The 89,835-nt window shown below is 69.1% G+C and carries 95 protein-coding genes, 1 tRNA gene and 1 pseudogene; 59 read left to right on the forward strand and 38 right to left on the reverse strand.

All coding sequences use genetic code 11. The features are described 5' to 3' along the window. Positions 1–57: 57 nt before the first annotated feature. The 29 genes and pseudogenes from ASG59_RS19705 to rplQ all read left to right on the forward strand — a co-directional run. Positions 58–162, forward strand: a pseudogene (locus tag ASG59_RS19705) (elongation factor Tu); the annotation flags it as partial. An 88-nt stretch (positions 163–250) separates the two neighbouring features. After that, positions 251–559: a 30S ribosomal protein S10 gene (gene rpsJ / locus ASG59_RS03955; RefSeq protein WP_018044230.1), complete on the forward strand. Its 309-nt coding sequence runs from the start codon at positions 251–253 to the stop codon at positions 557–559. Positions 560–609: 50 nt separating this feature from the next. Next, entirely contained in the window at positions 610–1,353 is a 744-nt protein-coding gene (gene rplC / locus ASG59_RS03960; RefSeq protein ID WP_055881762.1) for a 50S ribosomal protein L3, read from the forward strand. Beyond that, positions 1,353–1,973 (forward strand): 50S ribosomal protein L4, encoded by a 621-nt coding sequence (rplD, locus tag ASG59_RS03965; protein ID WP_055881760.1) that lies wholly within the window; start codon positions 1,353–1,355, stop codon positions 1,971–1,973. The genes rplC and rplD overlap by 1 nt, the downstream gene beginning before the upstream one ends. Then, entirely contained in the window at positions 1,970–2,266 is a 297-nt protein-coding gene (locus ASG59_RS03970; RefSeq protein WP_055881749.1) for a 50S ribosomal protein L23, read from the forward strand. The genes rplD and ASG59_RS03970 overlap by 4 nt, the downstream gene beginning before the upstream one ends. Positions 2,267–2,292: 26 nt before the next feature. Beyond that, positions 2,293–3,129: a 50S ribosomal protein L2 gene (gene rplB / locus ASG59_RS03975; RefSeq protein WP_055881725.1), complete on the forward strand. Its 837-nt coding sequence runs from the start codon at positions 2,293–2,295 to the stop codon at positions 3,127–3,129. A gap of 5 nt (positions 3,130–3,134) precedes the next feature. Next, positions 3,135–3,413, forward strand: coding sequence for a 30S ribosomal protein S19 (gene rpsS, locus ASG59_RS03980; protein ID WP_018044225.1), 279 nt, complete (start codon positions 3,135–3,137; stop codon positions 3,411–3,413). A gap of 1 nt (position 3,414) precedes the next feature. Beyond that, complete coding sequence (gene rplV / locus ASG59_RS03985) at positions 3,415–3,801, forward strand: 50S ribosomal protein L22 (protein ID WP_055881711.1); 387 nt, start codon at positions 3,415–3,417, stop codon at positions 3,799–3,801. A gap of 10 nt (positions 3,802–3,811) precedes the next feature. Beyond that, positions 3,812–4,546: a 30S ribosomal protein S3 gene (gene rpsC / locus ASG59_RS03990; RefSeq protein ID WP_055881707.1), complete on the forward strand. Its 735-nt coding sequence runs from the start codon at positions 3,812–3,814 to the stop codon at positions 4,544–4,546. Between the two features lie 39 nt (positions 4,547–4,585). Further along, positions 4,586–4,999, forward strand: a complete 414-nt coding sequence (rplP, locus tag ASG59_RS03995; protein ID WP_055881703.1) for a 50S ribosomal protein L16 — start codon at positions 4,586–4,588, stop codon at positions 4,997–4,999. Between the two features lie 14 nt (positions 5,000–5,013). Further along, positions 5,014–5,229: a 50S ribosomal protein L29 gene (gene rpmC / locus ASG59_RS04000; RefSeq protein WP_055881700.1), complete on the forward strand. Its 216-nt coding sequence runs from the start codon at positions 5,014–5,016 to the stop codon at positions 5,227–5,229. Positions 5,230–5,239: 10 nt separating this feature from the next. Then, entirely contained in the window at positions 5,240–5,503 is a 264-nt protein-coding gene (rpsQ, locus tag ASG59_RS04005; protein WP_055881697.1) for a 30S ribosomal protein S17, read from the forward strand. Between the two features lie 225 nt (positions 5,504–5,728). Beyond that, the gene (gene rplN, locus ASG59_RS04010; protein WP_055881693.1) at positions 5,729–6,097 is read left to right on the forward strand and encodes a 50S ribosomal protein L14; all 369 of its coding nucleotides are present in this window, start codon (positions 5,729–5,731) and stop codon (positions 6,095–6,097) included. Beyond that, positions 6,097–6,414, forward strand: a complete 318-nt coding sequence (rplX, locus tag ASG59_RS04015) for a 50S ribosomal protein L24 (protein WP_055881688.1) — start codon at positions 6,097–6,099, stop codon at positions 6,412–6,414. Before rplN ends, rplX begins: the two co-directional genes overlap by 1 nt. Next, the gene (gene rplE, locus ASG59_RS04020; protein ID WP_055881686.1) at positions 6,407–6,973 is read left to right on the forward strand and encodes a 50S ribosomal protein L5; all 567 of its coding nucleotides are present in this window, start codon (positions 6,407–6,409) and stop codon (positions 6,971–6,973) included. Before rplX ends, rplE begins: the two co-directional genes overlap by 8 nt. 40 nt (positions 6,974–7,013) lie before the next feature. Further along, positions 7,014–7,319: a 30S ribosomal protein S14 gene (gene rpsN / locus ASG59_RS04025; RefSeq protein WP_055881681.1), complete on the forward strand. Its 306-nt coding sequence runs from the start codon at positions 7,014–7,016 to the stop codon at positions 7,317–7,319. A gap of 12 nt (positions 7,320–7,331) precedes the next feature. After that, positions 7,332–7,727 carry a 30S ribosomal protein S8 gene (rpsH, locus tag ASG59_RS04030; protein ID WP_055881679.1) on the forward strand — a complete coding sequence of 132 codons (396 nt, stop codon included), beginning with the start codon at positions 7,332–7,334 and terminating at the stop codon, positions 7,725–7,727. A 23-nt stretch (positions 7,728–7,750) separates the two neighbouring features. Continuing rightward, positions 7,751–8,284, forward strand: a complete 534-nt coding sequence (gene rplF, locus ASG59_RS04035; protein ID WP_055881669.1) for a 50S ribosomal protein L6 — start codon at positions 7,751–7,753, stop codon at positions 8,282–8,284. Between the two features lie 12 nt (positions 8,285–8,296). Continuing rightward, positions 8,297–8,659 carry a 50S ribosomal protein L18 gene (rplR, locus tag ASG59_RS04040; RefSeq protein ID WP_055881666.1) on the forward strand — a complete coding sequence of 121 codons (363 nt, stop codon included), beginning with the start codon at positions 8,297–8,299 and terminating at the stop codon, positions 8,657–8,659. A gap of 96 nt (positions 8,660–8,755) precedes the next feature. Beyond that, complete coding sequence (rpsE, locus tag ASG59_RS04045) at positions 8,756–9,343, forward strand: 30S ribosomal protein S5 (protein ID WP_055881662.1); 588 nt, start codon at positions 8,756–8,758, stop codon at positions 9,341–9,343. A gap of 10 nt (positions 9,344–9,353) precedes the next feature. Beyond that, entirely contained in the window at positions 9,354–9,545 is a 192-nt protein-coding gene (gene rpmD / locus ASG59_RS04050) for a 50S ribosomal protein L30 (protein ID WP_056282043.1), read from the forward strand. A gap of 11 nt (positions 9,546–9,556) precedes the next feature. Further along, positions 9,557–10,063 (forward strand): 50S ribosomal protein L15, encoded by a 507-nt coding sequence (rplO, locus tag ASG59_RS04055; RefSeq protein WP_055881657.1) that lies wholly within the window; start codon positions 9,557–9,559, stop codon positions 10,061–10,063. A 123-nt stretch (positions 10,064–10,186) separates the two neighbouring features. Beyond that, on the forward strand, positions 10,187–11,524 hold the full coding sequence (gene secY, locus ASG59_RS04060) for a preprotein translocase subunit SecY (protein WP_056282040.1): 1,338 nt from the start codon (positions 10,187–10,189) through the stop codon (positions 11,522–11,524). Between the two features lie 106 nt (positions 11,525–11,630). Next, complete coding sequence (locus tag ASG59_RS04065) at positions 11,631–12,233, forward strand: adenylate kinase (protein WP_056407118.1); 603 nt, start codon at positions 11,631–11,633, stop codon at positions 12,231–12,233. Between the two features lie 205 nt (positions 12,234–12,438). Then, positions 12,439–12,807, forward strand: coding sequence for a 30S ribosomal protein S13 (gene rpsM / locus ASG59_RS04070; protein ID WP_055881814.1), 369 nt, complete (start codon positions 12,439–12,441; stop codon positions 12,805–12,807). Between the two features lie 172 nt (positions 12,808–12,979). Then, a complete protein-coding gene (gene rpsK / locus ASG59_RS04075) occupies positions 12,980–13,369 on the forward strand; it encodes a 30S ribosomal protein S11 (protein WP_055881646.1) in 390 nt (129 codons plus the stop codon). 44 nt (positions 13,370–13,413) lie between these two features. Further along, positions 13,414–14,298 carry an MBL fold metallo-hydrolase gene (locus ASG59_RS04080; RefSeq protein ID WP_056407121.1) on the forward strand — a complete coding sequence of 295 codons (885 nt, stop codon included), beginning with the start codon at positions 13,414–13,416 and terminating at the stop codon, positions 14,296–14,298. A 93-nt stretch (positions 14,299–14,391) separates the two neighbouring features. Further along, positions 14,392–15,447 (forward strand): DNA-directed RNA polymerase subunit alpha, encoded by a 1,056-nt coding sequence (locus ASG59_RS04085; RefSeq protein WP_156399100.1) that lies wholly within the window; start codon positions 14,392–14,394, stop codon positions 15,445–15,447. 148 nt (positions 15,448–15,595) lie between these two features. After that, positions 15,596–16,006 (forward strand): 50S ribosomal protein L17, encoded by a 411-nt coding sequence (gene rplQ / locus ASG59_RS04090; protein ID WP_055881632.1) that lies wholly within the window; start codon positions 15,596–15,598, stop codon positions 16,004–16,006. A 91-nt stretch (positions 16,007–16,097) separates the two neighbouring features. Here rplQ and ASG59_RS04095 read toward each other — a convergent pair whose 3' ends face one another. The 9 genes from ASG59_RS04095 to ASG59_RS04135 all read right to left on the reverse strand — a co-directional run bounded on the left by ASG59_RS04095 (position 16,098) and on the right by ASG59_RS04135 (position 28,239). Beyond that, entirely contained in the window at positions 16,098–17,966 is a 1,869-nt protein-coding gene (locus ASG59_RS04095) for a response regulator (protein ID WP_056407124.1), read from the reverse strand. Between the two features lie 2 nt (positions 17,967–17,968). After that, positions 17,969–19,696, reverse strand: coding sequence for a response regulator (locus tag ASG59_RS04100; protein WP_056407127.1), 1,728 nt, complete (start codon positions 19,694–19,696; stop codon positions 17,969–17,971). Further along, positions 19,693–20,745 carry a chemotaxis-specific protein-glutamate methyltransferase CheB gene (cheB, locus tag ASG59_RS04105; protein ID WP_056282059.1) on the reverse strand — a complete coding sequence of 351 codons (1,053 nt, stop codon included), beginning with the start codon at positions 20,743–20,745 and terminating at the stop codon, positions 19,693–19,695. The genes ASG59_RS04100 and cheB overlap by 4 nt, the downstream gene beginning before the upstream one ends. Positions 20,746–20,777: 32 nt before the next feature. Further along, entirely contained in the window at positions 20,778–23,039 is a 2,262-nt protein-coding gene (locus ASG59_RS04110) for a response regulator (RefSeq protein ID WP_056407129.1), read from the reverse strand. Positions 23,040–23,054: 15 nt separating this feature from the next. Further along, a complete protein-coding gene (locus tag ASG59_RS04115; RefSeq protein WP_056407131.1) occupies positions 23,055–24,725 on the reverse strand; it encodes a methyl-accepting chemotaxis protein in 1,671 nt (556 codons plus the stop codon). Between the two features lie 64 nt (positions 24,726–24,789). Continuing rightward, complete coding sequence (locus ASG59_RS04120; RefSeq protein ID WP_056407133.1) at positions 24,790–25,398, reverse strand: chemotaxis protein CheW; 609 nt, start codon at positions 25,396–25,398, stop codon at positions 24,790–24,792. Next, positions 25,395–26,840 (reverse strand): protein-glutamate O-methyltransferase CheR, encoded by a 1,446-nt coding sequence (locus ASG59_RS04125; RefSeq protein WP_056407135.1) that lies wholly within the window; start codon positions 26,838–26,840, stop codon positions 25,395–25,397. The genes ASG59_RS04120 and ASG59_RS04125 overlap by 4 nt, the downstream gene beginning before the upstream one ends. Then, the gene (locus ASG59_RS04130; protein ID WP_056282017.1) at positions 26,840–27,343 is read right to left on the reverse strand and encodes a chemotaxis protein CheW; all 504 of its coding nucleotides are present in this window, start codon (positions 27,341–27,343) and stop codon (positions 26,840–26,842) included. The genes ASG59_RS04125 and ASG59_RS04130 overlap by 1 nt, the downstream gene beginning before the upstream one ends. A 176-nt stretch (positions 27,344–27,519) precedes the next feature. After that, a complete protein-coding gene (locus tag ASG59_RS04135; protein ID WP_056407137.1) occupies positions 27,520–28,239 on the reverse strand; it encodes an RluA family pseudouridine synthase in 720 nt (239 codons plus the stop codon). 41 nt (positions 28,240–28,280) lie between these two features. Here ASG59_RS04135 and ftsY point away from each other — a divergent pair, with 41 nt between their 5' ends. Beyond that, complete coding sequence (gene ftsY / locus ASG59_RS04140; protein ID WP_056407138.1) at positions 28,281–29,666, forward strand: signal recognition particle-docking protein FtsY; 1,386 nt, start codon at positions 28,281–28,283, stop codon at positions 29,664–29,666. Here the strand turns inward: ftsY and ASG59_RS04145 are convergent. Further along, on the reverse strand, positions 29,663–30,046 hold the full coding sequence (locus tag ASG59_RS04145) for a type II toxin-antitoxin system VapC family toxin (RefSeq protein WP_347379669.1): 384 nt from the start codon (positions 30,044–30,046) through the stop codon (positions 29,663–29,665). The two genes, ftsY and ASG59_RS04145, sit on opposite strands and share 4 nt — an antisense overlap. Beyond that, positions 30,043–30,303, reverse strand: coding sequence for a type II toxin-antitoxin system VapB family antitoxin (locus ASG59_RS04150; RefSeq protein ID WP_056282010.1), 261 nt, complete (start codon positions 30,301–30,303; stop codon positions 30,043–30,045). The genes ASG59_RS04145 and ASG59_RS04150 overlap by 4 nt, the downstream gene beginning before the upstream one ends. A gap of 102 nt (positions 30,304–30,405) precedes the next feature. Between ASG59_RS04150 and ASG59_RS04155 the strand changes: the two genes are divergently transcribed. Then, positions 30,406–31,017, forward strand: coding sequence for a septation protein A (locus ASG59_RS04155; protein ID WP_056282007.1), 612 nt, complete (start codon positions 30,406–30,408; stop codon positions 31,015–31,017). Positions 31,018–31,020: 3 nt separating this feature from the next. Here the strand turns inward: ASG59_RS04155 and ASG59_RS04160 are convergent, their stop codons facing one another. The 3 genes from ASG59_RS04160 to ASG59_RS04165 are packed head-to-tail and all read right to left on the reverse strand — an operon-like array spanning position 31,021 to position 32,572. Then, a complete protein-coding gene (locus tag ASG59_RS04160; RefSeq protein ID WP_056407140.1) occupies positions 31,021–31,608 on the reverse strand; it encodes a DsbE family thiol:disulfide interchange protein in 588 nt (195 codons plus the stop codon). Further along, complete coding sequence (gene ccmD, locus ASG59_RS19710; RefSeq protein ID WP_082528611.1) at positions 31,605–31,772, reverse strand: heme exporter protein CcmD; 168 nt, start codon at positions 31,770–31,772, stop codon at positions 31,605–31,607. The genes ASG59_RS04160 and ccmD overlap by 4 nt, the downstream gene beginning before the upstream one ends. Before the next feature lie 5 nt (positions 31,773–31,777). Further along, positions 31,778–32,572: a heme ABC transporter permease gene (locus ASG59_RS04165; RefSeq protein WP_056407142.1), complete on the reverse strand. Its 795-nt coding sequence runs from the start codon at positions 32,570–32,572 to the stop codon at positions 31,778–31,780. Positions 32,573–32,840: 268 nt separating this feature from the next. Here ASG59_RS04165 and trpS point away from each other — a divergent pair, with 268 nt between their 5' ends. Together trpS and ASG59_RS04175 are read left to right on the forward strand one after the other, a co-directional pair. Then, entirely contained in the window at positions 32,841–33,899 is a 1,059-nt protein-coding gene (gene trpS, locus ASG59_RS04170; protein WP_056407144.1) for a tryptophan--tRNA ligase, read from the forward strand. Between the two features lie 3 nt (positions 33,900–33,902). Then, a complete protein-coding gene (locus ASG59_RS04175; RefSeq protein ID WP_056407146.1) occupies positions 33,903–34,595 on the forward strand; it encodes a haloacid dehalogenase type II in 693 nt (230 codons plus the stop codon). Positions 34,596–34,742: 147 nt separating this feature from the next. On the opposite strand, the gene ASG59_RS04180 is transcribed toward ASG59_RS04175, so the two are convergent. From ASG59_RS04180 to dapF, 9 genes are all read right to left on the reverse strand, one after another. Further along, positions 34,743–35,396, reverse strand: coding sequence for a pyridoxamine 5'-phosphate oxidase family protein (locus ASG59_RS04180; protein ID WP_056407149.1), 654 nt, complete (start codon positions 35,394–35,396; stop codon positions 34,743–34,745). 214 nt (positions 35,397–35,610) lie between these two features. Further along, positions 35,611–36,630, reverse strand: a complete 1,020-nt coding sequence (ilvC, locus tag ASG59_RS04185) for a ketol-acid reductoisomerase (protein ID WP_055881585.1) — start codon at positions 36,628–36,630, stop codon at positions 35,611–35,613. Positions 36,631–36,762: 132 nt separating this feature from the next. Further along, entirely contained in the window at positions 36,763–37,398 is a 636-nt protein-coding gene (locus tag ASG59_RS04190; protein ID WP_056407151.1) for a glutathione S-transferase, read from the reverse strand. Positions 37,399–37,417: 19 nt separating this feature from the next. Beyond that, entirely contained in the window at positions 37,418–37,780 is a 363-nt protein-coding gene (locus ASG59_RS19715; protein WP_082528612.1) for a type II toxin-antitoxin system PemK/MazF family toxin, read from the reverse strand. Next, positions 37,764–38,003, reverse strand: coding sequence for a hypothetical protein (locus ASG59_RS19720; protein WP_082528613.1), 240 nt, complete (start codon positions 38,001–38,003; stop codon positions 37,764–37,766). The genes ASG59_RS19715 and ASG59_RS19720 overlap by 17 nt, the downstream gene beginning before the upstream one ends. 51 nt (positions 38,004–38,054) lie before the next feature. Next, the gene (gene ilvN / locus ASG59_RS04195) at positions 38,055–38,597 is read right to left on the reverse strand and encodes an acetolactate synthase small subunit (protein ID WP_055881580.1); all 543 of its coding nucleotides are present in this window, start codon (positions 38,595–38,597) and stop codon (positions 38,055–38,057) included. 23 nt (positions 38,598–38,620) lie between these two features. Further along, positions 38,621–40,396, reverse strand: coding sequence for an acetolactate synthase 3 large subunit (locus ASG59_RS04200; RefSeq protein WP_055881577.1), 1,776 nt, complete (start codon positions 40,394–40,396; stop codon positions 38,621–38,623). Between the two features lie 291 nt (positions 40,397–40,687). Continuing rightward, complete coding sequence (gene mtaB, locus ASG59_RS04205) at positions 40,688–41,932, reverse strand: tRNA (N(6)-L-threonylcarbamoyladenosine(37)-C(2))-methylthiotransferase MtaB (RefSeq protein ID WP_056281981.1); 1,245 nt, start codon at positions 41,930–41,932, stop codon at positions 40,688–40,690. Then, positions 41,933–42,847, reverse strand: coding sequence for a diaminopimelate epimerase (gene dapF, locus ASG59_RS04210; protein ID WP_056407153.1), 915 nt, complete (start codon positions 42,845–42,847; stop codon positions 41,933–41,935). Positions 42,848–43,168: 321 nt separating this feature from the next. On the opposite strand from dapF, the gene ASG59_RS04215 reads away from it, so the two are divergent. Next, complete coding sequence (locus ASG59_RS04215) at positions 43,169–43,855, forward strand: GyrI-like domain-containing protein (protein WP_244472297.1); 687 nt, start codon at positions 43,169–43,171, stop codon at positions 43,853–43,855. A 25-nt stretch (positions 43,856–43,880) separates the two neighbouring features. Then, a complete protein-coding gene (locus tag ASG59_RS04220) occupies positions 43,881–44,666 on the forward strand; it encodes a Fe-S cluster assembly protein HesB (protein WP_156399101.1) in 786 nt (261 codons plus the stop codon). A 9-nt stretch (positions 44,667–44,675) separates the two neighbouring features. On the opposite strand, the gene ccmB is transcribed toward ASG59_RS04220, so the two are convergent. The 4 genes from ccmB to ASG59_RS04240 form a co-directional block, all read right to left on the reverse strand. Further along, complete coding sequence (gene ccmB, locus ASG59_RS04225) at positions 44,676–45,344, reverse strand: heme exporter protein CcmB (RefSeq protein ID WP_055881798.1); 669 nt, start codon at positions 45,342–45,344, stop codon at positions 44,676–44,678. Next, positions 45,341–45,982, reverse strand: a complete 642-nt coding sequence (gene ccmA / locus ASG59_RS04230; RefSeq protein ID WP_056407155.1) for a heme ABC exporter ATP-binding protein CcmA — start codon at positions 45,980–45,982, stop codon at positions 45,341–45,343. The genes ccmB and ccmA overlap by 4 nt, the downstream gene beginning before the upstream one ends. Before the next feature lie 70 nt (positions 45,983–46,052). Continuing rightward, the gene (locus ASG59_RS21465) at positions 46,053–46,223 is read right to left on the reverse strand and encodes a type II toxin-antitoxin system RelE/ParE family toxin (RefSeq protein WP_347379670.1); all 171 of its coding nucleotides are present in this window, start codon (positions 46,221–46,223) and stop codon (positions 46,053–46,055) included. An 80-nt stretch (positions 46,224–46,303) separates the two neighbouring features. Further along, positions 46,304–46,528 carry a ribbon-helix-helix protein, CopG family gene (locus ASG59_RS04240; protein WP_156399102.1) on the reverse strand — a complete coding sequence of 75 codons (225 nt, stop codon included), beginning with the start codon at positions 46,526–46,528 and terminating at the stop codon, positions 46,304–46,306. A 293-nt stretch (positions 46,529–46,821) separates the two neighbouring features. Between ASG59_RS04240 and acnA the strand changes: the two genes are divergently transcribed. Continuing rightward, on the forward strand, positions 46,822–49,533 hold the full coding sequence (gene acnA / locus ASG59_RS04245) for an aconitate hydratase AcnA (protein WP_055881563.1): 2,712 nt from the start codon (positions 46,822–46,824) through the stop codon (positions 49,531–49,533). A 173-nt stretch (positions 49,534–49,706) separates the two neighbouring features. Further along, positions 49,707–49,895, forward strand: a complete 189-nt coding sequence (locus tag ASG59_RS04250; RefSeq protein WP_056407192.1) for a DUF1508 domain-containing protein — start codon at positions 49,707–49,709, stop codon at positions 49,893–49,895. A gap of 188 nt (positions 49,896–50,083) precedes the next feature. Here ASG59_RS04250 and ASG59_RS04255 read toward each other — a convergent pair whose 3' ends face one another. Further along, complete coding sequence (locus tag ASG59_RS04255; protein ID WP_056407159.1) at positions 50,084–51,178, reverse strand: AI-2E family transporter; 1,095 nt, start codon at positions 51,176–51,178, stop codon at positions 50,084–50,086. Between the two features lie 346 nt (positions 51,179–51,524). On the opposite strand from ASG59_RS04255, the gene ASG59_RS04260 reads away from it, so the two are divergent. The 16 genes from ASG59_RS04260 (at position 51,525) to ASG59_RS04335 (ending at position 71,448) form a co-directional block, all read left to right on the forward strand. Beyond that, positions 51,525–51,845 carry an acyl carrier protein gene (locus tag ASG59_RS04260; RefSeq protein ID WP_055881556.1) on the forward strand — a complete coding sequence of 107 codons (321 nt, stop codon included), beginning with the start codon at positions 51,525–51,527 and terminating at the stop codon, positions 51,843–51,845. Positions 51,846–51,895: 50 nt separating this feature from the next. Beyond that, positions 51,896–52,363 (forward strand): 3-hydroxyacyl-ACP dehydratase FabZ family protein, encoded by a 468-nt coding sequence (locus ASG59_RS04265; RefSeq protein ID WP_056407161.1) that lies wholly within the window; start codon positions 51,896–51,898, stop codon positions 52,361–52,363. Next, a complete protein-coding gene (locus ASG59_RS04270; protein WP_056407163.1) occupies positions 52,360–53,505 on the forward strand; it encodes a beta-ketoacyl-ACP synthase in 1,146 nt (381 codons plus the stop codon). Before ASG59_RS04265 ends, ASG59_RS04270 begins: the two co-directional genes overlap by 4 nt. 154 nt (positions 53,506–53,659) lie before the next feature. Then, positions 53,660–54,955 carry a beta-ketoacyl-ACP synthase gene (locus tag ASG59_RS04275; RefSeq protein ID WP_055881789.1) on the forward strand — a complete coding sequence of 432 codons (1,296 nt, stop codon included), beginning with the start codon at positions 53,660–53,662 and terminating at the stop codon, positions 54,953–54,955. Next, complete coding sequence (locus ASG59_RS04280) at positions 54,952–55,710, forward strand: SDR family NAD(P)-dependent oxidoreductase (protein WP_056407166.1); 759 nt, start codon at positions 54,952–54,954, stop codon at positions 55,708–55,710. Before ASG59_RS04275 ends, ASG59_RS04280 begins: the two co-directional genes overlap by 4 nt. Positions 55,711–55,718: 8 nt before the next feature. Continuing rightward, a complete protein-coding gene (locus ASG59_RS04285; protein ID WP_056407168.1) occupies positions 55,719–55,997 on the forward strand; it encodes an SH3 domain-containing protein in 279 nt (92 codons plus the stop codon). A gap of 168 nt (positions 55,998–56,165) precedes the next feature. Then, complete coding sequence (locus tag ASG59_RS04290; RefSeq protein ID WP_056407170.1) at positions 56,166–56,510, forward strand: hypothetical protein; 345 nt, start codon at positions 56,166–56,168, stop codon at positions 56,508–56,510. After that, positions 56,497–56,856, forward strand: a complete 360-nt coding sequence (locus ASG59_RS04295) for a type II toxin-antitoxin system PemK/MazF family toxin (RefSeq protein ID WP_056281949.1) — start codon at positions 56,497–56,499, stop codon at positions 56,854–56,856. The genes ASG59_RS04290 and ASG59_RS04295 overlap by 14 nt, the downstream gene beginning before the upstream one ends. A gap of 88 nt (positions 56,857–56,944) precedes the next feature. Further along, on the forward strand, positions 56,945–57,967 hold the full coding sequence (locus tag ASG59_RS04300) for a zinc-binding dehydrogenase (RefSeq protein WP_055881540.1): 1,023 nt from the start codon (positions 56,945–56,947) through the stop codon (positions 57,965–57,967). A 78-nt stretch (positions 57,968–58,045) separates the two neighbouring features. After that, positions 58,046–58,987 carry a lipid A biosynthesis lauroyl acyltransferase gene (locus ASG59_RS04305; protein WP_055881537.1) on the forward strand — a complete coding sequence of 314 codons (942 nt, stop codon included), beginning with the start codon at positions 58,046–58,048 and terminating at the stop codon, positions 58,985–58,987. A gap of 160 nt (positions 58,988–59,147) precedes the next feature. Then, positions 59,148–60,773 carry a B12-binding domain-containing radical SAM protein gene (locus ASG59_RS04310; protein ID WP_056281946.1) on the forward strand — a complete coding sequence of 542 codons (1,626 nt, stop codon included), beginning with the start codon at positions 59,148–59,150 and terminating at the stop codon, positions 60,771–60,773. Positions 60,774–61,303: 530 nt separating this feature from the next. Then, on the forward strand, positions 61,304–61,822 hold the full coding sequence (gene rplJ, locus ASG59_RS04315) for a 50S ribosomal protein L10 (protein ID WP_055881531.1): 519 nt from the start codon (positions 61,304–61,306) through the stop codon (positions 61,820–61,822). Positions 61,823–61,885: 63 nt separating this feature from the next. Continuing rightward, entirely contained in the window at positions 61,886–62,260 is a 375-nt protein-coding gene (gene rplL / locus ASG59_RS04320) for a 50S ribosomal protein L7/L12 (RefSeq protein ID WP_055881528.1), read from the forward strand. Positions 62,261–62,511: 251 nt separating this feature from the next. Further along, a complete protein-coding gene (rpoB, locus tag ASG59_RS04325; protein ID WP_055881526.1) occupies positions 62,512–66,636 on the forward strand; it encodes a DNA-directed RNA polymerase subunit beta in 4,125 nt (1,374 codons plus the stop codon). A 180-nt stretch (positions 66,637–66,816) separates the two neighbouring features. Continuing rightward, positions 66,817–71,025 carry a DNA-directed RNA polymerase subunit beta' gene (gene rpoC / locus ASG59_RS04330; protein WP_056407172.1) on the forward strand — a complete coding sequence of 1,403 codons (4,209 nt, stop codon included), beginning with the start codon at positions 66,817–66,819 and terminating at the stop codon, positions 71,023–71,025. A gap of 337 nt (positions 71,026–71,362) precedes the next feature. Beyond that, positions 71,363–71,448, forward strand: a tRNA-Leu gene (locus tag ASG59_RS04335). 18 nt (positions 71,449–71,466) lie between these two features. Here the strand turns inward: ASG59_RS04335 and ASG59_RS04340 are convergent. The 7 genes from ASG59_RS04340 to flgB all read right to left on the reverse strand — a co-directional run bounded on the left by ASG59_RS04340 (position 71,467) and on the right by flgB (position 77,826). Then, positions 71,467–74,169 carry a response regulator gene (locus ASG59_RS04340; protein ID WP_056407174.1) on the reverse strand — a complete coding sequence of 901 codons (2,703 nt, stop codon included), beginning with the start codon at positions 74,167–74,169 and terminating at the stop codon, positions 71,467–71,469. A 150-nt stretch (positions 74,170–74,319) separates the two neighbouring features. Beyond that, entirely contained in the window at positions 74,320–75,387 is a 1,068-nt protein-coding gene (flhB, locus tag ASG59_RS04345; protein WP_056407176.1) for a flagellar biosynthesis protein FlhB, read from the reverse strand. 44 nt (positions 75,388–75,431) lie between these two features. Then, a complete protein-coding gene (gene fliR, locus ASG59_RS04350; RefSeq protein WP_055881503.1) occupies positions 75,432–76,196 on the reverse strand; it encodes a flagellar biosynthetic protein FliR in 765 nt (254 codons plus the stop codon). Between the two features lie 30 nt (positions 76,197–76,226). Beyond that, positions 76,227–76,493 carry a flagellar biosynthesis protein FliQ gene (gene fliQ, locus ASG59_RS04355; RefSeq protein WP_055881501.1) on the reverse strand — a complete coding sequence of 89 codons (267 nt, stop codon included), beginning with the start codon at positions 76,491–76,493 and terminating at the stop codon, positions 76,227–76,229. A 91-nt stretch (positions 76,494–76,584) separates the two neighbouring features. Beyond that, positions 76,585–76,902 carry a flagellar hook-basal body complex protein FliE gene (gene fliE / locus ASG59_RS04360; protein WP_055881499.1) on the reverse strand — a complete coding sequence of 106 codons (318 nt, stop codon included), beginning with the start codon at positions 76,900–76,902 and terminating at the stop codon, positions 76,585–76,587. Between the two features lie 34 nt (positions 76,903–76,936). Beyond that, entirely contained in the window at positions 76,937–77,347 is a 411-nt protein-coding gene (flgC, locus tag ASG59_RS04365; protein ID WP_055881496.1) for a flagellar basal body rod protein FlgC, read from the reverse strand. A 56-nt stretch (positions 77,348–77,403) separates the two neighbouring features. Next, on the reverse strand, positions 77,404–77,826 hold the full coding sequence (gene flgB, locus ASG59_RS04370; protein WP_055881492.1) for a flagellar basal body rod protein FlgB: 423 nt from the start codon (positions 77,824–77,826) through the stop codon (positions 77,404–77,406). A 231-nt stretch (positions 77,827–78,057) separates the two neighbouring features. On the opposite strand from flgB, the gene ASG59_RS04375 reads away from it, so the two are divergent. The 3 genes from ASG59_RS04375 to recA all read left to right on the forward strand — a co-directional run bounded on the left by ASG59_RS04375 (position 78,058) and on the right by recA (position 81,571). Further along, positions 78,058–79,488, forward strand: coding sequence for a hypothetical protein (locus ASG59_RS04375; protein WP_056407177.1), 1,431 nt, complete (start codon positions 78,058–78,060; stop codon positions 79,486–79,488). Positions 79,489–79,627: 139 nt separating this feature from the next. Further along, positions 79,628–80,347, forward strand: coding sequence for a flagellar type III secretion system pore protein FliP (gene fliP / locus ASG59_RS04380; RefSeq protein WP_156399104.1), 720 nt, complete (start codon positions 79,628–79,630; stop codon positions 80,345–80,347). A gap of 132 nt (positions 80,348–80,479) precedes the next feature. Next, positions 80,480–81,571 carry a recombinase RecA gene (gene recA, locus ASG59_RS04385; protein WP_055881484.1) on the forward strand — a complete coding sequence of 364 codons (1,092 nt, stop codon included), beginning with the start codon at positions 80,480–80,482 and terminating at the stop codon, positions 81,569–81,571. Between the two features lie 79 nt (positions 81,572–81,650). Here recA and ASG59_RS04390 read toward each other — a convergent pair whose 3' ends face one another. Then, a complete protein-coding gene (locus ASG59_RS04390) occupies positions 81,651–82,067 on the reverse strand; it encodes an MAPEG family protein (RefSeq protein WP_056281932.1) in 417 nt (138 codons plus the stop codon). 208 nt (positions 82,068–82,275) lie between these two features. Between ASG59_RS04390 and alaS the strand changes: the two genes are divergently transcribed. Continuing rightward, positions 82,276–84,960 (forward strand): alanine--tRNA ligase, encoded by a 2,685-nt coding sequence (gene alaS, locus ASG59_RS04395; protein ID WP_056407180.1) that lies wholly within the window; start codon positions 82,276–82,278, stop codon positions 84,958–84,960. A 39-nt stretch (positions 84,961–84,999) separates the two neighbouring features. Here the strand turns inward: alaS and ASG59_RS04400 are convergent, their stop codons facing one another. After that, complete coding sequence (locus tag ASG59_RS04400; protein WP_244472296.1) at positions 85,000–85,419, reverse strand: DUF2147 domain-containing protein; 420 nt, start codon at positions 85,417–85,419, stop codon at positions 85,000–85,002. Positions 85,420–85,579: 160 nt separating this feature from the next. On the opposite strand from ASG59_RS04400, the gene rfbC reads away from it, so the two are divergent. Beyond that, a complete protein-coding gene (rfbC, locus tag ASG59_RS04405; RefSeq protein WP_056407183.1) occupies positions 85,580–86,131 on the forward strand; it encodes a dTDP-4-dehydrorhamnose 3,5-epimerase in 552 nt (183 codons plus the stop codon). 5 nt (positions 86,132–86,136) lie between these two features. Here the strand turns inward: rfbC and ASG59_RS04410 are convergent, their stop codons facing one another. Beyond that, the gene (locus tag ASG59_RS04410) at positions 86,137–88,848 is read right to left on the reverse strand and encodes an ATP-binding protein (RefSeq protein ID WP_056407186.1); all 2,712 of its coding nucleotides are present in this window, start codon (positions 88,846–88,848) and stop codon (positions 86,137–86,139) included. Between the two features lie 253 nt (positions 88,849–89,101). Between ASG59_RS04410 and ASG59_RS20265 the strand changes: the two genes are divergently transcribed. After that, on the forward strand, positions 89,102–89,835 hold a 734-nt coding region (locus tag ASG59_RS20265), incomplete at its 3' end, for a hypothetical protein (protein WP_156399103.1).

The following is an 89,835-nucleotide window of genomic DNA, read 5'->3' on the forward strand; positions in this document are numbered from 1 at the left end:
CCCTGATCGTGCCGGTGGCCATGGAAGAGAAGCTGCGCTTCGCCATCCGCGAGGGCGGTCGCCCTGATCGTGCCGGTGGCCATGGAAGAGAAGCTGCGCTTCGCCATCCGCGAGGGCGGTCGCACCGTCGGCGCCGGCGTCGTCGCCGCCATCAACGACTAGTCTCGCTTAGCGATCACGTCTGCTGAGGAACGACCGAGGGGCGGGTCCTCGCGCCCGCCCCTTTCTCGTCCCGCCAAGGTTTCAGGTCATGAACGGTCAGAATATCCGCATCCGCCTCAAGGCGTTCGACCATCGTATCCTCGATGCGTCGACCCGAGAGATCGTCTCGACCGCCAAGCGCACCGGCGCCACCATCCGTGGCCCGATCCCGCTGCCGACGCACATCGAGAAGTTCACCGTCAACCGCTCGCCCCACATCGATAAGAAGTCGCGCGAGCAGTTCGAGATGCGCACGCACAAGCGTGTGCTCGATATCGTCGATCCGACGCCCCAGACCGTGGACGCGCTGATGAAGCTCGACCTCGCCGCCGGCGTGGACGTGGAGATCAAGCTCTGAGTCCCGCAGGGATTTAGAGCTTACCGTTTCATCGCGCGAGGGAGATACCTATGCGCTCAGGCGTCATTGCACAGAAGGTCGGGATGACCCGCGTCTTTACGGATGCAGGCGAACATATTCCCGTGACCGTGCTCAAGATCGATCAATGCCAGGTGGTCGCCCACCGCACCGTCGAGAAGAACGGCTACGTCGCCCTCCAGGTCGGCGTCGGCAAGGCCAAGGTGAAGAACGTGTCGATGGCCGAACGCGGCCGCTTCGCGATCGCCAAGGTCGAGCCCAAGCAGAAGCTCGCCGAGTTCCGCGTGTCCGAGGACGCGATGATCCCGGTCGGGGCGGAAATCACGGCCGACCACTTCATCGCCGGCCAGTTCGTCGACGTCACCGGCACCACCACCGGCAAGGGATTCGCCGGCGGTATGAAGCGCTGGAACTTCGGCGGTCTGCGTGCCACCCACGGAGTGTCCATCTCGCACCGTTCGATCGGTTCGACCGGTGGGCGTCAGGACCCGGGCAAGACCTTCAAGAACAAGAAGATGCCCGGCCACATGGGTGTCGACCGGGTGACGACGCAGAACCTGCGCGTCGTCCGTACCGACCCCGAGCGTGGACTCATCCTGGTCGAAGGTGCCGTCCCCGGCGTCGCCGGCGGCTGGATCCAGATCCGCGACGCGGTGAAGCGCAAGCTCCCCGCCGACGTGCCGCAGCCTGGCAAGTTCCGTGAGAACGGTTCCTCCGCTGCTCCCGCCACCGAAGCTCCGGCTCCCGAGGCTCCCGCTTCCGAGGAGAATGCGTGATGAAGCTCGATATCACCACTCTCGACGGCGACGGCGCCGGCTCGGTCGACCTGGACGAGACCATCTTCGGGCTCGAGCCGCGCGCCGACCTTCTTCAGCGCATGGTGCGCTGGCAGCTCGCCAAGCGCCAGGCCGGCACCCACGCCGTGAAGAACCGCTCGGACGTGAACCGGACCCGCAAGAAGCTCTACAAGCAGAAGGGCACCGGTAACGCCCGTCACGGCGCCGCCTCCGCTCCGCAGTTCCGCGGCGGTGGTCGTGCGTTCGGTCCGGTCGTCCGCAGCCATGCCCACGACCTGCCCAAGAAGGTCCGTGCGCTCGCTCTCAAGCATGCGCTCTCGGCCAAGGTGAAGGCCTCGACCCTCATCATCGTCGACGACGTGACGCTGGCCGACGGCAAGACCAAGGGTCTCGTCGAGCGGTTCGGCAAGATGGGCCTGTCGAGCGCTCTGATCATCAGCGGGGCCGAGGTCGACGTGAACTTCGGTCGCGCCGCCCGCAACATCCCGATGATCGACGTGCTCCCCGTGCAGGGCATCAACGTCTACGACATCCTGCGCCGCGACAAGCTCGTGCTGACGCGCGCCGCCGTCGATGCGCTGGAGGCGCGTTTCAAATGAGTGCCGATCCGCGTCACTACGACATCATCGTCTCGCCCGTGATCACGGAAAAGGCGACGAACCTCACCGAGCAGAACAAGGTCGTCTTCCGGGTCGCGCCGAAGGCCACCAAGCCGCAGATCAAGGAAGCGGTCGAGCGTCTGTTCGACGTCAAGGTGGTGGGCGTGAACACGCTCGTCACCAAGGGCAAGAAGAAGATCTTCCGCGGTCTGCGCGGGCAGCGTTCGGACGTGAAGAAAGCGATCGTGACCCTCGCCGAGGGTGAGACGATCGACGTCACGACCGGCCTCTGAGACAGTCGGGTTAAGGATTACCACCGATGGCCTTGAAGACATTCAAACCGGTCACGCCGAGCCTTCGCCAGCTCGTGCTCGTCGACCGCCGTGAGCTCTACAAGGGCAAGCCGGTCAAGAAGCTCACCGAGGGCAAGTCGTCGTCCGGCGGCCGCAACAACCTCGGCCGCATCACGGTCCGCTTCCGTGGCGGTGGGCACAAGCGCACCCTGCGCAACGTCGACTTCAAGCGTCGCGAGCAGATGGGCGTGTCCGCCACCGTCGAGCGGATCGAGTACGATCCCAACCGGACGGCGTTCATCGCGCTGATCACCTATCCGGACGGCGTGCAGAGCTACATCCTGGCTCCGCAGCGCCTGTCGCCCGGAGACAAGGTGATCGCGGCCGAGCAGGTCGACATCAAGCCCGGCAACGCCGGTCCGGTGGGCAACATGCCGGTGGGCACCATCGTCCACAACGTCGAGCTGAAGATCGGCAAGGGCGGTGCCATCGCGCGCTCGGCCGGCAACTACGCCCAGATCGTCGGGCGCGACCAGGGCTACGTCACCCTGCGCCTGAACTCCGGCGAACAGCGCCTGGTCCACGGCCAGTGCTTCGCCAGCGTTGGTGCGGTGTCGAACCCGGACCACATGAACATCTCGCTGGGCAAGGCGGGCCGCAATCGCTGGCTGGGCAAGCGCCCGCACGTCCGCGGTGTCGCCATGAACCCGGTCGATCACCCGCACGGCGGCGGCGAGGGACGGACCTCGGGCGGCCGCAACCCGGTCACGCCCTGGGGCGTGCCCACGAAGGGGAAGAAGACCCGGTCCAACAAGCGGACCGACGTGTTCATCCTGTCCAGCCGTCACAACCGCAAGAAGTAACCATCATGGCACGCTCGCTCTGGAAGGGGCCGTTCATCGACGGCTACCTCCTCAAGAAGGCTGAGACCGCTCGCGGATCCAGCCGCAACGAAGTCATCAAGATCTGGAGCCGCCGCTCCACGATCCTCCCGCAGTTCGTCGGGCTCACCTTCGGTGTGCACAACGGGCAGAAGCACATCCCGGTCTATGTCTCCGAGGAAATGGTCGGCCACAAGTTCGGCGAGTTCTCGCCGACCCGCACCTTCCACGGTCACGCGGCCGACAAGAAGGCGAAGAGGCGCTGAGATGGGCAAGCAAGCCACCCCCCGCGCGCTGCCGGACAACGAGGCGAAGGCCGTCGCGCGCATGCTGCGTGTCAGCCCTCAGAAGCTGAACCTCGTCGCCCAGCTGATCCGCAACAAGAAGGTCGATTCGGCACTCGCCGACCTCGAATTCTCCCGCAAGCGGATCGCCCGCGAGGTCAAGAAGTGCCTCGAGAGCGCCATCGCCAACGCCGAGAACAACCACAATCTGGATGTCGACGACCTAGTCGTCGCCCAGGCGTTCGTCGGCAAGGCCCTCGTGCTCAAGCGCTTCCACGCTCGGGCCCGCGGCCGCGGCGCACGCATCCTGAAGCCCTTCGCGAACCTCACCATCGTGGTGCGCGAAGTCCCGACCGCCGAAGCGGCGTGAGGAGGACCTGATGGGCCAGAAAATCAATCCGATCGGTCTGCGGCTCGGTATCAACCGGACCTGGGACTCCCGCTGGTTCGCCCAGAAAGGCGAATACGCCAAGCTGATGCACGAGGACGTCGCCATTCGCGCGTCGCTTATGAAGCAGCTCAAGCAGGCGGCGGTCTCCAAGATCGTGATCGAGCGTCCGCACCGAAAGTGCCGCGTCACCATCCACTCCGGTCGTCCGGGCGTGGTGATCGGCAAGAAGGGCGCGGACATCGAGAAGCTGCGCAAGCTCGTCGGCACCATGACCAAGGCCGACGTGACGATCAACATCGTCGAGGTGCGCAAGCCCGAGATCGACGCCACCCTGGTGGCGGACTCGATCGCGCAGCAGCTCGAGCGCCGGGTCGCCTTCCGCCGTGCCATGAAGCGGGCCGTTCAGTCGGCGATGCGTCTGGGCGCCGAGGGCATCCGTATCAACTGCTCGGGCCGCCTCGGCGGCGCTGAGATCGCGCGCCAGGAATGGTACCGCGAGGGTCGCGTGCCGCTGCATACGCTGCGCGCCGACGTCGACTACGGCACCGCGACCGCCTTCACGACCTACGGGACGTGCGGCATCAAAGTGTGGGTGTTCAAGGGAGAGATCCTCGAGCACGACCCGATGGCGCAGGACAAGCGTGCTCAGGAAGAGGGTGGCCGTTCGGGCGGACGCCGTGAGCGCGATGGCGAAGGCGGCCGCGGTCGTCGCGATCACGCCTGATCGCTACCGCCAGCCCAAGGAAGGTGTTGAGAGGCTGCCATGTTGCAACCCAAAAAGACCCGATTTCGCAAGCAGTTCAAAGGCCGCATCCACGGTGCGGCCAAGGGCGGCTTCGATCTCAACTTCGGTAGCTTCGGCCTGAAGGCCATCGAGCCGGAGCGTATCACCGCTCGCCAGATCGAAGCGGCCCGCCGCGCGATCACCCGCGAGATGAAGCGCCAGGGCCGCGTCTGGATCCGGATCTTCCCGGACGTCCCGGTCACGGCAAAGCCCACCGAGGTCCGCATGGGCTCCGGTAAGGGCGCTCCCGAGTTCTGGGCTGCCCGCGTGCATCCCGGCCGGATCATGTTCGAAGTCGACGGCGTGGCCGAGGACATCGCGAAGGAGGCCCTGCGCCTCGGCGCGGCGAAGCTCCCGATCCGCACGCGCGTCGTTCAGCGTATCGCTGACTGAGGGAGGAGGGGATCATGAAGTCGTCGCAGAGACAATCGGATCTGGCCGCCCTGTCGCCGGATCAACTGAACGACGAGCTGCTGAACCTGAAGAAGGAGCAGTTCAACCTGCGCTTCCAGGGCGCCACCGGCCAGCTCGAGAACGTCGCGCGGGTCCGTGAGGTTCGTCGCGACATCGCCCGCGTCCGCACGCTGCAGCGTCAGAAGACGCTCGGCCAAGCGCAGGCCTGAGGAGTACACCATGCCGAAGCGCGTATTGCAGGGCGTCGTCGTCAGCGACAAGGGCGAGAAGACCATCGTCGTGAAGGTGGAGCGTCGCTTCACCCATCCGGTGATGAAGAAGACCGTCCGTCGCTCCAAGAACTACCACGCCCACGACGAAGCCAACGTCGCCAAGGTCGGCCAGACCGTGTCGATCGAGGAGTGCCGTCCGTTCTCCAAGACCAAGACCTGGAAGCTCGTGGAGGCCGCACAGGCCGCCGCCGTCGAGGCTCCCGCCTCCTGAGGGCTTGCATCGAACGTCGGTTCCCTGTAGGCGACCGACCTTCGCATATGTTTTCGTGACGACGGATTCGTCCTCACTTGGCTGCGGTGACCGCGCCGGCGCTTCCTAGCGCCGATAGCGCGGTCCGACTAATGGACGGGGGCATCAGATCCCCATCAGGCGTCGTCCGCCGGACAATACCGTCCGTGTGCGGAAACCCGTCTGAAACAAGGAAAGGTCACTCTCGTGATCCAGATGCAGACGAATCTGGACGTCGCCGACAACTCTGGTGCGCGTCGCGTGATGTGCATCAAGGTACTCGGCGGGTCGAAGCGTAAATATGCCGGCGTCGGTGACATCATCGTCGTCTCGGTCAAGGAAGCGATTCCGCGCGGCCGCGTGAAGAAGGGCGACGTCATGAAGGCGGTCGTCGTCCGCACCGCCAAGGAAGTGAAGCGTGCCGACGGTTCGGTGATCCGCTTCGACAAGAACGCTGCCGTTCTGATCAACAATCAGAAGGAGCCGATCGGCACCCGTATCTTCGGACCGGTGCCGCGCGAGCTGCGGGGCCGCAATCACATGAAGATCATCTCGCTCGCTCCGGAGGTGCTGTGATGGCTGCCAAGGTCAAGAAGGGCGACAAGGTCGTCGTCCTCACCGGTCGCGACAAGGGTCGCTCCGGTGAGGTGGTTCAGGTCATGCCGAAGGACGACAAGGCTCTCGTGCGCGGGATCAACCTCGTCAAGAAGCATCAGAAGCAGACCCAGAACCAGGAAGGCGGCATCATCTCCAAGGAGGCCGCCATCCATCTCTCCAACATCGCGATCGCCGACCCCAAGGACGGTCAGCCGACGCGCGTTGGTTTCCGCATTCTCGACGACGGCCGCAAGGTCCGGTTCGCCAAGCGCTCGGGGGATCTGATCGATGGCTGAGGCAAATGTTGACGGCTACGTGCCGCGTCTGCGCAAGCACTACGACGAAGTCGTGCGCCAGAAGCTGATCGAAGAGTTCGGCTACAAGAACCCCATGCAGGTACCGACGATCGAAAAGATCGTCATCAACATGGGCGTCGGCGAGTCGACCGCCGATTCGAAGAAGGCCACCGTTGCCGCCGGGGACCTGGCGCTGATCGCCGGTCAGAAACCGGTCATCACCCGGGCCCGCAAGGCCATCGCGACCTTCAAGGTTCGCGAGGGCATGCCGATCGGCTGCAAGGTCACCCTGCGCAAGGCCCGGATGTACGAGTTCATGGATCGTCTCGTGACGATCGCGCTTCCCCGCGTCCGCGACTTCCGCGGCCTGAACCCGCGCTCCTTCGACGGCCGCGGCAACTACGCCCTGGGACTCAAGGAGCACCTCGTGTTCCCGGAGATCTCCTACGACAAGGCCGAGGCGACCTGGGGCATGGACATCGTGATCCAGACCACGGCCCAGACCGATGCTGAGGCGCGCGCGCTCCTCACGCAGTTCCGATTCCCGTTCCGGCAGTAAGAACCCCAGCGGTCCTTATACGCGGACACCGGAGACAGACATGGCAAAGAAAAGCTCGATCGAGAAGAACAACCACCGCAAGGTCCTCGTTAAGCTCTACGCGTCGAAGCGTAAGGCCCTTCTGGCCACGGCCAACAACGAGTCCCTGGAGATGGAGGAGCGCTTCGAGGCGCGCCTCAAGCTCGCGGAACTACCCCGCAACTCGTCCGCGACCCGTGTCCGCAATCGTTGCGGCATCACCGGTCGGCCCCGCGCCTTCTATCGCAAGATGGGCGTGTCGCGCATCGCGCTGCGCGAACTCGGCAACCAGGGTCTGATCCCCGGTCTCGTCAAGTCGAGCTGGTAAGGAGCACGTACCATGGTCAACGATCCCGTGGGCGATATGCTCACACGCATCCGCAATGGACAGCAGCGCCGGCGCAACGTCGTGCAGACGCCCGGCTCGCGCCTGCGCGCCAGCGTTCTCGACGTCCTCAAGTCCGAGGGCTACATCCGTGACTACGCCACCACCGATTACGGGAACGGCCGCACGGAATTCGCAATTGAGTTGAAGTATTACGACGGCCAGCCCGTCATCCGCTCGATCCAGCGTGTCTCGAAGCCCGGCCGTCGGGTCTACTCGTCGGTCGGCGAACTGCCCCGCGTCGCCGACGGTCTCGGCGTCACCATCGTGTCCACCCCGCAGGGCGTCATGGCCGACCACGAGGCGCGCGAGCGCAACGTCGGCGGCGAAGTGCTCTGCAAGGTGTTCTGATCTCGGACGAAGGAGGAAAGGCCATGTCTCGCGTAGGCAAGAAGCCCGTCCCCGTCCCGTCCGGTGTGACGGCGACGGTGAACGGTCAGACGGTGACTGTTAAGGGTGCGAAGGGCGAACTCGCGTTCGTCGTTCCCAACCTGGTGAACGTATCGTTCGAGGACGGCGCCGTCTCGGTGCAGCCCAAGGACCAGACCAAGCAGGCTCGCTCGCTGTGGGGCACCTCCCGTGCCCAGGTCGCGAACCTGGTCGAGGGCGTGTCGAAGGGCTTCGAGAAGAAGCTCGAGATCACGGGCGTCGGTTATCGCGCGGCGATGGCCGGCAAGGCGCTCAAGCTCTCGCTCGGCTACAGCCACGACATCGAGTATCAGATCCCGGCCGGCATCACGATCGTGACGCCCAAGCCGACGGAGATCGTGATCTCGGGGATCGACCGGCAAGTGGTCGGTCAGGTTGCCGCCGAGATCCGCGACTATCGCGGCCCCGAGCCCTACAAGGGCAAGGGCGTGAAGTACGCGGGCGAGTTCATCTTCCGCAAGGAAGGCAAGAAGAAGTAAGGGCCGGCGATCATGTCACGCAAAATCGATGCACTCGACCGCCGCAAGGCGCGTGTGCGCCGCGCGCTGCGGGCCGCGGCCAAGGGACGTCCGAGACTCTCGGTGTTCCGCTCCTCGAAGCAGATCTACGTTCAGGTGATCGACGACGCCGAGGGCAGGACCCTCGCCGCCGCTTCGAGCATCGACAAGGATCTGCGGACCGGTCTCAAGACCGGCGCCGATGTCGCGGCGGCTTCGGCCGTCGGCAAGCTCGTCGCCGAGCGGGCCAAGGCGGCCGGCGTCACCCAGGTGATCTTCGATCGCTCAGGCTACCTCTACCACGGCCGCGTTAAGGCGCTCGCCGAGGCGGCCCGCGAGGGCGGCCTGGAGTTCTGATAACGGCGGGAGGGACGGCATTCGCCGTCCCTCATCGAAACGATTCAAGCGAGCGGACCCCGCTGTCCGCGCCAGTGAGATGGGATCAACAACGATATGGCACGTGAACGGGAAGGCGGGGGCCGCGGCCGCCGCGACGAGCGCGAGGAGCGCGACAGCGAGTTCGTGGACAAGCTCGTCCACATCAACCGCGTCGCCAAGGTGGTGAAGGGTGGCCGTCGCTTCGGTTTCGCCGCCCTCGTCGTCGTCGGTGACCAGAAGGGTCGCGTCGGCTTCGGCCACGGCAAGGCACGTGAAGTGCCCGAGGCCATCCGCAAGGCGACGGAAGCCGCCAAGCGTGGTCTCGTCCGCGTTGCGCTCCGCGAAGGCCGGACGCTCCATCACGACGTCCAAGGCCGTCACGGCGCCGGCAAGGTGATCCTGCGCGCCGCGCCCCAGGGTACCGGCATCATCGCCGGCGGCCCGATGCGCGCCGTCTTCGAGACGTTGGGCATGCAGGACGTGGTTGCCAAATCGCTCGGCTCGTCCAACCCCTACAACCTCGTGCGCGCCACCTTCGACGCGCTGAAGAACGAGGACAGCCCGCGCGCCGTCGCGGCTCGCCGTGGCCTCAAGGTCTCGGCCCTGCAGGCCCGTCGTCGTGATGCGGACGCTTCGGACCTGTCCGAAGCGGCCGTGGCTTGAGGAGGGTCCGATGACTGGCAAGACTCTCCGCATCGAACAGATCGGCTCGCCGATCCGTCGTGAGAACGACCAGCGCGCGACGCTGATCGGGCTCAAGCTCAACAAGCTGCACCGGGTTTCCACCTTGGAGGATACCCCCTCCGTGCGAGGCATGATCCGCAAGGTTCAGCACCTCGTGCGCGTCCTCGACGACGCGGCCTGAGGGAGGGCATCATGAAGCTGAACGAAATCCACGACAACGTCGGCGCCACCAAGAACCGGATGCGCGTCGGCCGGGGCATCGGCTCCGGCAAGGGCAAGACCGCTGGTCGCGGCGTCAAGGGTCAGAAGGCCCGTACCGGCGTCTCGATCAAGGGCTTCGAGGGCGGCCAGATGCCGCTACACCGTCGCCTGCCCAAGCGCGGCTTCAACAACCTGTACTCGACGGACCTCAACGAGGTGAACCTCGGGCGCATCCAGCAGGCCGTGGATGCCGGTCGCCTCGATGCGTCCGCCACCGTGGACATGGACGCCCTCGTGGCGGCCGGCATCTGCGCCCGTGGCCGTGACGGCGTGAAGCTCCTCGGCGTCGGCGAGCTGACGGCGAAGCTCGCCTTCACCGTCACCCGCGCCTCGAAGTCCGCCATCGCTGCGGTCGAGAAGGCCGGCGGTTCGGTGACGGTCCAGTTCGCGGATCGGGTCTCCACCCGCGGCAAGGCTGCCGACGCCACTGTTGCGTAGGACGGTCGCGGACCTTAAGTCGAAGCCTGGAGCGGCGGCCCGTGCGACCTGCGCGTGGCCGCCGTTTCGCTTCGTGGTGGGTGCTTCAGGCACCTGAACGATTGGTTTTCAGGAACCGGTGACATGGCCTCAGCCGCCGAGCAGCTTGCCGCGAACCTCAATTTCGGGGCGATCGCAAAGGCCGACGAACTCAAGAAGCGCATCTGGTTCACGCTGGGTGCGCTCGTGGTGTTCCGGCTGGGCACCTACATCCCGATTCCGGGCATCGACCCCGAACAGTTCGCGCGCAACTTCCAGAGCCAGGCCGGCGGCGTGCTCGGCCTGTTCAACATGTTCTCCGGCGGTGCCGTCGAGCGCATGGCGATCTTCGCGCTCAACATCATGCCCTACATCTCGGCCTCGATCATCATCCAGCTCCTGACGTCGGTGATCCCGACCTTGGAGACGCTGAAGAAGGAAGGCGAGTCGGGCCGCAAGGTCATCAACCAGTACACCCGCTACCTCACCGTGGTGCTGGCGCTGGTGCAATCCTGGGGCATCGCCTTCGGCCTCCAGGGATCGAGCGCGGCGACCGATCCGGGTCCGTTCTTCATCCTGTCCACCGTGGTGACCCTCACGGGCGGCACGCTGTTCCTGATGTGGATCGGCGAGCAGATCACCTCGCGCGGCATCGGCAACGGCTCCTCGCTCATCATCTTCGCCGGCATCGTCGCCCACCTGCCCACCGCGATCATCGGCGCGCTCGAGCTCAGCCGTACGGGTGCCCTGTCCACGGCCGTGATTCTCGGGGTCGGCGTCGCGGCGGCCGCGCTCGTCTACTTCATCGTGTTCATGGAGCGCGCCCAGCGCCGCCTGCTGATCAACTACCCCAAGCGTCAGGTCGGCAATAAGATGTACGAGGGCCAGACCTCGTTCCTGCCGCTCAAGCTCAACACGGCCGGCGTGATTCCGCCGATCTTCGCATCCTCGCTGCTGCTGCTGCCGGCCACCGTCGCGAGTTTCTCGGCCAACCAGAGCGGCACCGGCGTGCTGGCGACGCTCACCACCTACCTCGGCCACGGGCGGCCGCTGTACATGGTGCTCTACGCGGCGCTGATCATCTTCTTCGCCTTCTTCTACACGGCGGTGGTGTTCAATCCCGAGGAGACGGCCGACAATCTGAAGAAGCACGGCGGCTTCATCCCGGGCATCCGGCCGGGAGAGCGGACGGCGAGCTTCATCGACAAGGTCCTTACCCGGATCACGGTGATCGGCGCGCTCTACCTCACCTTCGTGTGTCTCGTGCCCGAGATCCTGGCCTCCTATGCATCGGCCAGCCTCGGCTTCGGCGGTACCTCCCTGCTCATCGTGGTGTCCGTGACGATGGACACCGTGGCGCAGATCCACGGGCACCTGATGGCTCATCAGTACGAGGGGCTGGTGAAGAAGGCGAAGTTGCGCGGCGCCACACGCCGACGCTAACGACCGTCAAAACCGCTGCCATAACCGCTGCGGCGGCGTCCGGGAGGCGTCGCCGAGGACAATCAAGAGGCCCGGCCTTCGGGTTGCTCACGAGGACACGACGCCCATGCGGATCATCCTGCTCGGACCCCCCGGAGCCGGCAAGGGAACCCAGTCGGCCCGCATCGTCGAACGGTTCGGCATTCCGCAGCTCTCCACGGGCGACATGCTCCGCGCGGCCGTCGCCGCGGGGACCCCGGTCGGATTGGAAGCCAAGTCGATCATGGAGAGCGGCGGCCTCGTCACCGATTCCATCGTCGTCGGCATCGTCGCCGATCGCGTCGAGGAGGAGGACGCCCGCGCCGGTTTCATCCTCGACGGCTTTCCGCGCACCGTAGACCAGGCTGCGGCCCTCGACAGGATGCTGTCGGACAGGGGTCTGGCGTTGGATACGGTGGTCGAGTTCGTGGTGGACGAGGATGCCCTCGTCGGTCGGATCGCCAACCGGGCGGCTGAGACCGCGGCCCGCGGCGAGCCGGTCCGCAAGGACGATACGCCCGAAGTCTTCAAGACGCGCCTGGCCGCCTATCGGGCCCAGACCGCGCCGCTGTCGGCCTATTACGGCAGCCTCGGCATGCTGGAGACCATCGACGGCATGAAGCCCGTCGACGACGTCACCACCGACCTGATGGCGATCCTCGACAGTCACGCGGAGGCCGCGTCGGCCTGAGAGCCTCGCGGTAACGGGTTGACACGTCAGCCCCGCCGCGTTAACGGACCGACCTTCGTCCACACGCACCATGGGTCCGGGGTACCTCATCGAGGGGCCGCGGGCCGATTTGTCGTTATGGACGGCGTGCAGGGGCCGGCCTCCACCGGACGCACGTCTTATCATCCGGGCCGGGCTTCGCCCGATCGCCCCATGGAGAATGACCTTGGCCCGTATCGCTGGCGTTAACATTCCGACCAACAAGCGCGTCGTCATCGCGCTGCAGTACATTCACGGCATCGGCTCGAAGAAGGCCGAGGAGATCACGACGAAGGTCAACATCCCGGCCGAGCGTCGCGTCAACCAGCTCACCGACGCCGAGATCCTCCAGATCCGCGAGACCATCGACCGCGATTACCTGGTCGAGGGTGACCTGCGCCGTGAAGTCTCGATGAACATCAAGCGCCTGATGGACCTGGGCTGCTACCGCGGCCTTCGCCACCGCCGCAACCTGCCGGTCCGCGGCCAGCGCACGCACACCAATGCGCGCACCCGCAAGGGCAAGTCGAAGCCGATCGCCGGCAAGAAGAAGTAACCTTTCCCATCCGGGAGGCCTCGCGTCGCCGAGGCTTCCCGACATTGCGTCGGGCGTCCCGTTGCGGGGCTCCCGCTAGGCGGTACGGCGATCGAAGCCAGGCCGCCGAACCCGATGAAGAATCCCGAGCGCCTGGAATGACGGGCGCGCTTGAAGGACGAGAGACGAGAGCATGGCCAAGGAAGCAACCCGCGTTCGCCGCCGCGAACGCAAGAACATCGTGTCGGGCGTCGCCCATGTGAACGCTTCGTTCAACAACACGATGGTCACCATCACCGACGCTCAGGGCAACACGATCTCGTGGTCGTCCGCCGGTGCGATGGGTTTCAAGGGCTCGCGCAAGTCGACGCCCTACGCCGCCCAGGTGGCGGCCGAGGATGCGGCCCGCAAGGCCTCCGAACACGGCATGCGCACCCTCGAGGTCGAGGTTTCGGGTCCCGGCTCGGGTCGTGAGTCGGCTCTTCGCGCCCTCCAGGCCGCCGGTTTCACCGTCACCTCGATCCGCGACGTCACCGCGATCCCGCACAACGGCTGCCGCCCGCGCAAGCGTCGTCGCGTCTGAGGACGGTATCCAAAACCGCTCGAAGCCGAAAATCGAAGACGGAGATGCCCGTGGCGGGCGATGCCTCGAAGCCCCTTCCCGGCGTGTTGCGTTGGACGATCGGTGACCTCACGGTCACCGCCCTCAACGACGGATACCTGCAGGGGTCCCTCGATCTCGTCACGGGGATCGCCAAGGAGGATGCCGGCGCGCTGCAAGCGGCCGGCTTTCGCGCGAACGATCCCCGCATCACCCTCAACGCCTTCGTCGTCACCGGTGCCGGTCGTGCCCCGGTTATGATCGACACCGGCATGGGCGGGTTCGGCGGCGACACCCTCGGGCGCGTACCGGCAGCGCTGGCCGCGGCCGGTGTTCGTGCCGAGGAGGTCGAGTCGATCCTCCTCACGCATCTCCATCCAGACCACGCCGGTGGTCTGATCGATGGCGACGGCGTGGCGCGTTATCCGAACGCCGAACTGGTGCTCCACGAGGCGGAAGCCGGGCATTGGCTCGACGATGCGGCCCTCACGCGGGCCCCGGAGGACGCCAAGTCGTACTTCGAGGCGGCGCAGAAGGCGACGTCTCCCTATGCGACGCGTCTACGGACGGTGACCGGGGGCGAGGTCGCACCCGGCATCACCGCGGTGCCGCTGCCGGGCCACACGCCGGGCCACACCGGCTACCGGATCGTCTCAGGGTCGGCGGCCCTCTTCATGTGGGCCGATATCGTCCACCTTCCGGCGATCCAGTTCAAGCGTCCCGAGGCCGGGATGACGTTCGACGTCGATGGCGACCGGGCGCGGGAGACCCGCCGGCGCATCCTCGACGAGGTCGCCTCCGAGCGCAGCCTCATCTCGGGCGCGCATCTGGAGTTCCCCGCGCTGGGCTATGTCGCCCGTGACGGCGGCGGCTACAGCTTCGTGCCGGAGCTATGGGTGGCGGCACACTGACTTATCCCGTCCGCTCTCGGCGGACGGACCAGGATTTCGAGGCCCTCCCGCGCATCGCGACGCGCGTTCGGGCATCACACGTGGTCCCGCGTCATGGGGATCGCGACAGGTAGTGCGAGAGGTAGGACCGTGGTCATTCAGAAGAACTGGCAAGAGCTCATCAAGCCGAACAAGCTCCAGGTCTCGACCGGACACGACCCCAAGCGGGTCGCCACCGTCGTCGCCGAGCCGCTCGAGCGTGGCTTCGGCACGACGCTGGGTAACTCGCTCCGCCGCGTGCTGCTGTCCTCGCTGCAGGGCGCGGCCGTGACCTCGGTCCAGATCGACGGCGTGCTCCACGAATTCTCCTCGATCCCCGGCGTGCGCGAGGACGTCACCGACATCGTCCTCAACATCAAGACCATCGCGATCCGCTCGCAGACCGAGGCGCCCAAGCGCCTGACCCTGCGCAAGACCGGCCCCGGCCTCGTCACCGCCGGCGACATCGGGGCGGTCGGCGACATCCAGATCCTGAACCCCGACCTCGTGATCTGCACCCTCGACGACGGCGCCGAGATCCGCATGGAGTTCACCGTCGCCACCGGCAAGGGCTACGTCCCGGCCGAACGCAACCGCCCCGAGGATGCGCCGATCGGCCTGATCCCGGTGGACGCCCTGTTCTCGCCCGTGACCAAGGTCAGCTACCGCATCGAGACCACCCGCGAGGGCCAGGATCTCGACAAGGACAAGCTGACGATGACCATCGAGACCAACGGCGCCGTGTCGCCGGAGGATGCACTCGCCTACGCCGCGCGCATCATCCAAGACCAGCTCCAGGTGTTCGTGAACTTCGAGGAGCCCCGCAAGGAGGAGGCGCAGCCGCTCGCGCCGCAGCTTCCCTTCAACCCGGCCCTGCTCAAGAAGGTCGACGAGCTCGAGCTCTCGGTGCGTTCGGCGAACTGCCTGAAGAACGACAACATCGTCTACATCGGCGACCTCATCCAGAAGTCCGAGGGCGAGATGCTGCGCACCCCGAACTTCGGCCGCAAGTCGCTCAACGAGATCAAGGAAGTGCTCGCCGCCATGGGCCTCCACCTCGGCATGGACATCCCCGGCTGGCCGCCGGAGAACATCGAAGACCTCGCCAAGCGCTTCGAAGAGCATTACTAGCGCGAATGGCGAGATGGCGAATGGCGAGTGGGGTAACCGAGCCCGGCTCGACCTTTTCGCCGCCTTCCATTCGCCATTCGCCATTCGCCTTATCAAGAACGACGGCCGTACCGTGGCACGGCGGCCGCTATAATCAGGAGAGCCAATCATGCGTCATGGATTTCGCGGTCGTCGCTTCAACCGCACCACCGAGCACCGCAAGGCGATGTTCGCCAATATGTGCGCCGCGCTGATCAAGCACGAGCAGATCATCACGACTCTGCCGAAGGCCAAGGACCTGCGTCCGGTCATCGAGAAGCTGATCACGCTGGGCAAGACCGATACGTTGCACGCCCGCCGCCTGGCGATGTCGCAGATCCGCGACGCCGACATGGTCCGCAAGCTCTTCGCGGTGGTCGGTCCCCGCTACAACACCCGTCCGGGCGGCTATTGCCGCATCATGAAGGCGGGCTTCCGCTACGGCGACAACGCCCCCCTCGCCGTGATCGAGTTCGTGGATCGCGACGTCGAGGCCCGCGGCAAGGATTCCGGCCAGGCGCCCGTCGACGAAGCCGCCTGATCGGCGTTTTCACGACCGCAACGAAAGAAAAGGGGTGGCCGGTTCGGCCACCCCTTTTTCGTTCGTCCGAGAGGATCCGCGCAAGACACGGTCAGGCCTGGGGCGCCGCGTCGACGAGGCCGGCGACGATGGCCGCGAAGTCGCTGGATTCGAACGGCTTGGCGAGAACGGGCACGCCCTCGGGGATGGTCATCGCCTCGGCATGGCCCGTCAGGATCAGGACGGGAACCGCCAGGCCGCGCCGACGGATGGCGTCGAGGAGTTCGACGCCCGTCATCCCCGGCATGGCGAGATCGGCCACCACGAGATCGAAGGTCTGCGATTCCAGGAGCACGAGCGCCGCCGCGGCGTCCTGCGCCTCGGTCTCGTGGTAGCCGAAGCCGTTCAGGAACGACGCGGTGACGTGGCGGACCTCTGCGTCGTCGTCGACCACGAGGATCCGGGCCGACCGCGGTGCCGCGATCGGCTTCGGGGCGGTCGCAGGGGCTTCCTCGGCCGCCTCCTCGGCCCGCGGCAGGACGAGGGCGACCCGCGTTCCCTGGCCGACGGTGCTCTCGATGCGCAGGTGCCCGCTCGATTGCTGGGCGAGCCCGAACACCATGGCGAGGCCGAGCCCGGTTCCCTGGCCGAGGGATTTGGTCGTGAAGAACGGCTCGCACACCCGTCCCAGCAGTTCCGGCGGTATGCCGGCGCCCGTGTCGCTCACGCTCATGACGACGTAGTCGCCATCGGGCAGGTCGGGGTCGTCGGCGATCCGCTCGCTGCGGGTGGCGATCACGATCCGGCCGCCCTCGGCCATCGCGTCCCGGGCGTTGATGCACAGATTGAGGATGGCGAGTTCGAGCTGGTCGGGGTCGACCAGGGCGAGCGGCCGGCTCGGGTCGAGCTCCTTGCCGACGCTGACGAGGCCGCCGAGGCTGCCGCCGATCAGTTCGCCCATCCCGTCGATCAGGGCGTTAAGATCGACCGCACGCGAGCGCAGCTCGCGGGCGCGGCTGAACCCGAGCAGGCGCTTGGTGAGGGCGGCCCCACGCTGGGCCGCCTGGGTGGCGTTGCCGACGAGGCGCTGGACCCGCGGCTGGTCGACGATCTTGGGCGCCACCAGCTCGAGGCTGCCGAGGATCGCCGTCAGCAGGTTGTTGAAATCGTGGGCGATGCCGCCGGCCAGGGTGCCCAGGGCCTGCATCTTGTCGGATTGGCGCAGGCGCGCCTCGAGCATGCGCTGCTCGGTGACGTCGCGTTCGATCACGGCGAGGTGGGCGATCTGGCCCGTGCCATCGCGGATCGGCACCCGCATCACATGGCTCCAACGCTCGGCGCCGGTGGCGCCCTCGGCGGCCAGGCTCTCCGAGGGTGCCCCGCTCAGCATCGCGGCGGCGTCGGCCGCCGCCCCCTCCGACGACGCGTCGCCGGGATTGATCTCCCCCTCCGTCCGGCCGAGGCAGGCCTCGACCTCCCGCCCGAGGTGGGACGCCTTGCGGGCGTTGAGGCGCACGAAGCGCCCCTCGGCATCCTTGAAGGCGATGGCGTCCTCGGTGTGGTCGAGGAGGCCCATGAGGAGGGCGCGTTCCGTGGCGAGGTCGCGGCCCAGGCGATGGCGCTCGAAGGCGTTGCGCACGGTGTTGCGCAGCAACCCGGCGTCCCAGGGCTTGGTGACGTAGCCGGTGATGCCGCCGCGGTTGAGGGCGGCGACGACGGCGCTCAGGTCGGCGTATCCCGTGAGCAGGATGGCCTGGGCATCGTGGAGCGTGCGGGCCTTCGCTAGGAGCTGGTCGCCGGTCATGCCGGGCATCCGCTGGTCGGACAGGATGACCGCGATGTCGGGCTCGGCCCTCAGGATCGCGAGGGCCTCCTCCGGGTTCGTGGTGGTGCAGACCCGGTACTCGTCCTCGAACAGGTCTTCGAGGGCGATCAGGATATCCGGCTCGTCGTCGACGGCCAGGATGGTCGCTTTGTCCATGCTCATGCCGTCTGCCGCGGTATGCCGATCACGAAGCAGGCCCCGCCCCCCGGCGCCGTTTCGACGCCGAGCGAGCCGCTATGGGCCTGGACGACGCTATAGGCAATGGCAAGTCCGAGCCCGGTGCCGGACCCGACGGGTTTGGTCGTATAGAACGGCTCGAAGATCTTTTCGCGCAACGTCTCGGGGATTCCCGTCCCGGTATCGCTAATGCGGATCCAGTCGGTCTCGTCGGTACTGTGGGTGACGATGGAAATGGTGCCTCCGTCGGGCATCGCATCGGCGGCATTGCCGAGAATATTCATGACGACCTGGTTGAGCAGGGCCGGCGTGCAATGGATCTCCGGGCGGCCGGCCAGGTCGCGGGCCACCGTGATGCGGTCGCCGAGCTTGTGCTGGATCAGCGAGAGCACGGTCTCGATGGCCTCGGGGACGTTGACGCGGGTGCGCTCGCCCTCGTCGAGGCGGGAGAACTTGCGCAGGTTCAGGACGAGGTCCTGGATGCGTGTGAGGCCCATGCGCATCGAACCGACCCGGTCGCGGGCCTTGGCGAGGGCCTTGATCGCACCTGCGTCCCCTTCGGGCGCCGGCACTTCGCTGAGCAGACGCTCCACGGTGCCCTGGTGGGCGAGGATGAAGGCCAGCGGATTGTTGATCTCGTGGGCGATGCCGGCCACGAGTTCGCCGAGCGAGGCCATCTTGGCGGCCTGGACGAGCTTGGCCTGGGCGTCGGTGAGCTTGCGGTTGGCGGTGGCGAGGTCGCGGTTGGCCCGTTCGAGGGCACCGGCCAGGGCGGCGCGGGCCTCGGCCGCCTCCGCCTCGGCGCGGGCTCGTTCGAGGGCCTGCTCGCGCAGCCCGAACTCGCCGGCGATGCGCCGGTTGTCCTCCTCGAGGAGCTTGCGCCGGACGAGGCCGCGCACCCGCATCACCAGGATTTCGGCATCGGCCTTCGAGACGACGTCGTCGGCGCCGGCGGCGAAGGCCTGCACCAGGAAATCCTTGGCCGGGGCGCTGCCGGCGATGCCCACGAGCTGGAAGGTCGGCGTCCCGGCCTCGCGGGTCTCGCGCTCGGCGGAGCGGTGCCTGTCGATGGCCCGGCACAGGGCGAGGCCGTCGTAGGCGTGGCCCATGAGGTCGACGGTGATGCAGTCGAAGGCGGCCTCCGGGTCCGCCAGGGCCCCCAGTGCGGCCGCCTCGCCCTCCACCGCCCGGACGGCGTGGCCTTCATGGGCGAGCAGCCCGGCGAGGAAGGTGCGGTAGGTGGCGCTGCCGTCTACCACCAGAACCCGGCCGCGGCGGAAGGCGGAAATGCCCGGGCTCTCGGCCGGTGCCTCGCCGCCACGCTCGCGCAGGAGGGCGCGGATGCGCAGGATGAGGATGTCCCGGTCGGCGGACTTGGCGACATAGGCGTCCGCGCCGCTGTCGAGGCCCTGGCGCTCGCCGTCGCGGGCACCGGTGAGCATCAGCAGAGGCAGGGTGCGGGTGCGCAGCGACAACCGCATCTGCCGGGTGAACTCGTCGCCGTTCATGCCCGGCAGGTGGTAGTCGGCCACCACAAGGTCGGGCAGGCCGGTGTTGAGGTGGTCGAGGGCCGCCTCGGCGGTGGCGCAGCGCGAAACGGAGAACCCCTGCGACTCGAGGAGCAGGCGCAGTTCGAGCGCCTGCGTCTCCGAATCCTCCACGAGGAGGATGCGCGGAGCCCGCGCGGCCGGGTCCGGAAGCGCCGTCATGCCCCGGGCTCGCTTTGGGCGAGCCGCATGAGATGGGCAGCGATGCGGTCGAGGGGCAGGATGCTGCGGGCGGCAGAGAGCCGGATGGCGGCGGCCGGCATGCCGAACACGACCGCCGTGCTTTCGTCCTCGGCCACCGTGGCGGCCCCGGTGCGATACAGGTCGAGCAGGCCCAGGGCCCCGTCCTCGCCCATGCCGGTGAGCAGGAGTCCGATGCCGCGCGCACCGGCATGGCGCGCCACCGACCGGAACAGCACGGTGGCGGCGGGCCTCTGCCCCCCGACCGGTGGGGCGTCCGAGATCCGCAGGACGAAGCCCGGCCCGAGTTCGAGATGGCGGTCGCCGGGGGCGACGTAGACGTGTCCGGGTTCGGCGCGGGCCCCGTCGCGGGCGAGCGCCACCGGCAGCGCGACGACGCCGTCGAGCCAGGCCGCGAACCCCTCCATGAAGGCGGGACCCATGTGCTGCACCAGCAGGATGGGGAGGGGGAAGTCGAGGGGCAGGGCACCGATGACCCGCGCCAGCGCCGGCGGCCCGCCGGTGGAGGCCGCGATGGCGGCCACGGTGAAACTCTCCATCAGGCGGCGCGGCTCGACCGGCGCCGAGGGGTCCGCCGACCTGCGCCGCGACCACTCCGCGCCGATCGGCCGGCGCCGGATCACAGGGACCTCGGCCATGATGCGCAGTTGCGTGCAGATCTCGGCGGCCACCGCATCGTAGCCGGCATGCGTCGTCGCCACCGGTTTCTCGACCACGGAGAGCGCGCCGGCGCGAAGGGCGTTCATCGAGATCGAGAGGGAGGAATCCTCCACCGAATCGGCGATCACCACGATGGGCGTCGGCTGTTCGGCCATGATCCGGCGGGTGGTCTCGAGGCCGTCGATGCCGGGCAGACGGATGTCCATCGAGATGACGTCGGGACGCACCGTGGCGATCTCGGCCAGCGCCGCCTCGCCCGAGGCGACCGCCGCCACCACTTCGAGGCGCGGGTCGCGTCCGACGATGTGGGTCAGCAGCTGGCGCACGACGAGGGAATCCTCGACGATCATCACCCGCACCCGCGCCGCTGCGGTCGACAGGCTCACAGCAGTTGCCCGATCGTGTCGAGGAGCCGGCCCTGGTCGAAGCCCTGCTTGGTCAGGTAGGCGTCCGCGCCCAACGCGAGGCCGCGGGCGACGTCGTCGGGGTCGCCCCGCGACGTCATGAGAACGATCGGGAGGCGCGCGAAGGCCGGCTCGGCGCGAAGGGCTTCGAGGAGGCCGAAGCCGTCGAGGCGCGGCATCTCGACGTCGGCCACCACGAGGTCCACGGGCTCGATCGCCGCCCGCAGGCGGTCGAGGGCATCCTGTCCGTCGACGCAGACCACCACGCGATACCCCGCCGCTTCCAAGATGCCCTTCTCCAAGGTGCGGGTGGTGATCGAATCATCGACGACGAGGATCGTCGAACGGCGGGCGGAAGCGATTGTTCCGCGCTGCGACAGGGCGGGCGCGGCCGCGGCACGGCTTTCGGCGGCCCGTCCCACCACCTCGTCGGGGTCGAGGACCAGGACGGGCCGGCTGCCGTCGACGATCACCGTTCCTACCACCAGCCGGCGGTCGCCGGTCACCGGCGGCGCCGGCATCACCAGCAGGGTGCGGACGTCGAGGAGTCGGTCGGCCTCCAGCACGCAGCGGCGCTGGCCGTCCCGCAGGAGGACGGCGTTCATCGCACCGGGCTCCGCCGCCTGCCGCGACTGCGGGGCTCCGCCGACGAGGTCGGCGAGGTGGGCGACGGGCACCGTGAGGCCGGCCTCGTCGGCCTGCGGGGCCGCCTCGGCCGCCAGGGTCAGGACGGAGCGCCCCATCACGCTCGAAACGCTGCCGCGTTCGATGCGCAGGAGCCGCTCGATCGACCGGCTCGGCAGGGCGTAGGTGGCCGATCCGGCCTCGACGAGCAGCAGGCTGCGCCGCGCCGCCTGCAACGGCAGGCTCATCACGAGGGCGGTGCCCCAGGGATCGCGCGGCTGCAACCGCACGGTTCCGTCGAGGCGGCGCACCGTGTCGGCGACCACCGAAAGGCCGATGCCGCGTCCCGACAGGGTGTCCACCCCCGTACTCGTGGAGAAACCGGGCTCGAACACCACCGCGAGCAGGGTCTCGGGATCGGACGCGCCCGCCAGGAGGCCGCGCCGCCGGGCCGTCTCGGCGATGGCGCCGAGATCCGGCCCGCGCCCGTCGTCGACGACCGTGACCATGAGGCGCCCGCCCCGGACCGCCACGTCGAGACCGATCGCCATGGCCGGGGGCTTGCCGAGGCGGGCGCGAACCGCGGCCGGCTCCGCGCCGTGGCTCAGGGCGTTGCGCAAAGCGTGCAGCACGGGGTCCTTGAGTGCCTGGAGCATGGCCCGATCCACCGGAAGGTCGAGGCCGGTGGCGCTCACATCGACATCGGCCCCGGCGTCGCGGGCCATGTCACGCAAGACCCGGGCAAACCCGCCGAACGCCGCCTCCGCCGGCACCAGGGCGAGGCGCTCGGTCTCGTCGCGCACCCGCGAGGCCGCGGCCTCGACCGCCGAGGCCACGACGCTACGCTGCCGGGACAGGCTGGTCGCATCCCTGGCCAGCCCGAGCAGGCCGGCCTCCAGCACGCGCATCTCCGCCAGCGCCGCGTCGAGGGCCTTCGCGTCCACGGCCGCCGGCTGTCGCCCGGCCCCGTCGGCGGCGGACCGGAACCGCTCGGCCCGTTGGCCGAGTTCGAGGGCGCCGGACCGGATCCGCGCCAGGCCCTCGGCCACCGACCCTTCGCCGATCAGGGCGGTGCCGAGTTCGTGGGCGGCACGGGTGAGGGCCTCCACCGCATCGGCGGGCACCCGCAGGACCGTGGGGCCGGATTCCCCGGCGGGCTCGGGCGCGGAAGGCGGCGGGGTTTCGGCCGCCGGCTCCGCGCGGGCCGGTGGCGGGGCCGGGCCGGCCCGATCCGTTTCGCCCGGGCCGGCCAGACAACGGTCGAGGGCCGCCAGCGCATCCTGGGGAGGGGAGGGCGTCAGGCCCCGCTGCAGGTCGGCGACGCAGGCCTCGATCCGGTCGAGGGCGAGGTCCACCGCCGCATGGGCGGCTCGGTCGAGGGCGGCGGAGCCCTCGACGATCCGCTCGAACAGGGTCTCGAGGCGATGGGCCACCGCCTCCACCGCCGGCAGGTCCACCGCGCGCGACGCCCCCTTGAGGCTGTGCGCCCGGCGGAAGATGTCGTTCCAGTCCGGCGCGCGCGCCTCCGCGCCGGCGGCGAGCGCGGCGCGGATCACGTCCACGTGCTCGCGGTACTCGATGGCGAAGGCCTCGAGGAGCTGCTGTCGGATGTCCACGCCCGGCGGCCGGGCTCAGTGCCGGTAACGGTCGGCCAGGGTCATCAGCGCCTGGGCCAACTCGGTGAGGTTGGCCGAGGCCGCCTCCACCTCGCGGGTGCCCGCGGCGGTCTGCTGGCTCGCCTGACGGATGTTCTGGAGGGCGCCCATCACCTGCTCGATGCCGAGTTGCTGCTGGTTGGTCGAGGCGACGATCTGCTGGAAGGTCTGCACGTTCTCCTCGACCCGGGCGGTGATCTCCTCGATGGTGCGCTGGGTGGTGTCGGAGCGGGCCTTGCCGGCCGCCGCCCGCTTGACCGCCTCCTCCGTGAGCATCACCGAGGTGTTGATGCCGCGCTGGATCTCGGAGAGGATCGTGCGCACCTGGCCGGTGGCGGCCTTGGCCTGGTCGGCCAGCAGCTTCATCTCAGAGGCGACGATCGCGAAGCTGCGCCCGCTCTCGCCCGCCGCCGCCGCCTCGATGGCGGCGTTGAGGGCCAGGAGATGGGTGCGCTCCGAGATGTCGTTGACCGTGGTGATGATCTCGCCGATGGCCTGCGTCTTCTCGCTGAGCGAGACGATGTTGCCGGCCGCCGCCTCGGCCTGCTCGCGGATCGCGTCCATGGCCTTGACCGTGTCGGCGACCGCCCGCAGGCCGGCGCGCGAGGTCTGGGCGGTGGATTGCGCCGTGGCGATCACCTCGGTGGCGCGCTTGCCGATCTGGGCTCCCGAATGGGTGATCTCGTCCACCGTGGCGGCTGTCTCCTGGACGGCGGCGAACTGCTCCTCGACGCTGGCCGCCTGCTCCTGGGCCGAGGCCCGGATCTGGGCTGCGGCGGCGTTGAGGTCGGCGGTGGCGGCCCGGTTGGTGCGCGCCAGGTCGGCCAGCCCCGACACCATGGCGTTGAAGGTGGTGCTGAGGCGACCGAACTCGTCCCCGCCGGTGCGCGCGAGGGTGCCTGTGAGGTCGCCGCCGCCGACCCGCTCGGCGAACACCATGACCTCCTCGAGGGGCGTCACCACCCCGCGCCGGATCAACGCGGTGACCACGAGGCTGATCACGATGCAGGCGGACAGGAACAGGGCGATCGACAGGCGGCTGAGGTCGTAGATCTCGGTGGACCGGCGCTGGCCGGCGGCGATGCCCTCGTCGAGGAGGTCGCGGGTGCGCTCGACGTCGCGCAGGAGTGCCTCCTGGGAGCGGTCGAGGGCCTCGGTCCGGCCCTCCATGCCGGCGGTGTCCCTGGCGGCAATGGCGGCGAGCTGGCCTTCGCTGGCCGCACGCAGCTGGCGGAAGGCGCCGACGGTCGTCGTGGACGCCTCGGACAGCCGCTTCCAGATCGCGGCGCGCTCGGGCGACGGGGCGGTGGCGGAGTAGTCGCTCGTGGTGCGGACGAGGTCCGCGATGATGGCATCGACCTCGTCGGCGGTGCGGCGCCAGCCGTCGGTGGTCACGGTCTGGTCCGCGTCGGACCTGTTGCGCAACAAGCTGGCGATCACGGCGTTGCGGCGCAGGATGCCGAGGTCGCGGGCCTTGTTGGCCAGGTCGTCGAGCTTGCGCGCCACGGACAGGTCGCGGCTGATGATGGTGTTGGTATTGTCGCGCACGGCGCTGATCTGGGTGAGGGCGTAGGCGCCGAGAGCCACCATCACGAGGATGACGACCACGAAGCCGAGGAGGATGCGTCGTCCAATCGAGATCGTCACGCTTGCGTCCCTGCTCCTCTGACCGGATTCGCCGTGGATACGCCGCCGTCCGACGGACGCGGGCTCACGACAGGTAGCGATGGATCAGCAGCCGCGGGTCGATGACCACGACCGCCCCGGGGTGCGATCCGCCCGCTTGATAGACCGAAACCGCTCCGCTTCCCAGGCTTGCCTCCCGCAGCCCCGCCGGGGTCTCGCCGCCGGCCGGAGCGGCCTCGACGGGAATGGCGATCACGGCCTCGACACGGTCGACCGCCAGGGCGATGGCCGCACCGGTGCCGCGCAGCAACACGAAATGGCCGGTGGGCACCTCGCCGTCCGTTTCCCACCCAGCGTTGTCCGTCATCCCCGCGTGGCGTCCGAGCCCCTCCGCGGGGCGTCCCAGCGCCTCGGCGAGGCCGATCACGCTGACGACGCGGCCCGAGAGCGCCACGAGGCCGAGCACCGCCGTGGGCGCGCCCGGCACGGGCGTGCAGGCCCGCGCCGGCATGACCTGGGCGACTTCGCCGAGCGGCAGGCCGTAGCGGTCCGGCCCGCACAGGCACAGGAGCACCGGGCGGGTCGCGACGCGGGTGCCCGACCGGCCGCGCCTGGCCAGGGTCGCGGAGCGCTCGTCGAGCAGCGCGTCGAGCCGCGCCTGCGTCCTGCCGTCGATCAGGGCCCCAGCCGTCACGTCGCGTCCTCTCGAAGGCCGTCGCGGGCCAGGATGGCCGTCGCGACGAGTTGGCCCGCGCGCAGGCCGTCGCCCTCGGGCACCTCGTCCTCCGCCGCGAGGCGCCGGGCGATCCGGACGGCGTTGTCGAGGCTGCGCGCGGCCGCCTCGCGGCGACCCACCCCCGTCAACAGAAGGCCGAGCTGGTAATGGGCCATGACGAAGTCGCCGTCGAGGTAGATCGCACCGCGCAAGGCGCGTTCGGCCTCAACCTCGCGGCCCAGGCTCCAGGCGAGCAGCCCGTCGTAATAGTGGAGGGCGGGCTGCGTCGGCCCCTCGACGAGGGCCGTGCGCACCGCGCGCCAGGCCTCGGCGACCGCGCCGGTGTCGGCCAGGGTCCTGATCCGGTCGAGGGGGTCCGTCCGCGGCGGCGGCGGGGAGGCCGGTTCTGGGTGCGCCCGCACCGGGCTCACCCAGGTGGATTCCACCCGCACCGGTGCCGGGGGAGCGGGGAGGGGACGCCAGGGGGTGGGCGCGATGACGGCGGGCTGCGGCGTCCCCTCCGGCTCGGCCGGCATGGCCCCGCGGGGACGGTAGGCGACGGTGCCGGGCAGGTTGACGGGGTCGAGGATCTCGCAGAACGACGGGTTCGGCTCGGCATGGCCGAGGAGAAGCCAGCCATCGGGCTTCAACCGCCGGCCGAAGGCGTTCACGAGGTCGAACACGACCCGGGCCTCGAAGTAGATGAGGACGTTGCGGCACAGGATCAGGTCGACGTCGGAAAACCGCGGCAGGCCGTCGTCGAGCAATCCGAGGAGGTTCTGGTTCTCGAAGGTCACCATCCGCCGGAAGTGCGGACGCAGGGTGAAGCTGCCGTCGCGGGACGCGCCGGGCGCACCGGGGCCGGTGACGAAGAAACGTTCCTGGTCCTCGACGGGCAGCGTCCGCAGCGCCCAGCGCCCGTAGGTCCCCGAGCGGGCCACGGCGAGCGCGGCGTCGCTGATGTCGGTTCCGGTGATGGCGATGCGCCAGGTCGGCAGGTCCTGGCCGAGGAGGTCGTGGAGCAGGATCGCGATCGAATGCGGCTCGGCCCCGGTGGAACAGCCCGCACTCCAGATCCGCAGGGTCCGGCTCTGTGCCCTGGCGGCGATCAGGCCGGGCAGGATGGTCCGGCGCAGGGCCGCGAACTGCTCGGCGTAGCGAAAGAAGAACGTCTCGCCGATGGTGATCTCGGATTCGAGGGCGGCCCACTCGGGCGGTCCCGTCTCCGGTCCGGAGAGATGGGCGAGATAGGCCCCGGCGTCGGTCAGCCCGCAGGCCTTGAAACGCCGGTACAGGCGGTCGAACAGCAGCCCGTCCTTGTCGCGGTAGTAGTGGTGGCCGGTGCGCGCGATCACCGCCGCCTTCAGGGCGGGATAGCCCGGATCGGTCTCCGGGCCCGGCCGGGTCGTGCGGGTCGCCATCACGCCGCCGGGAACGCCGCGAGGCGGTCGGCCTCGCGCGCAGCGAGGGCGGCGAGCCGGTCCCGCTCCTCAAGAGTGAGGATGCGCGGGACCGCGAGGATCGGTACGAGGCGGTCCTGCCGCGACAGTTCGGCGACGACGCAGCCGTTCAGCGTGCTCGTCTGCGAGATCGGGTGCACCGCCTCATCCCCCACCCGGACGAGGTCGTCGACCCGGTCGACCAGGAAGGCGGCGGCCCCGTCGGCGGCGAGCACCAGGTGGCGGTAGGGGTTCTCGTCCTCGGGCACCCGCGCTTCTCCCCGCAGCCCGAGCAGGCGCGGCAGGTCGATCACCGGCACCGGAAGGCCGCCGAGATCGAGGAACCCGGCCAGCATCGCGCCGGCCGCCGGCGGGCGGTGCAGGCGCGGCAGGGGCAGGATCTCGCTGACCTCGACCTGCGCCAGGGCGCAGGTGGTGCCGGCCAGGGAGACGACGAGGTAGGCCGAGGTGGGGGACGGTACCAGGACGCGGCTCCGGTCAGGACGAACGAAGCAGCGGCCGGCCGGCCGGCTGCGTCCTCAGATAGGACGGCGGGTGGAGGGAGAGCAAACCCGAAGATGTCTTCCCGCGAGACGATGCCTGCCCGCGAGACGACACCTCGCCACGGGACGGTGCCTCGCCAGGACGAGGAGACCGGAGATCAGCTCCCGGATTCCCCCTGCCACCCGCATTCGGCGAGCGTGGGCGCCATGTGTGCCGGGGCCGGGGCGGTGACGAGGATGGGCGGCTTCTTCGGATAGAGCGGCAGGCTCAGGGTCCGCGCATGGAGCTGCAGCCCCGGTCCGCCGAAGCGCGGGGCCGTGCCGTAGATCGGATCGCCGAGGATCGGCCATCCAGAAGCGGCGCAATGCACCCGTAGCTGGTGCGTGCGCCCGGTGACGGGGGTCAGCGCCAGCCAGGTCAGGGCCCGGTCGGGCGAGCGGCCCAGGACCTGCCACCGGGTCAGGGAGGGGTCGCCGGCCGGATCGACCTTCATCCACCAGCTGCGCGGGTCGTCGGAGCGCCGGGCGAGGGGCAGGTCGATGCTGCCGTCCGCCTCGTCCGGGCCGCCTTCCACCAGCGCCCAGTAGGTCTTGCCGACGCTTCCGCTGGCGGCGAACAGCTTGTTCAGGCGGGCGAGCGCCTTGGGATGGCGCCCCAGCGCGAGGCAGCCGGAGGTGTCGCGGTCGAGCCGATGGGCGACCTCGGGACGGCGCGGCAGGCCGAACCGCAGGCCGTCGAGGTGGTCGGTCAGGGTCTCGCCGCCCTTCGGGCCGGGATGGACGGGCAGTCCGGCCGGCTTGTCGATGACGAGAATCAGGCCATCGCGGTAGAGGAGGCGGGCGCCTATGTCTGCTACGAGGGCATCGGCTGGGGGCATGGTCTCGCGCTAACGCCGCCGGGACCAGGGAGCAAGCGGGAATGAGCGACGACAAGAGGCCGGGCTGGCTGCTGCGCCGGATGTTCGGCAAGAAGGAGGAGGCGTGGCCGCCGGAGCCGGTGCCGGTCCAGCCGCCGGATGCCAGGTCGAATTCCAAGGCGGATGCCAGGCCGGAGCCCACTCCCGCACCCGAGCCGGTGGCGCCGCCCCTCGATTCCCCTGCCTCGATCTCGGAAGGCCAGCCGGACTTCGCCACGGGCGCGGCGGACGTGGCCCATGTCCCGCTGCCGGCGAGCGAGCCGTCGCAGGTCGATTCCGACAAGAACGCCGTCCCCGACGAGATCGAGGGCGCCGACCTCCAGCCGGTGGAGGAGGCGGTGGAGGAGGCGCCGGCGACGTCTCTCCCGCCGACGCCGGAGCCCGAACCGGACCCCGCGCCCGTGGCGGTTCAGGTGGTCATGCCCGAGGTCGTCCTGCCCGAGGTCGTCCTGCCCGAGCCGGAGAAGCGCGGCTGGTGGAGCCGGCTGACGGGCGGCATGAAGCGGACCTCCTCCGCCCTGTCGGAACGGGTGACCGGCCTCTTCACCAAGCGCAAGCTCGATGCCGACACCCTGGAGGAACTGGAAGACGCCCTGATCCAGGCCGATTTCGGGGTCGAGACCGCCATGCGGATCTCGGAGGCCGTGGGCAAGGGCCGCTACGAGAAGGGGATCTCGCCCGACGAGGTCAGGGCCATCCTGGCGGCGGAGGTCGAGCGGGCGCTGCTCCCCGTCGCGTTGCCGCTGGTGGTCGATGGCGCGAAACGACCGTTCGTGATCCTGATGATCGGGGTCAACGGCGCGGGCAAGACCACCACCATCGGCAAGCTGTCCCTCAAGCTGAAGGCCGAGGGGCGCAGCGTGATGTTGGCGGCCGGTGACACCTTCCGCGCCGCCGCCATCGAGCAGCTCAAGGTCTGGGGCGAGCGCACCGGGGTGCCGGTGGTGGCGGGCGCGCAAGGGGCGGACGCCGCCGGTCTCGCCTTCGAGGCCTTCAAGGCGGCCAAAGCGGCGGGCACCGACGTCCTCCTGATCGACACCGCGGGGCGTCTCCAGAACAAGACCGGGCTGATGGCCGAGCTGGAGAAGATCCTGCGCGTGATCCGCAAGATCGACCCCGACGCCCCCCACGCGGTGCTCCTCGTCCTCGACGCGACGGTGGGCCAGAACGCGATCAGCCAGGTCGAACTGTTCTCGAAGGCCGCCAACGTCACCGGCCTCGTGATGACCAAGCTCGACGGCACGGCGCGCGGCGGCATCCTCGTGGCGCTGGCCGCCAAGTTCGGCCTGCCGGTGCACTTCATCGGGGTCGGCGAAGGGGTGGAGGATCTCGAGCCGTTCGCGGCGCGCGACTTCGCACGGGCGATCGCGGGGCTGGAGGCGGATTAGGCGATCGCGATATCGGTCCTGGAGAAATCGTTACCTTTGAAAAGCAGCGGCGCTCCGAGGGCTTGCGCCAGGGCGTAGGAAAAGCAATCGCCGAAGTTCAGGCCGGCCGGGTGCCGGCCTTTGCCGTACCGGGCAAAGGCATCGGCCGCGCGCTGGGCGAGGGCGTGGTCGACCGGATGTATGCCGATATCGCGGCGCGTCAGCCAGGTATAGACGACGGCCCGACCGCCGAACCGCCCCTCGGCGATCATGGCGCATTCGAGGTAAGTCGCGGCCGACATCATCCGCTCGCTGGCCAACGCCAGCGCGCGAGACAAGGCGGCGGCCTCGGTTTCGTGCTGGAGGATCGCCACGAAAACCGAACTGTCGACGACGATCACGCCGGCAGTCCATTCTCGTCGTAGGACAAGACGTCGACAGGGATGCGCTCATCGACCACGGAAAGCGCGGACCATTGCGCCCGAAGATCGTCATCCGCCTTCAATCCCTCGGCAATACGGTGGGCGCGTTCCTCGTCCAGCCGTTCCCGCTCGCGCCGCAGCAGGTCCACGAGCAGGTCGGTGCCGTTCCGCCCGGCGCTGGCCGCGACCTCGGCGAGCAGGGTCTCGAAATCGGGGTCCTCGATCGTGATCGACATCGGCGGGCTCCCGGGGCTGGCCGGTTGAGGCGGGGGCTCAAACCCGTGTACAGCGCGGGCGCCGGAACGACCATGCCGCGCCCGAGCGGCCGAGGACAGACCATGCAGATCGAAGCCGTCCCCCCGAAGCGTCATCTGCCGCCGTTCCTCAAGCTCGTGCTGGAACTCGGGCCGCTCGTGGTGTTCTTCTTCGCCAACGCCTATGCCGAGCGCTTCGGCGTCACGCCCGACCAGAAGCTGTTCGTGGCGACGGGCCTGTTCATCGCCGCGACGGTGATCGCGCTGTCGATCCACTACGCCCTGATGCGGCGCCTGCCGATCATGCCGCTGGTCTCCGGCGTGGTGGTGGTGGTGTTCGGCGGCCTCACCCTGGCCCTGCAGGACAAGACCTTCATCATGATGAAGCCGACCATCGTGAACACGTTGTTCGGGCTCGTCCTGCTCGGGGGGCTGGCCTTCGGCAAATCGCTGTTGTCGGTCGTGCTCGACAGCGTGTTCGCCCTCACCGAGGAGGGCTGGCGCAAGCTCACCTTCCGCTGGGGCCTGTTCTTCCTCGTGCTGGCGGTGCTCAACGAGGTGGTCTGGCGCACGCAGACCGAGGATTTCTGGGTGAGCTTCAAGGTGTTCGGCATCATGCCGCTGACGATCGCCTTCGCCCTGTCGCAGACGCCGCTTCTGATGCGGCACGAGCGCAAGGACGCGCCGGAGGCGTGAGGCTCAGCGCTTGTCGGCCACGGCCCTGATCCGTCCGAGGACGGAGGCGTAGTTCTCCGGCGTCAGGATGCCCACGAGCTTGTCGCGGATGACGCCGTCGGGGCCGATGATGAAGGTCTCGGGCACGCCGTAGACGCCGAAGTCGATGCCGGTGCGGCCGGTCGGGTCCATGCCCACCGCCTGGAACGGGATGCCGTTGCGGCTCAAGAACCGGCGGCCGTTCTCGGGCGAATCCTTGTAGTCGATGCCGACGAGGCGCAGGCCGGGCTCGCGGGCCAGCCGCATCAGCTGGGGATGCTCGATCTGGCAGGGCGCGCACCACGACGCCCACACGTTCAGGACCGTCACCTTGCCCTTGAGCTCGTCGCTCGACAGGCCCGGCACCGGACCGTTCTCGCCGACGAGGCCGGGCATCGCCTCCAGGGTGAAGGCGGGGGCCGGCCGGCCGATCATCGCCGAGGGCACCGCCGCCGGATCGGCCCCCGAACGCAGGCGCAGGAAGAAGATCACGCACAGGAGCGCGAAGGCGACCACCGGCAGGATCGTCAGCAGCGACCGGCGGGGCACGGCGGCAGGGGTGTCGCGGCTCACGAGGGCTCTCCGGAAGGTCCGTCGGTCCGCTCGTCCTGCATCGCCGCCAGCGTCCGGCGCTGGGCACGCGCGTCGCGCAGGGCGTGCAGGATCAGCCCGCCGATCACCAGGGCGGTGAAGCCATAGGCTCCCAGGATGAAGCCCCCGTGCGGCCCAAGATCCATCGCGGTCACAGACCCGGGATCGCCCGATCGAGGGCGGGGGCGGACGCAGGCGCGGGCCGGCGCGCGCCAGCCTGGTCCAGGGCCTCGGCCTCGCGGATGGTCAGCACCCGCACCCGGCGGCGCAGGATCTCGGTGCGCATCCCCTGCAGGTGCAGGGTGATCCCCAGCAGGGTGAAGGCGAGGATCATGAGGAGCAGCGGGTAGAGCATCGACGGGTCGATGGTCGAGCCGCCCATGCGCAGGATCGAGGCCGGCTGATGCAGGGTCGACCACCAGTTCACCGAGAACTTGATGATGGGCAGGTTCACCGCGCCCACCAGGGTCAGGATCGCGATGGCGCGGGCGGCCCGGTTGGGATCCTCGATGGTCCGCCACAGGGCGATGATGCCGCAGTAGATCAGGAACAGGATCAGCATCGAGGTCAGTCGCGCGTCCCAGACCCAGTAGGTGCCCCACATCGGCTTGCCCCAGAGCGAGCCGGTGACGAGGCAGACCAGCGTGAAGGCCGCGCCGATGGGGGCGGCGGCGCGCTGGGCCACGTCGGCGAGGGGATGGCGCCAGACCAGGGTGCCGATCGCCGAGAGCGCCATGGACCCGTAGAAGAACACCCCGAGCCAGGCCGCCGGCACGTGGATGTACATGATCCGCACGGTCTCGCCCTGCTGGTAGTCGGCGGGCACCACGAACCAGGTCAGGTACAGCCCGTAGGCCAGGAGCGCCGCCGACAGCCCGGCGAGCCAGGGCATCACGGGGGCGGTCCAGCGCAGGAAATGGCCGGGATGGGCGAGGCGGGTCCACATGCGCCGGCCTTAGCGCAGGGTGCGGTGCAACCGCAATGCGGAGGTTGGGCGCAGCCCGGTCGCCCGCATGGTTCGATGGGGCCGGACGCCGGGCGTTCCAGGGTTGGACCGGGATACCGCCGCAGGTCTGGCGACGGGTGGCGACGGGCTTTCGCGCCTCGCCTTGACCCTCCCCGGCGGCCGGTCCAGAACCCGGCGCTCGCGCAGCGTCCCGACGAGGGAGGCGCGCCTCGACTTTTCCCACACGAACCGCACGGGGACACGCGCGATGGCCGCGTTCAACGACCTGGTGTTCTCCGGCGTGCAGCCGACCGGGAACCTGCACCTCGGCAATTATCTCGGCGCCGTGAAGCGGTTCGTGGAGATGCAGGCGCGGGACGCGCAGTGCCTCTATTGCGTGGTCGACATGCACGCGATCACGCTGTGGCAGGATCCGGCCGAGCTGAAGACCCAGATCCGCGAGGTCACGGCCGCGTTCCTGGCCGCCGGCATCGACCCGAAACGCTCGATCGTGTTCAACCAGAGCCAGGTGCCGGCGCACGCCGAACTCGCCTGGATCTTCAACTGCGTCGCGCGGCTCGGCTGGCTCAACCGCATGACCCAGTTCAAGGACAAGGCCGGCAAGGACCGCGAGAACGCGTCCATCGGCCTCTACGCCTATCCGGTGCTGATGGCCGCCGACATCCTGGCCTACCGCGCCACCCACGTGCCGGTCGGCGAGGACCAGAAGCAGCACCTCGAACTCACCCGCGACATCGCCCAGAAGTTCAACAACGACTTTTCGGGCTCGATCGCCGCGCACGGCCACGGCGACGCCTTCTTCCCCGTGACGGAACCGCTGATCGGCGGTCCGGCCGCCCGCGTGATGTCCTTGCGCGACGGCACCAAGAAGATGTCGAAGTCCGACCCCTCGGACAATTCGCGCATCAACCTCGCCGACGACGCCGACGCCATCGCCAACAAAGTCCGCAAGGCCAAGACCGACCCCGAGCCGCTACCCTCCGAGGTCGCGGGGCTCGCCGGGCGGCCCGAGGCCGACAACCTCGTGGGCATCTTCGCCGCCCTCAAGGACACCACCCGCGAGGCGGTGCTCGCCGACTACGGCGGCGGGCAGTTCTCCGCGTTCAAGGGCGCGCTGGTGGAGCTCGCTGTCGAGACCCTGGCGCCGCTCGGCGCCGAAATGAAGCGGCTCGTGGCCGAGCCCGAGCACATCGACGCCGTGCTGTTCGACGGCGCCGAGCGCGCAGACGCCATCGCTGCCCCGACCCTCGACGCGGTCAAGGACATCGTCGGCTTCGTGCGGCGTCCGCGCCTGCGCAGCGTCTGAACCATGGCGATCCGGGCTCTGGTCTTCGACGTCTTCGGGACGCTGGTCGACTGGCGCTCCGGTGTCGCCCGCGAGGCCGCGCGCCTCCTCGGTCCCGCTTGCGATGCCGGCGCCTTCGCCGATGCCTGGCGCGCCCGCTACCAGCCGTCCCTGGAGCCGGTGCGCGCCGGCCTGCGCCCCTTCGTCGACCTCGATACGATCCATGCGGAATCGCTCGGCGACGTGCTGGCACAGTTCGGCATGGCGGATACCCCGGACGCGGTGCGGGCGGAACTGGTCCAGGCCTGGCACCGGCTCGACGCCTGGCCCGAGGTGCCAGACGCCCTGCGACGCCTGCGCAAGAACTACCTGCTCGCGCCCAACTCGAACGCGCACGTCCGGCTGATCGCCGATCTCGCCCGCCGCAACGGGCTGATTTTCGACGCGATCCTCGGCGCCGGGTACTCCCGCGACTACAAGCCGAAGCCCGCCCTCTACCGCGACGCGGTGGCGGCCTTCGGTTTCGCCCCGGAGGAGACCCTGATGGTCGCCGCCCATTCGGGCGACCTCGCGGCGGCGACGCGCCACGGCCTCTCCACCGCGCACATCGCCCGGCCGCGCGAACACGGGCCGGGTGGCGGGGAGACCGCGCCGGGTGTCCCGGTCACCATCGCAGCGCGGGATCTGGCGGATCTCGCCGACCGGCTCGGCTGCTGATCACAGGAGCGAAGCGGGGACGCGGCGGCTCGCCGAGGATCTCGGTCGCGGGCCGGGCCATTCCAATTCCCTGTGATCGAGGGACGACGCCTGCCTGCCGTCTCGCAGGCGTTCGTCGTCGCCCGGCGGCCTCCGTCGCGGACCTCGTCAGCTCTCGCCGCGCGCGACCCGGGCCTCGTATTCCGGCAATTCGATCCGGCCTTCCGTCGCGACGCGGGCCTTGTCCTCGTCCGGGATCACGTCCGCGACCATGTCGAGGCGCTTCCACAGGGCGAGCGGGGTTTCCTTCTCGGGGGTCGGTACGTAGCGGTTCTGCTCGAGCTTCCTGTACTTGTGGATGTAGCGCGGGCAGTTCACCCAGGCCTTCGTGACCGCGATCTTCACGAGGTACTTGGCCTCGGTGTACTCGGCCATCAGCGGATCGTCGCGCAGCATCCGGGCGTGGCCCTGGACGCGGACCCGGTGCGGCGTCTCGAAGTCGATGAACAGCAGGCCGACCTTGGACTGCCCCTCGATGTTGCCCATCGAGTACCACATGCCGTTGCCGTCGAAGCCCGGGAACACGAGGGTTTTGTCGTCGAGCACCTTCACGAAGCCGGGGCTGCCGCCCTTGTAGGAGACGGTCGGCATGCCGTCGGGATCGACGGTGGACAGGAAGAACATGTCGCGACTGCCGATGAAGGCCGCCTCGTCCGGCGAGATGTGGTCGTGGACCCAGCCGGTATCGAGGCGCTCGGCGAGCTTGACGGTGTTGTATTCTTCCTGGAGCGCGCGATGTTCGTCGAAATAGAGCGATGCCATGCCGGATGTGTCCTCCCGTGTCTCGGCCGCACTCGGACGGGCAGCCGTTGGGTGGAATGATCGCGGGATTTTCCGCTCGGCACAACCTTGCGAGTGCCTCCTCCCGTTCCACCCACGACACGCGCACGCATGAAAAAGCCGGCGTCGCTCGCACGACGCCGGCGTCAGCCCTGACGCGCAGCCGAGCAAAGCACGGCTGCGAAATCCCAAACGATCAGTTCTTGGACTTGTCGACGAGCGCCTTCTCGGAGATCCACGGCATCATGCCCCGCAGCTTGGCGCCGACCTCCTCGATGGGATGGCGGGCGAGCTTGGCGCGGGTGGCCTTGAACGAGGTCTGGCCGACCTTGTTCTCGAGCATCCAGTCGCGGGTGAACTTGCCCGACTGGATGTCGTCGAGCACGCGCTTCATCTCGGCCTTGGTCTCGGCGGTGACGATGCGCGGGCCGGTGACGTACTCGCCGTACTCGGCGGTGTTCGAGATCGAGTAGTTCATGTTGGCGATGCCGCCCTCGTAGATGAGGTCGACGATGAGCTTCACCTCGTGCAGGCACTCGAAATACGCCATCTCGGGGGCGTAGCCGCCCTCGACCAGGGTCTCGAAGCCGGCCTTGATCAGCTCGACGAGGCCGCCGCAGAGCACGGCCTGCTCGCCGAAGAGATCCGTCTCGCACTCTTCCTTGAAGGTGGTCTCGATGATGCCGGCACGTCCCCCGCCGTTGGCCGAGGCGTAGGAGAGGCCGAGATCGTGGGCGTTGCCCGACGCGTCCTGCGCGATGGCGATGAGGGTCGGCACGCCGCCGCCCTTGAGGTACTCGCCGCGCACCGTGTGGCCGGGGCCCTTGGGGGCGACCATCAGCACGTCGAGGTCGGGTCGCGGCTCGATCAGGTTGAAGTGGACGTTGAGGCCGTGGGCGAACAGGAGGGCGGCGCCCTGCTTCATGTTCGGCGCCAGCGACTCCTTGTAGATGTCGCCCTGCAGTTCGTCGGGGGTGAGCATCATGACGACGTCGGCCTGCTTGGCGGCGTCGGCCACGTTCATGACCGTGAAGCCCTCGTGCTCCGCCTTCTTGGCGGTGGCCGAGCCCTCGCGGAGCGCGATGACGATGCCCTGCACACCGGAATCGCGCAGGTTCAGCGCGTGGGCGTGGCCCTGGCTGCCGTAGCCGACGATGACGACCTTCTTGCCCTTGATCAGGTTGAGGTCGGCGTCGCGATCGTAATAGACCCGCATGGCGGTCCCTTCTCTTCTTAAGACGTGAGTGCGCCCCGGCGCCCTCATCTGAAACGACATCCGCGCGGCCGTGCGATGCCGGCTTTTAACGAGGCGATCCCCGCGACGAAAGGGGAATTGTTCCGTCGCCGATCACGCCGGCAGGTCGAGGCCCTCGCGGGCGAACACCGCCTGGACGGCGGGACGCCCGGCCATGGCGCGGGCATGCGCGGTCCAATGCGGGAACCGCGTCGCCATGTCGAAGCCCAGCGCCGGTCCGCGTCCCCACATCCAGAACAGCAGCAGATAGGGATCGACGACGCTGAAGCGGTCGGCCACCGCCCAGCCGCCGTTGGAGAGCCTGACCTCGGTCATCGTGAAGAGGTCGCCGCAGGTGTCGACGCCCTTGGCGCGGATGCCGGCGAACGCCTCCTCGTCGGCGGTGTAGCGCTCGGGCCGGCGCACGTGGGCATAGGCGATGTGATGGTTCGTCGACAGCCACCCGAGCCATTCGTCGGCCACCGCCTGATCGCGGGCAGACTCCGGCCACAGCGCCGGGTGACAGCGCCCGACATGGCGCAGGATGGCGCTGTTCTCGGTGAGGACCCAGTCCGCCTCGACCAGGGCCGGCACGCGACCGCGCTCATTGACGGCGAGGTACTCGGGCGCACGCTGGTCGCCGGCCATCAGGTTGAGGCGGGCGGTCTCGAAAGGAGCGCCCGCCTCCTCGAGGGCGATGTGGGAGGCGAGCGAACAGGCGCCGGGGGCGTAGTAGAGGATGGCTGGCATCGGTCAGGTCACTTGACAGTCAGGAATCGAAACGGAGGCCGAGAACTTTAGCGATCGTATCGCGAACCTCCGTCAGGAGGTCGAACGGTACCGCCCCAATCGAACGAAAACCACGAGACGACCGATCCACGCTGCGAATGTGATCGCAGAGCACAACGCCTTTCACCGGCAGCCCGCTCGGAAGGATCACCTTTGTGGGCCAGGGCGCGATATTTCCCGTGATTGGACAGACGATGGCGATCGCATTCCGCTTATGGAAACCCTGCCCGGTGAGGACGAGGGCCGGCCGGACGCCGGCTTGTTCCCTACCCAGCGTAGGCCGAAAATCCACCCAGACGAGGTCACCGGCGTGGGGAAGCTGGAGATCATCGACTCCATTCATCGTCGATAATCTCCGCGCCGACGTCTTGCCCCCAATCGACGACTTCGGGACGGTTCGCGGGACCAAGCCGGTCCATCTCGGCCAGCATTTCCTCCAGCGTCGATGAGGGGGCGCGAGGACTGATTTCGACAGTTTGCCCGTCACTCAGGCCGTTTTCCCGACCTAGTTTTGCGGAAAAACGAATCACGAATTCCTCACCCGATTGGGTTAGCTTGGCTTTCATCGCTCACGGTCTCCGCGGAACCCCGTCGATATAGCGCCGCGCGAAAAAACCTCACATCGCCTCCGCCCCACGCCCCATCGCCGCGATGCCGGTGCGCGAGATCTCGACGAGACCGATCACCGTCATCAGTCCGATGAAGCGGTCGATCTCCTCCGTCGTGCCGGTGACCTCGAACACGAAGGAGTTGAGGGTGGCGTCCAGCGTCTTGGCGCCGAAGGCGGCGGCCAGGGTCAGGGATTCGGTGCGGTGCTCGCCGGTGCCCGCCACCTTCACGAGGCAGAGCTCGCGCTCCAGTGCACGTCCCTGGAGCGTCAGGTCGACGACGCGGTGGACCGGCACCAGCCGGTCGAGCTGCGCCTTGATCTGCTGGATCACCGCGTCGGTTCCGGTGGTCACGATGGTGATGCGCGAGATGTGGCGCGCCACCTCGGTCTCGGACACCGTCAGGCTCTCGATGTTGTAGCCCCTCCCAGAGAACATGCCGGAGATCCGGGCGAGGACGCCCGGCTCGTTGTCGACGATGACGGCGAGGGTGTGCCGGTTGACGGCCTCGAGCCTGCCGGCATCGGGGTAGTGCGTGTTCATGGCGTTCATGACGTCTCTCCTCCGGGCCGGCTTCAGACCAGCATCTTGCCTTCCTCGGAGATCACGTCGCCGAGGTCCATTCCGGTCTCGCCGAGGTAGTCGGAGAGCAGCATCTCGTTGTGGGCCTTGCCCGACGGGATCATCGGGAAGCAGTTCTCTTTCTTGTCGACGACGCAGTCGAAGATGACCGGGCCGTCGTGGTCGAGCATCTCCTTGATCGCCGCATCGAGGTCACCCGGCTTCTCGCACCGGATGCCCTTGGCGCCGTAGGCCTCGGCGAGCTTGACGAAGTCGGGCAGGCTCTCGGAATAGCTCTGCGAGTAGCGCGAGCCGTGCAAGAGCTCCTGCCACTGGCGCACCATGCCCATGTACTCGTTGTTCAGGATGAAGATCTTGACCGGCAGGCGGTACTGCACGGCGGTGGACATCTCCTGCATGTTCATCAGGATCGAGGCCTCGCCGGCGATGTCGATGACGAGCCCGTCCGGATGGGCGAGCTGCGTGCCGATGGCGGCGGGCAGGCCGTAGCCCATGGTGCCGAGCCCGCCGGAGGTCATCCAGCGGTTCGGCTCGTCGAACTTGTAGTACTGGGCCGCCCACATCTGGTGCTGGCCGACCTCGGTGGTGATGTACGTCTCACGGTCCTTGGTGGCCTCGTAGAGGCGCTGGACCGCATATTGCGGCTTGATGATCGTGCCCGAGGGCCAGTAGTTCAGGCACTCGCGCGCCTTCCAGGTGCGGATCTTGGCCATCCAGGCGTCGAACCGGTCCTGGTCCGGCGCCGTGTCGAGGGCCTTCCAGGCCGCGACCATGTCCTCGAGCACCGAGCCGCAATCGCCGACGATGCCGACGTCGACCTTGACGACCTTGTTGATCGACGAGGCGTCGACGTCGATGTGGATCTTCTTGGAGAACGGCGCGAAGGCGTCGAGACGGCCGGTGATGCGGTCGTCGAAGCGCGCGCCGACGCAGATCATCACGTCGCATTCGTGCATCGCGAGGTTGGCCTCGTAGGTCCCGTGCATGCCGAGCATGCCCAGGAACTTCTCGTCCGACGCCGGGAAGGCGCCGAGCCCCATTAGGGTCGAGGTCACCGGGAACCCGGTCATCGCGACGAGCTCGCGCAGCAGCCGTGAGGCGTGCGGGCCGGAATTGATGACGCCGCCGCCGGTGTAGAAGATCGGGCGGCGGGCGGTCGCCATCAGCTCGACGGCGGCCTGGATGGCCGCAGCGTCGCCCTTGAAGGCCGGACGATAGGTCTTGTGGCCGTTGCGGCTCGGACGCTCGTAGATGCCGCTCGCGAACTGGATGTCCTTGGGCAGGTCGACGACGACGGGGCCGGGGCGTCCGTTCGAGGCGACGTAGAAGGCCTCGTGCAGGATGCGCGGCAGGTCGTCGATCGATTTGACGAGGTAGTTGTGCTTCGTGCAGTGGCGGGTGATGCCGACCGTGTCGCACTCCTGGAAGGCGTCGGTGCCGATGAGATGGGTCGGAACCTGGCCGGTGATGCAGACGAGGGGGATCGAATCCATCATCGCGTCGGTAAGCCCGGTGACGATGTTGGTGGCGCCCGGCCCGGAGGTGACGAGGACGCAGCCGACCTTGCCCGAGGCGCGGGCATAGCCCTCGGCCGCATGGACCGCGCCCTGCTCGTGGCGCACGAGGACGTGCTTGAGTTCCTCCTGGTGGAAGAGCGCATCGTAGATCGGCAGCACCGCGCCGCCCGGATACCCGAACAGCGTATCGACACCCTGATCCCGGAACGCCCGGATGACCATTTCGGCCCCGGTCATGACCTCGCCGCTCATCGTCTCAACTCCCTCGAAGCCTTGGTCGAATCCCCGTGTCGCGTCCCGTCGCAGGCAACAAAAAAGGGCCCCGAAGGACCCTGCATGCGCCACCATCCGGATCGCGGTCCCTGCTGTCAGGACCGCCCCGTCGGTGGCGCTTTCGTTACGATGAGGATGGAACGCATCAACGTGAAGTCTTCTGTTCGGTCGTCCGCCGTCATGACGAATCGACAATCGTGACGCCGTCATTACCGGACCGGCGCAACCCGGTCAACGTGGCGCGAACGACCGGATCACGACGATCGCCCCTCAGGCCAGGGCCGCGCCCTGTGCGATCAGCATCCGTCCGTCGTGGCCCGCGATCGCGACCTCGCACAGGTGCCCGGCCGGTGTCCGTGCCTGCAGCCGGACCGGGGTAAAACCCTCCGTCCGGCCGATGCCGCCGCGCTCGGCCAGCACCCGGTGGCGGCGCCCGACCTCGCCGGACAGATGCCGGATTAGGGCAGCGGCTCCCGCCTCGCGCAGGCGTGCGGCGCGCTCGCGCACCTCCCCATCGGGCACCGGCGGCATGCGCGCGGCTGGGGTGCCGGGGCGGGGCGAATAGGGAAAGACGTGGAGGTGGGTGAGGCCGCAGTCCGCCACAAGGTCGAGGGAGCGCGCGAACTGCGCCTCGGTCTCGGTGGGAAAGCCGGCGATGAGGTCGGCCCCGAACACCACCTGCGGGCGCAGCGCCCTCACGTCCTCGCAGAACCGGATGGCGTCGGCGCGGCTGTGGCGCCGCTTCATCCGCTTCAGGACGAGGTCGTCGCCCGCCTGAAGCGAGAGGTGGAAATGCGGCATCAGGCGCGGCTCGTCGGCGATGGCCGCCATCAGGTCGTCGTCGGCCTCGATGGAATCGATCGAGGACAGGCGCAGGCGGTCGAGGTCCGGCACGCCTGCCAGGATACGGCGCACGAGACGGCCGAGCGTCACCGGTTCGTCGTGGTCACGGCCGTAGGCGGTCAGATCGACGCCGGTGAGCACGACCTCGCGCCCGCCGTGCGCGACGATGGTGCGGACCTGATCGACCACCTCGGCAAGTGACAGCGACCGCGAGACGCCGCGACCGAACGGGATGATGCAGAAGGTGCAGCGATGGTCGCAGCCGTTCTGCACCGGCACGAACGCGCGGGTGTGGCCCGGCAGGTGGGTGATCCGCGTGGCGGCGGCGGCGCGCACGGCCATGATGTCGTCGACGGCGACGCGGCGGTTCCCGTCCGCCCAGGCCTCGGGCCGCAGCTTGGCGTCGTTGCCGACGAGGCGGGCGACCTCCGGCATCGTGGCATAGGCCTGCGTCTCCACCTGGGCGCCGCAGCCGGTGACCACGATCTCGGCCTGCGGCCGCTCCCGCGCGAGGCGGCGGATCGCCTTGCGCGCCTGCCGGCCGGCCTCGGCCGTCACCGCGCAGGTGTTGACCACGACGCGGTCGCGGCCGGGGACGTCGGCATGGGCGCGGATCGCTTCGGATTCCACCGTGTTGAGGCGGCAGCCGAAGGTCAGGGTCTCGATCGCCATTCAGCCGGCCCCGAAACGTGCGGGCTCCACGCCCTCGGGCGCGAAAATCCCGGGGGGAAACGCATCCTCCCATTCCAGCGCCACCGGCCCGGTCATCAGCACGTGGTCGTCGGCGCGCCATTCGATGACGAGGTCGCCGCCGGGCAGGCTGACGGTGGCCTGGCGCCCGATCATGCGCAGGCGCGAGGCCGCCACCACGGCGGCGCAGGCGGCGGTGCCGCAGGCCAGGGTCAGGCCGGCCCCGCGCTCCCACACCCGCAGGCGGATCGACTCCGGCCCGGTCACCTCGGCCAGCGAGATGTTCGCGCGCTCGGGGAAGATCGGGTGGTTCTCCAGCATCGGGCCGATCCGGCCGAGATCGTAGCCGGCCGGATCGCGATGAACGAAGAACACCGCGTGCGGGTTGCCCATGTTCACCGCCCCCGGCGAATGCAGCACGGGGTCGTCGATCGGGCCGATCTGCAGCTCGATCCGCCGGGTGTCGGGGAAGGGTTCGGCCAGCGGGATCTCGTCCCACCGCAACCTGGGGCGGCCCATGTCGACGGTGAAGGAGCGGTCGGCCATGCGGTTGACGGACACGAGGCCGGCGATCGTCTCCAGGGTCAGCCGGCCGCTTTCGGCGGGCCGGGCCATGGCCGGATCGTCGAGCATGGCGAAGGCCACGCAGCGGGTGCCGTTGCCGCAGGCGCCCGATTCCGAGCCGTCGGTGTTGTAGATGCGCAAGAACGCGTCCGTTCCCGGCGAAACGGCATCGTGGATCACCATGAGCTGGTCGAAGCCCGAGCGGGGGTGGCGGGCGATGGCCTGCGCCTCCGCGGCGGTGACCCGGTGGCCCGAGCCGCGCAGGTCGAGGACGACGATCCGGTTGCCGGCGCCGTGCATCTTCAGGAAGCGTCGGTGGGCGAGGGGACTCATCGGGCGGCGGGGCCTTCTCAAACGCGAACCGGAGCCAAGGGCTGGGGCCTGCCTATAGGGCAAAGCCGGTGCGCACGCACGCGGACCGCCCCTGCGTGCGTTGCAGAAGCGCCGCGCTCGCCGGGCATCTGGTGCCGGCGCGGCGGTGACGTCTCGCGGGTCTCACCGTTCGCCGGTACGGTGGGGCGGGGCAACCAGCGCGCGACCGTTCTGGAAAGCCCCGTGATGCCGCCGGAGCGCCACCCCGTGACCCGACTTCGCCCCTCGCGCCGTTCGCGCCTGCCGTCTGCGGTGGCCGCCTCCCGATCGCTCGCGGCGGGCATCCTGCTGTGGGGAGCCGCGGCGACGGCACAGGAGACGGCGCCCCCCGCCGTCACCAACCCGCTGCCCACCACCACGGCGCCCGATCCGGCCAGATCCGCGCCCGTACCGGCGCCCGCCCCGGCACAATCGGTGGCGCCGGGACTGCCGACCGTACCGGGCTTGCAGACGACGCCCGCCGGCCCGGCGCGCCCACCCCTGGTGGAGACGCCCGGCGAGGCCAACGACGTCGACGACGTGACCCTGCCGGCCAAGCCCGCCGCGATCCTGGCCGGAACCGCCAAGTGGGAGGAGGCGGTGCCCACCCTCCAGGCGGCATTCAAGCGGATCGAGGCGGACCTCGCCAAGGCCGGTCTTCCCCCGGCCGGGCGGCCGATCGCGGTCTTCGCCAAGACCGACGACGACGGCTTCCAGTTCGAGGCGATGATCCCGGTGACGGCGATCCCCGATCCGGCTCCGGCCATCGGAGACGGCATCCGCTTCGGCTCGACGCCGTCGGGCCGGGCGCTGCGCTTCAACCACAAGGGCTCCTACGAGGAGATCGACGGCACCTACGAGACGCTCACCGCCTATCTCGATGCCAAGGACGTGGTGGTGCAGGACCGGTTCATCGAGGAATATGTCACCGACCTCACCGACAAGGCCGACGATAAGCTCGAGGTGAACATCTACGCCCTCCCGCGGTGAAGCGATCGGAACCCGGGCGAATCCCATGGATTCGCCCCTCATGGCCACCGCATCAGCCCCCGACCTCTTCGTTTCCCGCACCGGCGAGCGCCGCCCCGACGAGGCGACGCTGCGCGACAGGGCGCTGGAGATCCACCACCGTCTCTGCCCCGTCTACGGCTGTCCGATCCCGTATTTCCACAGCCTCGATCCGGTCAGCGAACTGGTGTCCTCGCTGCTCTCGCACCGGACGCGGAACGCGGAATCGGGCCGGGCCTTCAAGGCCCTGCGGGCACGCTACCCGGATTGGGCGGCCCTGATCGCGGCGCCCGTGGCCGAGGTCGAGGCGACCATCGCCGGGGTGACCTGGCCGGAACTCAAGGCGCCGCGCATCCAGGCGATCCTGAGCAGCGTCCGCGAGCGCAGCGGCGGCCTCGACCTCGGTTTCCTGGCAGGTCTCTCGGTGGCCGAGGCGCGGGCGTGGCTGGAGGCGATCCCGGGCGTCGGCCCCAAGACCAGTGCCGCCGTCCTTTCCTTCAGCCTCCTGCGGATGCCGGCCCTGCCGGTGGACAGCCACCACCACCGGGTCGCCCAGCGCACGGGGCTGATCGGAGCGAAGGTCGACGTCGGCCCCTCGCACCCGGTCCTGCGGGCGCAACTGCCCGACGACTGGAGCGCGCAGGCCCTCTACGACAACCACGAGATCCTGATGCTGCACGGCCAGCAGGTCTGCCACCACCGCGCCCCCGCCTGCGGCACCTGCGTGCTCCTCGACCTCTGCCCGACGGGGCAGGCGCGGGAGGCGGAGAGGCCGCGCACGGCGAGGTCGTGAGGCGCGGCTTCACTCCGACCAGCGCAGGGCCGCCGCCGCCGCCAGGGTGCCGATCACCGCGGCGATGAGGCTCAGGGCGGCCAGGATGATCAACGGCGTCGCGAACGGCACGGTCCCGCCCGAGGCGGCCTGGCTCGCCGAGACGCCGAAGATCAGGGTCGGGATCATCAAGGGCAGCACCACCACGGCGAGGATCAACCCGCCGCGCCGGATGGAGGCGGTGAGCGCGGCGCCCACCGCCCCGACGAAGGTGAGGGCCGGGGTGCCGATCAGCAGGGTCAGCGCGGTGGCGCCCATGGCGGTGCCGTCGAGGGCCACGAGCAGGCCGAACAGCGGCGAGGCCAGCGCCAGCGGCAGCCCGGTGGTGAGCCAATGCGCCAGCACCTTGGCGAGAACCACGAGTTCGAGGGGCACCGGCGCCCCCGTCATCAGGTCGAGGGAGCCGTCCTCCTCGTCGGCCTGGAACAGGCGGTCGAGGCCGATGAGCGTCGCCAGCACCGCAGCCAGCCACAGGATCGACGGACCGATCCGGCTGAGCAGGTTCAGGTCCGGCCCCAGCGCGAAGGGCACGACCGCCACGATCATCAGGAAGAACACCAGCGACAGCGCACCCGAGCCGCCGACGCGGGCGGCGAGGGCGAGGTCGCGGCGGACGAGAGCGGCGAGCGCGCGGATCACCACCACACCTCCGTCGCCGGGGCGGCCCGGGGAGCCGGCGCGGCGCCACCGATGGTCAGCTCGCGGGCGTTCTCGAGGCCCAGCGACTGGTGGGTGGCGGCGACGACGAGGCCGCCCTCGCCGAGGTGGCGCGCCATGAGGCGCGCGAGAACGGCCTGGGAGGCGGTATCGAGGGCGGCGGTGGGCTCGTCGAGGAGCCAGAGCGGGCGCCGGCACACGAGCAGGCGGGCCAACGCCACCCGACGCCGCTGCCCGGCCGAGAGATAGGCCACCGGCAGGTCGAGGGCATGCGCGAGGCCGAGTTCCTCCAACGCCTCGCGCGGCTCGGCGGAGGGCGCGCCGAGGAGATCGCGGGCGAAGGCGAGGTTCTCCCGCGCGGTGAGCGGGCTCTTCAGCCCGTCGCGATGGCCGACCACGTGCAGGCACTCGGCCAGGGTCGCCTCGCCGACGTCCTCCACCCGGATCGTGCCGGCATCGGGCTTCAGCCGCCCGGCGAGGAGGGCGAGCAGGGTGGATTTCCCGGCCCCGTTCCGCCCGGTCACCATCAGCGCCTCGCCGGGGCCGAGGGTGAAGGACAGGTCCGAGAAGATGCGGCGGCCGGAGCGGCGGACGGCGAGGTCGGAGGCGGTCAGCCGCACGGGGCGTCTCGCCGACGACGGCCGACCGTCGCGGGAAAGCCTGCGCGGGATGATGCGTGTTCCATGGCGACTACCGATAGACCTCGCGACGATTGCCGATCCTGACCACGAGGATACGGACTGCGCCGTCTTCGATGGCGGCGATCACCCGATGGTCGTCGACCCGATATGTCCAGAATGCGCCGAACGTCGACCCCTCCAGGGCTTGACCGATGGCGCGGGTTTTCGAGGAGGGCGACACGATCGTTCAGGAACGTCAGGATCCGCTTGGCCGCCGTAGGATCGAGCTTGGCGAGATCCCGCTCGGCAGACCGCTCGAAGTCAATGCTCCACGCCATACCGGGCCAATAGCTCGGCGAGCGGGACCGTGTCGCTGTCGCCGTGCCGCAAGGCCTCGAGGCGCTGCTCGGCGATCGCGAGGTCGTCCAGGTCGTCGAGATGCTCGACGATGGCGTCGCGGGCATGGTCGATGACGCTCCGCCCGGTCCGCTGGGCGAGAGCATCGAGACGCTCCACGAGTTCGGGGGGCAGGCGAAGGGCGGTCACGGGGGTCTCCACGGCGTCAGCCTGCATATCGCGGGCGGCCGCACCCGTCCACGCGACACACGTCCGGCCCTGTCACCGGCTTCGGTAGCGGCCCGTTTCGAACTGTTCTATACCGATTCCAGGCTGCGCCGCGCGAACCTCTGGCGTCCAAATCGCCCCTCGCGCATCATCCTGTCCGGGCACCCCCGGAGCGGCGCGCGCTTTTTTGAAAGGCGCTCCAGCCGAACACGACATCCGTGGCGCGGGTCATGCCTGCGCGTGTTCGACAACCGCTCGTGAGGAAGACAAACGCCGTGGCATCGATCGACAGCTTCCGTTCCCGCCAGACCCTCACGGTCGGCGACAAGTCCTACACCTACTACTCGATTCCCCATGCCGAGAAGGCGGGGCTGGCCGACGCCACCGCGTTGCCGTTCTCGATGAAGGTGATCCTCGAGAACCTGCTGCGGTTCGAGGACGGCCGCTCGGTCAAGAAGGACGACATCTCCGCCACCGTCGCGTGGCTGGGCAACCTCGGCAAGGTCGAGACCGAGATCGCCTTCCGCCCCTCACGCGTGTTGATGCAGGACTTCACGGGTGTGCCCGCCGTGGTCGATCTGGCGGCGATGCGTGACGCGATGGTGGCGCTCGGCGGCGACCCCCAGAAGATCAACCCGCTGGTGCCGGTCGACCTCGTGATCGACCATTCGGTGATCGTCGACGAGTTCGGCACCCCCAAGGCGCTCGCCGACAACGTGGCGCTGGAGTACGAGCGCAACGGCGAACGCTACACCTTCCTCAAGTGGGGCCAGTCGGCGTTCGACAACTTCTCCGTCGTGCCCCCGGGCACCGGCATCTGCCACCAGGTGAACCTCGAGTACCTGTCGCAGACGGTCTGGACGAAGCAGGATCCCGATTCCTCGGACGGCACCGAGATCGCCTATCCCGACAGCCTGGTCGGCACCGATTCGCACACCACCATGGTCAACGGCCTCGCCGTGCTGGGCTGGGGCGTCGGCGGCATCGAGGCGGAGGCCGCCATGCTCGGCCAGCCCCTCTCCATGCTGATCCCCGAGGTCGTCGGCTTCAAGCTCTCGGGCAAGCTGCCCGAGGGCACCACCGCCACCGACCTCGTGCTGACCGTCACGCAGATGCTCAGGAAAAAGGGCGTCGTCGGAAAATTCGTGGAGTTCTACGGCCCCGGCCTCGACGACATGGCGGTCGCCGACCGCGCCACCATCTCCAACATGGCGCCCGAGTACGGCGCCACCTGCGGCTTCTTCCCCATCGACCGCAAGACCATCGACTTCCTGACGGTCACGAGCCGCACCGACGCGCGCATCGCCCTCGTGGAGGCCTACGCCAAGGCGCAGGGCATGTGGCGGGACGCCGAGACCCCCGACCCGGTCTTCACCGATACGCTGGCCCTCGACATGGGCGACGTGCGCCCCTCGCTCGCCGGCCCCAAGCGGCCGCAGGACAAGGTGCTGCTGGACGGCGCCAAGCCGGGCTTCGCCCAGTCCATGGAGACCGAGTTCAAGCGCGCCGCCGACATCGCCAGGCGCTACCCGGTGGACGGCGCCAACTACGACATCGGGCACGGCGACGTGGTGATCGCGGCGATCACATCCTGCACCAACACCTCGAACCCGAGCGTGATGATCGGCGCCGGGCTGCTGGCCCGCAACGCGGTGGCCAAGGGCCTGACCTCGAAACCCTGGGTGAAGACCTCGCTGGCGCCCGGCTCCCAGGTGGTGGCCGAGTACCTCGAGAAGGCCGGCCTGCAGAAGCCCCTGGACGCGCTCGGCTTCAACCTCGTCGGCTTCGGCTGCACCACCTGCATCGGCAATTCCGGCCCGCTGCCGCCGGCCATCTCCAAGGCGATCAACGACAACGACGTGGTGGCGGCGGCCGTCCTGTCGGGCAACCGCAACTTCGAGGGCCGCGTGAACCCCGACGTGCGGGCGAACTACCTCGCCTCGCCGCCCCTGGTGGTGGCCTATGCGCTCGCCGGCTCGATGCAGATCGACATCACCACCGAGCCGCTGGGAACCGGCTCCGACGGCAAGCCGGTCTATCTGGCCGACATCTGGCCGTCGACCGCCGAGGTCCAGTCCTTCATCGAGGCCAACATCACCTCGGCCCTGTTCAAGTCGCGGTACGCCGACGTGTTCGGTGGCGACCATTACTGGAAGGCCGTGGAGGTCACCGAGGCCGAGACCTTCGCCTGGGATTCGACCTCCACCTACGTGCAGAACCCGCCCTATTTCGAGGGCATGCAGAAGGAGCCGGCCCCGGTCACCGACATCGTCGATGCCCGCATCCTCGGCCTGTTCCTCGATTCGATCACCACCGACCACATCTCCCCGGCCGGCAACATCCGGGCGAACTCGCCCGCCGGCGCCTACCTGCAGGAGCATCAGGTCCGCGTGCAGGACTTCAACCAATACGGCACGCGGCGCGGCAACCACGAGGTGATGATGCGCGGCACCTTCGCCAATATCCGCATCAAGAACCAGATGGTCCGCGACGAGACCGGCAGCGTGGTCGAGGGCGGCTGGACCCTGTTCCAGCCCTCGGGCGAGCGGATGTTCATCTACGATGCCGCCCAGAGGTATCAGGCCGAGGGTACGCCGCTCGTGGTCTTCGCCGGCAAGGAATACGGCACCGGCTCGTCGCGCGACTGGGCGGCCAAGGGCACCAAGCTCCTCGGCGTGCGCGCCGTCGTCGCCGAGAGCTTCGAGCGCATCCACCGCTCGAACCTCGTGGGCATGGGCATCGTGCCGCTGGTGTTCCAGGGCGAGACCTCCTGGGCCTCGCTCGGCCTCAAGGGCGACGAGACGGTGAGCCTGCTCGGCCTCTCGGGCGACCTCAAGCCCCGCCAGACCATGGTGGCGCAGATCACCTCGGCCGACGGCACGGTTCAGGACGTGCCGCTCACCTGCCGGATCGATACCCTCGACGAGCTCGAGTATTATCGGAACGGCGGGATTTTGCCTTACGTGCTGCGCTCGCTCGCGGCGTAGGACGGACGCGCCATCCGTTGAACGAAGGCCCCGCCCGCAAGGACGGGGCCTTTTTTGTTTCGAGCACCTTGCAAAACATCGTTCACGTCAACAAATCGGTAAATATCAAACCTAAGGTTTGGCAGACAGAAAGGCTCCGTCCGACCGCGGGGCCTGTGACCACGGAGGAACCGATGAGCGCCGTGACCTACCCCTGCTACAAGTTGACGAAGGATACCCGCGGCCAATGGTATTGGGTCTACTACGCCAGGAACGGCGAGGAGATCTCGAGGAGCAGCGAGAGTTACGTCGCCAAGTCAGATTGCGAGCGCGGCATCGCGCTCAACAAAGCGTCCACCAACGACCCGGTGTTCCTGATCTAGACACGATTCCGAATACGATCGGTCCCTGCGGATGAAATAGTCGCGATGGGTTCCCTCTCTTCAATAGAGGGAACCTCCCTTTCACCGTATCCCTCGGCAATACGTAAAGGGACCGAATTGATCGGGCGAAACCTGAGGGGTGATCGCACCACCCGACGAGGTAAACCGGTGGGGCGCAGGAGTCCGCCTCAAGAAGCCGTCGCTTTGCCCCCGGTGAACTCCCGCCACAGCAGCATCAACGCCGCCATCACCGCCGGCCCGAGGAACAGGCCGAGCAGCCCGAAGGTCTCGACGCCGCCGAGGATGCCGAGAAGCACCCACAGGAAGGGCAGGCGGGTGGTGCCGCCGATCAGCGCCGGCCGCACGAAGTGGTCGGCCACGAAGGTCACCACGAAACCGGCCACGACGACGATCGCCGCCGGCACCATCGCCGCCTTCGCCAGCAGGAGCAGGGCCGCGATGCCGAACACCAGCGGGGCGCCGAAGGGGATCATCGCGGCCACCGCCGTGAGGGCGCCCAGCAGCACCGGATGCGGCACGCCAGCGAAGTAATAGACGATCCCGAGGAGGAAGCCCTCGCCGAGCCCCACCAGCACGAGCCCGTCGACCGTTCCGTGGATGGAAGCGACCATCTGGCGGGCCACACGCTCGCCGCGCGGCCCGAACAGCTTTGCGCTGGCCGCGAGGGCCTGACCCGTGACCGCCCGCCCGTCGCGGAACAGGAAGAAGAGCGTCACGAGGGTGAAGCCGAACAGTACCGTCCGGCGGACGATCTCGGAGCCGAGGCTCTTGGTCAGCCCGATCGCCGTGGAATTGTCCAGGCGGTGCAGCAGCTCCGAACCCGCGGACGGGTGGCTGAGGGTCGCGTTCCACCACGCCGTGGCCTGCGCCGCCCCGAAGGGCAGGTGCGACAGCAGTTCGGGGGCGGGGATGCCGGTCTGCTCGGCGGCTCTGGCCCAGGCCAGCGCATCGTGCGCCTCGCGGGCGGCCTGCACGCCGAGCACCACGAGGGGCGCCAGGAACACCAGGGCGACGAGCGCCGTGAACAGGCTCGGCAGCGCGATGTTGTGTCCACGCGGCGGGAAGCGCGCCTCGGCCCGGGCGTACAGCGGCCACAGCGCGATCGCCAGGATCGCCGCCCAGACCAGGGCCGGCAGGAACGGGTGCAGGATCCAGAGGCCCAATGCGGCCAGGGCCAGCACCATGACGGTGCGGGCCAGGGCCTGGGACCGCTCGCGGAGGGAAACGGGTCCGGTCTCGGCGGCCCGAACGGATGGTGGCATGGGTCAGGCCCTCATCGGCGGCGTGTCGTTTCGAGGATCGCGGCGTGCGTCGCGCAGGGCCGTCCCGACGGCATTCCGCGGCAGCGCTTGCAGGCTGCGCAACGATGCAACCGGCAGCGTGCCTCCATAGGCCGTGCGCCCGCCCGTGGCGAGGCCAAGGTTGCCCCTCTACCCCCCCTCGTGTATGGCACCGCGATCGTGCAAAGGCCTTGCCGAGCGAGGCGCCGCGCATCGCAGGACCGCGCGACCGGGGGCACCGGGCGTCATGTGTCGTGCCCCGATCGCCGGACGTCGCTCCCCACGCGTGGCGGGGAATGCCGGGCGCGCGAGAAATCAGCGAGAACCCATGTCCGTTCCCTCCTCGACGTCCGTTCCCTCCTCGACCGCCACCTTCGACCGTGTCGCCGACATCATCGCCGAGACCGCCGACATCCCGCGCGACACCATCACGCCGGAGAGCCATGCGATCGACGACCTCGGCATCGATTCGCTGGCCTTCCTCGACATCGCCTTCGCGGTGGACAAGGCGTTCGGGATCAAGCTGCCCCTCGAGCGCTGGACCCAGGAGGTCAACGAGGGCAAGGTCCCGGCCGAGGAATACTTCGTCCTCGAGAACCTGTGCGCGCGCATCGATGCGCTGGTCGCCGAGAAGGCCGCCAAGGCCTGAGGGTCGCGAAGGTTTGAAGGTCCCCGCCTGCCGATCGTAGAGCCGGATTCATGCGCCTCGAATATTTCGAGATGATCGACAGGGTCGTGAGTCTGGACCGCGAGGCCGGCCGGATCACGGCGCTGGCCGAGGTCCCGCGCGAGAGCCCGGTGTTCGAGGGGCATTTCCCCGGGCATCCGCTGGTGCCGGGCGTGCTCCTGACGGAGACCATGGCCCAGGCCTCCGGCTACCTCCTGCTGGCGCGGCTGAACTTCACGCTGATGCCGTTCCTGATGTCGGTGGAGAAGGCGCGGTTTCGCGGCTTCGTCGGCCCGGAGACGACGCTCACCGTTGAGGCGAGCCTCGAGCACGACGGGTCCGGCTATGCCGTGACCAAGGCGACGATCCGCAACGGCGCAAAGCTCGTGGCCGACGCCGAGCTGCGCTTCCGCACCATGCCATTCCCGGAGGCGCTGGCCGCGCCGATGCGCGAGCGCGCCGAGGCGATCGGCCTCGTGGCCTTCGGGCCGTTCGCATGAGCGGACCGGCGCGACGCGAGGTCGTCGTCACCGGCATCGGCCTCGTGTCCTGCGCCGGGGAGGGCATCGACGCGCATCTGGCCGCCCTCGGCACCGGCCGTCCGGCACGCACCGACACCGCCACCTTCGCGCCCTACACCGTCCATCCGGTGGCGCCCCTGGCGCTCGACGGGCAGATCCCGAAGAAGTCCGACCAGCGCCAGATGGAGCCGTGGCAGCGGCTCGGCGTCTATGCCGCCGGCCTCGCCCTCGATTCGGCGGGCGTGAAGGACGATTCGGCCTTCAAGGGTGCCCTGCATCTCGTGGTCGCCTGCGGCGGCGGCGAGCGCGACACCGCCGTCGACGGGGCGATCCTCACCGGCCTGCGCGACGCGCCCGATCCGGGCGCCTATCTCAACGAGCGCCTGCTGAACGACCTGCGCCCGACCCTGTTCCTGGCCCAGCTCTCGAACCTGCTCGCCGGCAACATCGCCATCGTCCACGGCGTCACCGGCGCCTCGCGCACCTTCATGGGCGAGGAACCCTGCGGCGTCGACGCGCTGCGGATCGCGGCCGCCCGCATCGCCTCGGGGCAGGTCGAGGCCATGCTGGTGGGTGGCTCCTACAGCGCCGAACGGCCGGACGTGATGGTGGTCCACGAGCTCGGCGGCTACCTGCGCCGGGCCGACCACAGCCCCGTGTTCTCCCGATCCGGCGACGGGGAGGGCGGCTTCATCCTGGGCAGCGCGGCGGCCTTCCTCGTCCTGGAGGCGGAAGAGGCGGCGGCGGCGCGCGGCGCGACCGCGCTGGCGCGCCTCTCCTCGGTGGCCAGCGACCGCCCGCGCCGGGCTCCCGGCAGCGTGAGTGCGAGCCTGTCGGCGCTGTGGCGCGAGGCGGGCGTGACGCGCCCCGATGCGGTGATCTCGGGCGCCACCGGCGTGGCGACCATCACGGCCGAGGAGGGCGCGGCCCTGTCGGAGCTGGCACCGGGCGCCCCCGTCACGGCGCTCGGCGACGTCAGCGGCCATTCGCTCGAAGTCACGGGGCCCTTCGGCACAGCCCTGGCCACGGCCCTGGTGGCACGGGGGCAGGCGCGGGAGGTGGCGGTGACGGTGGTGGGCCACCGGCGCGGCGAGGGCGTGATCCGGGTCAGCGCGGCGTGAACGATACGGCGGTGTGTTCTCTTCCTCGTGGCGGCCGGGTGAGACATCCACGATCGAGGACGACCACGGGAGGCGCAAGCGGGGAGCGGCGACGTGCCTCCCTTCAGACGATAGGTCTCGAGATGCGTGAATCCGATAGCTCTTGTACGGCGCGATGACTCATCCTTCTTCCCGTCTCTCTTCCCGCGATGCGAAGGGCCGGCCGCTGGTGGCGGTCACCGGGCTCGGCCTCGTCACCTCGGTCGGCCAGGGGCAGGCCGACACCTGGGCGGCGCTCACCGCCGGGCGCTCGGGCATCCGCACCATCGGGCGTTTCGCCACCGACGGCCTGCGCACCCGCATCGCCGGGACCGTGGATTGCCTCGACACCGATCCGTTGGTGGCGCCGGCGCTGTCGCAGCGCTTCGCCGAGGTGGCCGCCGAGGAAGCGGTGTCCCAGTCCGGGATCGGTGCCAAGGGCGATTTTCCCGGGGCCCTGTTCATCGCGGTGCCCCCCGTCGAGATGGAATGGCCGCAGCGCCACGCCCTCGCCGTGGCCTCCGGTCAGGCCGGCCCCATCACCTACACCGACCTGCAGCGGGCCGCCGCGAGCCGCCGCTTCGACGAGTGGCACGACCTCTTCATCTTCGGCACGGTGGCCGACCGGATCGCCGACCGCTTCGGCACCAGGGGCTCGCCGATCTCGCTCTCCACCGCCTGTTCGTCCGGCGCCACCGCGATCCAGCTCGGCGTCGAGGCGATCCGCCGCGGCGAGACGGCCGCCGCGCTCTGCATCGGCACCGATGGATCGGTGAACCCGGAATCGCTGATCCGGTTCTCGCTGCTCTCCGCGCTGTCGACGCAGAACGACACGCCCTCGGCCGCCTCGAAGCCGTTCTCGAAGAACCGCGACGGCTTCGTGATGGGGGAGGGCGCAGCGGCGCTGGTGCTGGAGGACGCCGAAGCCGCCCGGGCACGCGGCGCGAAAATCCTCGGGTACGTGCTCGGCTGCGGCGAGAAGGGCGACGGCTTCCATCGCACCCGGTCGAGCCCGGACGGCGCCCCGATCATCGCCGCGATCCGCGCCGCCCTCGACGACGCCGGCACGATGCCCGACGCCATCGACACCATCAACGCCCACGGCACCTCGACGCCGGAGAACGACAAGATGGAGGCCATGGGCTGCATGGCGGTGTTCGGCGAGCGCATGCGCGACCTGCCGATCTCCTCCAACAAGTCGATGATCGGCCACACCCTCACCGCGGCCGGCGCCATCGAGGCGGTGGTCTCGCTGCTCACGATCCAGCACGGCCGCATCCCGCCGACCATCAACTACGCGCTGCCCGACCCCGCCATCCCCCTCGACGTGGTGGCGACCACGCGGGACATGGCGGTCTCGCGGGTGCTGTCGAACTCCTTCGGCTTCGGCGGCCAGAACACCTGTCTCGTGCTCGCGGGCGAGCCGGCATGAGCGAGGCGCAGCGCATCCTCGTCACCGGCGGCGGCTCGGGCCTCGGCGCCGCCATCGTGCGCCGCCTGACGGCCGCGGGCCACGACGTCGACTTCACCTATCGCTCGTCGGTCGATGCGGCCGCCGTCCTGGTGGAGGCGTTGCGCATCGCCCATCCGGACCGGCAGGTGCGGGCCCATGCCCTCGATCTGGCCGATACCGCCGCCCTCGACGCCTTCTGCGAGGCGATGGAGGGTGAGGGTTTCCACGGCCTCGTCCACAACGCCGGCCAATCCTACGACGTGCTCGCCGCGATGATGGCGCAGGACAGGGCCGAGGCCGCCATGCAGGTGAACTTCTGGTCCCTGACCCGGCTGGCCAAGGCGCTGGTGCGCGGCATGATCCGGGCGCGCTCGGGGCGCATCGTCGCCATCGGCTCGGTGGCAGCACTCAGGGCCAACCCGGGCAACGCCGCCTATGCCGCCACCAAGGGCGCGCTCGTCGCCTATTGCCGGACGCTGGCGATCGAGACCGCCAAGCGCGGGGTCACCGTCAACGTGATCGCGCCGGGCTTCATCGACACCGGCATGATGGCGCCCTACGCCGCCCACCGCGACGGGATGGAACGTCAGATTCCGGCCGGGCGCTTCGCGCGACCCGAGGAGGTCGCGGCGCTGGCGGCCTTCCTGATGGGTCAGGAGGCCTCCTATATCACCGGGGCGGTGCTGCCGGTGGACGGCGGCCTCACCGCGATGATGGGCGTTCACCGGACCTGAGGCCGAGCATGGACCGTCGCGTCGTGATCCTCGTGGCCGCCCTGTCGTGGGCGAGCCCGACCCTCGCCCAGGACGCGTTCCGCGTCGACGGCCTCGCTCCGGGCGACACCTTCAGCATCCGCGAAACGCCGGACGCCGAAGCGCCGGCCCTCGGCCGGGCGCCCCTGGGCGCGCGCCTGCGCGGGTTCGGTTGCACGGCGGACACGCCGAGCGGGCTGACCTGGTGCCGGGTCAAGGCCGGCCCGATCCTCGGTTGGGCACGGCGGCGGTACCTGGCGCCGGATTAGATCCAAGCAGGTTCGCGTCGGCAAGCCGCCGCATCACCCGCCTCAGTTGTTGATTTGGCGCAGGGTTTGGGCGCAGACCCAGTGACCTCTTTTGCAAAACCGGGCTAGGCCGCCGCGTTGATGCAGACGCCGGCGGTCGGTACGATACGGACGAGGAGTGCTGTTGCGATGGCGACCATGATCATCAGCGGGGACACCCTTCGAGCGACCTCCATCGAAGGCGATCCGGCCCTGGTGGAGCGCATCCGCGCGCTCGACGCGGACGACCCGATCGTCCTGCGCGTCGAGGGGCATGCGATCCGCTTCAGGAAGGCGAGAGACGGAGGTACGATCGACGGGATCGAGCCGGATCCGGATTTCGCAGACGTCTGGCGAGGTCTGCAGGCGCGGCGCGGCGCGATGGTGACGGTGGAACCCGAGCGGTGCCCGACGGATGCGTATCTGGTGTCCCTCAGCGAGGGCCTGACAGAATGGAACAGCCCGGAGGATGCGGCGGCCTATGACGGACTTTGAGCGGTTCGACGTCGTGACCGCGCTGTTTCCGTTTCTCGACGTTCCACGACGCAAACCACGTCCCGTCTTGGTTCTATCGGCAAAAGCGTTCAATGCCCTGCACGGACACGTCGTCGGCGCGATGATCACGACGGGCGCGGCCAGTCACTGGCCGAGCGATCATGTCATCCATGACCTCGCCCCGGCAGGCCTAAGCCATCGCTCGGTGATCCGATGGAAGGTCTTCACGCTTCCCTTCGCCGAGATCGGGCGGCGGATCGGACATCTGTCGGAGACGGATCGCCGGACCTTCGGTGCGGCCTGCGAAGCGATCCTCCCCGGATCTCCGGTCCGATCGGGCGCCTGACGCATCGTCCTGGCGTCGGACATCTCCGAACGCCGACGATCACCTTTCAGGCCGATCCTCTAGACAGCCAACCTTGGAAACACAGTCGATGCAAGCGCTCCAACTCTTCGGCGACCGCGACCTGCGCGTGAGCGACGTCGAGCCACCGGCCGCGCCCGGCCCCGGCGAGGTCCGCATCCGGGTGCGGGCGGTGGGGCTCAACTTCATCGACGTCTGGGGCTTTCGCGGCATGGCCTTCGCCAAGCGCAAGCTGCCGCTCACCGTCGGAGCCGAGGCCTCCGGCGAGATCGTCACGATCGGCGAAAGCGTGACGGACTTCGCGCCCGGCGACCGCGTCGTGATGTACGGCGCGCGGACGTGCGGGCGCTGCAAGGCCTGCTCCCAGGGTCGCGACAACCTCTGCGAGGACGTCTCCGGCGTGATGGGCTTCCACCTCGACGGCTTTGCCCGCGAGTGGGTGACGATGCCCGAGCGCCTCGTCGTCAAGGTGCCGCACGGGGTGAGCTTCACCGATGCGGCCTGTGCGCCCATCGCCTTCGGCACCGTGCAGCACATGCTGTTCGACAACGCCAAGCTGGAGCCCGGCGAGAGCATCCTGGTCCATGCCGGGGGATCGGGCATCGGCACCGCCGCCATCAAGATGGCCAAGGCCATCGGCTGCACGGTCTTCACCACCGTGGGCGACGACGCCAAAGGCGAGAAGGCGGCGGCGCTGGGCGCCGACCACGTCATCAACTACCGCACCGAGCGGTTCGAGGGCGAGGTTCGCCGGCTGACCAAGCGCAAGGGCGTCGACGTGGTGTTCGAGCATGTCGGGCCCGAGACCTGGAACGGATCGCTGCTCTGCCTCAAGCGCGGCGGGCGCCTCGTCACCTGCGGCTCGACCTCCGGCGTCTCCACCACCATGAACCTGATGCAGCTGTTCCAGCAGCAGTACCGTATCACCGGTTCGTTCGGCTGCTCGATGGCCAACATCCGCGATGCGCTCGCCAAGATGGCCGAGGGCCTGACGCCCGTGGTGGACACGGTGCTGCCGCTCAGCCAGTTCGGGACGGGCCTGGAACGGCTGGAATCGCGAAAGGTGTTCGGCAAGATCCTGGTGACGCTGTAGCCCTGCCCGGGGTGGGCGAGACGGCCGATTGCCTTTAAGCGGGCCCGGACCGGCTGCCGCCCGCAACACGAGTTCGCCTTGCTCCGCCTCGCCCTGCTCCTGAACCGCCACCTGCCGCGCCTCGCCGGGCTGGCGATGATCCCCCTCGTGCGGGGGCTGTTCCTGCTGGCGCGCGCACTCGGGACGGAACGCGCGAGCCGGATCGGAGGCGCGCTCACACGCACCGTCGGCCCGTGGCTGCCCTCGCATCGCATCGCCCTCGACAACCTGCGCGCGGCCTTCCCCGACCGCGACGAGGCCGCCATCCGCGCCATCGCCCGCGACGCCTGGGACAACCTCGGGCGCACGGCCGCCGAATACGCCCATCTGCACACGCTGTTCGACGTCGACCCGGCCGATCCGGCGAGCCAGCGCATGGAGGTCGAAGGCGAGACGCATTTCGACGCCCTGCGCGAGGACGGTAAGCCCGGCCTGATCTTCTCCGCCCATCTCGCCAATTGGGAACTGCCGGCGATCTGCGCGGCGAAATACGGCCTCGACGCCACCGCGATCTTCCGGCCGCCCAACGACGCCGCCAGCGCCCGGCTGGTACAGGAGATCCGCCGCGAGACCATGGGCGGGCTCGCTGCCTCGGGGCAGGGCTCGGTGTTCGCGATGCGGGGCGTGGTCGAGCGCGGAGGCCACCTCGGCCAGCTCATCGACCAGCATTTCACCCGCGGCGTGGTCGTCGAGTTCTTCGGCCGGCCGGTGCTCGCCAACCCGCTCCTGGCCAAGCTCGCCCGGCATTACGAATGCCCGGTCCACGGGGTGCGCGTGGTCCGGCGGCCGGGCGTGCGCTTCAAGCTCGAACTGACGCCGCCCCTCGACCTGCCCCGCGACGCCACCGGCGCCATCGACGTCCAGGGCGCCACCCAGGCGATGACCCGGGTGGTCGAGGAGTGGGTGCGCGAGAACCCCGGCCAATGGCTGTGGATGCATCGGCGCTGGCGGCCGAACATGCTGCCCAAGCCGAAGGCCTGATCGCGGCGGACGCCGACGCCGGTTTCCATGCGGGCGGGGCCCGGAGACGAGGCCGCCCCAGACCCGGCGCCGTCGCGGCCGGCGGGCAGCGACAAAAAACGACGCATCCGACGCGAAAGCGGGGGGACGATTCCGGCTCGGGCTGTGCTAGACAGCGCGCATGCGATGCAACCTCCCGGTCACCTCCCGCCGACGCATCCTCTGCGTCTTTCCCGCCTACACACCGTCCTTCGGGACTTTCGCCCACGCCTATCCCCTCATGGGTGGCGTGAAGGCGTTCATGCCGCCCCAGGGGCTCCTGCTGATCGCGGCCTACATGCCCGAGGCGTGGGAGTGCCGGTTCGTCGACGAGAACATCAAGCGGGCCGGGCCGGACGATTTCGCCTGGGCCGACGCGGTGTTCGTGTCGGGCATGCACATCCAGGCGCCGCAGATCCGCGACATCTACGCCCGCGCCCATGCGGCCGGCCGGGTGACGGTGCTCGGCGGCCCATCGGTGTCCGGCGCGCCGGAGGAGTACCCCGAGTTCGACTACCTGCACGTGGGCGAGATCGGTGACGCCACCGACCAACTCGTGGAGATCCTCGACACGGACGTCTCGATCCCGGCCGCACAGGTGCGGCTGGAGACCAAGGAGCGCCTGCCGCTCTCCGACTTTCCCTCGCCCGCCTACGAGGCCGCCCCGCTCAAGCGCTACCTGATCGGCTCGCTGCAGTTCTCGTCGGGCTGCCCCTATCGCTGCGAGTTCTGCGACATCCCGCAGCTCTACGGACGCCAGCCGCGCCTGAAGACGCCCGAGCAGATGTGCGCCGAGCTCGACGCGATCATCTCCCAGCCCGGCCATCCCGCGGTGGTGTATTTCGTCGACGACAACTTCATCGGCAACCGCAAGGCGACCAAGGACATGCTGCCCCACCTGGTGGCGTGGCAGAAGAAGAACCACTTCCCGCTCCAGTTCGCCTGCGAGGCGACGCTGAACATGGCCAAGCAGCCCGACATCCTGGAATTGATGCGGCAGGCCAATTTCATGACCGTCTTCGTCGGCATCGAGACGCCGGAAGAGGAGGCGCTGGCGGGCATCGACAAGAAGCACAACGCCGCCGTGCCGATGTACGAGGCGATCGAGACCCTCAACAGCTTCGGCCTCGAGGTGACCTCCGGCATCATCCTCGGCCTCGACACCGACAGCGACGGCTCGGAGCAGAAGCTGATCGACTTCATCGACAAGTCGGCGGTGCCGGTGCTGACGATGAACCTGCTCCAGGCCCTGCCCAAGACCCCGCTGTGGGACCGGCTGACCCGCGAGGGTCGCCTCGTCCACGATGCGTCGCTCGAGTCCAACGTCCTGTTCAAGCGGCCGCACGACGACGTGGTGGCGAGCTGGCGCCGGGCCATCGCCCACGCCTACGAGCCCGCCCATCTGTTCGAGCGGTTCCGTCACCAGGTCGAGGTGACCTATCCGAACCGGATCAAGACGCCGACCAAGGGCAAGCTCACCCGGACCAACCTGCGGCGCGGGCTCATCCTCGGCTTCAATATCGCGGTGCGGGTCGGGCTGCTGTCGGACTACCGTCGGGTGTTCTGGCGGGCGGCCGCCCACGCCCTGAAGCGCGGCCAGATCGAGGCGGTGTTCAACATGGGCTTCGTCGCCCACCACCTGATCCGGTTCACGCGCGAGGCGCTGCGGGGCGAGCACAACGCCTCGTTCTACGCGGCCAAGGCCGACCAGCCGCGCACCGAGCGCGAGCCGTGGTGGCGCGCCGCCCGCCGCTTCCTCCCGACCTGAACGGCGCATGCGGAAGACGCAGAGGCGTCAAGGCAAATCGTAGCCTGCGACGCAATTATCGCATCGCAGCCCTTGGCACGCGACATGCGAGGCCTTATAGACGCCTCTCAACGTTTTCAGACACCAACCGGGAACCGGCCGTCAGGTCGCCTTCCCGGAGAGACATCGTCCGGGCGACCGGGCGATGATGGCCGGAGGGTTTCGAGGGGCGCCAAGCGCTTCGGAACTTCGTCCGGCTATGTCCTGTCCGAGACTGCAGGCGCCGGGTCACCGGCTTAATCCGCCAAGCCTGCACAGACGGGGAAGACCGACTTCAACACCCTCGCTTCGCTGCATCCCGCAGTGTCGTGGGGCATCGGTTTGAACCATCTCGCCCGTGTCGTCCACCGTTTACGGGGGCGTCAGGGGACAGGGCCGTGAAGCGTCGTCCAGGACGTTCCGGCTTCTATTTGAGCCGAGTTCCGTCCCGGGCGGCATGTGCAACCGGCGGACCCTCCTCGAGGGGGTTCCGCCAACCGGAGAGAGCCCCAGTGGACAGGACAGCCAAAGCTGATCTCGTCTCGACGCTCAACGGCGTGTTCGCGAACACGTCCGTTGTCGTCGTGGCCCACTACAAAGGCCTCACGGTCGCCGAGATGCAGAAGCTGCGCACGCAGATGAAGCTCGCCGGTGCCACCGTGAAGGTCACCAAGAACCGCATCGCCAACATCGCTCTCGATGGCACGGACGTCGCCTCCATCAAGCCCCTCCTGAAGGGCCCGACCCTGCTCGCCTATTCGAGCGATCCGGTCGCGGCCGCCAAGGTGGCGGTGGATTTCGCCAAGGGTAACGACAAGCTCGTGATCCTCGGCGGCGCCATGGGAACGACCGCCCTGAACCCGGATGGTGTGAAGGCGCTCGCCTCGCTCCCGTCCCTCGACGAACTGCGCGCCAAGATCGTGGGCCTCGTCCAGGCTCCCGCGACCAAGATCGCACAAGTCGTCAATGCGCCGGCGGCCAAGCTCGCCCGCGTGTTCGGGGCCTATGCCACCAAGGACGAAGCGGCCTGAGCCGCGCGGTCCTTCATCGTCAAACCGATCCGTTCAAACCGATCTTTACCAAGGAACCGAACCATGGCTGATCTCGCCAAGCTCGTCGACGACCTGTCGTCGCTCACCGTCCTCGAGGCCGCCGACCTCGCCAAGATGCTCGAAGAGAAGTGGGGCGTCTCGGCCGCTGCCGCCGTCGCCGTCGCCGCCGGCCCTGCCGCCGGCCCGGCTGCCGCGGTCGAGGAGCAGACCGAGTTCACGGTCATGCTCGCCGCCGCCGGCGACAAGAAGATCGAGGTCATCAAGGAGGTCCGCGCGATCACCGGCCTCGGCCTGAAGGAAGCCAAGGATCTGGTCGAGGCGGCTCCCAAGGCCGTCAAGGAGTCCGTGACCAAGGACGAGGCCGAGAAGATCAAGGCGCAGCTCGAGAAGGCCGGCGCCAAGGTCGAGCTCAAGTAACACTCCGTGTCGGGCCGCATCGGGCCCGATACCTCCGGCCGGTCCCTCGAGGGCCGGCCGGACACCGAGGCCCGCGGGTTCACACCCGCGGGCTAAGGCCGCTTCCGGCGGCCGGCGAACCTGAGGCCAGGTTCGGCGAGATCAATTCGGGTGGGTCGTCGTCCGGCGGGACGGGTCCATCGCCTGGTTGCGGGAGGCACATGGCCTTCCCCGGGCACCCGGCACGCTGAGATGGTGGAGCGAGGTCACACATGGCCAATACGCTGGTCGGTCGCAAGCGCATTCGGAAGTTCTTCGGAAAGATCAAGGAAGTGGCCGAGATGCCGAACCTCATCGAGGTTCAGAAGGCATCCTACGACCAGTTCCTGATGATGGACGAGCCGGAGGGCGGCCGCGGCGACGAGGGCCTGCAGACCGTCTTCAAGTCGGTCTTCCCGATCTCGGACTTCTCGGCCACGGCCCTGCTCGAATTCGTCAAGTACACCTTCGAACAGCCGAAATACGACGTCGACGAGTGCCGTCAGCGCGGCATCACCTTCGCGGCCCCGCTCAAGGTCACGTTGCGCCTCATCGTGTTCGATGTGGATCCCGACACCGGCGCCAAGTCCGTCAAGGACATCAAGGAGCAGGACGTCTACATGGGCGACATGCCCCTGATGACGGAGAACGGCACCTTCATCGTCAACGGCACCGAGCGCGTCATCGTTTCGCAGATGCACCGGTCGCCCGGCGTGTTCTTCGATCACGACAAGGGCAAGACCCACTCGTCGGGCAAGCTGCTGTTCGCGGCGCGCATCATCCCCTATCGCGGCTCCTGGCTCGACGTCGAGTTCGACGCCAAGGACATCGTCCATGTGCGCATCGATCGGAAGCGCAAGCTGCCGGTGACCTCGCTGCTGTTCGCGCTCGGCCTCGACGGCGAAGAGATCCTGTCGACCTTCTACAACCGCGTGATCTACGATCGCGACGGCGCCGACTGGCGCGTGCCCTACGACGCCGAGCGCCTGAAGGGCTTCAAGGCCTCGGTCGACCTCGTCGACGCCGAGTCCGGCGAAGTCGTGCTCGAAGCCGGCAAGAAGCTGAACGCCCGCAACGCCCGGCAGATCGCCGAGCGCGGCGTCAACTTCCTCAAGGCCACCGACGAGGACCTGATCGGCCAATACATCGCCGAGGATCTCGTCAACCCCAAGACCGGCGAGATCTGGGCCGAGGCCGGCGACGAGATTTCCGACAAGCTCCTCAAGAGCCTGGAAGAGGTCGGCATCACCGAACTGCCGCTGCTCGACATCGACCACGTCAACGTCGGTCCCTACATCCGCAACACGCTGGCCGTGGACAAGAACTCGTCCCGCGAGGGCGCGCTGTTCGACATCTACCGGGTCATGCGCCCGGGCGAGCCGCCGACGCTGGATACGGCCGAGGCGATGTTCCACTCGCTGTTCTTCGATTCCGAGCGCTACGACCTCTCCGCGGTCGGCCGCGTGAAGATGAACATGCGCCTCGACCTCGACGCCGAGGACACCGTGCGCACGCTGCGCCGCGAGGACATGCTCGCCGTCGTCAAGGCGCTGGTGGACCTGCGCGACGGCAAGGGCGAGATCGACGACATCGACCACCTCGGCAACCGCCGCGTGCGCTCCGTCGGCGAGCTCATGGAAAACCAGTACCGCCTCGGCCTGCTGCGCATGGAGCGCGCCATCAAGGAGCGGATGTCCTCGGTCGATATCGACACGGTGATGCCGCAGGACCTCATCAACGCCAAGCCCGCGGCGGCCGCGGTGCGCGAGTTCTTCGGCTCGTCGCAGCTGTCGCAGTTCATGGACCAGACCAACCCGCTCTCGGAAGTGACGCACAAGCGTCGCCTCTCGGCGCTCGGCCCCGGCGGTCTCACCCGTGAGCGTGCCGGCTTCGAGGTGCGCGACGTGCACCCGACCCACTACGGCCGCATCTGCCCGATCGAGACGCCGGAAGGCCCCAACATCGGCCTGATCAACTCGCTCGCCACCTTCGCGCGGGTGAACAAGTACGGCTTCATCGAGACGCCGTTCCGCCGGGTCAAGGACGGGGTCGTCACCACCGAGGTGTCGTACCTCTCGGCCATGGAGGAGGCGAAGTACTTCGTCGCCCAGGCCAACGCCCAGATGGACGAGAACTTCAAGCTCATCGAAGAGCTCGTGGTCTGCCGCCGGGCCGGCGACGTCATCGTCGTCGCCCCCGACCGCGTCGACCTGATGGACGTGTCCCCCAAGCAGCTCGTCTCGGTGGCGGCGGCGCTGATCCCGTTCCTCGAGAACGACGACGCCAACCGCGCGCTGATGGGCTCGAACATGCAGCGCCAGGCGGTGCCGCTGGTCCGCGCCGACGCGCCTTTCGTCGGCACCGGCATGGAAGCTGTCGTCGCCCGCGACTCGGGTGCGGCCATCGCGGCGCGGCGCTCGGGCATCATCGACCAGGTCGATGCCACCCGTATCGTCATCCGCGCCACGGAAGAGGCCGACGCCACCAAGCCCGGCGTCGACATCTATCGCCTGCAGAAGTTCCAGCGCTCCAACCAATCGACCTGCATCACGCAGAAGCCGCTGGTGCGCGTCGGCGAGACCGTCAAGAAGGGCGAGATCATCGCCGACGGTCCCTCGACGGAGTTCGGTGAACTCGCGCTCGGCCGCAACGTGCTCGTCGCGTTCATGCCGTGGAACGGCTACAACTTCGAGGACTCGATCCTGCTCTCCGAGCGGATCGTGAAGGACGACGTGTTCACCTCGATCCACATCGAGGAATTCGAGGTGATGGCCCGGGACACCAAGCTCGGTCCGGAAGAGATCACCCGCGACATCCCGAACGTCTCGGAAGAGGCGCTCAAGAACCTCGACGAGGCCGGCATCGTCTACATCGGCGCCGAGGTCCACGCGGGCGACATCCTGTGCGGCAAGATCACCCCGAAGGGCGAAAGCCCGATGACGCCGGAGGAGAAGCTCCTTCGCGCCATCTTCGGCGAGAAGGCGTCGGACGTGCGCGACACCTCGCTGCGGGTTCCCCCGGGCGTGACCGGCACCATCGTCGAGGTGCGGGTGTTCAACCGGCACGGCGTCGACAAGGACGAGCGCGCCCAGGCGATCGAGCGCGAGGAGATCGAGCGCCTGGCCAAGGATCGCGACGACGAGCAGGCGATCCTCGACCGCAACACCTACGCGCGCCTCGCCGGCGTGCTGATCGGCCAGGCGCCGATCGCCGGTCCGAAGGGGTTCAAGAAGGAGACCACGCTGTCGCGGGAGATCCTCAACGAGTATCCCCGCTCGCAGTGGTGGCAGTTCGCCGTGGTCGACGACCGTCTCATGACCGAGATGGAAGCGATGCAGAAGCAGTACGACGAGTCGAAGAAGCGCCTGGAGCAGCGCTTCCTCGACAAGGTCGAGAAGCTGCAGCGCGGCGACGAGCTGCCCCCCGGCGTCATGAAGATGGTCAAGGTCTTCGTGGCGGTGAAGCGCAAGATCCAGCCGGGCGACAAGATGGCCGGCCGTCACGGCAACAAGGGTGTCGTGTCGCGGATCGTGCCGATCGAGGACATGCCGTTCCTGGAGGACGGGACCCATGCCGACATCGTGCTGAACCCGCTGGGCGTGCCCTCGCGCATGAACGTCGGCCAGATCCTCGAGACCCACCTCGGCTGGGCCGCCGCCGGCCTCGGCCGCAAGGTCGGGCTCGCGGTGGACGCCTACCTGCGCTCCAACGACATCGCGCCCCTCAAGGCGGAGATGCAGGCGATCTACTCGCCGTCGGAGCTGGAGGGCCTGTCGGACGAGGACATGGCGGAGGCCGCCAACAACGTGCGCCGCGGCGTGCCGATGGCCACCCCGGTGTTCAACGGTGCCAAGGAAGCCGACATCGAGACGATGCTGGAGATGGCCGGTCTCGACCGGTCGGCCCAGTCGACCCTCTACGACGGCCGCACCGGCGAGCCCTTCGACCGCAAGGTGACGATGGGCTACATCTACATGCTGAAGCTGCACCACCTCGTGGACGACAAGATCCACGCCCGGTCGATCGGGCCGTACTCCCTCGTCACCCAGCAGCCGCTGGGCGGAAAGGCGCAGTTCGGTGGCCAGCGCTTCGGCGAGATGGAGGTCTGGGCGCTGGAGGCCTACGGTGCCGCCTACACGCTGCAGGAGATGCTGACGGTGAAGTCGGATGACGTCGCCGGCCGCACCAAGGTCTATGAGGCGATCGTGCGCGGCGACGACACCTTCGAGGCGGGCATCCCCGAGTCGTTCAACGTGCTCGTCAAGGAGATGCGCTCGCTCGGCCTCAACGTGGAGCTCACCTCCACCAAGAAGAGCGCCAACGACCAGCTCGAGCCGCCCGCCGAGGCGGCCGAGTAGTACGACACCAGACGCTCCCGCGCCGGCCCGACGGGCCGGTGCGGTGCGAGCGGGGAGGGGAAGCGCCTCTCGGATGGACGACGGCCAGCGGCGACTGAGGCAGTCGCGGCGCCGACCTTGAGTTTTCAGCACGCGGTAGCCCCTCGGCGGAGGGCGCGCCCCGTCAGCAGGAGTTGATCCATGAACCAAGAGGTCATGAATCTTTTCAACCAGCAGTCTCAACCTCAGAGCTTCGACCAGATCAAGATCTCGATCTCGTCGCCTGAGAAGATTCTGTCGTGGTCCTTCGGCGAAATCAAGAAGCCCGAGACGATCAACTACCGCACGTTCAAGCCCGAGCGTGACGGTCTGTTCTGCGCGCGCATCTTTGGACCGATCAAGGATTACGAGTGCTTGTGCGGCAAGTACAAGCGCATGAAGTACAAGGGCGTCATCTGCGAGAAGTGCGGCGTCGAGGTCACCCTCGCGCGCGTGCGGCGCGACCGCATGGGCCACATCGAGCTCGCCGCCCCCGTCGCCCACATCTGGTTCCTGAAGTCGCTGCCCTCGCGCATCGGCCTGCTGCTCGACATGGCGCTCAAGGATCTCGAGCGCATCCTGTACTTCGAGTCCTACGTCACCATCGAGCCCGGCCTCACCCCCCTGAAGGAGCGTCAGCTCCTGTCCGAGGAGGAGTACCTGCGCGCCCAGGAGGAGTACGGCGAGGATTCGTTCACGGCGATGATCGGCGCGGAAGCCATCCGCCGCATCCTGCAGGAACTCGACCTCGACGGCATCGCCAACAGCCTGCGCGAGGAGATCGCGACGACGACGTCGGAGCTCAAGCCCAAGAAGCTCCTCAAGCGCCTGAAGATCATCGAGGCCTTCCAGATGTCGGGCAACAAGCCCGAGTGGATGATCCTCACCGTGGTGCCGGTGATCCCGCCGGACCTGCGCCCGCTCGTCCCGCTCGACGGCGGCCGCTTCGCCACGTCCGATCTCAACGATCTCTACCGCCGCGTCATCAACCGCAACAACCGCCTCAAGCGGCTGATCGAGCTGCGCGCGCCCGACATCATTATCCGCAACGAGAAGCGCATGCTTCAGGAGGCGGTCGACGCGCTGTTCGACAACGGCCGCCGCGGCCGCGTCATCACGGGTGCCAACAAGCGTCCGCTGAAGTCGCTCGCCGACATGCTCAAGGGCAAGCAGGGCCGGTTCCGCCAGAACCTGCTCGGCAAGCGCGTCGACTACTCCGGCCGGTCGGTCATCGTGGTGGGCCCGGAGCTGAAATTGCACCAGTGCGGCCTGCCCAAGAAGATGGCGCTGGAGCTGTTCAAGCCGTTCATCTACGCGCGCCTCGACGCCAAGGGTTTCTCGGCCACCGTCAAGCAGGCCAAGAAGCTCGTCGAGAAGGAGAAGCCGGAAGTCTGGGATATCCTCGACGAGGTCATCCGCGAGCACCCGGTGATGCTCAACCGTGCGCCGACGCTCCACCGCCTCGGCATCCAGGCGTTCGAGCCCAAGCTCATCGAGGGTAAGGCGATCCAGCTGCACCCGCTGGTCTGCGCCGCCTTCAACGCCGACTTCGACGGTGACCAGATGGCCGTGCACGTTCCCCTGAGCCTCGAGGCTCAGCTGGAAGCGCGCGTGCTGATGATGTCGACCAACAACATCCTCCACCCGGCCAACGGCCAGCCGATCATCGTGCCCTCGCAGGACATCGTGCTCGGCCTCTACTACCTGTCGATCGTCGGCGAGGGGTTGGTCGGCGCGTTCAACGCCAACAACCCGAAGAACCCGATGCAGGGCGTCTACGGCAACGTCGGCGAGCTGGAGCACGCGCTGGCTGCGGGCGCCGTCAAGCTGCACTCCAAGATCAAGTGGCGCTGGAAGGGCATCGGCCCCGACGGCGAGCCGCTGACCAAGACCTACGATACCACTCCGGGCCGCGTGATCCTCTCGGGTGCCCTGCCGCTGCACAAGAACGTGCCCTTCGACGTCGTCAACAAGCTGATGACCAAGAAGGAGATCTCGGCGATGATCGACACCGTCTACCGCCACTGCGGTCAGAAGGAGTCGGTGATCTTCTGCGATCGCATCATGGCGCTGGGCTTCAACCACGCGTTCAAGGCCGGCATCTCGTTCGGCAAGGACGACATGGTGGTGCCCGACAACAAGTGGCCCATCGTCGACGACACCCGCGCGCTCGTGAAGGACTACGAGCAGCAGTACAACGACGGCCTGATCACCCAGGGCGAAAAGTACAACAAGGTCGTCGACGCCTGGGCGAAATGCTCGGACAAGCTCGCCGCCGAGATGATGCTGCGCATCTCGACCGTGCAGAAGGACGAGAACGGGGCCGACAAGCAGATCAACTCGATCTACATGATGAGCCATTCCGGTGCCCGCGGTTCGCCGGCGCAGATGAAGCAGCTCGCCGCCATGCGTGGCCTCATGGCCAAGCCCTCGGGCGAGATCATCGAGACGCCGATCATCTCGAACTTCAAGGAAGGCCTCGACGTGCTCGAGTACTTCAACTCCACCCACGGTGCCCGTAAGGGCCTCGCGGACACGGCGTTGAAGACCGCCAACTCCGGCTACCTCACCCGCCGTCTCGTCGACGTGGCGCAGGACGCGGTCATTCGCGAGGTCGATTGCGGCACCTCCAACGGCATCAAGATGCGCGCCATCGTCGATGCCGGCCAGGTCGTGGCCCCGCTCTCGATCCGTATCCTCGGTCGTGCCACGGCCGAGGACCTGGTCGCCCAGGACGGCACCGTCATCGTCAAGACCAACGAGACGATCGAGGAGAAGCACCTGCCGGCGATCCAGGCCGCCGGCATCCAGGAGGTGAAGATCCGCTCGGTGCTGGTCTGCGCCACCAAGAGCGGCGTCTGCGCCACCTGCTACGGGCGCGATCTCGCCCGCGGCACGCCCGTCAACATGGGCGAGGCGGTCGGCGTCATCGCGGCGCAGTCCATCGGCGAGCCGGGCACCCAGCTCACGATGCGCACCTTCCACATCGGCGGCGCGGCGCAGATCGCGGATTCGTCCTTCATCGAGTCGAGCTTCGAAGGCACGATCAAGATCCGCAACCGGGCGCTCGCCCGCAACACCGACGGCGACCTCATCGCCACCGGCCGTAACGTCGCCGTCGTCATCGTCGGTACGGATGGTTCGGAGCGGGCGGTCCACCGCCTGCAGTACGGCGCGCGCCTGCGCGTCGACGAGGGCGATCAGGTCAAGCGCGGCCAACGTATCGCCGAATGGGACCCCTACACCCGTCCGATCATCACCGAGACCGACGGCGTGGTGGCCTACGAGGACCTGATCGACGGCCAGTCGATCACCGAGACCACCGACGAATCGACCGGCATTGCCAAGCGCGTCGTCATCGATTGGCGCGGCACCGCCCGCACCGCCGACCTCAAGCCGGCGATGCTGGTGCTCGACAAGGACGGCAAGCCGATGAAGCTGCCGCGCGGCTCGGACGCGCGGTACTTCCTGCCGGTGGACGCCATCATCGGTTACGATCCGGGAGCCTCGGTGAAGGCCGGTGACATCCTCGCCCGCGTCTCCACCGACTCTGCCAAGACCCGCGACATCACCGGCGGTCTGCCGCGGGTGGCGGAGCTGTTCGAGGCACGCCGGCCGAAGGACGCGGCGATCATCGCGGAGAAGTCCGGGACGATCCAGTTCGGGCGCGACTACAAGAACAAGCGTCGCCTGACGCTGACCCCGCACGACGGTTCGGACGCGGTCGAGTACCTGATCCCCAAGGGCAAGCACATCCACCTGCAGGATGGGGACGTGGTGGAACTCGGCGACTACATCGTCGACGGCAACCCGGCGCCGCACGACATCCTGGCGATCAAGGGCGTGGAGGAGCTCGCGGCCTACCTCGTCAACGAGATCCAGGAGGTCTACCGGCTCCAGGGCGTGTCCATCAACGACAAGCACATCGAGGTGATCGTCCGGCAGATGCTGCAGAAGGTGGAGATCACCGACGGCGGCGATTCCGAGATCCTGACGGGCGACCAGATCGACCGGACGGAACTGGCCGACATCAACGAGAAGCTTCTCGCCGAGGGCAAGAAGCCGGTGGTGGGCGTGCCGGTGCTGCTCGGCATCACCAAGGCGAGCCTTCAGACGAAGTCGTTCATCTCGGCGGCCTCGTTCCAGGAGACCACCCGCGTCCTCACCGAGGCGGCGGTCAACGGCAAGATCGATTACCTCGAAGGCCTCAAGGAAAACGTCATCGTCGGGTCGCTGATCCCCGCCGGAACCGGATCCATGGCAGCCGACATCCGGGCCGTCGCCCGCCGCCGCGACACCCTGATCCTGCAGCAGAAGGCCTCGGAGAGCGGCGCCCGCACGCTCGACGAGCTGCCTTCGGCGGCCGAATAGAACCGACCGCAGAACCATCGAAACGCAGAAGGGGTCGCCGAAAGGCGGCCCCTTTTTCGTGGACCCGTGCACTTTTGTGCGTCGGCTCGCTGGTCACCAATCAGGAGTTCAGCGTCTCGCGACGGATCGAGGGACCGGGTCGAACCACCGCCGTGTCGCGGGCGCCGTGCTCATCGCGCGGGGCAGGGGAGAACGCGCGCTGAAATCCGGGGCCGCGATCGGCCTATCGGACGCCTTGCCGAGCTCGGGGCGTCGATCGCGCAAACCCCGGTCGGCACGGCCACGCTCGCGTTGTCCTCGCCCGGGTCCATGCGCTATGACGGGACCGGTGTGACAGGGCCGCTTGCCGAAACTGGTAGACGGAAGGCACTTAAAATGCCTCGGGCCATGCCCGTGTGGGTTCGACTCCCACAGCGGCCACCACGACCCTTCACCGCCGCCTCAGCGGGCGATGATCTCCTTCACCGTCTCCACCAGCTGCTTCAGGCTGAAGGGTTTGGGCAGGAAGTTGAAGGTCTCGCCCTCGGGCAGGTTCTTGCGGAAGGCGTCCTCGGCGTAGCCCGACACGAAGATCACCTTGAGGTCGGGCCGGTGCTTGCGCAGCTGGCGCAGCAGGGTCGGGCCGTCCATCTCGGGCATCACCACATCCGAGACCACGAGGTCGATCTCCTGGGTCTCGTCGGCGATGATGCGCAGGGCGTCGAGGCCGGAGGCGGCCTCGAGCACGGTGTAGCCGCGGGCCGAGAGCGCGCGCATGTTCACCGCACGCACGGGGTCCTCGTCCTCCACCAGCAGGATGGTGCCCTGACCGGTGTGGTCGGTGGACGGTTTTCGCGCGGGCGCACCCTGGCCGTCCGTGCCGGTCCTGCCCTTGGCCGCCGCGGAGGAATCGCCGGTCGACGGCGCAGGCAGGTCGAGGGAGCGGGTCAGGGGCGGCGCGATCTCGACGACCGGCTCGGCCGCCGGCTCGTGGCGCGGGAAGTAGATCCGGAAGGCGGTGCCTTCGCCGACCTTTGACTGCACGTAGATGGTGCCGCCGCTCTGCTTGACGATGCCGAACACCGTCGAGAGGCCCAGGCCGGTGCCCTTGCCGATCTCCTTGGTCGTGAAGAACGGCTCGAAGATCTTGTCCATCACGTCCGGGGGGATGCCCTCGCCGGTGTCGAGCACCTCGATCAGGACGTGGTCGCCCGACGGGGCGCCGGTGCGGCCCTCGCCGGCCTCCGCGTCGCTGTGGACGACGTTGGCGGTGCGGATCCGCAGGCGCCCGCCCTCGGGCATCGCGTCGCGCGCGTTCACGGCGAGATTCACGATGACCTGCTCGAACTGGTTGACGTCGGCCTTGATCGGCCAGACGTCGCGCCCGTGCTTGAGGTCGAGGTCGACCCGCTCGCCGAGCAGGCGCTTGAGGAGGAGCGTCAGGTCGGAGAGGGCCTCGCCGACGTTCATCACCTCGGGCCGCAGGGTCTGCCGACGCGAAAACGCCAGGAGCTGCCGCACGAGGCTCGCCGCCCGGTTGGCGTTCTGCTTGATCTGCATGATGTCCTGGAAGGCCGGATCGGTCGGCCTGTGGCTCGCGAGCAGCAGGTCGGAATAGCCGATGATGGCCTGGAGGACGTTGTTGAAGTCGTGCGCGATGCCGCCGGCGAGCTGGCCGACGGTGTCCATCTTCTGGGTCTGGGCGACCTGCTGTTCGAGCTGGCGCTGGGCGGTGGTGTCGAGGGCGTAGAGGATCACGCGCTCGCGCTCGGATTGCGCGGCGGCGCGTTCCTCCGCCGGGTCGCGCTCGCGGCCCGAATCGGCGGCGGTCGCGGCCTCGCCGCCGGCCGGGCTCAGCCAGACCCGGGCCGAGCGGTTGCCGGTGCCGGCGACAGTGACCTCGATCGGCACCACCTCGGCCAGACCGCTCACCGCCTTGGCCAGCGCCCCTTCGAGCATCGGCCGGTCGCGCTCGGCCAGGGATTCCCAGATCGTCGGGTCGCTCGACTCGGCGAGATCGTCTGGCGCCTGGCGCGGCATGCCCCCGAACAGGCGGGCGAAGGAGGCGTTGGCCCGGGCGATGCGGCCGGTGCCGTCGAGGGTGGCGATGGCGATGGGGCTGCTGTTGAGGAAGCGGGCGAGCCTTACCTCGGCCGCCCGCTGCGGCTCGTCGCTCTCCGCCCCCGCCGAGCGGTTGAGGACGAAGGTGCGGGACGGGCCGGGCTTGGCGTCCTGGCCGAAGGCCACGCGGTGGTAGAGCCGGGCGGGCAGGGGATGCCCGTTGCGCCGGCGCAGGTCCATGTCGAAGCGGTCGGTGCGGACCTCGCCGGGAAGGCCGGCGGCCGCCACCAGGATGTCGGCCCCCGGCGCGATCTCGGACAGGCGCAGCCCGCCGGAGCCGACCGTGGCGAGGTCGTACCCGAGCCAGGAGGCCAGGGTGGCGTTCATGTAGACGATGGAGCCGGCCGGATCGATCGACAGGAAGCCCGCGGGCGCGTGGTCGAGGTAGTCGATGGCGTGCTGGAGTTCCTGGAAGACGTTCTCCTGGCGCTCGCGCTCATGGGTGATGTCGCTCACCATCCAGAGCGCGGCGGGGCGGCGCGGCCGTTCCAGGGGCCTCACGCCGATGCGGAACCACGCGAAGCTGCGGCCGGTGGCGGTCTCCGGCGGCGGCGACAGGCGGATCTCCTCCACGTGGCTGCGCCCGTCGCGGGCGCCCTGCGCGAGGCGATAGATCGCCTCGGAAACCTCCGGCGAGCCGACGAAGACCCGCTCCACCGGGCGCAGGTTGCTGAAGGTGTCGCCGCCCGCGATCCGCAGGTAGGTCTCGTTGGCGTAGATGATCCGGCCGCCGTCCTCCACGACGATGACGCCCTCGGGCGCGGCGTCGACGATGCCCTTGGTGATGTCGTCGCGCCCGGGCTGGCCGCTGAACTGGATCGCGCCGATGGCCAGGGCGAACAGGAAGAACACCCCCGCCATGGCCAGCAGCGCCAGGAGGCCGAGGATCAGCGGCTGGGCCTGGTCGTTGGCCACGAAGGACAAACCGACGGAGGCGCCCACCAGCACGCCGGCCAGGACCAGGAGCAGGCCGACCCGGCCCGGCCGTTCCGAGCGGTCGATGGAACTCGACGGCGGCGGCGTTGGCCCACTCAACTCAGACATCCGGTGTCAACCCAATCGACCGCAGGCATCGGTTAGCGCCCCGGCCGCGGCGACGGCAAGGGGTATCCGCGCCAAGGTGCGGAAAAGTCTCGCGAAAGAAAGTGCATAATCGCGCACCGCGGGCGGGCCTGCCCCGCGGCGCGGCAGCCCTCATGCGGCCCGGCGCCTGAGGCGCATGACGAAGCCGATCACCTCGGCCACCGCGCGGTAGTGCTCGGCCGGGATCTCGTCGTCGATCTCGACGGTGGCGTGCAGCGCGCGGGCGAGCGGCGGGTTCTCCAGCACCGGCACGCCGTTCTCGGCGGCGATGGCGCGGATGCGCAGCGCCAGGCTGTCGACGCCCTTGGCGACGCAGATGGGCGCGGCCATGCCGGCCTCGTAACGCAGGGCCACGGCGTAGTGGGTCGGGTTGGTGACGACCACGGTGGCCTGCGGCACCGCTGCCATCATGCGCTTCTTCACCCGCTGGGCTCGGATCTGGCGCATGCGGCCCTTCACCTCGGGGCTGCCTTCGCTCTCCTTGTGCTCCTGCTTGATCTCCTCCTTCGACATCATCAGGCGCTTGCGCCAGCGATGGCGCTGGTAGAGCGCGTCGGCCAGGGTGATGGCGACGTAGATCGAAAGCACCCCGGCGAGGAGCTTGAGGGTCATCGACAGGATCGCCTGGAGCGTCGCGGTGGGATCGAGCCTGACGAAGAGCTCGAACCGGTCGCGCTCGCCCCACAGGATCAGCCCGGCGACGATGCCCACCGTCGAGAGCTTGGCGAGCCCCTTGAGGAACTGCACCATGGCCTCCATCCCGAAGATGCGCTTGGCACCCGACATCGGCGAGATCCGCTCGAACTTCAGGCCGATCGCCTCGGTGCTGAACACCGGCGGATGCTGGGCGAACCCCGCCGCCAGCCCGGCCACCACGATCACCGCCACCGGGACCGCCAGGGCCTGGGCGCAGATGAGCAGGCCGCGGATGCCCATCGCCTCGTAGGCGTGCGCGTCCGAGGGCACGACGTGGGCGTTCATGAGGAAGCCGCGCATCGACACCAGCATCGCATGCGCGATCGGGCCGGCGGCCAGGAGCATGACGAGGGTGAAGGCGGACAGGATGAAGAACGTGCCGATCTCGGGGCTGTTGGGCACGTTGCCCTGTTCGATCGCCTTCTCGATGCGTCGCGGGGTCGGCTCTTCGGTCTTGTCTTCCTGTTCTGCGCCCTCGGCCACGGCTCAGGCTCCCTGGCCAGGTCGGGTCAGATCTCCGGCGGGCGTCAGCGCCCGGTGAGGTCGCCGAGGTAGCGGCCGATGTCGTCGAGGAAGACGCCCATCATCACGCCGAGGCTGCCGAACAGCACCAGCATCCCGATCAGCACCGAGGCCGGCACCGCCACGAAGAACACCTGCATCTGCGGCATCAGCCGCGACAGGATGCCGAGGCCGAAGTTGAACAGGATGCCGAAGGCGATGAAGGGCGCCGCGATCTGCACCGCAAGGCTGAAGCCGCGGGCCACCGCCTTCAGGGCGAGCTGAGCGGCCTCGCCCATTCCGGGCACGCCCACGGGGGGCAGCAGCGTGTAGCTGCGCGCCACCGCGTCGAGGGCGACGTGATGCAGGTCGGTCGCCAGGATCAGGGTGATGCCGAGCAGCTGCAGGAAGTTGCCGAGCGCGGCCTGCTGCCCGCCCTGCGTCGGGTCCACCGTCATCGCGTAGGACAACCCGAGCTGCTGCGACACGATCAGGCCCGCCGTCTGCAGGGCGGCCAGCACCATCCGCACCGTCAGCCCGAGCATCAGCCCGATCAGCAGCTCGCCGATGAGCAGGGTGATCAGCCCGGTACCGGCCAGCGCCCCGCCCTCCGTGGGCAGGAGCGGGCGCGCCATGGGAAACAGGATCAGGCTCACGAGGAGCGCGAAGGCCAGCCGCAGGCGCGGCGAGACCATGTTCTCGCCCAGGCCCGGCATCAGCATCATCAGCGTACCCACCCGTGCGAACACGAGCAGATAGGCCGCCGCGATGCCGGGCAGGAGGAGATTCATGCCCTTCCCATAGCACGCCCGACGCCGCGCTCACTGGCCCGAGACGATGCGGGCGGCGATGCGGGTCATGTAGCCGGCGAGCGCATCGCCCATGAACGGCAGCATCAGGAGGAGGGCGGCGAAGACCGCGACGATCTTGGGCACGTAGATGAGGGTCTGTTCCTGGATCTGGGTGAGGGCCTGCAGCAGCGAGACCACGAGGCCGACCACGAGGGCGACGATCATCAGCGGCCCCGCCACCTTGAGGAAGACGAAGATCCCGTCGCGCGCGACGTCGAGGATGGCGAGGCCGGTCATGGTGGGGGCAACTCGGTTGTCATGTGCGAAAAGAGGAGCGGTGAGCGCGCACTCCCCTCCCCACGAGGGGGAGGAGGGTCCCGCGCCAGATCTAGATCTGCATCCGCATGATCTCCTCGTAGGCCGAGATCACCCGGTCGCGCACGGCGACCAGGGTCTGGATCGCGGTCTCGCTCTCGGCCACCGCCGTGACGACGTCGACGACGTTGGCCTTGCCGCCGGCCACCGAGAGGGCCTGGGCGTCGGCCTTGGCGCCGGCGTCGCCGACCTTGTCCAGGGCCGAGGCGAGCAGCGAGGAGAACCCGCCCTCGGCGCCCGTGGCCGGGGCGATCTTGGGCGCGCCGCCCTTGGGCCCGCCGATGTTCTGGATGGCGGCATAGGCGCCGGCCGCAAAGGCGTTGGTGGCCATGGGGAGGGACTTTCGGAAAGCGAAGCCGGCCGGATCAGGCCTTGAGGATCTCGAGGGTCTTGGAAATCATCCGCCGGGTGGCGGTGATCATGTTGAGGTTGGCCTCGTAGGAGCGCTGGGCCTCGCGCATGTCCATGTTCTCGATCAGGCTGTTGACGTTGGGCATCCTGATCTCGCCGCGCTCGTTGGCGGCCGGGTTGCCCGGGTCGTACTTCGTCTTGAACGGGGCGATGTCGCGCTGCACCCGCCCCGCCTCGATGACGCTGGCGCCGGTCTCGCGGTCGACGTGCTGGCGGAAGGTCGGGATCTTGCGGCGGTAGGGCTCCGCGCCCGGTGCGGGGGCGCCGGAATCGGCGTTGGCGATGTTCTCGGAGATCACCCGCATCCGGCTCGACTGGGCCTTGAGGCCGGCCGCCGCCACGGTCAGGGATTTGAGGAAGTCCACGGCGATGTCTCCGTCGCGTCGGGCGAAAAGGGTCGCGATCAGCGCTTGCCGCGGGATCAGCGCTTGCCGATGGCGATCTTCAGGGTCTCCATGCTCTTCTGGTAGAGCGTGGCGGCGAGCTGGTAGTCGGCTTGGTTATCGCCGGCCTTCATCATTTCTTCCTCCAGGTTGACGCCGTTGCCGCTGGGGCGAATCTCGAAGCCCTTGAAGCGGCGCGGGTCGGCACCGGGCCCCTCGGGACCGCCGATGGCGATATGGGCGGGGCTGGTCTGGGCGAGCCCGGCACTGCCCGTGAGCGCCCCGACCGGCTGGGCGAGGCCGGCACCGGGCCGGCCGAGATCGGGAGCGGCGAGGTCGCGCGGCCGGAAGCCCGGCATGTCGGCGTTGGCGACGTTCTCGGCGAGCAGCTTCTGGCGGGTCTGGTGCCACTGCATCCGCGTGCGCAGCATGCCGAAGATGGGCAGGTCGGTGACGGACACGGCGCTGACAGGCCCCCCGCGCACCCGCTCCGGGTTCGACGCGCTGGGCAAAATCTGCCGCCTCCATGGTTAACGGGCGGTTAAGTCTCCGTCAGTCAGGGCAGATCGAGGCGGACGGAAGTTCGCTGTTAACGAAGTCTTAACGATGTTGCCCGGCGCGCCGGTCACCGTGATACTACGGTCTCGGTACTGCGTCGGGCTCGCGTGGCCCCCCAGCGAAAGTTATCCGCGTTGTCAGCGTTCTTCGGTTCGGAGGGGTCGTCCCCCTTCCAGTTCGCCATCATCTTCGTCGTGATCTTCGCGGTCCTGGCCGGGCTGGCTCTGACGATCCGCCGTTTCACGGGCCGCAACCAGGCGCAGCTCGCCAAATCGGGGTCGCGTCCGCGCCAGCCACGACTTGGCATCGTCGACGTCTACGAACTCGACCGGCAGCGCCAGCTCATCCTGCTGCGACGCGACGGCGTCGAGCACCTGCTCCTCGTGGGCGGGCCCAACGACGTGGTGGTGGAACGCAACATCAGCCGCAGCGCCGGCGTGCGCCTACCGGCCGAGGAGGACGCCCGCACCGAGGAGCCGCCGCCGCCGGCGCCCGTCTTCCCCCCGCGCGACCCCGCCCCCCTGCCGGCGGCGCCGGCCCCGCAGGAGGCCGCCCCCGACCTCGTCGCGGACCGGAGGAGCCCCAGCGAGCCGCCCTTCGCGATGCCGCTCGTGGTGCCGCCGCCGGCCGCCTTCCCGGCGCCGCCCCCGCCCATCCCCGCACCGGTCCGCCCGATGCGATCCGAGGAGCCGGCCCGCCGGGTGCAGCCGGACGTGCAGCCGGCGCGGGTGATGCGGCGGACCCCGCCGCCGCTGGTGAACCCGAAGCCGGACGTCGCCTCCGAGCGCACCCGCCCGCCCGAGGCACCGATGCCCGCCGCGGCGCCGGCCGAGAAGGCGGCGGCGCAGGAGCCGGATTTCGAGGCCGCCTTCGCCGCGGCCCTGTCCGCACCGGTCGCGGCGGCGGCGGCGCCGGCCGTCACCACGGTACCCGAGGCACCGGCTGCGCCGGTGGTCACCGTCCCGGCGACCGAGCCGACGCCCCCGGCCGAAACGGCGGACACCAGGATCCTCGCCGACATGGCCCGGCAGCTGGAGGATGCGTTGCGCCGCCCGTCGTCGGCCGTCACGCCAACGCCCGCCGCGAGCGTTCAGCCTCTCGCCCCGCAGCCGGACCCGTCGCCGGCACCGGAGCCGGCCCCCGAACCCGACGTGGCGGCCGTGGCCGTCCCGGACGTGGCACCGCCCACCCCGGCGCCGGAAGCGGAACCGGCCGACATCGTCGCCCCCGAGCCGCCCGCACCGCCGGAACCCGATCCGGTGGCGGCTGCCATGGCGAGCGCTGCCGAAACATCCGCCGAGACGACGCCCGTCGAGACGCCTCTCGTCGAAACGGCGCCCGCTGACGGCGACGGCCTGTTCGAGGAACCCGCGCCTGCTCCCGAGCCCACGCCGGAGCTGGAGCCCACGCCGGAGCCGGAGCCGGAGCCGGCTCCCGCGCCGCCACCGCCGCCTCCGCCCGCGCCGGCCAAGCCCGCGTCGGCGGGTACCAACCCCTTCTCGGTGGAGGAGATCGAGGCGGAGTTCGCGCGCCTCCTGGGGCGCCCGCTCGATCGCAAGGGCTGACGTGCGGCAAGTGCCGCGTGGAGGATGTCGCGGCCTCGCGTCGCTTGCGTCGTGGCCTCGTCCGACGCAGGTTGCCGGCGTCATGATCCCGCAACGCGCCGATCCGGCGACGACATCCCGCCCCTGGCGGCCCTGGACGATGCGCCTGTCCATGGCGGCCGCGCTCCTGGGTGCCGGCACCTTCGGGGCCGCCGGGCAGAGCGTGTCGGTGGATCTGGGCACCGGCGGCGTCACTGAGCGGGCACTCCAGCTCGTCGCCCTCATCACCGTCCTGGCGCTGGCGCCCTCGGTGCTGGTGATGGCGACCTCGTTCACGCGGATCGTGGTGGTGCTCTCGATCCTGCGCTCGGCGCTCGGCACACAGACGGCGCCGCCCAACACCGTGATCGTCAGCCTCGCCCTGTTCCTCACCGCCTTCGTCATGGCGCCGGTGGGCCGCGAGGCCTACCGCAACGGCATCGAGCCGCTGCTCGCCAACCAGATCACGCAGGCCCAGGCCTTCGAGCGGGCCTCGGCGCCGTTCAAGACCTTCATGCTGAAGAACGTCCGCGAGAAGGACCTCAAGCTGTTCCTGGATCTCGGCAAGATCCCGACCCCGGCCGGGCCGGAGCAGGTCGGGCTGGAGGTGCTCACCCCCGCCTTCATGATCTCGGAACTGCGCCGCGCCTTCGAGATCGGCTTCCTCCTGTTCATCCCGTTCCTCGTCATCGACCTCGTGGTGGCCTCGATCCTGATGGCGGTGGGCATGATGATGGTGCCGCCCGCCACCGTGGCGCTGCCGTTCAAGCTGATCTTCTTCGTGCTCGTCGACGGCTGGACCCTGGTGGCCGGATCGCTGGTGCAGAGCTACGGCACCTGAGCGCGGGTGCACGGCCGGAACGGCAGGGAACAGGCGCAGCAGCCCTTGTGCGGTGAGAACAAAACAGGTACAAAATCGGCAGCAGCGGCGCCTTGAGCCCCGCGCCCGCCCCCTGCATAAGGATGCCGACGAATGGCCCAGCCCGCGCTGAAGATGGTGGAACCCACGATGGTGGACAAAGACAAGGCCAAGGCGATCGATGCCGCCTTGTCCCAGATCGAGCGGGCCTTCGGCAAAGGCTCGATCATGCGGCTGGGCAAGAACGACAAGATCGCCGAGGTTGAGGTGGTCTCGACGGGCTCCCTCGGCCTGGACATCGCCCTCGGGGTCGGCGGCCTGCCGCGCGGCCGCGTCATCGAGATCTACGGGCCGGAATCCTCGGGCAAGACCACGCTGGCGCTCCACACCATCGCGGAGGCCCAGAAGAAGGGCGGCGTCTGCGCCTTCGTCGACGCCGAGCACGCCCTCGACCCGATCTACGCCCGCAAGCTCGGCGTGCAGCTCGACGACCTCCTGATCTCGCAGCCCGATACCGGCGAGCAGGCCCTGGAGATCACCGACACCCTGGTGCGCTCGGGCGCCATCGACGTGCTGGTGGTGGATTCGGTGGCGGCCCTGACGCCGCGGGCCGAGATCGAGGGCGAGATGGGCGACAGCCAGCCCGGCCTCCAGGCCCGGCTGATGAGCCAGGCCCTGCGCAAGCTCACCGGCTCGATCTCGCGCTCCAAGTGCATGGTCATCTTCATCAACCAGATCCGGATGAAGATCGGCGTCATGTACGGCTCGCCGGAGACCACGACAGGCGGCAACGCCCTCAAGTTCTACGCCTCGGTGCGCCTCGACATCCGCCGCATCTCGACCCTCAAGGATCGCGACGAAGCCATCGGCAACCAGGTCCGCGTCAAGGTCGTCAAGAACAAGGTCGCGCCGCCCTTCAAGCAGGTCGAGTTCGACATCATGTTCGGCGAGGGCGTCTCGAAGGTCGGCGAGCTGATCGATCTCGGCGTCAAGGCCGGCATCGTCGAGAAGTCGGGCGCCTGGTTCTCCTACAACAGCCAGCGCCTCGGCCAGGGCCGCGAGAACTCGAAGGGGTTCTTGCGCGACAACCCGGACATCGCCGCCAAGATCGAGGCGTCGATCCGCCAGAACTCCGGCATTCTCGCCGACAAGATCCTCGACACGGCCAAGCCCACCGACGACGACCTTGACGAGGGCGAGGCCTGATCGCAGCGGCTCGTTCGCCGCAGCAGACGACGCCCGCCGCGATCCCTCGCGGCGGGCGTCGTCGTGAGGGGAGCCGCCGTCAGCCGCTGTAGGGCAGGATCTTGATGAACAGGCCCCACAGCACCATCAGGATGCCGGCGATCGAGACCAGCCAGACGAGGCTGCGGACCTTCGGGATGCCGACGCCGTAGATCGGCAGGTAGGCGAGGCGCGCCCAGAAGTAGAGGTGCGCGCCGATCACCACCGCGGTGTTGTGGCGTCCCGTGGCGACGCAGGCCAGGACCAGGGCGGCGAAGATCGGGAAGGTCTCGAAGAAGTTCTTGGACGCTTTCTCCAGTCGCGCCGCCGCCCCGGTCACCTGCGGCGTCGCGCCCTCGCGGTTGCCCGAGGCCCAGGCGAAGCCCCCGCGCTGCTGCACCCCGCTCATCGATGCGGCGATGACGTGGACGAGGCCGAGCAGGCAGGACCAGGCGAGGAGGCGGATTTCGACGGGCATGGGATCGGGTCCTTTTCGGCATCGCGCCGGATCTGTCCCGCCTACTTAACCCGCCCGGATCGCGATGCGAAACCGCCTCCGGCGCACGGACCGTCACCAAGGCGTGACTCGGCCGCGCTTGATCCCTATGAGGGCGAGAGTGCCACCCGCGCCGGGCCCCGCCGATCCGGCGGCCTACGGTCGGCCCCCGATGCAAGAGTCAATTGCGATGAGCGGCGTCAACGAGATCCGGTCGACCTTCCTCGATTACTTCGCCAAGGCCGGCCACGAGCCGGTGGCGTCCTCGTCGCTGGTGCCGCGCAACGACCCGACGCTGATGTTCACCAATGCCGGCATGGTGCAGTTCAAGAACGTCTTCACCGGCGTCGAGAAGCGGCCCTACAGCCGCGCCACCACCGCGCAGAAGTGTGTCCGGGCCGGCGGCAAGCACAACGACCTCGATAACGTCGGCTATACCGCGCGGCACCACACCTTCTTCGAGATGCTCGGCAACTTCTCCTTCGGCGATTATTTCAAGCCGGATGCGATCGAGTTCGCCTGGACCCTGATCACCAAGGAATTCGGCCTGACCAAGGACCGGCTCCTGGTCACCGTCTACGCCGACGACGACGAGGCGGCCGACCTGTGGAGGAAGATCGCAGGCTTCTCCGATGAAAAAATCATCCGGATCGGCACCTCCGACAACTTCTGGCAGATGGGCGACACCGGCCCGTGCGGGCCTTGCTCGGAGATCTTCATCGACCAGGGCCCGGGCCTCCAGGGCGGCCCGCCCGGCAGCCCGGACGAGGACGGCGACCGCTTCCTCGAGTTCTGGAACCTCGTGTTCATGCAGTACGAGCAGGTCGAGCCGGGCAAGCGCCTCGCTTTGCCGCGCCCTTGCGTCGATACGGGCATGGGCCTGGAGCGCATGGCCGCGATCCTCCAGGGCGTCACCAGCAACTACGACACCGATCTGTTCCGGGCCCTGATCGACGCGGTCAGCCATGCGGTCGGGCGGCCGCCGGAGCCCGGCACACGGGCCTCCTACCGGGTCGTCGCCGACCATCTGCGCGCCTCCGCCTTCCTCGTCGCCGACGGGGTGCTGCCGGGCAACGAGGGCCGCGGCTACGTCCTGCGCCGGATCATGCGCCGGGCGATGCGCCACCTCGAACTGCTGGGGTCGCGCGAGCCGGTGATGTTCCGCCTCGTGCCGACCCTGGTGCGCGAGATGGGCCAGGCCTACCCCGAACTCGCCCGCGCGGAGGACCTCGTCGCCGAGACCCTGCGCCTGGAGGAGACCCGGTTCCGCCGCACCCTGGAGCGCGGACTCTCCATCCTCGATACCGAGACCCGCGAGCTCTCGGCCGGCCAGAACCTGTCGGGCGAGACCGCCTTCACCCTCTACGACACCTACGGCTTTCCCCTCGACCTGACCCAGGACGCCCTCAAGGCCCGCGGCATCGGCGTCGACACCGACGCCTTCGGCGCCGCCATGGAGCGCCAGCGCAAGGCGGCCCGCGCCGCCTGGACCGGCTCGGGCGAGGCCGCCACCGAGACGGTCTGGTTCGGCGTGAAGGAGCGCGTCGGCGCCAGCGAGTTCCTCGGCTACGAGACCGAGACCGCCGAGGGCATCGTCACGGCGCTCCTGCGCGAGGGCGCGGAGGTCGAGGCGCTGGCGGCGGGCGAGACCGGCCTCGCCCTCCTCAACCAGACCCCGTTCTACGCCGAATCCGGCGGCCAGGTCGGCGACACCGGGCGCCTGTCGGGCGCGGGCCTCGAGGCCCGCGTCACCGCCACCGAGAAGAAGCTCGGCGACCTCTTCGTGCACCACGTCACCGTGGACGAGGGCCGGCTCGCCCTCGGCCAGCCGGTTGAACTCGCCGTCGACCGCGCCCGGCGCGCGGCGATCCGCGCCAACCATTCGGCGACCCACCTGCTGCACGAGGCCCTTCGCCAGGTGCTCGGCGACCATGTTGCGCAGAAGGGCTCGCTGGTCTCGCCCGACCGCCTGCGCTTCGACTTCAGCCATCCCAAGCCGATGGACGAGGCCGAGCTGCGCGCCGTCGAGGAGATCGCCAACGCGGTCCTGCTGCAGAACACCCCCGTGGTCACCAAGCTGATGGCGCAGGAGGAGGCGGTGCAATCGGGCGCCCGCGCCCTGTTCGGCGAGAAGTACGGCGACGAGGTCCGCGTGGTCTCCATGGGCCGGCCGGTCGCCGACGATGGCGCCCCCAAGGAGGGCGGCCGCCTGCCGGCCTTCTCGATCGAACTGTGCGGCGGCACCCATGCGGCGCGCACCGGCGACATCGGCCTGATCTCGGTGGTGGGCGAGAGCGCGGTGGCCTCCGGGGTACGCCGGATCGAGGCGATGACCGCCCATGGCGCCCGCCGCCATCGCGGCCAGGAAAGCCGCACGCTCGGCCAGATCGCCGGGCTCCTCAAGGCGCCGGTGGCGGAGGTGCCCGATCGCCTCGCCGGGCTGATCGAGGAGCGCCGCCGCCTGGAACGCGACCTCACGGACGCGCGCAAGAAACTGGCGATGGGCGCAGGCTCGGGCGGCGCCACCAGCGAGATCCGCGAGGTCGGCGGCGTCAAGCTGCTGGCGCGGGTGGTGGAGGGCGTCGAGCTACGCGACCTCAAGAGCCTGGCCGACGAGGGCAAGACCCGGCTCGGCTCGGGAATCGTCGCGCTGGTGGGCGTCTCGGCCGACGGCAAGGCCGGCCTCGTCGTCGGGGTCACCGCCGACCTCACCGGCACCCACGACGCCGTCGCCCTGGTGCGCGCCGGCGCCGAACACCTCGGCGGCAAGGGCGGCGGCGGGCGCCGCGACATGGCCCAGGCCGGCGGCCCCGACGGGGCCGGCGCCGAGGCGGCGCTGGCGGCGATCGTCGCGGCGCTGGAGGCGGCGGGCTGAAGCCGGCCGCCGCCCTTACGGGCTCGATGTCGAAAAAGTTCAGTTCACCCGCTTCCAGGTCTGGCGCTTGCAGAACACGCTCATGACGCAGCCGGCCACTTCCAGCGTGTCGGGGCCCTTGATCTTGAGGCTGCCCGAGTAGGTCTTGCCGTCCTTGGGGTTGTAGAGGGTTCCGTCATAGCCGTCGGCGGTGGCCGAACGCACGTTCATGATCTGGACGCCGACGAGGCTGCGGTTCTTCAACGACGCGTCCGGATTGTTGGAATCGACGCCCGTGCCGGAGGTGCTGGCGATGGTGCCGCAGAAGCCGCCGCCGCAGCGGCCGATGCGGATCTTCGAGTCGCCGCCCTCGGTCAGCCACATCCCGGTGGCGTCCGCCGCCTTCTGCGCCACGGCGAGACCCGGCACGGACAGGCCCGCCAGCAGCGTGGCCGCGAGGACGACATGCGCGCGTCGTATGGATACCAAGGTCCCGCTCCTGTCGCCGGCGCCGCTCCGGCGCGTCGGGCGAGGGCATAGCGTGGGGCCGGCGGATCGGGCAAGCGGGCTTGACGCGGGGGCCCTATCGTCCCGAGAACCGCCGCGACCGCCGGGCGCCCCGGAGCAGGAGAGACGAACGATGCGCGTGATCGAAACCGACATCCCCGCGGTCAAGCGCGTGGTCCCCGTCCGCCACGGCGACGCGCGCGGCTGGTTCAGCGAGACCTTCCGGGCGGACGTCCTGGCGGACGCCGGCATCGCGAACGTGTTCGTGCAGGACAACCAGTCGTTCTCGGCGCCGCAGGGCACGATCCGCGGCCTGCACTTCCAGATCGCGCCAGCGGCGCAGGCCAAGCTGATCCGGGTCCTTTCCGGCAGCATCCTCGATGTCGCGGTGGACCTGCGCCGGGCCTCGCCCACCTTCGGGCGCCACGTGGCGGTGCGTCTCGACGCGGAGAACGGCGAGCAGCTGTTCGTGCCGGCGGGCTTCGCGCACGGGTTCTGCACCCTGGAGCCGGGGACGATGGTCGCCTACAAGGTCGACGCCTACTACAGCCTCGCCCACGACCGCGCCCTGGCGTGGAACGACCCCGAGGTCGGCATCGCCTGGCCCGTCGCCGAAGCGGAGGCACAACTCTCGGACAAGGACCGGGTCGCCCCGCGTCTGAGCGACCTGCCGGACCTGTTCTGAGCGCCTCAGGAGGCGAGGGCGAGCCCTTCCGCCACGGGTAGCGGCGCGGGGAAGCGGGCCTCCAGGCCCGTGACCGTCACCGCGAGGAGGTCTGCCACCGCGTCGATCGCCTCCGGGGAGGGACAGATCGCCCGGCCCCGCGCCTCCTCCTCGATGGACGCCAGCGCCCGCGCCAGGGCCCGGCCGCCGACGTTGAGGCTCATCGACTTGAGGCTGTGGGCCGCGCGGGCGGCGGCCTCGCCGTCCGCGGCGGCCGTCGCCTCGCGCAACTGGGCGATGGCGGCGGGGGCATGCTCGGTGAAGATTGCCACGACGCGCCGGGCGAAGGCGCCGTCCGACACCCGGCCCATCTCCTCGAGGTTGGCGATGGTGTCCTCGTCGAGGACGGCATCGGGCTCCTGAACCGCCGGCACGGGCTCGACGTCGCCGCCGTCGGCCACCGCGGCGCCGGGCGTAAGCAGGCGGGACAGGACCTCGGACAGGGCCTGGAGGGTGAAGGGCTTGGTCAGCGTGGCATCCATGCCGGCCTCGCGCCAGACGTTGGCGGCCGAGCCGACCACGTGGGCGGTGGCCGCCACGATGGGCATGCGGGCCACACCGTGCTCGGACTCCCACCGGCGGATCGCCCGGCTCGCGTCATAGCCGTCGAGCACCGGCATGCTGCCGTCCATGAGGACGAGGTCGTAGGGTCCGGCCTGGCAGGCGGCGACCGCTTCGCGTCCGTCGTTCACGGTCTCGATCAGGGTGATGCCGAACCGGGCCAGCGCCTCGATGGCGACCTCGCGGTTGACCGCGCTGTCGTCGGCCACCAGCACCCTGGCGTGGGGGAAGCGCGGCCAGGTGCCGTCGCTGCGCCTGGGCCGCCGCTCGGACCGGTCGAAGGCCGCATCGGTCGCCAGCACCGCGAGCACGACCGCGAGATCGTCCTGAACGAGGGGCCAGCGCAGCACCGCATCGGCGAGGCCCGCATTGGTGAGGGTCGTGGCCGAGACCTCGTCGAGACCCGCGACCGCCACGATCCGGCCCGGACCGGGTCTCGTACCGCTGGCGAGGAGCGCGCGGGCATCGACGAACCGATCGGCCTCCCCGGCGGCTTCGGCGGAAACCAGCGCGAAGCCGGCCTGGGCGAGGCGCTCGCACAGGACCTCGCGGGTGGCGCCGGGCGCCAGCGTCACCGCGACCGCACCGCGTGCACCGGGGGCGAGCGGGGGGGCGGCTTCCGTCCCGGCGGCGGCCGGGAGGGGGATCTGCGCCCAGAAGGTCGAGCCGGTGCCGACCTCGCTGTCGACGCCGATGGTGCCGCCCATCGCCGCCACCAGGCGCTGGGCGATGGAGAGGCCGAGGCCGGTGCCGCCGTAGCGGCGGGTGGTGGACTGGTCGGCCTGCGAGAAGGCGGAGAAGATCGAATCACGGGCCTCGGCCGCGATCCCGATGCCGGTGTCGCGCACGCTCAGGCCCAGGCCGCCGGGGGAGGGGGCGATCCGCACCAGCACCGAGCCCCGCTCGGTGAACTTGAGGGCGTTGTTGACGAAGTTGCCGAGGATCTGCCCGAGGCGGACCGGATCGCCGGTGATGTGGGCGGGGAGGTCCGGGGAGACGTAGGCGGCGAGATCCAGCCCCTTCTCCCGCGCCTTTTCCGAGAACAGCGACACCACCGTGTCGGCCACCTCGGCCGGCGACACGGGGATCGCTTCGAGGTCGATGCGGCCGGCCTCGACCTTGGCGAAATCGAGGATGTCGTTGATGATCGACAGCAGGGTCTGGCCCGAGCGTGCGATCACCTCGGCATGGCGGCGCTGGCGCTGGGGCAGGTCGGCGCCGGCGAGCAGTTCGGCCAGCACAAGCATGCCGTTGAGCGGCGTGCGGATCTCGTGGCTCATGGTGGCGAGGAAGGCGGATTTCGCGCCGTTGGCGGCCTCGGCCGCGTCCTTGGCCTCCAGGAGGTCGGCGGTGCGGTCGGCGACGTCGCGCTCCAGGCTGTCGCGATGACGGGCGAGGCGCGCATCGCGCTCGCGCACCGTTCCGAGCAGGCTGTTGAAGGTGGCGGCCAGCACGCCGACCTCGTCGTCCCGCGCGATCCGGGCGACCCGGCTGTAGTCCTGGTCGGTGCGGACCCGCTCCATGGTGCCGGCCAGGGCCGCGATGGGCTGGGTGATCGAGCGCTGCATCGCCCAGGAGACCACCAGCCCCAGCGCCAGCGCCACCGCCGAGCCGTAGGCGGAGGCCTCGACGATGGCCAGCAGGCGCGCGAACAGGTCGGAGGTATCGGCCACGAGCACCAGCGTGCCGACGACGCTGCCCTGGTGCACGATCGGCACGCGGACCTGCGCGGTGCGGGTGGTGAGGAGGTCGAGGGCGGAGACGGTGTGGTCGAGGTCGAGGTCGCTGGCCAGGCGGATGGTCAGGCCCTGGTCGGCCAGGGTGCTGCCGTCGGGCCGTTCGATGGCGGTGTAGACGAGCTCCGGCCGGCGGGCGATGGCGCGCAGGGTCTCGTTGGCGCTCCGGGTGTCGTTCTCGAAGGTCGCCCGCGCGGTGGCCGAGGCGAACACCTCGCCGGTGACGGCCAGGGCGTCGCGCTTGGCGGCGGCGTAGCGGTCCACCTCCTGCCACAGGCTGGAGGCGGTGCCGACCACCAGCGCCAGGGCGACCGAAGCGAACACGGCCAGCGCCATCCGCCCGGCCAGGGAATGGGTGAGGCGGCGGAGGGACTTTCGCATCGACGGTGTCTCGGCCCCGGCCTGGGGTGGCCGAGCGTAGGGCCGGGACGGTTGTCGCCGTCTTAAAATCCTCGCCGGCGGCCTCCGGGCCGGGAGGGATCAGTGCGACAGCACGGTATCGGCCGAGCTCGGGCCGACGCCCTCGGGGACGGGGATATCGGTGGTGCCGTAGCGGGCGTTGAGGACGAGGTCGGGCCCGTCGTAGAGGTTGATCATCCGGGCGATGATCACCGTGTAGGCCGACTGGTCGGCGATGGGCGGTGGTGCCGTAGCGGGCGTTGAGGACGAGGTCGGGCCCGTCGTAGAGGTTGATCATCCGGGCGATGATCACCGTGTAGGCCGACTGGTCGGCGATGGGCTTCTTCGAGTCGATGATGAGGCGGCCGGCGGGCAGGTAGATGGTGCCCAGCAGGTTGCGGGCCTCGTTGCTGATGATCCGGTACTCGCGCAGGCCGACGACGGCCCCGATCACGGACGGCGCGGGCCCCTTGCCGCTGAGGGGCGGCGGCAGCGGCAGGAGGTTGATGAGGGCGCGGTCCTCGAAGAACAGCAGTCCCGCCATGATGCCGTGGGACGGCGCGGGCCCCTTGCCGCTGAGGGGCGGCGGCAGCGGCAGGAGGTTGATGAGGGCGCGGTCCTCGAAGAACAGCAGTCCCGCCATGATGCCGTCCTTGGGCGCGGTCAGGCTGATGACGCTGTCTTCGTCGAACAGCAGGCCGGCGCGCAGGCCTGTGAAGTAGAAGCCGGTGTTGGTGCCGGTGAACGACGACCCCTTGTCCACCACCAGGGGCCCGCCGGACATGATGTAGATGCCGGGCTTGAGCGTGACCTTGGCGCCCTTGGTGATGTGCAGGCCGCCGCAATAGGTGCCCGGCTCCAGGGTCGCCGTGGTGCTGACCACCTGGGTGCCGTAGAGCGGGCTGTCGATCCCGTCGAACAGCATCTTGGGGCGCGGTGCAAGGCGACGAAGGGCTTGGTCGGCGGATC

This window comes from Methylobacterium sp. Leaf466, from assembly GCF_001425565.1.
Classification (GTDB): domain Bacteria; phylum Pseudomonadota; class Alphaproteobacteria; order Rhizobiales; family Beijerinckiaceae; genus Methylobacterium.

Bases quoted from the DNA above. Each gene is read 5' to 3' on its own strand.
- rplB (WP_055881725.1), top strand. From the start codon at position 2,293: ATGGCCTTGAAGACATTCAAACCGGTCACGCCGAGCCTTCGCCAGCTC.
- rplE (WP_055881686.1), top strand. From the start codon at position 6,407: ATGGCTGAGGCAAATGTTGACGGCTACGTGCCGCGTCTGCGCAAGCAC.
- ftsY (WP_056407138.1), top strand. From the start codon at position 28,281: ATGAGCGACGACAAGAGGCCGGGCTGGCTGCTGCGCCGGATGTTCGGC.
- ASG59_RS04190 (WP_056407151.1), bottom strand. From the start codon at position 37,398: ATGCCAGCCATCCTCTACTACGCCCCCGGCGCCTGTTCGCTCGCCTCC.
- rplR (WP_055881666.1), top strand. From the start codon at position 8,297: ATGTCACGCAAAATCGATGCACTCGACCGCCGCAAGGCGCGTGTGCGC.
- ASG59_RS04290 (WP_056407170.1), top strand. From the start codon at position 56,166: ATGGCGACCATGATCATCAGCGGGGACACCCTTCGAGCGACCTCCATC.
- ASG59_RS04155 (WP_056282007.1), top strand. From the start codon at position 30,406: ATGCAGATCGAAGCCGTCCCCCCGAAGCGTCATCTGCCGCCGTTCCTC.
- cheB (WP_056282059.1), bottom strand. From the start codon at position 20,745: ATGATCGTCGAGGATTCCCTCGTCGTGCGCCAGCTGCTGACCCACATC.
- rpoB (WP_055881526.1), top strand. From the start codon at position 62,512: ATGGCCAATACGCTGGTCGGTCGCAAGCGCATTCGGAAGTTCTTCGGA.
- ccmD (WP_082528611.1), bottom strand. From the start codon at position 31,772: ATGGATCTTGGGCCGCACGGGGGCTTCATCCTGGGAGCCTATGGCTTC.
- rpsS (WP_018044225.1), top strand. From the start codon at position 3,135: ATGGCACGCTCGCTCTGGAAGGGGCCGTTCATCGACGGCTACCTCCTC.
- ASG59_RS04150 (WP_056282010.1), bottom strand. From the start codon at position 30,303: ATGTCGATCACGATCGAGGACCCCGATTTCGAGACCCTGCTCGCCGAG.
- fliR (WP_055881503.1), bottom strand. From the start codon at position 76,196: ATGAATCTCCTCCTGCCCGGCATCGCGGCGGCCTATCTGCTCGTGTTC.
- rplL (WP_055881528.1), top strand. From the start codon at position 61,886: ATGGCTGATCTCGCCAAGCTCGTCGACGACCTGTCGTCGCTCACCGTC.
- rplQ (WP_055881632.1), top strand. From the start codon at position 15,596: ATGCGTCATGGATTTCGCGGTCGTCGCTTCAACCGCACCACCGAGCAC.
- ASG59_RS19715 (WP_082528612.1), bottom strand. From the start codon at position 37,780: ATGAATGGAGTCGATGATCTCCAGCTTCCCCACGCCGGTGACCTCGTC.
- ASG59_RS04095 (WP_056407124.1), bottom strand. From the start codon at position 17,966: ATGGACAAAGCGACCATCCTGGCCGTCGACGACGAGCCGGATATCCTG.
- ASG59_RS04080 (WP_056407121.1), top strand. From the start codon at position 13,414: ATGCCCGTGGCGGGCGATGCCTCGAAGCCCCTTCCCGGCGTGTTGCGT.
- ASG59_RS04220 (WP_156399101.1), top strand. From the start codon at position 43,881: ATGGATTCGCCCCTCATGGCCACCGCATCAGCCCCCGACCTCTTCGTT.
- rplO (WP_055881657.1), top strand. From the start codon at position 9,557: ATGAAGCTGAACGAAATCCACGACAACGTCGGCGCCACCAAGAACCGG.
- rpsJ (WP_018044230.1), top strand. From the start codon at position 251: ATGAACGGTCAGAATATCCGCATCCGCCTCAAGGCGTTCGACCATCGT.
- ASG59_RS04200 (WP_055881577.1), bottom strand. From the start codon at position 40,396: ATGAGCGGCGAGGTCATGACCGGGGCCGAAATGGTCATCCGGGCGTTC.
- ASG59_RS04125 (WP_056407135.1), bottom strand. From the start codon at position 26,840: ATGGCGACCCGCACGACCCGGCCGGGCCCGGAGACCGATCCGGGCTAT.
- rplV (WP_055881711.1), top strand. From the start codon at position 3,415: ATGGGCAAGCAAGCCACCCCCCGCGCGCTGCCGGACAACGAGGCGAAG.
- ASG59_RS04265 (WP_056407161.1), top strand. From the start codon at position 51,896: ATGCGCCTCGAATATTTCGAGATGATCGACAGGGTCGTGAGTCTGGAC.
- ASG59_RS04255 (WP_056407159.1), bottom strand. From the start codon at position 51,178: ATGCCACCATCCGTTCGGGCCGCCGAGACCGGACCCGTTTCCCTCCGC.
- rplF (WP_055881669.1), top strand. From the start codon at position 7,751: ATGTCTCGCGTAGGCAAGAAGCCCGTCCCCGTCCCGTCCGGTGTGACG.
- ASG59_RS04250 (WP_056407192.1), top strand. From the start codon at position 49,707: ATGAGCGCCGTGACCTACCCCTGCTACAAGTTGACGAAGGATACCCGC.
- rpmD (WP_056282043.1), top strand. From the start codon at position 9,354: ATGACTGGCAAGACTCTCCGCATCGAACAGATCGGCTCGCCGATCCGT.
- ASG59_RS04135 (WP_056407137.1), bottom strand. From the start codon at position 28,239: ATGCCCCCAGCCGATGCCCTCGTAGCAGACATAGGCGCCCGCCTCCTC.
- ASG59_RS04310 (WP_056281946.1), top strand. From the start codon at position 59,148: ATGCGATGCAACCTCCCGGTCACCTCCCGCCGACGCATCCTCTGCGTC.
- ASG59_RS04300 (WP_055881540.1), top strand. From the start codon at position 56,945: ATGCAAGCGCTCCAACTCTTCGGCGACCGCGACCTGCGCGTGAGCGAC.
- rpsQ (WP_055881697.1), top strand. From the start codon at position 5,240: ATGCCGAAGCGCGTATTGCAGGGCGTCGTCGTCAGCGACAAGGGCGAG.
- ASG59_RS04180 (WP_056407149.1), bottom strand. From the start codon at position 35,396: ATGGCATCGCTCTATTTCGACGAACATCGCGCGCTCCAGGAAGAATAC.
- ASG59_RS04275 (WP_055881789.1), top strand. From the start codon at position 53,660: ATGACTCATCCTTCTTCCCGTCTCTCTTCCCGCGATGCGAAGGGCCGG.
- dapF (WP_056407153.1), bottom strand. From the start codon at position 42,847: ATGAGTCCCCTCGCCCACCGACGCTTCCTGAAGATGCACGGCGCCGGC.
- rplX (WP_055881688.1), top strand. From the start codon at position 6,097: ATGGCTGCCAAGGTCAAGAAGGGCGACAAGGTCGTCGTCCTCACCGGT.
- trpS (WP_056407144.1), top strand. From the start codon at position 32,841: ATGGCCGCGTTCAACGACCTGGTGTTCTCCGGCGTGCAGCCGACCGGG.
- rplD (WP_055881760.1), top strand. From the start codon at position 1,353: ATGAAGCTCGATATCACCACTCTCGACGGCGACGGCGCCGGCTCGGTC.
- ASG59_RS04270 (WP_056407163.1), top strand. From the start codon at position 52,360: ATGAGCGGACCGGCGCGACGCGAGGTCGTCGTCACCGGCATCGGCCTC.
- fliE (WP_055881499.1), bottom strand. From the start codon at position 76,902: ATGGCCACCAACGCCTTTGCGGCCGGCGCCTATGCCGCCATCCAGAAC.
- ASG59_RS04390 (WP_056281932.1), bottom strand. From the start codon at position 82,067: ATGCCCGTCGAAATCCGCCTCCTCGCCTGGTCCTGCCTGCTCGGCCTC.
- ASG59_RS04280 (WP_056407166.1), top strand. From the start codon at position 54,952: ATGAGCGAGGCGCAGCGCATCCTCGTCACCGGCGGCGGCTCGGGCCTC.
- rpsK (WP_055881646.1), top strand. From the start codon at position 12,980: ATGGCCAAGGAAGCAACCCGCGTTCGCCGCCGCGAACGCAAGAACATC.
- fliP (WP_156399104.1), top strand. From the start codon at position 79,628: ATGCGCCTGTCCATGGCGGCCGCGCTCCTGGGTGCCGGCACCTTCGGG.
- rpsH (WP_055881679.1), top strand. From the start codon at position 7,332: ATGGTCAACGATCCCGTGGGCGATATGCTCACACGCATCCGCAATGGA.
- rpsN (WP_055881681.1), top strand. From the start codon at position 7,014: ATGGCAAAGAAAAGCTCGATCGAGAAGAACAACCACCGCAAGGTCCTC.
- rpoC (WP_056407172.1), top strand. From the start codon at position 66,817: ATGAACCAAGAGGTCATGAATCTTTTCAACCAGCAGTCTCAACCTCAG.
- mtaB (WP_056281981.1), bottom strand. From the start codon at position 41,932: ATGGCGATCGAGACCCTGACCTTCGGCTGCCGCCTCAACACGGTGGAA.
- ASG59_RS04410 (WP_056407186.1), bottom strand. From the start codon at position 88,848: ATGCGAAAGTCCCTCCGCCGCCTCACCCATTCCCTGGCCGGGCGGATG.
- ilvC (WP_055881585.1), bottom strand. From the start codon at position 36,630: ATGCGGGTCTATTACGATCGCGACGCCGACCTCAACCTGATCAAGGGC.
- ASG59_RS04100 (WP_056407127.1), bottom strand. From the start codon at position 19,696: ATGACGGCGCTTCCGGACCCGGCCGCGCGGGCTCCGCGCATCCTCCTC.
- ASG59_RS04065 (WP_056407118.1), top strand. From the start codon at position 11,631: ATGCGGATCATCCTGCTCGGACCCCCCGGAGCCGGCAAGGGAACCCAG.
- ASG59_RS04340 (WP_056407174.1), bottom strand. From the start codon at position 74,169: ATGTCTGAGTTGAGTGGGCCAACGCCGCCGCCGTCGAGTTCCATCGAC.
- ilvN (WP_055881580.1), bottom strand. From the start codon at position 38,597: ATGAACGCCATGAACACGCACTACCCCGATGCCGGCAGGCTCGAGGCC.
- ASG59_RS03970 (WP_055881749.1), top strand. From the start codon at position 1,970: ATGAGTGCCGATCCGCGTCACTACGACATCATCGTCTCGCCCGTGATC.
- rpsC (WP_055881707.1), top strand. From the start codon at position 3,812: ATGGGCCAGAAAATCAATCCGATCGGTCTGCGGCTCGGTATCAACCGG.
- secY (WP_056282040.1), top strand. From the start codon at position 10,187: ATGGCCTCAGCCGCCGAGCAGCTTGCCGCGAACCTCAATTTCGGGGCG.
- rpmC (WP_055881700.1), top strand. From the start codon at position 5,014: ATGAAGTCGTCGCAGAGACAATCGGATCTGGCCGCCCTGTCGCCGGAT.
- ASG59_RS04285 (WP_056407168.1), top strand. From the start codon at position 55,719: ATGGACCGTCGCGTCGTGATCCTCGTGGCCGCCCTGTCGTGGGCGAGC.
- rplC (WP_055881762.1), top strand. From the start codon at position 610: ATGCGCTCAGGCGTCATTGCACAGAAGGTCGGGATGACCCGCGTCTTT.
- rfbC (WP_056407183.1), top strand. From the start codon at position 85,580: ATGCGCGTGATCGAAACCGACATCCCCGCGGTCAAGCGCGTGGTCCCC.
- alaS (WP_056407180.1), top strand. From the start codon at position 82,276: ATGAGCGGCGTCAACGAGATCCGGTCGACCTTCCTCGATTACTTCGCC.
- rpsE (WP_055881662.1), top strand. From the start codon at position 8,756: ATGGCACGTGAACGGGAAGGCGGGGGCCGCGGCCGCCGCGACGAGCGC.
- recA (WP_055881484.1), top strand. From the start codon at position 80,480: ATGGCCCAGCCCGCGCTGAAGATGGTGGAACCCACGATGGTGGACAAA.
- ASG59_RS04295 (WP_056281949.1), top strand. From the start codon at position 56,497: ATGACGGACTTTGAGCGGTTCGACGTCGTGACCGCGCTGTTTCCGTTT.
- ASG59_RS04165 (WP_056407142.1), bottom strand. From the start codon at position 32,572: ATGTGGACCCGCCTCGCCCATCCCGGCCATTTCCTGCGCTGGACCGCC.
- rplP (WP_055881703.1), top strand. From the start codon at position 4,586: ATGTTGCAACCCAAAAAGACCCGATTTCGCAAGCAGTTCAAAGGCCGC.
- ASG59_RS04175 (WP_056407146.1), top strand. From the start codon at position 33,903: ATGGCGATCCGGGCTCTGGTCTTCGACGTCTTCGGGACGCTGGTCGAC.
- ASG59_RS04085 (WP_156399100.1), top strand. From the start codon at position 14,392: ATGGGGATCGCGACAGGTAGTGCGAGAGGTAGGACCGTGGTCATTCAG.
- fliQ (WP_055881501.1), bottom strand. From the start codon at position 76,493: ATGACCGGCCTCGCCATCCTCGACGTCGCGCGCGACGGGATCTTCGTC.
- ASG59_RS04260 (WP_055881556.1), top strand. From the start codon at position 51,525: ATGTCCGTTCCCTCCTCGACGTCCGTTCCCTCCTCGACCGCCACCTTC.
- ASG59_RS19720 (WP_082528613.1), bottom strand. From the start codon at position 38,003: ATGAAAGCCAAGCTAACCCAATCGGGTGAGGAATTCGTGATTCGTTTT.